This is a genomic window from Photorhabdus machadonis (assembly GCF_052657765.1).
In genome coordinates, this window is sequence record NZ_CP199761.1 from 4093412 (window position 1) to 4208754 (window position 115343).

Annotated in this window: 128 protein-coding genes, 6 tRNA genes, 3 rRNA genes, 1 pseudogene and 1 other annotated feature (2 of these 139 running past the window's edge); of the genes and pseudogenes, 74 read left to right on the top strand and 64 right to left on the bottom strand. The window is 42.6% G+C overall.

Annotated features, from left to right (window positions below):
- The 7 genes from gpW to ACUN2T_RS19550 form a co-directional block, all read right to left on the bottom strand.
- Positions 1–57, bottom strand: partial view of a gpW family head-tail joining protein gene (gene gpW / locus ACUN2T_RS19520; RefSeq protein WP_445494041.1) — the beginning only. Its footprint begins 207 nt before the window's first position; 57 of the gene's 264 nt are visible here — the first part of the coding sequence; its start codon is at positions 55–57; its stop codon lies beyond the left edge, outside the window.
- An 18-nt stretch (positions 58–75) separates the two neighbouring features.
- The gene (locus tag ACUN2T_RS19525; protein WP_445494040.1) at positions 76–2055 is read right to left on the bottom strand and encodes a phage terminase large subunit family protein; all 1980 of its coding nucleotides are present in this window, start codon (positions 2053–2055) and stop codon (positions 76–78) included.
- A complete protein-coding gene (locus ACUN2T_RS19530) occupies positions 2027–2614 on the bottom strand; it encodes an RNA polymerase subunit sigma-70 (protein WP_445494039.1) in 588 nt (195 codons plus the stop codon). Before ACUN2T_RS19530 ends, ACUN2T_RS19525 begins: the two co-directional genes overlap by 29 nt.
- A gap of 132 nt (positions 2615–2746) precedes the next feature.
- On the bottom strand, positions 2747–2884 hold the full coding sequence (locus ACUN2T_RS19535; protein WP_445494038.1) for a hypothetical protein: 138 nt from the start codon (positions 2882–2884) through the stop codon (positions 2747–2749).
- A gap of 26 nt (positions 2885–2910) precedes the next feature.
- A complete protein-coding gene (locus ACUN2T_RS19540) occupies positions 2911–3255 on the bottom strand; it encodes a hypothetical protein (protein ID WP_445494037.1) in 345 nt (114 codons plus the stop codon).
- 65 nt (positions 3256–3320) lie between these two features.
- Entirely contained in the window at positions 3321–3980 is a 660-nt protein-coding gene (locus tag ACUN2T_RS19545; protein ID WP_445494036.1) for a hypothetical protein, read from the bottom strand.
- Between the two features lie 18 nt (positions 3981–3998).
- Positions 3999–4178 (bottom strand): hypothetical protein, encoded by a 180-nt coding sequence (locus ACUN2T_RS19550; RefSeq protein WP_445494035.1) that lies wholly within the window; start codon positions 4176–4178, stop codon positions 3999–4001.
- 161 nt (positions 4179–4339) lie between these two features.
- Here ACUN2T_RS19550 and ACUN2T_RS19555 point away from each other — a divergent pair, with 161 nt between their 5' ends.
- Entirely contained in the window at positions 4340–4624 is a 285-nt protein-coding gene (locus tag ACUN2T_RS19555) for a type V toxin-antitoxin system endoribonuclease antitoxin GhoS (RefSeq protein ID WP_445494034.1), read from the top strand.
- Here the strand turns inward: ACUN2T_RS19555 and ACUN2T_RS19560 are convergent.
- The 7 genes from ACUN2T_RS19560 to ACUN2T_RS19590 form a co-directional block, all read right to left on the bottom strand.
- A complete protein-coding gene (locus ACUN2T_RS19560; protein ID WP_445494033.1) occupies positions 4621–4827 on the bottom strand; it encodes a hypothetical protein in 207 nt (68 codons plus the stop codon). The genes ACUN2T_RS19555 and ACUN2T_RS19560 overlap by 4 nt on opposite strands.
- 142 nt (positions 4828–4969) lie before the next feature.
- Positions 4970–5155 carry a hypothetical protein gene (locus tag ACUN2T_RS19565; protein WP_445494032.1) on the bottom strand — a complete coding sequence of 62 codons (186 nt, stop codon included), beginning with the start codon at positions 5153–5155 and terminating at the stop codon, positions 4970–4972.
- Between the two features lie 261 nt (positions 5156–5416).
- Positions 5417–5995, bottom strand: coding sequence for a BRO-N domain-containing protein (locus ACUN2T_RS19570; protein WP_445494031.1), 579 nt, complete (start codon positions 5993–5995; stop codon positions 5417–5419).
- A 164-nt stretch (positions 5996–6159) separates the two neighbouring features.
- Entirely contained in the window at positions 6160–6609 is a 450-nt protein-coding gene (locus ACUN2T_RS19575; protein ID WP_445494030.1) for a lysis protein, read from the bottom strand.
- Complete coding sequence (locus ACUN2T_RS19580; RefSeq protein ID WP_445494029.1) at positions 6606–6830, bottom strand: hypothetical protein; 225 nt, start codon at positions 6828–6830, stop codon at positions 6606–6608. The genes ACUN2T_RS19575 and ACUN2T_RS19580 overlap by 4 nt, the downstream gene beginning before the upstream one ends.
- Positions 6831–6859: 29 nt before the next feature.
- Complete coding sequence (locus ACUN2T_RS19585) at positions 6860–7285, bottom strand: lysozyme (RefSeq protein WP_445494028.1); 426 nt, start codon at positions 7283–7285, stop codon at positions 6860–6862.
- On the bottom strand, positions 7272–7607 hold the full coding sequence (locus ACUN2T_RS19590; RefSeq protein WP_445494027.1) for a phage holin, lambda family: 336 nt from the start codon (positions 7605–7607) through the stop codon (positions 7272–7274). Before ACUN2T_RS19590 ends, ACUN2T_RS19585 begins: the two co-directional genes overlap by 14 nt.
- A gap of 337 nt (positions 7608–7944) precedes the next feature.
- Here ACUN2T_RS19590 and ACUN2T_RS19595 point away from each other — a divergent pair, with 337 nt between their 5' ends.
- The 3 genes from ACUN2T_RS19595 to ACUN2T_RS19605 are packed head-to-tail and all read left to right on the top strand — an operon-like array spanning position 7945 to position 9506.
- A complete protein-coding gene (locus ACUN2T_RS19595) occupies positions 7945–8847 on the top strand; it encodes a hypothetical protein (protein ID WP_445494026.1) in 903 nt (300 codons plus the stop codon).
- A 24-nt stretch (positions 8848–8871) separates the two neighbouring features.
- Positions 8872–9114 (top strand): hypothetical protein, encoded by a 243-nt coding sequence (locus tag ACUN2T_RS19600; RefSeq protein ID WP_445494025.1) that lies wholly within the window; start codon positions 8872–8874, stop codon positions 9112–9114.
- Positions 9111–9506: a hypothetical protein gene (locus ACUN2T_RS19605; RefSeq protein ID WP_445494024.1), complete on the top strand. Its 396-nt coding sequence runs from the start codon at positions 9111–9113 to the stop codon at positions 9504–9506. Before ACUN2T_RS19600 ends, ACUN2T_RS19605 begins: the two co-directional genes overlap by 4 nt.
- A gap of 153 nt (positions 9507–9659) precedes the next feature.
- Here the strand turns inward: ACUN2T_RS19605 and ACUN2T_RS19610 are convergent, their stop codons facing one another.
- The 13 genes from ACUN2T_RS19610 to ACUN2T_RS19670 all read right to left on the bottom strand — a co-directional run bounded on the left by ACUN2T_RS19610 (position 9660) and on the right by ACUN2T_RS19670 (position 14688).
- Entirely contained in the window at positions 9660–10058 is a 399-nt protein-coding gene (locus ACUN2T_RS19610) for an antiterminator Q family protein (protein WP_445494610.1), read from the bottom strand.
- A gap of 12 nt (positions 10059–10070) precedes the next feature.
- Entirely contained in the window at positions 10071–10271 is a 201-nt protein-coding gene (locus ACUN2T_RS19615) for a hypothetical protein (RefSeq protein ID WP_445494611.1), read from the bottom strand.
- Positions 10255–10854 (bottom strand): recombination protein NinG, encoded by a 600-nt coding sequence (locus tag ACUN2T_RS19620; RefSeq protein WP_445494612.1) that lies wholly within the window; start codon positions 10852–10854, stop codon positions 10255–10257. Before ACUN2T_RS19620 ends, ACUN2T_RS19615 begins: the two co-directional genes overlap by 17 nt.
- Before the next feature lie 2 nt (positions 10855–10856).
- On the bottom strand, positions 10857–11222 hold the full coding sequence (locus ACUN2T_RS19625) for a DUF2591 domain-containing protein (protein WP_445494613.1): 366 nt from the start codon (positions 11220–11222) through the stop codon (positions 10857–10859).
- Positions 11212–11286 carry a hypothetical protein gene (locus ACUN2T_RS19630; RefSeq protein ID WP_445497931.1) on the bottom strand — a complete coding sequence of 25 codons (75 nt, stop codon included), beginning with the start codon at positions 11284–11286 and terminating at the stop codon, positions 11212–11214. Before ACUN2T_RS19630 ends, ACUN2T_RS19625 begins: the two co-directional genes overlap by 11 nt.
- A gap of 58 nt (positions 11287–11344) precedes the next feature.
- Positions 11345–11539, bottom strand: coding sequence for a ClpX C4-type zinc finger protein (locus ACUN2T_RS19635; RefSeq protein WP_445494614.1), 195 nt, complete (start codon positions 11537–11539; stop codon positions 11345–11347).
- Positions 11536–11979 (bottom strand): YbcN family protein, encoded by a 444-nt coding sequence (locus ACUN2T_RS19640; RefSeq protein WP_445494615.1) that lies wholly within the window; start codon positions 11977–11979, stop codon positions 11536–11538. Before ACUN2T_RS19640 ends, ACUN2T_RS19635 begins: the two co-directional genes overlap by 4 nt.
- Positions 11980–12177 (bottom strand): DUF7279 family protein, encoded by a 198-nt coding sequence (locus ACUN2T_RS19645; RefSeq protein WP_445494616.1) that lies wholly within the window; start codon positions 12175–12177, stop codon positions 11980–11982.
- Positions 12170–12343 (bottom strand): Lar family restriction alleviation protein, encoded by a 174-nt coding sequence (locus tag ACUN2T_RS19650; protein ID WP_445494617.1) that lies wholly within the window; start codon positions 12341–12343, stop codon positions 12170–12172. The genes ACUN2T_RS19645 and ACUN2T_RS19650 overlap by 8 nt, the downstream gene beginning before the upstream one ends.
- A 1-nt stretch (position 12344) precedes the next feature.
- Positions 12345–13049: a replication protein P gene (locus tag ACUN2T_RS19655; RefSeq protein WP_445494618.1), complete on the bottom strand. Its 705-nt coding sequence runs from the start codon at positions 13047–13049 to the stop codon at positions 12345–12347.
- Positions 13046–13792 (bottom strand): replication protein, encoded by a 747-nt coding sequence (locus ACUN2T_RS19660; protein WP_445494619.1) that lies wholly within the window; start codon positions 13790–13792, stop codon positions 13046–13048. Before ACUN2T_RS19660 ends, ACUN2T_RS19655 begins: the two co-directional genes overlap by 4 nt.
- Before the next feature lie 162 nt (positions 13793–13954).
- Positions 13955–14296 carry a CII family transcriptional regulator gene (locus tag ACUN2T_RS19665; RefSeq protein WP_445494620.1) on the bottom strand — a complete coding sequence of 114 codons (342 nt, stop codon included), beginning with the start codon at positions 14294–14296 and terminating at the stop codon, positions 13955–13957.
- A gap of 155 nt (positions 14297–14451) precedes the next feature.
- Positions 14452–14688, bottom strand: a complete 237-nt coding sequence (locus ACUN2T_RS19670) for a helix-turn-helix domain-containing protein (RefSeq protein ID WP_445494621.1) — start codon at positions 14686–14688, stop codon at positions 14452–14454.
- 99 nt (positions 14689–14787) lie between these two features.
- Between ACUN2T_RS19670 and ACUN2T_RS19675 the strand changes: the two genes are divergently transcribed.
- The 25 genes from ACUN2T_RS19675 (at position 14788) to ACUN2T_RS19795 (ending at position 28048) form a co-directional block, all read left to right on the top strand.
- Positions 14788–15477, top strand: a complete 690-nt coding sequence (locus ACUN2T_RS19675) for an XRE family transcriptional regulator (RefSeq protein WP_445494622.1) — start codon at positions 14788–14790, stop codon at positions 15475–15477.
- Positions 15478–15565: 88 nt separating this feature from the next.
- Positions 15566–15778, top strand: coding sequence for a hypothetical protein (locus tag ACUN2T_RS19680; protein WP_445494623.1), 213 nt, complete (start codon positions 15566–15568; stop codon positions 15776–15778).
- A complete protein-coding gene (locus tag ACUN2T_RS19685; protein ID WP_445494624.1) occupies positions 15729–16277 on the top strand; it encodes a DUF2335 domain-containing protein in 549 nt (182 codons plus the stop codon). The genes ACUN2T_RS19680 and ACUN2T_RS19685 overlap by 50 nt, the downstream gene beginning before the upstream one ends.
- A 355-nt stretch (positions 16278–16632) precedes the next feature.
- Positions 16633–16899, top strand: a complete 267-nt coding sequence (locus tag ACUN2T_RS19690) for a hypothetical protein (RefSeq protein WP_445494625.1) — start codon at positions 16633–16635, stop codon at positions 16897–16899.
- A gap of 16 nt (positions 16900–16915) precedes the next feature.
- Positions 16916–17089 (top strand): hypothetical protein, encoded by a 174-nt coding sequence (locus ACUN2T_RS19695; protein ID WP_445494626.1) that lies wholly within the window; start codon positions 16916–16918, stop codon positions 17087–17089.
- Positions 17090–17145: 56 nt separating this feature from the next.
- Complete coding sequence (locus tag ACUN2T_RS19700) at positions 17146–17403, top strand: hypothetical protein (protein WP_445494627.1); 258 nt, start codon at positions 17146–17148, stop codon at positions 17401–17403.
- A 74-nt stretch (positions 17404–17477) separates the two neighbouring features.
- Positions 17478–18101, top strand: coding sequence for an Nmad5 family putative nucleotide modification protein (locus ACUN2T_RS19705; protein WP_445494007.1), 624 nt, complete (start codon positions 17478–17480; stop codon positions 18099–18101).
- 3 nt (positions 18102–18104) lie between these two features.
- Complete coding sequence (locus ACUN2T_RS19710; RefSeq protein ID WP_445494006.1) at positions 18105–18500, top strand: hypothetical protein; 396 nt, start codon at positions 18105–18107, stop codon at positions 18498–18500.
- A 69-nt stretch (positions 18501–18569) separates the two neighbouring features.
- Positions 18570–19472: a hypothetical protein gene (locus ACUN2T_RS19715; RefSeq protein WP_445494628.1), complete on the top strand. Its 903-nt coding sequence runs from the start codon at positions 18570–18572 to the stop codon at positions 19470–19472.
- A 209-nt stretch (positions 19473–19681) separates the two neighbouring features.
- Positions 19682–20029, top strand: a complete 348-nt coding sequence (locus ACUN2T_RS19720) for a hypothetical protein (protein ID WP_445494629.1) — start codon at positions 19682–19684, stop codon at positions 20027–20029.
- Positions 20030–20045: 16 nt separating this feature from the next.
- Positions 20046–20810 (top strand): ERF family protein, encoded by a 765-nt coding sequence (locus tag ACUN2T_RS19725; protein ID WP_445494630.1) that lies wholly within the window; start codon positions 20046–20048, stop codon positions 20808–20810.
- Positions 20797–21480, top strand: coding sequence for a YqaJ viral recombinase family protein (locus ACUN2T_RS19730; RefSeq protein WP_445494631.1), 684 nt, complete (start codon positions 20797–20799; stop codon positions 21478–21480). Before ACUN2T_RS19725 ends, ACUN2T_RS19730 begins: the two co-directional genes overlap by 14 nt.
- Positions 21471–21857, top strand: coding sequence for a DUF1317 family protein (locus ACUN2T_RS19735; RefSeq protein ID WP_445494632.1), 387 nt, complete (start codon positions 21471–21473; stop codon positions 21855–21857). Before ACUN2T_RS19730 ends, ACUN2T_RS19735 begins: the two co-directional genes overlap by 10 nt.
- A 212-nt stretch (positions 21858–22069) precedes the next feature.
- Positions 22070–22927 carry a phosphoadenosine phosphosulfate reductase domain-containing protein gene (locus ACUN2T_RS19740; RefSeq protein WP_445494633.1) on the top strand — a complete coding sequence of 286 codons (858 nt, stop codon included), beginning with the start codon at positions 22070–22072 and terminating at the stop codon, positions 22925–22927.
- A gap of 49 nt (positions 22928–22976) precedes the next feature.
- The gene (locus ACUN2T_RS19745; protein WP_445494634.1) at positions 22977–23426 is read left to right on the top strand and encodes a zinc-finger-containing protein; all 450 of its coding nucleotides are present in this window, start codon (positions 22977–22979) and stop codon (positions 23424–23426) included.
- Positions 23419–23697: a glutamyl-tRNA amidotransferase gene (locus tag ACUN2T_RS19750; RefSeq protein WP_445494635.1), complete on the top strand. Its 279-nt coding sequence runs from the start codon at positions 23419–23421 to the stop codon at positions 23695–23697. Before ACUN2T_RS19745 ends, ACUN2T_RS19750 begins: the two co-directional genes overlap by 8 nt.
- Before the next feature lie 97 nt (positions 23698–23794).
- Positions 23795–24358, top strand: a complete 564-nt coding sequence (locus tag ACUN2T_RS19755; RefSeq protein WP_445494636.1) for a hypothetical protein — start codon at positions 23795–23797, stop codon at positions 24356–24358.
- Positions 24359–24549: 191 nt separating this feature from the next.
- Positions 24550–24714 carry a hypothetical protein gene (locus ACUN2T_RS19760; RefSeq protein ID WP_445494638.1) on the top strand — a complete coding sequence of 55 codons (165 nt, stop codon included), beginning with the start codon at positions 24550–24552 and terminating at the stop codon, positions 24712–24714.
- A 1-nt stretch (position 24715) separates the two neighbouring features.
- Entirely contained in the window at positions 24716–25342 is a 627-nt protein-coding gene (locus tag ACUN2T_RS19765; RefSeq protein ID WP_445494640.1) for a hypothetical protein, read from the top strand.
- Between the two features lie 202 nt (positions 25343–25544).
- The gene (locus tag ACUN2T_RS19770; protein ID WP_445494641.1) at positions 25545–25799 is read left to right on the top strand and encodes a DUF5405 family protein; all 255 of its coding nucleotides are present in this window, start codon (positions 25545–25547) and stop codon (positions 25797–25799) included.
- A gap of 8 nt (positions 25800–25807) precedes the next feature.
- Entirely contained in the window at positions 25808–26359 is a 552-nt protein-coding gene (locus tag ACUN2T_RS19775; protein ID WP_445494642.1) for a phage N-6-adenine-methyltransferase, read from the top strand.
- Positions 26346–26585 carry a hypothetical protein gene (locus ACUN2T_RS19780; RefSeq protein WP_445494644.1) on the top strand — a complete coding sequence of 80 codons (240 nt, stop codon included), beginning with the start codon at positions 26346–26348 and terminating at the stop codon, positions 26583–26585. Before ACUN2T_RS19775 ends, ACUN2T_RS19780 begins: the two co-directional genes overlap by 14 nt.
- Entirely contained in the window at positions 26582–26809 is a 228-nt protein-coding gene (locus ACUN2T_RS19785) for a hypothetical protein (protein ID WP_445494645.1), read from the top strand. The genes ACUN2T_RS19780 and ACUN2T_RS19785 overlap by 4 nt, the downstream gene beginning before the upstream one ends.
- On the top strand, positions 26806–27045 hold the full coding sequence (locus ACUN2T_RS19790; RefSeq protein ID WP_445494646.1) for a DUF4224 domain-containing protein: 240 nt from the start codon (positions 26806–26808) through the stop codon (positions 27043–27045). The genes ACUN2T_RS19785 and ACUN2T_RS19790 overlap by 4 nt, the downstream gene beginning before the upstream one ends.
- On the top strand, positions 27020–28048 hold the full coding sequence (locus tag ACUN2T_RS19795; RefSeq protein WP_445494647.1) for a tyrosine-type recombinase/integrase: 1029 nt from the start codon (positions 27020–27022) through the stop codon (positions 28046–28048). Before ACUN2T_RS19790 ends, ACUN2T_RS19795 begins: the two co-directional genes overlap by 26 nt.
- 310 nt (positions 28049–28358) lie before the next feature.
- Here ACUN2T_RS19795 and ubiF read toward each other — a convergent pair whose 3' ends face one another.
- Positions 28359–29540 (bottom strand): 3-demethoxyubiquinol 3-hydroxylase, encoded by a 1182-nt coding sequence (gene ubiF, locus ACUN2T_RS19800; protein ID WP_445497932.1) that lies wholly within the window; start codon positions 29538–29540, stop codon positions 28359–28361.
- A gap of 198 nt (positions 29541–29738) precedes the next feature.
- Here ubiF and miaB point away from each other — a divergent pair, with 198 nt between their 5' ends.
- The 24 genes from miaB to crcB all read left to right on the top strand — a co-directional run bounded on the left by miaB (position 29739) and on the right by crcB (position 53406).
- Entirely contained in the window at positions 29739–31169 is a 1431-nt protein-coding gene (miaB, locus tag ACUN2T_RS19805) for a tRNA (N6-isopentenyl adenosine(37)-C2)-methylthiotransferase MiaB (RefSeq protein WP_445494648.1), read from the top strand.
- A 91-nt stretch (positions 31170–31260) separates the two neighbouring features.
- Entirely contained in the window at positions 31261–32238 is a 978-nt protein-coding gene (locus ACUN2T_RS19810) for a PhoH family protein (RefSeq protein ID WP_445497933.1), read from the top strand.
- Positions 32235–32702: an rRNA maturation RNase YbeY gene (gene ybeY / locus ACUN2T_RS19815; RefSeq protein WP_445494649.1), complete on the top strand. Its 468-nt coding sequence runs from the start codon at positions 32235–32237 to the stop codon at positions 32700–32702. Before ACUN2T_RS19810 ends, ybeY begins: the two co-directional genes overlap by 4 nt.
- 72 nt (positions 32703–32774) lie before the next feature.
- Positions 32775–33656 carry a CNNM family magnesium/cobalt transport protein CorC gene (corC, locus tag ACUN2T_RS19820; protein WP_445374189.1) on the top strand — a complete coding sequence of 294 codons (882 nt, stop codon included), beginning with the start codon at positions 32775–32777 and terminating at the stop codon, positions 33654–33656.
- Positions 33657–33663: 7 nt separating this feature from the next.
- A complete protein-coding gene (lnt, locus tag ACUN2T_RS19825; RefSeq protein ID WP_445494650.1) occupies positions 33664–35193 on the top strand; it encodes an apolipoprotein N-acyltransferase in 1530 nt (509 codons plus the stop codon).
- Positions 35194–35311: 118 nt separating this feature from the next.
- Positions 35312–35773 carry a carboxymuconolactone decarboxylase family protein gene (locus tag ACUN2T_RS19830; RefSeq protein ID WP_445494651.1) on the top strand — a complete coding sequence of 154 codons (462 nt, stop codon included), beginning with the start codon at positions 35312–35314 and terminating at the stop codon, positions 35771–35773.
- 452 nt (positions 35774–36225) lie between these two features.
- Positions 36226–37119 carry a glutamate/aspartate ABC transporter substrate-binding protein gene (locus ACUN2T_RS19835; protein ID WP_445494652.1) on the top strand — a complete coding sequence of 298 codons (894 nt, stop codon included), beginning with the start codon at positions 36226–36228 and terminating at the stop codon, positions 37117–37119.
- Positions 37120–37252: 133 nt separating this feature from the next.
- Positions 37253–37993, top strand: a complete 741-nt coding sequence (locus ACUN2T_RS19840; protein WP_046973647.1) for an amino acid ABC transporter permease — start codon at positions 37253–37255, stop codon at positions 37991–37993.
- The gene (gene gltK, locus ACUN2T_RS19845; protein ID WP_445494654.1) at positions 37994–38668 is read left to right on the top strand and encodes a glutamate/aspartate ABC transporter permease GltK; all 675 of its coding nucleotides are present in this window, start codon (positions 37994–37996) and stop codon (positions 38666–38668) included.
- Positions 38668–39393: an amino acid ABC transporter ATP-binding protein gene (locus ACUN2T_RS19850; RefSeq protein WP_445494655.1), complete on the top strand. Its 726-nt coding sequence runs from the start codon at positions 38668–38670 to the stop codon at positions 39391–39393. Before gltK ends, ACUN2T_RS19850 begins: the two co-directional genes overlap by 1 nt.
- 162 nt (positions 39394–39555) lie before the next feature.
- Positions 39556–42138 (top strand): leucine--tRNA ligase, encoded by a 2583-nt coding sequence (gene leuS, locus ACUN2T_RS19855; protein WP_445494656.1) that lies wholly within the window; start codon positions 39556–39558, stop codon positions 42136–42138.
- Positions 42139–42151: 13 nt separating this feature from the next.
- Positions 42152–42700: an LPS assembly lipoprotein LptE gene (lptE, locus tag ACUN2T_RS19860; protein WP_445494657.1), complete on the top strand. Its 549-nt coding sequence runs from the start codon at positions 42152–42154 to the stop codon at positions 42698–42700.
- Complete coding sequence (gene holA, locus ACUN2T_RS19865) at positions 42697–43737, top strand: DNA polymerase III subunit delta (protein WP_445494659.1); 1041 nt, start codon at positions 42697–42699, stop codon at positions 43735–43737. Before lptE ends, holA begins: the two co-directional genes overlap by 4 nt.
- Positions 43721–44398, top strand: a complete 678-nt coding sequence (gene nadD / locus ACUN2T_RS19870; protein WP_445494661.1) for a nicotinate-nucleotide adenylyltransferase — start codon at positions 43721–43723, stop codon at positions 44396–44398. Before holA ends, nadD begins: the two co-directional genes overlap by 17 nt.
- Positions 44399–44496: 98 nt before the next feature.
- Positions 44497–44823: a ribosome silencing factor gene (gene rsfS / locus ACUN2T_RS19875; protein WP_081704199.1), complete on the top strand. Its 327-nt coding sequence runs from the start codon at positions 44497–44499 to the stop codon at positions 44821–44823.
- A 2-nt stretch (positions 44824–44825) separates the two neighbouring features.
- Positions 44826–45296, top strand: coding sequence for a 23S rRNA (pseudouridine(1915)-N(3))-methyltransferase RlmH (rlmH, locus tag ACUN2T_RS19880; protein WP_015835282.1), 471 nt, complete (start codon positions 44826–44828; stop codon positions 45294–45296).
- A 39-nt stretch (positions 45297–45335) separates the two neighbouring features.
- Positions 45336–47231 (top strand): peptidoglycan DD-transpeptidase MrdA, encoded by a 1896-nt coding sequence (gene mrdA / locus ACUN2T_RS19885; RefSeq protein ID WP_445494662.1) that lies wholly within the window; start codon positions 45336–45338, stop codon positions 47229–47231.
- A gap of 8 nt (positions 47232–47239) precedes the next feature.
- Positions 47240–48352: a peptidoglycan glycosyltransferase MrdB gene (gene mrdB / locus ACUN2T_RS19890; RefSeq protein ID WP_445494664.1), complete on the top strand. Its 1113-nt coding sequence runs from the start codon at positions 47240–47242 to the stop codon at positions 48350–48352.
- A 13-nt stretch (positions 48353–48365) separates the two neighbouring features.
- Positions 48366–49373 (top strand): endolytic peptidoglycan transglycosylase RlpA, encoded by a 1008-nt coding sequence (gene rlpA / locus ACUN2T_RS19895; protein WP_445494665.1) that lies wholly within the window; start codon positions 48366–48368, stop codon positions 49371–49373.
- 162 nt (positions 49374–49535) lie between these two features.
- Positions 49536–50747, top strand: coding sequence for a D-alanyl-D-alanine carboxypeptidase DacA (dacA, locus tag ACUN2T_RS19900; protein ID WP_445494666.1), 1212 nt, complete (start codon positions 49536–49538; stop codon positions 50745–50747).
- 156 nt (positions 50748–50903) lie between these two features.
- On the top strand, positions 50904–51167 hold the full coding sequence (gene ybeD / locus ACUN2T_RS19905) for a DUF493 family protein YbeD (RefSeq protein WP_011145617.1): 264 nt from the start codon (positions 50904–50906) through the stop codon (positions 51165–51167).
- A gap of 131 nt (positions 51168–51298) precedes the next feature.
- Positions 51299–51940, top strand: coding sequence for a lipoyl(octanoyl) transferase LipB (gene lipB, locus ACUN2T_RS19910; protein WP_445494667.1), 642 nt, complete (start codon positions 51299–51301; stop codon positions 51938–51940).
- 111 nt (positions 51941–52051) lie between these two features.
- Positions 52052–53017: a lipoyl synthase gene (gene lipA, locus ACUN2T_RS19915; protein WP_445494668.1), complete on the top strand. Its 966-nt coding sequence runs from the start codon at positions 52052–52054 to the stop codon at positions 53015–53017.
- Between the two features lie 14 nt (positions 53018–53031).
- Positions 53032–53406: a fluoride efflux transporter CrcB gene (gene crcB, locus ACUN2T_RS19920; protein ID WP_445494669.1), complete on the top strand. Its 375-nt coding sequence runs from the start codon at positions 53032–53034 to the stop codon at positions 53404–53406.
- A gap of 77 nt (positions 53407–53483) precedes the next feature.
- Here the strand turns inward: crcB and cspE are convergent, their stop codons facing one another.
- Together cspE and ACUN2T_RS19930 are read right to left on the bottom strand one after the other, a co-directional pair.
- Positions 53484–53693 (bottom strand): transcription antiterminator/RNA stability regulator CspE, encoded by a 210-nt coding sequence (gene cspE, locus ACUN2T_RS19925; RefSeq protein ID WP_021323071.1) that lies wholly within the window; start codon positions 53691–53693, stop codon positions 53484–53486.
- 219 nt (positions 53694–53912) lie between these two features.
- The gene (locus tag ACUN2T_RS19930; protein WP_445494670.1) at positions 53913–54374 is read right to left on the bottom strand and encodes a methylated-DNA--[protein]-cysteine S-methyltransferase; all 462 of its coding nucleotides are present in this window, start codon (positions 54372–54374) and stop codon (positions 53913–53915) included.
- 334 nt (positions 54375–54708) lie between these two features.
- On the opposite strand from ACUN2T_RS19930, the gene nrdH reads away from it, so the two are divergent.
- From nrdH to emrB, 13 genes are all read left to right on the top strand, one after another.
- On the top strand, positions 54709–54939 hold the full coding sequence (gene nrdH / locus ACUN2T_RS19935) for a glutaredoxin-like protein NrdH (RefSeq protein ID WP_445494671.1): 231 nt from the start codon (positions 54709–54711) through the stop codon (positions 54937–54939).
- Between the two features lie 13 nt (positions 54940–54952).
- Complete coding sequence (nrdI, locus tag ACUN2T_RS19940; protein WP_445497934.1) at positions 54953–55369, top strand: class Ib ribonucleoside-diphosphate reductase assembly flavoprotein NrdI; 417 nt, start codon at positions 54953–54955, stop codon at positions 55367–55369.
- Between the two features lie 2 nt (positions 55370–55371).
- Entirely contained in the window at positions 55372–57501 is a 2130-nt protein-coding gene (gene nrdE / locus ACUN2T_RS19945) for a class 1b ribonucleoside-diphosphate reductase subunit alpha (protein WP_445494672.1), read from the top strand.
- A gap of 21 nt (positions 57502–57522) precedes the next feature.
- Positions 57523–58482, top strand: a complete 960-nt coding sequence (nrdF, locus tag ACUN2T_RS19950; RefSeq protein WP_445494673.1) for a class 1b ribonucleoside-diphosphate reductase subunit beta — start codon at positions 57523–57525, stop codon at positions 58480–58482.
- 590 nt (positions 58483–59072) lie between these two features.
- Complete coding sequence (gene proV / locus ACUN2T_RS19955; RefSeq protein ID WP_445494674.1) at positions 59073–60272, top strand: glycine betaine/L-proline ABC transporter ATP-binding protein ProV; 1200 nt, start codon at positions 59073–59075, stop codon at positions 60270–60272.
- Complete coding sequence (gene proW, locus ACUN2T_RS19960; protein WP_445494675.1) at positions 60265–61338, top strand: glycine betaine/L-proline ABC transporter permease ProW; 1074 nt, start codon at positions 60265–60267, stop codon at positions 61336–61338. The genes proV and proW overlap by 8 nt, the downstream gene beginning before the upstream one ends.
- A gap of 71 nt (positions 61339–61409) precedes the next feature.
- Positions 61410–62408 (top strand): glycine betaine/L-proline ABC transporter substrate-binding protein ProX, encoded by a 999-nt coding sequence (proX, locus tag ACUN2T_RS19965; RefSeq protein ID WP_445494676.1) that lies wholly within the window; start codon positions 61410–61412, stop codon positions 62406–62408.
- 243 nt (positions 62409–62651) lie between these two features.
- Complete coding sequence (locus tag ACUN2T_RS19970) at positions 62652–63842, top strand: MFS transporter (RefSeq protein WP_445494677.1); 1191 nt, start codon at positions 62652–62654, stop codon at positions 63840–63842.
- 125 nt (positions 63843–63967) lie between these two features.
- Positions 63968–64726 (top strand): AzlC family ABC transporter permease, encoded by a 759-nt coding sequence (locus ACUN2T_RS19975; protein ID WP_445494678.1) that lies wholly within the window; start codon positions 63968–63970, stop codon positions 64724–64726.
- A complete protein-coding gene (ygaH, locus tag ACUN2T_RS19980) occupies positions 64726–65061 on the top strand; it encodes an L-valine transporter subunit YgaH (RefSeq protein ID WP_445497935.1) in 336 nt (111 codons plus the stop codon). The genes ACUN2T_RS19975 and ygaH overlap by 1 nt, the downstream gene beginning before the upstream one ends.
- 129 nt (positions 65062–65190) lie before the next feature.
- Positions 65191–65718: a transcriptional repressor MprA gene (mprA, locus tag ACUN2T_RS19985; RefSeq protein WP_445494679.1), complete on the top strand. Its 528-nt coding sequence runs from the start codon at positions 65191–65193 to the stop codon at positions 65716–65718.
- Positions 65719–65960: 242 nt separating this feature from the next.
- Entirely contained in the window at positions 65961–67139 is a 1179-nt protein-coding gene (gene emrA, locus ACUN2T_RS19990; protein ID WP_445494680.1) for a multidrug efflux MFS transporter periplasmic adaptor subunit EmrA, read from the top strand.
- A 20-nt stretch (positions 67140–67159) separates the two neighbouring features.
- A complete protein-coding gene (gene emrB / locus ACUN2T_RS19995; RefSeq protein WP_445494681.1) occupies positions 67160–68701 on the top strand; it encodes a multidrug efflux MFS transporter permease subunit EmrB in 1542 nt (513 codons plus the stop codon).
- Between the two features lie 45 nt (positions 68702–68746).
- Here emrB and ACUN2T_RS20000 read toward each other — a convergent pair whose 3' ends face one another.
- On the bottom strand, positions 68747–69763 hold the full coding sequence (locus ACUN2T_RS20000) for a tRNA/rRNA methyltransferase (protein ID WP_445494683.1): 1017 nt from the start codon (positions 69761–69763) through the stop codon (positions 68747–68749).
- A 137-nt stretch (positions 69764–69900) separates the two neighbouring features.
- Here ACUN2T_RS20000 and ACUN2T_RS20005 point away from each other — a divergent pair, with 137 nt between their 5' ends.
- The 3 genes from ACUN2T_RS20005 (at position 69901) to pssA (ending at position 74802) form a co-directional block, all read left to right on the top strand.
- Positions 69901–70575 (top strand): tRNA-uridine aminocarboxypropyltransferase, encoded by a 675-nt coding sequence (locus tag ACUN2T_RS20005; protein WP_445494684.1) that lies wholly within the window; start codon positions 69901–69903, stop codon positions 70573–70575.
- A 65-nt stretch (positions 70576–70640) separates the two neighbouring features.
- Positions 70641–73283: a bifunctional acetate--CoA ligase family protein/GNAT family N-acetyltransferase gene (locus ACUN2T_RS20010; protein ID WP_445494685.1), complete on the top strand. Its 2643-nt coding sequence runs from the start codon at positions 70641–70643 to the stop codon at positions 73281–73283.
- 163 nt (positions 73284–73446) lie between these two features.
- The gene (gene pssA / locus ACUN2T_RS20015) at positions 73447–74802 is read left to right on the top strand and encodes a CDP-diacylglycerol--serine O-phosphatidyltransferase (RefSeq protein ID WP_445494686.1); all 1356 of its coding nucleotides are present in this window, start codon (positions 73447–73449) and stop codon (positions 74800–74802) included.
- A gap of 1063 nt (positions 74803–75865) precedes the next feature.
- Here the strand turns inward: pssA and rrf are convergent.
- From rrf to rluD, 8 genes are all read right to left on the bottom strand, one after another.
- Positions 75866–75981 (bottom strand): 5S ribosomal RNA (gene rrf, locus ACUN2T_RS20020).
- 121 nt (positions 75982–76102) lie between these two features.
- Positions 76103–79013: ribosomal RNA gene (locus ACUN2T_RS20025) — 23S ribosomal RNA — on the bottom strand.
- A gap of 165 nt (positions 79014–79178) precedes the next feature.
- Positions 79179–79254 (bottom strand) — tRNA-Ala (locus tag ACUN2T_RS20030).
- A gap of 103 nt (positions 79255–79357) precedes the next feature.
- Positions 79358–79434, bottom strand: a tRNA-Ile gene (locus ACUN2T_RS20035).
- Positions 79435–79503: 69 nt separating this feature from the next.
- Positions 79504–81048 (bottom strand): 16S ribosomal RNA (locus ACUN2T_RS20040).
- Together the 16S, 23S and 5S rRNA genes with 2 tRNA genes alongside form the textbook arrangement of a ribosomal RNA operon.
- A gap of 439 nt (positions 81049–81487) precedes the next feature.
- Positions 81488–84061 carry an ATP-dependent chaperone ClpB gene (gene clpB, locus ACUN2T_RS20045; RefSeq protein ID WP_445494687.1) on the bottom strand — a complete coding sequence of 858 codons (2574 nt, stop codon included), beginning with the start codon at positions 84059–84061 and terminating at the stop codon, positions 81488–81490.
- Positions 84062–84196: 135 nt separating this feature from the next.
- Positions 84197–84928, bottom strand: coding sequence for a purine nucleoside phosphorylase YfiH (gene yfiH / locus ACUN2T_RS20050; RefSeq protein ID WP_445494688.1), 732 nt, complete (start codon positions 84926–84928; stop codon positions 84197–84199).
- Complete coding sequence (rluD, locus tag ACUN2T_RS20055; RefSeq protein WP_445494689.1) at positions 84929–85906, bottom strand: 23S rRNA pseudouridine(1911/1915/1917) synthase RluD; 978 nt, start codon at positions 85904–85906, stop codon at positions 84929–84931.
- A 138-nt stretch (positions 85907–86044) separates the two neighbouring features.
- Between rluD and bamD the strand changes: the two genes are divergently transcribed.
- The 3 genes from bamD (at position 86045) to pheA (ending at position 88845) form a co-directional block, all read left to right on the top strand.
- Entirely contained in the window at positions 86045–86776 is a 732-nt protein-coding gene (gene bamD, locus ACUN2T_RS20060; RefSeq protein WP_445497936.1) for an outer membrane protein assembly factor BamD, read from the top strand.
- Between the two features lie 289 nt (positions 86777–87065).
- On the top strand, positions 87066–87404 hold the full coding sequence (gene raiA, locus ACUN2T_RS20065) for a ribosome-associated translation inhibitor RaiA (protein WP_445497937.1): 339 nt from the start codon (positions 87066–87068) through the stop codon (positions 87402–87404).
- 108 nt (positions 87405–87512) lie between these two features.
- Positions 87513–87633, top strand: a sequence feature (Phe leader region).
- A gap of 54 nt (positions 87634–87687) precedes the next feature.
- Positions 87688–88845 (top strand): bifunctional chorismate mutase/prephenate dehydratase, encoded by a 1158-nt coding sequence (pheA, locus tag ACUN2T_RS20070; RefSeq protein ID WP_445494690.1) that lies wholly within the window; start codon positions 87688–87690, stop codon positions 88843–88845.
- Positions 88846–88885: 40 nt separating this feature from the next.
- On the opposite strand, the gene tyrA is transcribed toward pheA, so the two are convergent.
- The 8 genes from tyrA to ffh all read right to left on the bottom strand — a co-directional run bounded on the left by tyrA (position 88886) and on the right by ffh (position 96277).
- Positions 88886–90007: a bifunctional chorismate mutase/prephenate dehydrogenase gene (tyrA, locus tag ACUN2T_RS20075; protein ID WP_445494691.1), complete on the bottom strand. Its 1122-nt coding sequence runs from the start codon at positions 90005–90007 to the stop codon at positions 88886–88888.
- 5 nt (positions 90008–90012) lie between these two features.
- Positions 90013–91107 (bottom strand): 3-deoxy-7-phosphoheptulonate synthase, encoded by a 1095-nt coding sequence (locus ACUN2T_RS20080; RefSeq protein ID WP_445494692.1) that lies wholly within the window; start codon positions 91105–91107, stop codon positions 90013–90015.
- A 648-nt stretch (positions 91108–91755) separates the two neighbouring features.
- Positions 91756–92559, bottom strand: coding sequence for an alpha/beta fold hydrolase (locus tag ACUN2T_RS20085; protein ID WP_445494693.1), 804 nt, complete (start codon positions 92557–92559; stop codon positions 91756–91758).
- Between the two features lie 189 nt (positions 92560–92748).
- Entirely contained in the window at positions 92749–93102 is a 354-nt protein-coding gene (rplS, locus tag ACUN2T_RS20090) for a 50S ribosomal protein L19 (RefSeq protein WP_445494694.1), read from the bottom strand.
- A gap of 69 nt (positions 93103–93171) precedes the next feature.
- Positions 93172–93924, bottom strand: coding sequence for a tRNA (guanosine(37)-N1)-methyltransferase TrmD (gene trmD, locus ACUN2T_RS20095; RefSeq protein WP_445494695.1), 753 nt, complete (start codon positions 93922–93924; stop codon positions 93172–93174).
- 39 nt (positions 93925–93963) lie between these two features.
- Complete coding sequence (gene rimM, locus ACUN2T_RS20100; protein WP_445494696.1) at positions 93964–94512, bottom strand: ribosome maturation factor RimM; 549 nt, start codon at positions 94510–94512, stop codon at positions 93964–93966.
- 18 nt (positions 94513–94530) lie between these two features.
- A complete protein-coding gene (rpsP, locus tag ACUN2T_RS20105; protein ID WP_445494697.1) occupies positions 94531–94779 on the bottom strand; it encodes a 30S ribosomal protein S16 in 249 nt (82 codons plus the stop codon).
- Positions 94780–94915: 136 nt separating this feature from the next.
- Entirely contained in the window at positions 94916–96277 is a 1362-nt protein-coding gene (ffh, locus tag ACUN2T_RS20110) for a signal recognition particle protein (RefSeq protein ID WP_046973686.1), read from the bottom strand.
- A gap of 183 nt (positions 96278–96460) precedes the next feature.
- On the opposite strand from ffh, the gene ACUN2T_RS20115 reads away from it, so the two are divergent.
- Positions 96461–97252: a cytochrome C assembly family protein gene (locus ACUN2T_RS20115; RefSeq protein ID WP_445497938.1), complete on the top strand. Its 792-nt coding sequence runs from the start codon at positions 96461–96463 to the stop codon at positions 97250–97252.
- Between the two features lie 45 nt (positions 97253–97297).
- Positions 97298–98590 (top strand): HlyC/CorC family transporter, encoded by a 1293-nt coding sequence (locus ACUN2T_RS20120; protein ID WP_445494698.1) that lies wholly within the window; start codon positions 97298–97300, stop codon positions 98588–98590.
- Positions 98591–98697: 107 nt separating this feature from the next.
- On the opposite strand, the gene luxS is transcribed toward ACUN2T_RS20120, so the two are convergent.
- The 17 genes and pseudogenes from luxS to gpt all read right to left on the bottom strand — a co-directional run.
- On the bottom strand, positions 98698–99213 hold the full coding sequence (luxS, locus tag ACUN2T_RS20125; RefSeq protein WP_445494699.1) for an S-ribosylhomocysteine lyase: 516 nt from the start codon (positions 99211–99213) through the stop codon (positions 98698–98700).
- Between the two features lie 155 nt (positions 99214–99368).
- A complete protein-coding gene (gene gshA, locus ACUN2T_RS20130; protein WP_445494701.1) occupies positions 99369–100928 on the bottom strand; it encodes a glutamate--cysteine ligase in 1560 nt (519 codons plus the stop codon).
- 178 nt (positions 100929–101106) lie between these two features.
- Positions 101107–101183: transfer RNA gene (locus ACUN2T_RS20135), tRNA-Arg, on the bottom strand.
- Between the two features lie 86 nt (positions 101184–101269).
- Positions 101270–101346: transfer RNA gene (locus tag ACUN2T_RS20140), tRNA-Arg, on the bottom strand.
- Positions 101347–101433: 87 nt separating this feature from the next.
- Positions 101434–101510 (bottom strand) — tRNA-Arg (locus tag ACUN2T_RS20145).
- A 12-nt stretch (positions 101511–101522) separates the two neighbouring features.
- A tRNA-Ser gene (locus tag ACUN2T_RS20150) sits at positions 101523–101615 on the bottom strand.
- A 393-nt stretch (positions 101616–102008) separates the two neighbouring features.
- Complete coding sequence (csrA, locus tag ACUN2T_RS20155) at positions 102009–102194, bottom strand: carbon storage regulator CsrA (RefSeq protein ID WP_002209449.1); 186 nt, start codon at positions 102192–102194, stop codon at positions 102009–102011.
- Positions 102195–102437: 243 nt separating this feature from the next.
- On the bottom strand, positions 102438–105071 hold the full coding sequence (alaS, locus tag ACUN2T_RS20160; protein WP_445494702.1) for an alanine--tRNA ligase: 2634 nt from the start codon (positions 105069–105071) through the stop codon (positions 102438–102440).
- Between the two features lie 317 nt (positions 105072–105388).
- Complete coding sequence (gene recA / locus ACUN2T_RS20165; RefSeq protein WP_445494703.1) at positions 105389–106456, bottom strand: recombinase RecA; 1068 nt, start codon at positions 106454–106456, stop codon at positions 105389–105391.
- 105 nt (positions 106457–106561) lie between these two features.
- On the bottom strand, positions 106562–107065 hold the full coding sequence (gene pncC / locus ACUN2T_RS20170) for a nicotinamide-nucleotide amidase (protein WP_445494705.1): 504 nt from the start codon (positions 107063–107065) through the stop codon (positions 106562–106564).
- Positions 107066–107091: 26 nt separating this feature from the next.
- A complete protein-coding gene (gene lplT / locus ACUN2T_RS20175) occupies positions 107092–108246 on the bottom strand; it encodes a lysophospholipid transporter LplT (protein ID WP_445497939.1) in 1155 nt (384 codons plus the stop codon).
- Between the two features lie 53 nt (positions 108247–108299).
- A pseudogene (gene aas, locus ACUN2T_RS20180) lies at positions 108300–110326 on the bottom strand (bifunctional acyl-ACP--phospholipid O-acyltransferase/long-chain-fatty-acid--ACP ligase); the annotation flags it as partial.
- Positions 110327–110431: 105 nt separating this feature from the next.
- Positions 110432–110956 (bottom strand): shikimate kinase AroL, encoded by a 525-nt coding sequence (gene aroL, locus ACUN2T_RS20185; RefSeq protein ID WP_445494707.1) that lies wholly within the window; start codon positions 110954–110956, stop codon positions 110432–110434.
- A gap of 174 nt (positions 110957–111130) precedes the next feature.
- Entirely contained in the window at positions 111131–112384 is a 1254-nt protein-coding gene (proA, locus tag ACUN2T_RS20190; RefSeq protein ID WP_445494708.1) for a glutamate-5-semialdehyde dehydrogenase, read from the bottom strand.
- A 9-nt stretch (positions 112385–112393) separates the two neighbouring features.
- Complete coding sequence (gene proB, locus ACUN2T_RS20195) at positions 112394–113497, bottom strand: glutamate 5-kinase (protein ID WP_445497940.1); 1104 nt, start codon at positions 113495–113497, stop codon at positions 112394–112396.
- A gap of 133 nt (positions 113498–113630) precedes the next feature.
- Positions 113631–114878 (bottom strand): esterase FrsA, encoded by a 1248-nt coding sequence (gene frsA, locus ACUN2T_RS20200; RefSeq protein ID WP_445494710.1) that lies wholly within the window; start codon positions 114876–114878, stop codon positions 113631–113633.
- A 14-nt stretch (positions 114879–114892) separates the two neighbouring features.
- A protein-coding gene (gene gpt / locus ACUN2T_RS20205; protein WP_021325967.1) for a xanthine phosphoribosyltransferase crosses the window boundary here: on the bottom strand, positions 114893–115343 show its 3' portion. The gene runs 11 nt beyond the window's last position; only the last 451 of its 462 coding nucleotides appear in the window; its start codon lies beyond the right edge, outside the window — the gene reads right to left on this strand; the stop codon is at positions 114893–114895.

Genomic DNA, 115343 nt, shown 5'->3' on the forward strand with positions numbered 1-115343 from the left:
TTGAAGTTGCTCGCGCGTCATTGCGCCAGCCAGCAAGCTGGTTTTGGAGTTAAACATAGTGATCCTTTGGAAATTTTAGGACGGCAAAAGCTGAGACAAACTTTTTCGTTTCGGCTTTTCAGGTTCTTGAATAATAACGCCGGGATATTGCAAGCTGATTTTTTCCTCTGGCTCAACCGTAGGGGGTAACAATCGGCCCGGATTTTCTGTGATGCTTGTCACTAGTGCATTCAGTTTCAACCCCATATGCAGCAATCCACACAACGCGGCATACGCATAGACACGGCAGTCAAGCGCCTCGTTAGCCCTGCCCGGCAACTGCTCCCACACTCGGAACCTTTGCCCGCCAGATTCTTTTAATACAGAGCGCTCGGCTAAAAGTTGACTGAAATAATTCAAGTCTCTGTCTGCCGGAAAGTGCATATAACTTGCAGAAGGCTCACCCACTGCCGGGGGATCAAGATGCAAACGCCCGCGAACTGTATCTTTAGCAGCATTAACGCCAATGATTATCGGCTTGAAACTCGACTTAGTGCGCGACGTCGGTTTTTTAGTCGGCCACACTGGGGAGCGTTTACCGCCGCGTGCCGATTCTCCTTTTATCGCCCATACCCGGCGACCTATTCTGGCCTTAGAGAACTCGTAAACTTTCTGAGTATGGTGTCCGCCAGAGTCCATACATGCGGCCATAATCGTAAAGCCACGCCCATCCGCCCGCCGCCATATCTGTTTCAGGTAAGCATCTAAACGTTTCCACGGCTCATCAGTTTCCAAATCGCCTTCAATTACATCATAAGCAATAGACCAGCTTTCTTCATTGCGGCCCCAGCCAACAACTTCAATCTCAAAGCGATCATCTTGCGTATCGATACCCGCCGTCAAAACAGCTACGCCGTCAGGCACTTCGGCGGCAAAGACTTCACAGCGTTCGAGCAGTTTTCTTTCACTCAATGCCTTTTCTCCCCGATCTTCATACGGCTCACCCAGCACTAAGTTAATAAATGTCTGACGCATAAGAGGGTCATTTTTTACCCGTAACCATTCTGCAACTAAGTATTTCCACGCGGCGTTCTGAAACAAACTGTATCCCGCCCAGATATGAAATCCGGCATGACCTTTAAACGGCTTCGTTGCCCGCCACTCTCCGCGCTTCACAATGCCGCCTTTTTCGTTGTGATGGATCACGCAACCATTGTGACGACAAACGTAATATGCAGTATCAGGCAAGCCATTTCCGTTTTCGTCTTTGTCCCATTTGATCCCGTAGGGTGTATCCGGTCCGCCCCACTCTAATATCTGGTATTCATTACAATGTGGGCAAGGAACGTAATAGTAACGCTGGTCACTATCGCCGAACGACTTTTCAATCCTGCTTGTGCCTTTCACTGTAGGAGTTGAACCCAATACGATTTTGCGGTTCCAGAAAGTTTCACTTCGCTTGATGCCCAGTGCTATCTGGTCACCTTCCGCCCCAGCACCGCCGGAGGGATAGCCGTCCACTTCATCGAACAGGATGATGCGGCAGGTGATGCGCCGAAAGCCACCCGGTGAATTAGCACCGACCAGCGTCAGGTTCGCGCCGTTGGAGAAGGTTTTTTTCAGGATGGTCTGGTTAGAATCTTTGGCTTTCGCTTCACCGGCTATCTCCTTCAATGCCGGGGTATCCCGTAACATTGGGGCGATTTCGGTCTTACTGTAGTCTTCCGCATCTTCCACGCGGGGCTGCACCACCAAAATAGGGGACGGGTCATGTGACAAGTAATAGCCCACAACGTGATCCAGAATCTTAGTGTAGCCCACACGGGCGGATTTCATCACAGAGACCTGCGTCACGCGAGGATCGGTAATGGCATCCATCATGCCGTCCTGATATTTAAACGAACGAAATTTGCCCGTTTGAGCCGCATTCTCTTTTGACAGTACAGCGTATTTATTCGCCCATGCGCTTAATGAAAGCGGTTCGGGAGGCCGGATATCAGAACGGCGCTCATATAATTCTTGTGTGAAATTTTGCCAGGCGGAGGCGTTAGTTTTCTCCTCTGTTGTTATTCTCATCAAGGCTTAATTCCTCCATCGCCTCGTAAACCACCTCCTGTAACGCTTGTACAAATTCCGTATCATTAGTGGTAGAGGCCAATACACGTAAGCGCGGGCCGTGTTCGGGAGCAATAGCGATTAAGCGAGTACGCATTCTTGAGTACTCTTGTCCAACAGCTTCAATCATGTCTTTATACGGCAGCACCTGACCGGATTTAATTTCGTACTCTAATTGAGTGAGCAACGCGAGAAAGTTTTCTTTTAACGTCCGGGCCTCATCGAATGTCATCGTTGCGCCCTTTTCAGCGATCATCCGCTCGACGATTTTTGTCGGCGACTCAGTACGTCCGCTGTCAGGTTTGTTACCCTGAGATCTGTTACCTGACTTGTTACCCTGTTTGTTACCTGCTGCTTTTTTTTCCGGTCGGGTAACACTTTTCCGGTAACGCGCAATGTTGGTATTTGATGCCTCAACATTAATGTCGTCACCATCCGTAACCAGCCAGCCACGGGCTTTCCATTGGGTAACCGTCTTGCGGCTGACGCCGTGTAATTTGGCAAATTCTGACTGATTCATCTGTTACCTCGGTGTTACCTGTTACCTGAATTTCAAAATCTCATAGCTAGTGAAACATCGGGGCGCGCAATGCCCGTGATATATAAAGGCGCTGGGAAGGACCCATTCAAATAAAATGAGAATTATTATCACTTACCTAGATGACTCTTTGATGACAGAAGACACCATATCGCTGTGTCTATCGGCAATTCCAGCATCCACTAGCTCAGATATTAGCTCCTGCTTACTCATCGATTTCAGACGAGCGATAGCTTCTTGTGCTAGCTGCATTTGACTTTTCATATCACTCCCCCTCTTTAAGTGAACATGGATTGCATTAGCTGATGATTGTGACAGCCAGATTTAAGGTAATAATCGACACTCGACAAGAGGTTTTCCTTTTGCTCATTCGTAATATTTTCATAGATTAAAACAAGCTGTTTGGCAGGGCTTATATCGCAGTCGTAATGACTGACTCTATCTATTGGTTGAGCCAGCTTTAGATAATTTTCATCAGTACACCAAGGCACATAGAGACTTGATTCGATAACTAGATGATCATCCTTCTTATAAACCCTAACAATTATGTTATCTCTCAGCTTATCTTTAAATTCTTTAAAAGCATCGATGATGGCTTTTTCAGACTGTTCTCTTGATATCATTTGTCACCTCTTATTCTTGCGTGGGTAGTGTTACTGTTGGAATCAATTCATACTTCATTACAACCTCACTTAGCTGTTTTAATAGCTTCATCTAGAGCCTGGCTCATAGCTTGTGGCATTAATGCATCTGCCATTTTCATAGCACGTTCCTGATAACCCAAGACAGGTGCAACAGGTAATGCATCACCGAACCGGATTAATAGCTTCGGCGGTCTTTGCTTTGCTCTATCTCGACGAGTACCGTTCGGAGAACGCTTTAACCGCTTCTTACCTTTTTTAACTTTCTTGGCCTTTTTGCGCTGCCATACGCCATTAACGTTATTACCATATCGGGTTGTTACTTCACCGATAAATACATCGGGCTTGGCCTTTAACTGTTGGAGCTTATTGCGGGGTAAATTGCCGTATTTATTTAACTTAATATCCTTTGGGTTTAATAGAGCATTGCCGTTGAGCTTATGCACACCACCAACTTCAAACGGCTCTAAGTAACCAGCGGCGGTTTTCATAACAAAAACTTTAGCTTTCAGATTGTTTTTGCGCGCACCCACAGAACGAACTGAGTTAATAGTAAAAGGAGTGGGATTATCCAGCTTACGCTCTATCGCTTTCTTTTCAGCTTGTTCAATCTGCCGGGCAACTTTTGTTAATGCTTGCGCTGTGGCAAATGGAATTTGCTTCTTTATTTGAGTCAGTTTATTAGACAGCTCTTTTAATCCTGCCATCAGACCAACCTTAATATTCTAAGATATCTGTAACTCAACACCAATCAACCCAATTGCAAGAAGGGCCTCTCCATCCGGGTAATCAGCCAACATTTTATGCATTACCTTTTCACAAGCACGACAGTTTTCCTGTTGCTGCTCTGGCAATGAAGCAATTAACCCTCGAAACATCAGTATTGTTTGTTCATCTGTTGTCATCGTGCTATTTCCTCAAAATAAAAAAGGCCGCACTGGGCGACCGGTTATCTGATTATATGCCTGCTTTGTTAACCCACTCAGGCGGCGCGGGTTTCTCGCTTTCCACAGTCAAGAAAAATTGATATGTTGATCATTCCACAGTCAAATGAGGAGTAACCAAAATGGCAGATTTCACTGTCCGTATAGAACTTCATAATGCCGATTCTGATGACTATGATTTACTTCATAAAAAGATGGAAGCTAAAGGATTTAGCAAGACGATCGCCTCTAATAATGGAGTTGCTTATAAATTACCTGATGCTGAGTATGATTACAGTTCCAGCACAAAAAAACGTGGTGATGTTTTAGATTTAGCGTATGGGGTGGCTAAATCAATAAAAAAGAATCCATCAGTATTGGTAACTGAGTCTAAGGGTAGAACATGGGAAGGACTGAAAAAGACCTAATCAGCATCTGCGCAGTCTGAATCACTTTCTACCGGAGGCTCTTCGCTTTCCAAGGCCACAAATGAATCTCTCACACGGTGGCCTAAAAACCTCGCTGTACCATCCGGTAAATCAGATAATTGTTGATATTTCATTCTCAGCATATCCGCTAATACTTCACGTGCTGCGACTTGTGAATCGATTGTTAAGTCTTCAAATTTCATTTTAAACCCTCGCTAAACCGGAAACAGTTGTAATCAGAACTTTCTACTTTTCAGTCTGATAAATCCCCGGCATTTTAAATACCGTCTCGGATTGAATCACTACTATCGAGCACTCTGTCAGCAGAATGCTCTGAATGAATGACTACTCTTCATCTGCTGATGAAATCTCACTTTCATCGAACCATTTCTCAGATGCGCAACCATTTGAAGCCCTATAACTAATCAAATAGTCATTGAGGTTATTTATATATTCTGCCCGGCCTTTGACTTCACCCACTTCACCGCTGATGTTGATTTTGACAGCCTGCTTTAAATTATATCTGAACATTTGATTTTTCCTGTTTCTGATAGACATCTCATTGATTTCTCCGAGGTCCTCACTTTGGGGATGGCCTGACTGAACTGTATTTACTCGCCCACGCCCTGGCTATATGAAGACAGTCATCGTACATCTTGCCCTTACGACTCGCTGATGAAGCTCTTCGATAGTGATCGAGTGCTTTGTCACTTGCCATTCCTGAAATAGATGAAGAAAAGCCGAGCTTAACTAACTCGGCCTGTATGTTATTCGCTATGAATTGCTCATGATTCATGTTTGCGGCTCTCCGCCAGAGAAGTCATCAAAGCCGGGCAACGTAAGCTGCGATAATTCCAGAATGGTTTGCCTGGCCTTGCGTAGTTTCTTTAGATGACGCTTACGAAGATTCATCATTTCACTACCGGGTCTACCAAAGTTGCTATAAGACCACTTATCAGCGGCAACTACTCGATTCTGCATCTCACTAAGTGTCAGTGACTTTAAGCTTTCCATGTCCATCAAAGAGAGATCTGTCTGACTCTCCTTGTCTGCCAAATCAAGTAACCACCGACGAAGTTGCTTGGCGGCTTCTGTATCTGCCAACATGCCAAGTAAATGAGAGCCTCTGATAGAGAAAATTCTGACCTTCTTCTTACGTAAGCTATTGTTTATTCCAATGGTCATTGATTCAGTGACCATTGTCATATCGCTAGTGAACTCATCTTTATTTGAGTTAAAAAGGTTAGTTACAGACTTCTCATTTTTATATTCAAGCAACTCTGCAAGATGCTTACTCGTGAACCAGGTTTTCCCGTCATGATTATCGAACGGGACAATAGTGTGATTTTTGAAAGTTAATGATGTGCTCATGGTATTACCCTATAGAAAGACGAACCTGTTCACACAGAAATACCGCCCGCAGAAATACCATTTAACGTTTTTCTCAGGTTCGCTTTCTGTAAGGCTCTGCGTTTAGAAATAGATGCGCGTGTGAATGCGCTAGATAATAAAAAGCCCCGAATTAAACGAGGCTGTTACTGACACTGAGTTTTGATGTACTCCTGCAAGTATTTAGTTTGCTTTTCGTTCTCAACAATCATTCTTCGGAGAGCGAAATAATCTTGTTCAGCTGCCGGGTTAAATCGTGGGGTTCCTGCATCGCCCAGGCGGGAGGAGGAACCGGTTTCACTTTGATTACAGGTTGCCGCGATACGCAACCGGAGGCGGCCAGCGGCAACATCATCACGAAGAGCATCAATTTCAGATTTGGCATGAGCAAGCTCTTTTGTATGTTTCACATCAAGCTCGTTCAACATCGTGATGTGAGAGTTCTGATAGTTGATAGTGTCTGTGAGTTGCTGAATTTCTGATTGCTGCTGCTTTGTAATTCGTTGCTCTCTCTGTAACTCAGAGTGATAGTAATACGCTGTCAGAGAGATAACGATTAATGCGAGTATCGTGTAGTAATGAGCGTTGAATTTCATGACCGCCTGCCAACAAATTGATTGTATTTCTCGTTAAAAAAAACGAATCCAACAACAATTGGCATCAAAATAACCCATAGCGGCCATATGATTGACATAAACATAATTAACCCAAATTCCGCCGGGTAATTAGATTGTTTTTCTATCAATGTAAAAATAATCAATGCCGCAATCACAACGACAAAATAAATTACCGGAACCAGAATCTGAATAATGCTCATCACTCAATTCCTTATAACTTGGTTGAATTTCATGATAAAAACATCAATTTTTCAGATGCCCGTCGCGCATCAAGACCGGGTAAGACGTGCCCACCAGCCTGATTCCATCTCATAAACTCATTTGCTGCCCCTTTGTAGTCACCCGCGTTAAGCTTTTTCAGCAACGTAGAACGAACGAAAGCACTGACACCACAGTTGAAGATAAATGAACACAGAGCATCAAATTGGCCCTGAGTCAGTGGCACTTTGGCTGAGTTTTCCAAAGTGATGTAAACCGGGGCTAAGTCATCAAGCAAGAACTGAGTAGCTTGCTCATCTGTGATTACATCACCTGGCTCTACTTCCAATGTATGACCATAGCCAATTGTCCAGACACCCGCGGGACAGCGATACGCCATCAGACTGCACCCTTCGTAGATTTTGAGTGCTTTTAAACCCTTTTCACTGATTTGCATCTGATACCCCCGCTTTACGATTCAAAGTCCCACGCATCAACTGGCCGAAAAAATCAGTGCCCAGATAACCAATAATGACGCTGCCGATATATGCTAAGTCGGTACTCAGATTTAAGAAGACGAGTAAGTCACGAATGAACCATGCGATAAGTGCACACATCAGCGCATCAATCATTGTCTTCCAAAATTTACCGCCGTTATATCGGCCTCTGAGATATGCCATTGTTGCAGCCAGTGCCGCGCCTAAACCTTGCTCTTTGACTGATAACAGCCATAACCATAGCTGCATCCATATATCAGGCTGCTTGTCCATGAGTTTCATTTCCACCCCCATAAAATGGGCGTCCGTGGGGGTGAGCTATGTTCGCCCCGTGAATGAGTTAATAGGATGCCGCCCCGAACTGGCGACGGCGGATACGCAATGTGTAATGTTTAGCGGGTGTTATCCCACGTGGTTTTTGAATTTAAACTGTGGTCCTGCCTATGTGAGCGATGCGTTCGGCCGAGTCTGTCACGCTCCAATGCTCTTGTTGTTGCCAGTAAAAAGCCTCGATATGTACACTGTGATTTGTATATCAGTACGAATTCATTCACATGACATTCATTCATCTATAGTATATTTTTAGTGGCCTATTAATATTTTTTTATGAGACATAGTCATGGAGCAGGAAGAATTAAACGTTATAAATTTTGGAATAAAATATGACGGTGACACTGAAAATGGCCCATTAAATCACCAAATTGACGCTCGATTACTGGGGACATCAATGGTGTCTTTATGCGATTTAATCGAGCAATCCAACAAAATAATCAATGGCGAATCATCAGAGATTCACATAGATGTCAGAGCACATAAAGAAGGATCGTTTGAATTACTGCTTTCCATTGCCCAAGACATGTCAAATGTTGATGTGCTTGATGTCATTGGATTGACAAAAACAGCCGCCACAGGTGCAACCATCGGTAGTTTGTTTGGGGTAATCAAGTGGCTTAAAGGCCGTAAAGTTGCTGACAGCGAATATGATGCGGATACAGATACTTATTCTTTGATAACAAAAGATAACGAAAAGATTGAGTGCACAGAGACCGTTAAAAAACTCATATCATCAGACATCGTTATGAGAGGAGTGAATGATATCGTATACGCTCCTTTGACTGATGACGAAATATCCAGCGTGACATTCATAAAGGACGACTTGCCACTTGAGACTATAGAGAAAACGGAAAAAAATGTTTTTCAACTTAGCCGTTCTCCTATCAAATCTGAGAAAGACTCAGAAACTCATACCAGTGAAGTCCACATAACCAGTGTTAATTTCACCAAGAAAACCGGTTGGAAAATGATGTTCCACGATGGGGAAGAGGTTTCGATTTCAATGAATGATGCTGCTTTCATTGAAAGGATAAACCTGAATAAAGCATCGTTCAGCAAAGATGATTTATTCCAAGTGAAGTATACTAAAACTCAGACCAAAACCGATGGTGTTCTGGTGGGTAATCCAAGATACTCAATTGAACAGGTTATGCGCCATCGAGCCGCAAACGACAGAAAAATTGTGTAATCACATAGAGAAGAAGATGCCAACATGTTCATGAATATCATGATATTAATAACAGTACTGGTGATCTCATTCCAATTCGCAAGATTTGGGGTGTATTACCTGCTGGCATTTTTTTTCCCAAGTAAATATGTGAATGTAATTTACACTGACAGGAATGGAACTAAACATTCCAAAAAAATATCTCTCAGAGAAGAGGATGCAGAGCAGCTTGCCGCAACACTTAGTGAGATAAAGAAAAATACTCAAAACAAGGAACACTCCAATTGATTGGTGGTTCTAAGTACCTGTTGATGCAAGCTTGGTTGATTCCAATAATCAACCATATACTTAGTAAGTTAATTAAAGCATATCTAGTCACTTTAGATAGTCTTCTTCCTTTCTTGCCAGGAATATCCGTGGGTATCGCGCACGTAATAATTCTGTTATTGGTCTTAATTAACGTGCCAAGTCTTCCGGCGATGATGTTTAAAATATCAGTAAAAAAGCAAAGGACTGCTTTGAAAAAAATGATTAATAATTCACCATCAGAGGAACATAAAAAATTACTGAATAAAAAATTGGAAGATTTAGATATTAAAGAGCTAGACTTCCAAAATATGCAGATTGAATCATCTAGTAATCTTCAAAAAGCTGAATTAGAAGAAAAAGAGCTAAACTAATTCCTTACACCGCAACAAAAAAAAGCCACGCAATGCGTAGCCCTATATATGAAAAAACCCCGCGGAAACGAGGCTTGTTAATTCGATAAGTTGTGTGACATAGCTATCACTCTTATCACAATATAGTGACTTTTGTAATTACACAACCCTTATTTATGCAAAATGATAGATATTTTCTTTTTGAGTTACTTTATCTATTTCTAATTTAATATTGGCTATTGCCAAACAGCCCTCAATAAATCCCTCCGCCGCCTGTAATCGCTTAGCGACTTGATTATGTGAAATACCAAGCCTTGAACCCATTATTCTGAATGGCATTCTTCTCACGTAATACATAACAATAAGCTGAAAATAATAAGGGTTATAATCTTTTAACCTTCTCATTGCCGCATCCACCGCGAGACCATCATCATCACAGCACTGTGGCCGCGACCCAATTTTGTTTGGAATTAATCCTTTGAACCCAGCAGCAATATGCGACCAATCAACGTCACTGTTATCATTTGCCGCCCATGATCCCCAACGCTCCAACACCAATTGAATATCACGCATATATTTCTCCGGCTATTTCAATACTGTTGCTATACGACAATCGTAACGAGTGCTATATGCTTTACGCAGACGACTCTCTTTATTTATTCCGACTTCTTGTCTAACTACGAGAGTTCCATTTCGTTTTTGAGTAACAACATGATGATGCTTTGTTTCATGTCGTAAAAATCTGGCTTCTTCTATTGCTGCTTCAATATCAGTGAAGATTGTCATTGCTTAATCTCTTGAATTTATCTTTGTAATAATCCCGGATCTGCTCGTAATCATCACGTTTACATTTCTGCAAAGCATGATGAGACATCAATTTATCAAATCGCTCTTGCCCAATTTTCTCAATCAGACCCGGTTTATAATTAATGATATTTCCCGATAAGTGATTATTGCATGGGGCGCATTGCTTATGAGCATTATCCTCGTTAAATCTCAGCTCGGGATGAGCCTTAATTGTTAGATAGTGCCCTGCGTGATATTGCCCATCATGAAATCGCCCGCAGCTAATACACGGAAGGTCTCTATCTCTTTCCCTGATAAACGCATTAAACGCTTGCTGTGCCTGATTTTTGAAATATGACAATGGTTTTACTGCTAACTTACGGACTTTAAGTTTATCTTTCTTCTCTGCTAACTCTTGTTGCTGTTTCTTTTTAAGTTCCCGCTCTAATTTTTCCCGGTCCCTGTTTCTTTTTCTGATTGCTAATTCATCGCCATGCTCCGGGTTGCACCAATATATATTATTGAACTTTGGCATAAACCATTCGCAGCATATTTTACACTTTCTCCTCACCGGCTTTTTCATAATTATTCACTCATCATCAGAAATACAATCATTGCTGCTCTCAGTGGATTCTTATCGTTAACTTCAATGCACGCATTATGATACTGACGCGCTGACCAAAAATCATTTACATAAACCAGGCTGATTTTATTCTTAATAACAATTGGCATTGCATCAGCGCAATCATTGCAATATTCAAACGGTCCGATTTTCGAAAAATCAGATTCATATTGAAATTTAATATCAGCCATTACCTGACGATGAAATACACGAAACGCATGATTACGCTGTCGAATATTAATAATTTCCGCAAAGCTTTCTTTGTATTGCTTAATCAATACTAATTTATTAATTTCAAAATCTGACAATTCACTGTATTTATTTTTCATTTCTATTTCTCCGTCTGTCCCACTTTGCACGTAATAGTTCATGAACGTAATCAAACGTTTTAATTTCTGATTCGGTGGGAACTGGCTTTGATTTTTTATTTTATGGGACTTTATAGATTAGATTATTGATGACTCGCTGAGTCTGTGATGTTTGTTGACTCATTTACTTCATCCGACTTTCTATTGATTAATACATTAACGCATTGGATAATACACTCATTACAAATATCACTGTTATTCATTCTTGAGACTAAATGATTAACTTCATCTTGTGATTTACCACAGAAGTTACACCAATGTTTATTACCTGCTATCATTTATCTTGCTCCTGTTTTAATTTCATATATTGAGAATTATTTGGAATAGTCACTAAGCAACCAATGTCAAAAGCCCACTTTTCAACTTGCGCCATAAAATAGAACATTTCACCCGTGTCTAATTTTGACGTCTTTCTCAGCGTTCTGACGCGCTCTGTCAGCTGAGTAGTGAGATCAATAGCCTCTATGACTTCATAACCCAAAAATGTATGTTTAAGTGCGTCTTTAACATCCTCCGGCGTTAATTTAGCGTTATTCTTATTTAAATAACGGCTTATTTCACCGCACCACAAATGAAAAGTGTTATTTTGTGGAATTGAGCGAATATCTTTCCACGGCTTAATAATAATGCGGTGCGGTTGTTTTGTTTGGAGTGTTTCTTTTAATATTTCCCACGCTTGGGATTTATTCGATTCGTGAAAACAAAAATCAGCTTCCATCTAGCCCCCGTTATTCATTTCTATCAGTCCTTGTTTCAACCATTTAACAGTATTCTTCTTGAATTTACGGATCTGACGTTTTGTGGGTTTAGCTGGAAATAAGAAAATATCATCATCCCAGTCCACCGATATTTTTAGCACCCACCGATTACGGTAATAATACACGCTGACGTCTACCGGATAGCTATGATTATTCATTGTTATTGACTCTCTTATTCCATGCTTGAATAGCATCAGATTGAGAAAAAAATATGGCAGTTTGGTTTTTGCATGTAGTACAAAACACAATTACCAACTTCCATGAAGTGCATAATTTTGCGGCTTCACCGCCGCAAAATGGGCACGGCTTAAGTTTCTCTGTCATATCAAAAGTCCTTACTGTGTGAGTTTAAATTGAATTTCTGTCTAATTTCAGCGAGATGATTTAATGCCCGCTCCTTGCTGCTCGTAATGTGTAATTTAGGGATCTGCTTAACTGGCGCAGGTATTTGCTCCCCTGATTCCATTCTCCGCGACATAGCAATAAGCTCTTTGCTGCAACGCTTACGCAACTCTGACTCTGTGAGATTAAGACCGCGCATCTGCGAGTACAATTTAGTAACAATCCAGTAGCAGGCATTTGACTGCCACGGGTAATTCTCAGCAGAACTGTACAATCCACGCTTTGCGCTATAGTCCATGATCATGTCATATAGTTCTGACTCATCCGGCAAACCAGCGTTCTTGATACCGCCTTGCTTGCACCAAGATACAAACTGACCTGGCGACGGCATAAATGGTGTATCTTGCTGACGGGCGATCTTCATTCCTGCATTGACATGTTCAACGGTTCTGATGCCATTTTCAGCAAAAGCGAGAACCCACTGCCGCCGCAGTTCGTTAAAATCGTCCTGTGTTTTGATATTTGCCATCAGAGCCGGAAAAGCGCCCTTTAGCTGGCGAAATAACTCATTGAAAATTTCAGCAGCTTGTTTTGTGACTTGTGTTCCCTGTTGTGGTTTTTGAGATCCGGCCATAGCCTGCAAAGCTCTGCTATCCCGATTCTGTACCACTCTAGCAAGATTTCTCATATCGTTAGCCCGTCTACCCAGTCTGTATTATTAAAATCCAGGCTCTGCTTAGCACGCGGCGGATATTTTGGCTTGAATAGCCCTTGCCACCCGTTTGCTATGCTTGTGTTAATCACGTCAGCTGGATCATGCCCCTCATCAAAACATTCTTTCAGGAAATTAAGCGCTTTAGTAACCGTGATCTGGGTTTTAATCTGCTTGCCAGATTGCTGGCGATAACTCACCCATTCAGCCCATGACTCAGAATTTAGCCATTCAGGAATTTCAATCGTTGTCGGATCGAATTTAGACTTTGTTTTTTTTGGCAAAGGGACTATAGGGTTATCATTGTCTTTTTTGTCTTTTGTAATAGTGTCTTTTGTCTGTCCCTTTTTTGGTGACAGGGCTGTCACGGTTTTAGTGACACTTTTTGTCACTGCTTTGGTGACAATGACACTATTTTGGTGACACTCTGGAATTTCCCACTCAGAAAGATTCTTATTCGGTCCGATTAACTGCCCCTCTTTTATTAATACTTTCATAGCGATAAGTTCATTTTTAGCCTTGTTTACTTTCTGCCTTGGCAGTCGAGTTAACTCAGCTATTTGGCTGTCAGCAATCCGATCCATCTTCTTGTTGAAGCCGTAAGTTTTTCGGCAAACGGCATGAGCTACTTTTGCTTGATTCCGCGTAAGATTCGCCCCAATCAACTCTTCATAAAGTTCATTAGCAATACGTGTATAGCCATCTTCAACATCAGCCACTTTAACAACCTCCCTGCGCTGGGGTGCGGGAAAATTAATTACCTCCGCTGTGTTCATGTGACCTCCTTTTCAGCTTGATTTTTCTTGTAAAATCGCTGCTTCTTTGACATGATATTTACCTGTGTTAGTGGTTAATAAGGGGGGCGCCTATCCCCTGTTGATTTACATTTCAGATTCGATCTGATTAGACGCCTCGCCTGTTACAGCAGCCGGGGCTTTTTCTTTCGGTTCTCTGATATGCTCTAAAGCAGCTAATAGCGCCCTGGCATCCTCTCCTGTGATCACAACTGATTCATCTTTCGCGTCATACTCAATTGCAACTAAGAAACGAGCCATTTTCTCAATGAAACTAATGTCATCAATTCGCTGCGGTCGTTGCCAGCGTGCAATTTGAGATTCATGTATCCCAACAGTTTCAGCGACATTCCTTGCACCTTTTAGCACCAGTTTTTTAATCAATTTACTTTCCATTTCTCGAAACTTGCGTTCCATTGCGATATTCATCTGTTAAATTTCCTAAATAAAATAAAGTTAATAGCCCAAGGGCTACGCTCCCCGATTAACGAGGAATCCCTATTGCTTACACAGGGATCTACACTTTTTAGCGTAGGGGGCGGATTGTTAAAGAGCATGCGAGCTAAACTTGATTGTTTGTATTATTAATACTGTTGCACTATGTGAATCGCATCAGTCATATATCTTTTTGGGTAAAGAATTTGCATTTCATTGATCTCACCCTTGAAGTAACGAGATAACTTCTCGGCGGTATCAAGTGAAGGACTTTGTATCCCTCGCTCAATCCTGCTTAAGTTTCCAATATCAACGCTTGTTGCCTTGGAAACTTCGGAAATAGTTAATCCTTTTTCTATGCGTATCTTTCGAAGTGGTGTTTTCATATTTACCTCCTTTTAAATGCGTATTGCGCATATTACACCACGCAAAAAATATGCGCAATACGCTTTGCGCGAAACGCATTACTAGAATGTAATAGGCTTATGAAAATAGGTGAAAAAATAAGAAAACTTCGCCAAGCGAAGAAAATGACACTCCTTGATCTGGCGACAGCTATAGACAGCGATGTCGGAAACTTGTCTCGCCTTGAGAGGGGAAAACAAGGTTACAGTGATTCAATACTAAATAAGATCGCTGAAGCACTATCTGTTCCAGTTGCTGAACTCTTTTCATCAAATGACGTTTTGGGTACTGTAAATAAAGTCAGTCCCAATTCACAAACTGACTCTAAGGAGAGCGGTATGTATAAAGTTGATGTACTTGATGTTTCTGCTAGTGCTGGCTTCGGTAGTGCAATTAATGATGTTATTGAGGTAATTAGATCTATTGAATATACCGCTCGATATGCGAATACGATATTCGGTGGCAGGCCAGAAGGAGCCGTAGCGCTAATCAACGTTCGTGGGGATTCAATGGAGGGTACAATCGAATCAGGTGATCTGATATTCGTTGATACTAACGTCACATTTTTTGATGGTGATGGAATATACGTTTTTTATTTTAACGGAGATTTGTATGTAAAACGCCTTCAAAAAGTTAAATTTGAACTAAAAGTGATATCTGATAATGACAGATATGAAACGTGGTCAATCACAAAGGATGAATGTAAAATGCTGCATATCGAAGGTAAAGTACTTGTTAGTCAATCACAGCAAATAAGGCGGCATGGATAGAACGCAACTACACATCTATACCCCATGTTTTGAATGTGGTATATAATTACACTAATGGTAAATTTACTTTACTACCGAGGCAATCCATATGAAAAAAGCAACTAAACGTTTTCTTCGCTCTATGGGCTCTATTCTTGATATCAATCCCTCAAGCAACTATAGCGAATACAGAGATTTACCAACAGACACAGAATTAATCAGAAATGATTGGAGTTCTGTTGGAAGCTACATCAAGGACTCAATGAAAGACAATGCACAAAAGAAGATCGCCAAGCACGAAGAAACCAGACCAAATTATTAATCAGTCAACACCATCATCTAGTGACGCCAAAGACAGTAAAACTGAATTACTGGTTAATGAGGTAATAAAAAACCCAGAAGTTTTACAGAAACTTGCATTACGGCCCGAAGGAATTGGAATGATAATGCAAGTTACCACCCTTCGTTCCGGTCCACTACCTGATGCTGATGAATTGTCTAAATATGATCAGATATATCCAGGGTTAGCAAAAGAAATTGTCGACATGGCAAGAAGTGCTCAACATTTTCGACAAGAACAAGGACGAAAATCACTCTCTGGTGACATTTGGAAAGACAGGATCGGGCAAATATTTGCACTTCTCTGCGTCTTAATCATATCTGGCGTAGCTGTTTACATGATATATAGAGGCGAATCAGGGTATGCCAACACATTGATGACCACAGTGCTAGCTTCACTGGCTGGGGTGTTCATCTATGGAAGATATGAAAATTCCAAAGATACCAGCTCCAAAAACAAAAAAAAACCCTCAAAAAAATAACCATTACCCAGCTCATATGCTGGGTTTTCATTGCCAATCCTCCCAATTTCTGTTTTAAAACCTAAGTTGAATTACACCTTCAGACACTTCCCAACAAATTTTTTAAGTAAATTTGCTTTAAAAACAAAATGATGAACAACAACAATAAAACAACCGCAAATATGCGCTTGACGCATTTGCGTATTGCGCATATATTTAATTCATCAAAAGCACACAGACAAGGAAACAGTAATACCAAGCAGTACCGCTCTTTAACAATATGACGATTAATCGCTCTGAATCAATGTTAGAGCAACTCATTGAGTATGTTTTGGTGTGGAAGCCCACAGCTAAAACTTACTTAGGAGGAAAAAATATGGATGACAATAACAAAATCCTCACATTAAGAGGATTAGTTGAAAAACAACCGTCAATTAAAGTTATTCCTAAAAAAGATAACGCGAAGAATCGCAGATTAGCTAAACAAATCCAATTTTGGGATAGAAAACGCGCTGAATACGAAGTTAAACCAGTTACAAGGCGCGATCGTGTTAAGAAAGTTCTTTCAGTACAAGAGACGAAAGTATATGCAAGTGTTGATAACAGATGCCTGCCAAACACCTGGCTCTATTCAGTCAGATAAATATGAGGCATTAATTATGAAAAAATCATTTTATGTTGTCGCTGGGAAATATGTAGAGTACGAAGGCGAACAAACTGAGGATATCAAATTTGCTCATTCCTTTAACTCGATGGAAGAAGCAGAGCAATGCGTTATTGAAAATGAATTAACAGTATGCCAGATATGCCGAATTGAAGTTTATTTCAATTAACTAATTACAGCTCATTTCCGTGTGGGCTGTGGTGAGTTAACTACAGGAGAATAAAAGTGGAACTCGATAAGTTATTAAATGAAATACGTGATGCAAAGAGGTATATTGAACGAATAGAACGTGTGCTTCTTTACAGCAAAGCGAATGTATTGTGTATAGCTGTGGCTGGTGATTTAGGTGTCAATGCTCCCGCCGACGATAAATTTCTCATTGATGCTCTAAACAGTAAAAAAATAGAGCTAACTGATAGATTGAATAAGTTAAATGAAGCAAAACAAATTTCTGAAAAAATAATTTCAGGACTGATTGCGTGAATTTAGCCACACTTGGGAAAATATGGAAACTTAGGCAGGGAAGCTACTTATTAATTAAACATGAGGATTAAACAATGTCAAAGAAATTAACAAAAGATTTAAAGAAAGAAATAGTCAATAATGCGTTGTCATTAGCCGGGATTTCTGAATCATATGTACAATTGGGGCAAGAAAAGTACCAACTCGCAAAAGACGTCCGAATTGCGGCGTTGGGCGGAGAAGAAAAATCCAAACATTACAATCTCATATATGATAAGGCACTTGAAGCTATTAAAGAGTTTCAAGTTAATATTGACAGCGATATTCATATTTATAAGGCAACAGATTACGGGATATGTGCGGCGTTTGGTGGGTTACAGTCGGGAAGATTACCTTACGGCAAAGATGAATTGGGAAAAGACATTAAGTTAATAACACCTGAGCGGAAACATTGTCGTTTTCCAGCGGACAATGAACTCTCTGTTCGATTTACGAAGATAGAAAAAAAAGTCAGTGAGCTAAACAATAAGAAAGAGGAAATAAAAAATAACGTTTACGCTATTTTAAATTCAGTCACTACAACAAAGCGACTTATTGAAGTCTGGCAGGAAGCGAAAGATTTAATTCCATCTGAGGAAATCAGAAGTATAAACACTTCACTGTCAGTAAAAGTTGAAGACTTAAACAAAATGATTGGTATATCTAAAGGCGAGGATTAAACAATGTCAGACAATAAAAGACACGTGCACGCTGAGTTAATGATGGAATATGCGATAGATGCTTCGAAGACTGATAAACCTTGGGAGCTATATGAATGGAGGCAAAAAGGTGATGGATGGCTAAAATGCGGTTCTAATCCAAAATGGATCGATTTTTATGAATATCGCCGCAAGCCCGAGATGATAACAGTCGGAAAAGTCAGTTTTCCGAAGCCTGTTGATTATGAATTAAAAACAGGTGCGGGGTACTGGGTGGCTGATTGGGATTGTTATATATATCACTGGGATGCCGGTGACACTGATATGCGTTTATTAAAAAGAGGTCAGATTCATTTAACAAAAGAAGCTGCTCAGCAACATTGTGATGCATTAATTAAAATAAGTAGAGGTGAGTTTTAATACATACGGAGTTATGACGCCAGTGGATGGCGCGGAGATATATCATGAAAATAACAGAGGTAATAAAATATGTCAGATAAAAATGAATTGGTTGTTATTGATATAAAACCAGAACAGGCTCCAACTCTTTATGTTGAAAATGGGCTTGATAAGTTTTTAAATAAAATCCGAGAATCAGCAAATGAGGTTCCTGATTTAACAACAAAAAAAGGCCGTGACAGAATTGCGTCATTAGCTGCACAGGTTTCACGTAGCAAAACAGCAATAGAAAAACCGGGACGTGAATACCTTAAGCGACTCAAAAATGCAGTAAAGCCCGCTGAACAAGAAATTAAGCGCTTTGTTGATGCATGCAATGAGCTACGCGATGAAGTTCGTAAGCCGCTTACTGACTGGGAAGCCGAACAAGAGCGCATTGTTCGTGAAGAAAAAGCACGAATAGCAGCACAGGAACTGGCAAAGCAAATCGAAACTGATCATGAAATTGCTCTGTTAATGAATGAAAAATTTGATAGAGATTTGGCAGAAAAGAAAGCCGCTGAAGAACGTCTACGCATTGCTCGTGAAGAAGAAATTAAGCAGCAGGCAGCAGAAAAGGCCAGGCTTGATGCAGAGCAAAAAGCACGCTCTGAAATCGAAGCAGCATCACGACGCGAGGAAGAAGCAAAAGCAGCTACAGCACGTGCCGAGCGTGAAAAACTGGAAGCATTAGAACACGCTGAACGTGAGAAACAAGCCGCAATTGAAGCAGAGCGACGCAAAGCAGCAGCAGCTGAGCAAGCTCGTCTGGCTAAAATTCAGCGTCAGAAAGATGAAGAGATGCGGCGGCGGGCTGACATTGATCATCGTAAACGTATTAACAATGAATCTCTGCAAGAGTTAATTAAAGCCGGAATCACGAAAGAATGCGCAATGAACTGCATTAAAGCCATTGCAGCAGGCAAAACATCTCACTTAAAAATCATCTATTAATTATGAAAATAAACAAACAATTTTTCAATTTAGCTCAGTCTAAAGCAAAGGTGGCATTCAGAATAGAATGTCAAATAGAGTGGTTTATAGCCATGCAATACTTGAGATTGGCATATGAAGATGATTAAAGAGTGGCTCTTCGCTATGTTATATCCATCGTGTTTAATTCTCTTCGCGACGTTAATTTTAATTTTTTTGAGATAAATAATATGAAAACTCGTGGTCAAATAGCTGATGAAAGATTATCAGCTTATGAAAAGATATTATTCAACAATCCTTTAGAAAAGGAGATTATTGAATATAAAATCGAATGCAAAAGAAATGAATTAACTTTAACTTCGCTTAAAAGGGTTATCATAGACGCACGGATTTGTGGAATGATATTAAGCAATGATGATTTGAGTGGATTAGCTGACTCTGATTTTATTGACGAATATTTATATGACACTCAAACGGAAATATTGAAAAGGATTTCAATGATTGAGCGTTATCTCGAATTGAGTCAAGAACAAGACCCCGCGGAATGGGAATTAGATAATGCCAGCGGATGGCTTTAATTAACAAGGAGACTTAATGATGACACAAGAGTTAGTACGCAGCGAATATAACGAAGTGGCGAACGTATCTAATGCCCCGATGAAATTAATTGAAATGGCGGTATCTTCAAATGCTGATATTGATAAACTAGAAAAACTTTTGGAACTACAAACAAAATGGGAAGCTGGGCAATCAAGAAAAGAATTTTTAGATGCGATGGCATCATTCCAGAGCGCGGTCCCCACAATTAAGAAACTAAAAAGCGCTGACTTTGGCAACGGAAAAGCCAAATATAAATATGCATCACTCGATGATATTTCAGAGCAGATAAAGCCCTATTTACAACAACATGGACTTTCGTATCGCTTTGAACAAAAAATGGAAAATGGAGTGATAACAGTTAAATGTATTGTTAGCCAACGCTCTGGGCATCAAGAGTCGTGTGAAATGTCATCAACTCCTGATGCGTCAGGCGGCAAAAACAATATTCAGCAATCAGCATCAGCTATCACTTATTTGCGACGATATACGCTGACTGGAGCATTGGGAATAGCAACAGCAGACGAAGATATCGACGGTCGTTTGCCAGGGCAGAAATCCGACGAACTGACTCAAGCAACAAAGGAAAATATTGATATGTACTTAGAGTCGATGGGTAAAACATGGAGAGACGATTTATTGCCCTTGTGCTCAAAAATATTTAATCGTGAATGTATTGCCGTTGCTGATATATCAGAATCAGAAGCAATAAAGGCACTAGATTTTTTGAAAAAAAAGGCGGCTAAAAATGGTCAGTCATGAGTTAGTGATGAGCAAAACTGGGATTAATTTACTCACAGCCGAACAGGGAAGTTATGACTGGCAGAGGTTAAGATTGGGAGTAATAACGGCATCGGAAGCCGGAAAAGTGATATCAAAACCGCGCAGTGGCACAAAATGGACTGACACAAAGCTGACATATTTCTATACGTTACTCGGTGAAATATGTACAGGCGGTGCGCCGGAAGTAAATGCAAAAGCATTGGCGTGGGGAAAAAATTACGAAGAATCAGCAAGAGCAACTTTTGAATTTGTAGCTGATGTAAATGTGATCGAAACATCTATTTTATTCAAAGATGAATCACTCAGAACTGCATGCTCCCCGGATGGAATTTGCAGTGATGGGCAGGGGCTTGAACTTAAATGCCCCTTCACTACTGCCGTATTTATGAAATTTAGACTGGGTGGTTTTGATGCTATTAAATCTGAATATATGTCACAAATTCAATTCAGCATGTGGGTTACTGGCAAAAATGAATGGTACTTCGCTAATTATGATCCACGCATGACAAGAGAAGGAATTCATTATGTCGTCGTTGAGCGTGATAAGGATTTCATGCAGCAATTCGACGACCTTGTTCCCGATTTCATAGAAAAAATGGACGAATCATTATATGAAATCGGTTTCAAATTTGGCGATCAATGGAAATGAAACACAATCATGATGATATCCAAGTTGGGAGGGTTTATTGTCCATATTCTAATTTTCATAAAGGGTGGTTAATTCCAGGAGGGAAAATAACCAGAAATCCTTTTACAGCATGTAATGCTGCTGAGGATAAAAACAATTATCTTAAGTCTCTTGAAGATGAGTTAAATAAGGATAATTTAGTGTACGGTGAAAAATTTAATGGCGATCCGTGCCCGCGGGGGCACACGCTAAGATACGTGTCTAATGGTAGCTGTACTGAATGTCAGAGCAACAGAGAAAAGAAAGTCAAAAAGCGCAAGCGAGAGAGTAAAAATAAAGTCAATCCCGGCGATTTTACTCATAGCGTATTTATTCTTGGAAATCCTGAAAAAAAATAATATTTGAGGTAGTTATGAAAATTCACAGTATCGAAATATTTAATTTAAATACGACGGGTGTATTTTACGGCCAACCAGTTCCGAAAGGATGTATCGGTGTTGTTGTTGACAGCGTTGAATTTAATGAATATCGCGACATTGGATGCAATGTTTTCATTGCTGAGTGCAACGGGCTTGTGCACTGCTATTTAACCAACATATAGGATAATATCATGTTTAATGTCATCAGCATCTCCGGTGGCAGAACGTCAGCTTATCTTGTCTATTTAATAGAGCAATACAGGAAAGCCGGTAAGATTAAAAATGTCATCTATGTGTTTATGGACACTGGGTGCGAACACCCACTGACCTATCGTTTTATCAGAGATATCGTAAAATTCTGGGATATTCCGCTAATAATATTGCAAGCTGAAATGAACCCCGAACTTGGCGCATCGAACAGTTATACTGTGTGGGAACCGAAAGATATTCAAACGCGAATGCCGATATTAAAACCATTTCAAGACATGGTGAAAAAATATGGAACTCCATACATCGGTGGTGCGTTTTGTACTGACAGACTTAAATTGAGGCCGTTCAGAGATTATTGTAATGATAATTTCGGAAAAGAAAACTATCACACGTGGATCGGAATACGCGCTGATGAACCCCGACGATTAACTCGCAAGGATGGAGTTAGTTATTTGGCTGATATTAGTGATTTTGATAAACATGATGTTTTAGATTGGTGGAAGAAACAGCCATTTGACTTATTAATACCCGAACATTTGGGGAACTGTGTTTTTTGTATAAAAAAGAGCATTAAGAAAATTGGCTTGGCATGTCAAGATGAACCGGGTTTGAAAATAATATTCGAGGAATGTTGCATTAATGATAAGCAAGTTCGCGATGGTCACAGGAAGACTTCTAAAGAAATAATGTATCGCGGCAATATGTCGTTAGATGGAATAGCTAAGATGTACTCAAATGCAGATTATGAAAATCTATATCAAGAGATGATAGCGGCTAAACGATTTGATACCGGTTCTTGCTCTGAATCATGTGAAATATTCCAGCTAGACCTATTTTAACCCCATCCCATTAATTAATAACCAGCCGCTATGAGGCGGGAGGATTATTATGGAGAAAACACCGTGGAACCCATGCAATAAAGCAATTCAGCGGGTTAAAGACTCGCTTCCAATTCCCGTGAGATGTCATTATTGCTGCGGCCACGTAACAATAGCTCATCATGAAAAGATATTCGGCAAAATCCACAGCAAATGGCCTTGGCTATATATCTGCACATCGTGTAGCGCGTATGTCGGCATGCACCCGTTCACAGATATTCCACTTGGAACTTTGGCAGATAAAGCGACTCGGAATGCAAGATTAAGCAGTAAACGATATTTTGAAGAAATATGGCAATCGGGAAAACTAACACGCACTGATGCGTATAAATGGCTAGCAAAGCGACTTGGAATTAATAAATGTGAATGTCACTTCGGCTGGTTCGATATTGACACTTGTCATCGAGCAAAAGAAATTTGCGAAAATATGATTATTAAGAGAGGTAATTATCATGACTAAAAACACAGAAGTTTTAATATCTGCATGTCACGAATTAGCAAGAGTAGCAAGCTGTGACGATTATTTAACTTTGAATGAGATTGCTGATAAATTGAAATCTCTTCGTAAAGAACGTGACAGATATAAAGGAATGTTTGTTGAATCGTGTTTGGGATTGAGTGCTATAGCTTATGCAGTCGGCATTAAAGAAGAAGATGACACTGGTTCACCGTACCAATTAATTGCTGAAATCAGGAAAATTAAGGTTAATGCAATTCAAGAATATTATTAATTATATGTCTGATTTTCTCCAGCCCCGAAAAATGGCTGGAGAGCGTATACGTCACGCAAAGAAATGTGTAGAAAGATTACTCAACGGAGATAAATAAATGAATGAAAAAATAATTATGTACGACTCAGAAGAAGCTGCGAGTATTAAAACAGTCACCGGCTGGGTTGCAAAGAATGGTAGCTTTTGGGGCGATGATGAGCACACTGCACGTTATTCGGGTTCTACTCATCGCAAATGCAAAAATAATCCTGAACACCCAATATTTCGCAGAAACGATTATTGTAGCATCTGTCGTGAGGAAAAAAATAACGAGGAATTTAACGCAATGGAACGCAAAGAATGGGACTGGGAAACACCTATCGTAATTTTTAATACCGATCAATATCTCTGGAATGAATGTGATTTATTAGAATATTGCGATGAAAACAATGTAAGTCCGCAAGAATTAAAGCTTGTTATTTGTGAGCCGAATTTTCCAGATGAAATTGATGGAGAGTATTATTTTCGTAATGACTTACCGGACGACGGAGAATTGCCGGCTGAACTACAACGCGCATTTGATATATTAAATATAGCAATTAGAAATTGTGGGCCACTGTCGTGGTCGCAGGGAAATATTGCAGCAATTATAGGTGACGATGTAAATAATGAAAAACGATAAATACAAATGTGCAAAATACAGATGTAAGCATATTCATTATGACCACGAACGCATTTATATACAAGACCCAGATAATTCTTGGGTGAAAATTAGCATATGTCCAAAATGTGGACATGATGACTTCTATATTATTGAGAAAGAAAGAGATGAATGACTACTTATGCCATCACTTTTACTTTATCTGGAAACGAATGTTCAAGCGATACATGATAAGTACGCTCGTGTATCGCGGCGCTAGTTTACCAGAAGCAAAAGAAGCCGCTGCATGCGAGATTGAAGCATATAAAGATGGAGACTGGAAATATATTCATCCGCACGATGCAGCTAAAGAAAGTTTGTCTTATTGGAGTGATTAACATGGAAATAGAAGAAATATTAGAGCGATTCAAGAAGGATACAAAAGAACATAGCATTGAAATGTTACATAATGATGGCTTATATCGTCATTTTCGATTCAGCAGAAATAATAGTAGTGCATATTATTTTGATATAGTAACGTGGCCGGGGTTTCTATGCATATCGGGCGACATGGGTTGTTTTACATTCTCTCGTGTTACAGATATGTTTCGATTTTTCAGAGACACAAACTGTAAGTTTTCTATAAACCCGTATTACTGGGCAGAAAAATTACAAGCCGGTGCTGGATATTGCAAAGAAATATACAAAGAATGGTCACCGGATAGATTTAAAGATGCTGTTAATGAGGCATTTAATAATTTCATTGATGATAATGATGATATTTCTGATGACGAGCTCGAAGAGATAAAAGAATCAATCGAACAAATCATTTCATGCTCATATCATGAATATGATGCAGCATCAGCAATTAGAGATTATGATGATAAGCATGATATTTTTGTTGATTTTTGGGAAAATGATTTAATGGGATATGCATTTCATTACATTTGGTGTTTATATGCAATAGTGTGGGGAATCAGTAGGTTTGATGAATATATAACAGAGAGAATTGATGATGAACAATAACGAATGTAATTGCATTGCCGGGATGATCGGCACTCGGAAAATATCAATAGCAGAGTGGGAAGAGGAAACAAGGAAGTTCGATAAAGTAATTGATAAATTCAATATTGATACAAAGCGTAAAGAAGTTCCGCATCCCGGCCTTGTATATTATTTTCGTTATTGCCCCGAATGCGGTAGGAAATTATGAACAATTGGAGTGAATATGGAAATAAGATTAGATAAATATGTCATCACATCAGATGAGTATCAGTTCATTCTTAATAAGATTAAAATAAACAAGGAAGGTAAAAACATCGGTCAAGAAAGATTACAAACAATCGGTTATTATCCCAGACTGGAACAATTAATTAAGAAATTAATTTTATTAGAAATTCGTCGAGATGATATTAAATCACTGCAAGATATGAGTGATAGAATAAATCAAGTTGCAACAGAAATTTCATTGAAAATAAAGTAGGGTTAATTATGGCAGACTTCGGAGGAAGCAATACACCGAAAGAGTTGCGCGATAAATGGCAAACCCCGGTTGAGATATTTACAGCGCTGGATGCTGAATTTGGTTTTTATTTAGATGCCGCCGCTAATATTCAAAATACACTATGTGCTCATTATCTCACGGAACGAGATAATGCACTCGAATGTGATTGGATAAGCTACGGTGCAATTTGGATTAACCCTCCCTACTCTAACATTGGCCCGTGGGTAACAAGGTCCGCTGAACAATGCAGGGAGCAATTACAGACTGTTGTTATGTTAGTTCCAGCCGATACATCGGTGGGATGGTTTAAATTAGCAATGAACTCTGTAGATGAAATTAGACTCATAACAGGCGGCAGGATTTCATTTATTCCATCAAAACTGAATATAAAAGGTAAGAGTAACACAAAAGGGTCGATGCTTTTAATTTGGCGTCCATTCATCAAACCTCGCTGTATATTCACAACAGTTGATAAAGATGAACTAATGTCAACTGGCTCAAAAACATTAAAGGAAACAAAATCACATGAAATTAATTAGCTTAATAAAGCCAATCAAGGCTAACTATTTTGGCATTGAATTATCAGTTCCATTCTGGACTAAATTTATAGTCACAGAAAGCAAGGGAATTGTATTAGCATGGAACAAAAGGCCGTCTCAAATTAACGACAATTGGTTCTCTGAATTACCATCATCTCAATATGAAATTGTAGCCATTGTCGATTTAGAAGATATCGACTGGAAAGAAACTCTCGTCGAACTATGAACGAACAAGTTCTTGAAAACGGACGCCGCAAAATAGCAAAGGAATGCTTACACGAGCTAATAGCTCTTGACAAATACGACGATAAAGCAGTCACGGCAATACTCGATAAATATACACCGAAATTCAAATTAATTCTGAATGAGCATAAGATGAGAAAGTCAACGCCGAAAGCCTGGCTTTCTCAGTATGTGAGAAATCTGCAAAAAGAAAGGATGGACAAATGAGCGATCCTATTTATCTGACTGATATTGAACTTTTTTCAATAACAGGATTTAAGCAAAAAAGCCAACAAATAAAGTGGCTGATAAGCAATCACGTACATCATTATGTTAATCGCCTCGGTAAACCTATCGTTATCAGAACCACTATTACCGGTAAACATATCACACAAGCTAACACGGATCTGGAAACACCAGATTTTGGAGCATTAACTAATGGCAAGGAAGCGCAAAGATCATAATGATAACAAACTACCCACACGCGTATCAAAAACCAAATATTCTTATTACTTAAAAACTAAAGATAACAAAACTATCATGCTTGGACCATTAACAATGAGTATGACAGAATTATGGGCAAAATATGATGGAGAAATAGCAAACCAAAAAATAGTAATGACATTCTCTAAATTGTGGGGCATACACTTAAACAGCCCTGCATTTACTGAATTATCAGCACGCTCTCAGAAAGATAAATTACAGGGAGCAAAAAATATTCTAAAAGTTTTTGGTCATATTAATGCAGATAACATCAAACCAGAGCATATCAGGCAGTATATGGACATAAGGGGAACTCAGAGTAAGACACAGGCTAATCATGAATTATCTTATATGTCTGTGGCATTTGGCTGGGGATATGAGAGAGGTTATTGCAAGATGAATCCGTGTTCTGGGGTAAAGAAGTTCTCACTCAAAAACAGAGAAAAATATATCACAGACGAAGAATACCAGGTCGCTTATGATGTATCTTCTCCAGTTGTTAAAATAGCTATGGAGATATCATATCTATGTGCATCCCGGATCGGAGATATATTGAAGCTGAAGCATAATCAGATATCAGAACAAGGAATTTACATCAAGCAAGGAAAAACAGGAGCTAAGCAGATAAAGCAATGGACTGATAGATTACGCGAAACTATAAATTACGCAGTAGAACTATTCCCTCCCGCGTCAACACAATCTCATGTCATTTTGAATGCAGATGGTAATCAATTCACAAAATCAGGTTTTGATAATCACTGGCGTGAGACAAAAGAGAAAGCAGCGCAAAAATTAGGAAGAAAAATTGATTTCACATTTCACGATATCAAAGCTAAAGCAATCTCAGATTTTGAAGGAAGTTCAAAAGACAAACAATTATTCAGTGGCCACAAAACCGAATCTCAAGTAAAAGTTTATGATCGCAAGACAAAGATAACTCCTACCTTAGACCTTCCAAAAATCAACAAAAATGAAAGAATATAGAGGAATTGAAATAGTTAAATAGCTGAGATAAAAGGATTTATATTTTCGTTTTAATACTGTATATTCTTTCAAATATTTATAATTAATTGATTTATATAAAGCTTATACCGGATTCTGATTCCGGCATTCCCAGGTTCAAATCCTGGTACCCCAGCCAAATTCTGAAAACCTGCTTTCCAGCAGGTTTTTCGCTTCTCAAGCCTCTCCAACTTCCTCCCTTAGACTTACATAAGAATGTATAAAAAATGGACAGCCCATACCATAAATAGATTTACGACGTGTTTGTGAGCTGCCAATACCAATCTATACGTTACAATCCCAACGCATACTTAAGCGCCGCTTTTTTCATTACTCCAGCTCGTTGGGCTGCCATCAGTGCCAGATTACGTGCAACTTTCAGCCCCGGTAACTCATTACTGAACACGGTGTAAAACAGATCCATTCCAGCCTGCATCATCCGGTTATCTGGCATTCTGTAACGCTGATAACGCATAAGCACTTCCAGTGAATCCCATTTTTCTGTTAATTCTCTGGCCTTCACCAAAACATTAAGCAACGTATCCACATCCCGATAACCAAGATTTACCCCCTGCCCTGCCAGGGGATTAATGGTATGAGCCGCATCGCCCAGCAATACTAATCCTTCACGCACATAACGGTTAGCGTGATGACGAGCCAAAGGAAATGAGCCGGTGGCAACAGGTGTCACTTTACCTAACCGCACAGGAAAGGCCTGAAAAATCTCCTGCTCAAGTTGAGCCATTGGCATTGCCCGTAACTGCCGTATACGTGCCGGTTTGTCATACCACACCAACGAAGCCCATTGGTCAAATAGCGGAAGAAATGCTCTTGGGCCAGAAGGGAAAAATTGCTGCCAAGTAATATCTTGCTGTGGCTGTTCCGTTTTTACTGTAATCAACATACAAGCCTGTCTATATTGCCAGCCACGGCTACCAATCCCTGCCATTTGCCGAACCTGAGAGCCGGCGCCATCAGCCCCGGCAATCAAACGGGTATTAATTTCAATTCCATTATCCAGAGTGACTAACCAGCCCGCTTTCTGCCGCTGCATTGATTGCATTACCGCAGGGCACAGCAAAGTCAAATTGGGGTGTTTTTCAAACTGCCGCCACAACGCCAGCTGCAAAATACGGTTTTCAACCATATAGCCCAGTTCAGGCAGCCCCAGACTTTGTGCATCAAACACCAAATTGGAATCATTTTGCTCCCAAGTCTCCAATTTGCGATACGGGGCACTGCGCATCTGTAATACCGCATCCCATGCACCAAGTTGTTTGAGCAAATCTACAGAAGCACAACTGATTGCCGATACGCGCACATCAGGATAACTCTGTGCATCATAAGATTGTGGTGGCTGATGATCCAACAAAGCAACTGTCCAGCCTTCTTGCGCCAGTCCCAATGCTGTCGCAGCGCCGATCATGCCAGCACCGACTACTACTACATCAAAAATCTGTTGTGAATTATTCATATCAGTCATGCTATTAACTCATTGATTGGCACAGTGTACCGGATTTTTAATCCTTCGGTAGAGAATATCCTGTTTAACAGTCTGGTCACTGCTCCCTCAAATGACTACAATATCCGGCAACTTTCTGCCTAATACACAACTGCTTTTACAGTGCAATAATCTCCTTAAGCACTGTAGAAAGCTCGGATGCACAAGAAAATGTCGACGATAAAAAAACTGTATATTAAAACTTGGGGCTGTCAGATGAATGAATACGATTCATCTAAAATGGCCGACCTGCTCGAAAGTACTCACGGTTATCAGTTAACCGATGTCGCCGAAGAAGCAGACATTTTACTATTGAATACCTGTTCAATCCGTGAAAAAGCACAAGAAAAAGTTTTCCATCAGTTAGGCCGGTGGAAAAATTTGAAAGACACCAACCCAGATATCATTATTGGCGTTGGTGGCTGCGTCGCCTCTCAGGAAGGGGATTTCATCCGTCAGCGCGCCCAGTGTGTAGATATTATTTTTGGGCCACAAACACTGCACCGTTTACCTGAAATGATCAATCAGGTGAAAGGCACCCGCAGTCCGGTTGTTGATATCAGCTTCCCAGAAATTGAGAAATTTGACCGTCTGCCTGAACCTCGTGCTGAAGGTCCATCTGCATTCGTTTCTATTATGGAAGGTTGCAACAAATACTGTACTTTCTGTGTCGTACCTTATACCCGCGGTGAGGAAGTCAGCCGCCCAAGTGATGATGTTTTGTTTGAAATCGCCCAGCTTGCTGCACAGGGTGTACGTGAAGTTAATCTTCTAGGGCAGAACGTGAATGCTTATCGTGGTGCAACTTATGATGGCGATATCTGCTCTTTCGCTGAGTTAATCCGTTTGGTAGCAGCTATAGATGGTATTGATCGTATTCGTTTTACCACCAGCCACCCAATTGAATTTACAGACGATATTATTGCTGTTTATGAAGATATACCAGAATTGGTCAGCTTCCTGCATTTACCGGTACAAAGTGGTTCTGATCGTATTCTGACACTGATGAAACGTGCGCATACGGCCCTTGAATATAAAAGTATTATCCGCAAACTGCGTAAAGCACGACCAGGGATCCTAATAAGTTCTGACTTTATTATCGGCTTCCCAGGTGAAACCCAAGATGACTTTGAGAAAACCATGAAACTGATCGCTGATGTCAATTTCGATATGAGCTACAGCTTCATCTATTCTGCCCGTCCGGGAACGCCAGCAGCGGATCTGCCTGATGATGTCAGCGAAGTAGAGAAAAAACAGCGTCTTTATCTACTGCAACAGCGCATCAATCAACAAGCTATGAGCTATAGCCGTGCTATGTTAGGCAGTGTGCAACGTATTCTGGTAGAAGGAACTTCCCGTAAAAATGTGATGGAACTTTCCGGCCGTACTGAAAACAATCGGGTCGTCAATTTTGAAGGCCAGCCTGACATGATTGGCAAATTCGTTGATGTTGAAATTGTTGATGTCTACGCCAACTCACTGCGCGGTAAAGTTATCCGTACCGAAGATCAAATGGATCTCCGTATACACGAATCACCTGAATCCGTCATAGCCCGTACCCGTAAAGAAAATGAAATCGGGGTCGGTACTTATCAGCCTTAAATCAATATAGAGATAATCAGTGATTCAACAAACTCATTCACAAGTCGCGACCCAGGAAATTTTCCTCGAACCGGCCGACAATCAGCGCCTGATGAGCCTGTGTGGCCCGTTTGATGACAATTTGAAGCAGCTTGAGCGCCGGCTGGGCATTGAAATCAGCCGTCGTGACAACTGTTTTAAATTGATGGGCAAACCGTTAAGCGTTAGCATCGCCACCAATATCCTACGCCATTTATATGTACAAACGGCCCCTGTCCGTGGTGTTATCCTTGATACCAAACCAGAGCAAATTCACCTAGCGATTACCGAGAGCCGGGTTCTGGAGCAAGCTGCCGAAAACATACCTGAGTACGACAAAGCCGTTAATATTCGAACCAAACGTGGCATGGTGAAACCACGCACACCCAATCAGGCGCAGTATATTGCCAATATTCTCAGCCATGATATTACGTTCGGAGTTGGCCCTGCCGGCACAGGAAAAACTTATTTGGCTGTTGCCGCTGCGGTTGATGCACTGGAACGTCAGGAAATTCGTCGTATCCTGCTAACCCGCCCGGCAGTAGAAGCGGGCGAAAAACTGGGCTTCCTGCCTGGCGACCTGAGCCAGAAAGTTGATCCATACCTGCGCCCGCTCTACGACGCCTTGTTTGAAATGCTGGGTTTTGAAAAAGTTGAGAAGCTGATCGAACGAAACGTTATTGAAGTTGCACCATTAGCTTATATGCGTGGACGAACTCTGAACGACGCGTTTATTATTCTGGATGAGAGCCAGAACACAACCATCGAGCAGATGAAGATGTTCCTGACCCGTATCGGCTTCAACTCCAAAGCAGTTGTCACAGGTGACGTTACACAGATTGACCTGCCTCGTGGACAGAAATCCGGCCTACGCCATGCGATTGAGGTTCTGTCAGGGGTCAGTGAATTGAGTTTTAACTTTTTCCACAGTGATGATGTTGTCCGTCACCCGGTTGTTGCCAAAGTGGTCATCGCTTATGAAGAGTGGGAAGCAACAGAGCAAAAACGTAAACAGACACTCAGTGAACAACGCAAACAGGAAGCACAATGAGTTCAGTAATACTTGATTTACAAATTGCCTGTGAGAACTCACAAAGTCTTCCTGAAGAAACCCTGTTCCAGCGCTGGCTGGATGGGGTTTTACCTCAATTTCAATCTGAAAGTGAAGTAACCATCCGCATTGTTGATGAGGCAGAAAGCCACGACTTAAATCTGACTTATCGCGGTAAAGATAAGCCAACAAATGTGCTATCTTTTCCATTTGAAGCACCACCAGAGGTTGATTTACCCCTACTTGGCGATCTAATTATCTGTCGTCAGGTAGTTGAAAAAGAAGCGGAGGAGCAACAAAAAACAGTAGAAGAACATTGGGCACATATGGTTGTGCACGGCTGCCTGCATCTGCTGGGCTATGACCATATCGAAGATGATGAAGCAGAAGAAATGGAATCTCTGGAAACAGAAATTATGCAAAAGCTGGGTTATGCTGATCCCTATCTTGCAGAAAAAGAGTAACCACTCGCACCATTTTTATGCTAAAAAATACCAACAACAACTTATTTAATGGGAAATTTTCATTAAAACGCCATGAGTGACGACCATCCTTCAAGTAACGATAACCCTGGCCCTAAGAAAGGTTTTTTCACTCTTCTTCTTAACCAGCTCTTTCACGGTGAGCCAAAAAGCCGTGATGAACTGGTGGAACTGATCCGTGACTCTGAACAAAACGATCTGATTGATCCTGATACCCGCGATATGCTCGAAGGGGTCATGGATATTTCCGATCAACGTGTCCGCGATATCATGATCCCCCGTTCCCAAATCGTTACCTTAAAACGTAATCAAACCCTGGACGAATGTCTGGATGTGATTATCGATTCGGCTCATTCACGTTTCCCTGTGATCAGCGAAGACAAAGATCACATTGAAGGGATTTTAATGGCAAAAGACTTGTTGCCATTTATGCGCACCGATGCCCCACCTTTTAGCATAGATAAAGTTCTGCGTCAGGCTGTCGTTGTACCTGAAAGTAAGCGGGTTGACCGCATGCTGAAAGAGTTCCGTTCTCTGCGTTATCATATGGCAATCGTCATTGATGAATTTGGTGGTGTATCGGGTCTGGTCACTATCGAAGATATTCTTGAACTGATCGTCGGTGAAATTGAAGACGAATACGATGAAGAAGAAGATGTCGATATTCGAGCCCTGAGCCGTCATACCTATACGGTGCGAGCGCTAACTCAGATTGAAGACTTTAATGAAGCCTTTGGTACCCAATTCAGCGATGAGGAGGTGGATACTATTGGTGGTCTGGTTATGCAAGCATTCGGTCACTTGCCCGCCAGAGGAGAATCTGTTGATATCAACGGTTATCTCTTTAAAGTTGCTATGTCCGATAGCCGGAGAATCATTCAGGTTCATGTTACGATACCAAACGATGCGCCAATGCCTAACCTTGAAGAAGAATAGGATCGGGATGAACAAAGTCTCATTATTAAATTGCCAGCGGCTTCGTGCTTTGCTGGCACTATCTTTCGGAGCCAGTGGAACACTGGCTTTTTCACCTTTTGGCTTCTGGCCTGCCGCCATTATCTCCTTATTTGGACTACAATTTCTAACGTTAAACAGAACAGTCCGACAAGCCGCATTTATTGCTTTTTTCTGGGGGCTGGGCCTGTTCGGCACAGGTATAAACTGGGTGTATGTCAGCATTGCCAATTTTGGTGGTATGCCAACTGCAGTTAATATTCTGCTAGTCATATTCCTTTCAGCCTATCTCTCACTCTACCCTGCTTTATTTGCTGGCTTACTCAACCGTTTTTTCGCAAAAACAAACGGGTTGAGACTCGCGGTGGTAGCGCCTGCACTATGGCAAGTCACCGAATTCCTGCGTGGCTGGGTTCTGACCGGTTTTCCCTGGCTACAATTCGGCTACAGCCAATTAGACGGCCCAATGGAATCCATCGCACCTATCTTAGGTGTTGAAGCCATCACTTTCCTGTTAATGGCTGTCAGCGGGTTATTAGTTCTGGCTGTCACGCACCGAAAAATTGTCGCTGGTATTATCGCTATCGCCATTCTGCTATTACCTTGGCCAATGCGCCATTATCAGTGGTACAACCTGCTGCCTGAGAAAGCGGTTGATGTGGCACTGGTTCAGGGAAACATCCCACAATCCCTGAAATGGGACCCAAAAATGCTCAGTGAAACCCTGGACATCTATATGGGTAATAGCCTGCCATACATCGGTAAAATACCGATAATCATCTGGCCAGAATCTGCAATTCCTTCACTGGAAAATTACCAACGTAATTTTCTGGCAAAATTGGATATGCTATTACGCAATCAGCACACCAGCCTTATTACCGGTATTGTTGATGAAAGAGCGGTTGATAGTAGCTATAAGACCTATAACAGTTTGATTGTTCTGGGTGATAAAATACCTTATCAATATCCTGCGGCCATCCGCTATGATAAATATCATCTAGTACCATTCGGCGAGTTTGTCCCTCTGGAATCGCTGCTCCGGCCTCTGGCGCCATTCTTCAATTTACCAATGTCTTCATTCAGCCGTGGTAACTACACTCAACCACAACTTTCTGTTGCCGGATATAATCTAACCGCCGCCATTTGTTATGAAATTATACTTGGTGAGCAAGTTCGTGCTAATTTCAAACCAGATACTGAATTCCTGCTGACTGTCTCCAACGATGCCTGGTTTGGTCACTCAATCGGCCCCTGGCAGCATTTCCAAATGGCTCGTATGCGTTCCCTCGAATTAGGACGCCCATTGTTGCGTGGTACAAATAATGGCATTACAGCCGTTATCGGCCCGGATGGGAAAGTGCAGGCGGCACTCCCACAATTTACTCGTAATGTTTTAGAAGCTAAGGTGACACCCGCAATCGGGATGACACCGTATGCACGCTGGGGTAACTGGCCAGTATGGGGAATCACGATATTGTTTACCCTATTTGCACTGATCTATAATCGTCGGCAATCTTGATCCAAATATCCATACAAAAAAAGGGAGCAAAATGGCTCCCTTATATCATGCAGAAACAAATTAACTTTCAATCCATTTTTTCATTCAATTGATAGAAAAAACAAAGGAGTAACAAGTTATGCAAGCAAACCGTCCTCAGCCAGCGGAAATTTCACCAGAACTTTATAGCGCGGTAGCCAAGGTCGATGAATTAACTTACAAATCAACCCTCGGTAAAGAGCTTATCGAACTCGTCAAGGTAAGAGCTTCCCAAATCAATGGCTGTGCCTTTTGTCTTAATATGCATTCCAAAGCTGCCCGTAAAGCAGGAAGCAGCGAGCAAAAACTCTACCTCCTGAGCGCCTGGAAAGAAGCCACTATTTTCACATCACGGGAACGTGCCGCTTTAGGCTGGACAGATGTTTTATCCCGGATTGCCGAAACTGAGGCAAATGACGAACATTTCACCCCATTATTGGCTGAATTCGATGAAAAAGAGATTGTCGATTTGACGTTATTGATCGGCCTGATCAATCTCTGGAATCGTCTGGCAATTGGTATGAAATATACTTTGCCCAATCCCACCATTGACCCCTCCTGATACAATCCGGCATGGTTATTCTGTAATAACTCCAAACAACTGTCACTAGTAGTTAACCATGCCAATTCTCAATAATTAATGTTACAAAAATAACCTAATTAAATGATTTATTGGCATTAATTTTATCCCTCCTTAATTACCTTGGCACGTTAATTTCCCTTATCTCTATGAATAAAAAGGGAAATACTTGTTTCACTAATAAAAACGGGAAAATACACCAAAAGAGTGATAATCACACATCTTGATTGTGCAAAATAAGTAGGATTGTTCATTTATAGTGCGAGACAGCTCCCGAAATGGAAACAATTCATTTTCATTCACTAACCATTTTGTACTATTTTCTAACACTATATGTACATATAACAGCAAATGATCCTTGATTAAAAACAAATCACAGAGAGACTTTTGTAAACATAACATCGTAAACGATAATCACATCAAAGGAGTTGCATATGCGAACGCGTAACCTAGTATTAACCATGATGTTACTTGCCGCGGCAGGGGCTGCTCAAGCCGAAGAATTAACAGGGACACTGAAAAAGATAAAAGATGATGGCGTGATCATTGTGGGACACCGTGAATCCTCCGTACCTTTTTCTTACTACGATAACCAACAAAAAGTCGTCGGTTACTCACAGGATTATTCTAATCTGATTGTTGAATCCGTGAAGAAGAAACTGGACATGCCAAATTTGCAAATAAAATTGATACCCGTGACTTCTCAAAATCGTATCCCACTACTACAAAATGGGACTTATGATTTCGAATGTGGTTCCACCAGCAATAACCTCGAGCGTCAAAAACAAGCCACTTTTTCTAATTCCATCTTTATTGTTAGTACTCGTTTGTTGACTAAAAAAGATTCCGGCGTAAAAGATTTCCCGGATTTAGTTGGTAAAAACGTCGTTGTCACCTCCGGCACGACTTCTGAGATATTGCTGAATAAACTCAACGATGAGAAAAACATGAAAATGCGTATCATCAGCGCAAAAGATCATGGTGACGCATTCCGGACTTTGGAATCCGGTCGCGCAGTAGCCTTTATGATGGATGATGCTCTATTAGCGGGTGAACGCGCGAAAGCGAAAAAGCCCGCTCAGTGGGAAATCGTGGGTAAAGCTCAATCTAAAGAATCTTATGGTTGCATATTACGCAAAGACGATCTTGAGTTCAAAAAGTTGATCGACGAAACCATTATTCAGGCACAAACCTCTGGCATAGCAGAGAAATCATTTGATCGCTGGTTCAAACATCCGATTCCTCCCAAGAATCTGAACTTGAACTTCTCTTTGTCTGATGAAATGAAAGCACTATTTGAATCGCCGAATGATAAGGCACTTAACTAAAAATATAATTAAAAAAATGACAATTTGATTGGCATCACAGGGTGCGAGGTGGCCGTTCCCTACCTCGCTTTTTTTTCTCAGCCAATCAAGTGTTTTCAAGGGATCAAGCCATACCCTTGCAGGGAGTATTATCATGTCAATTAATTGGAACTGGGACATCTTTTTGCAAGCTGCCCCTTTCGGCAATACCACTTATCTCGGCTGGTTGATAGCCGGATTTCAAGTGACAATTGCCTTGTCTATCTGCGCCTGGATTATCGCCTTCGTTGTCGGTTCGCTCTTCGGCATCCTACGTACTGTTCCCAATAAAATATTATCTGGGATAGGGACCTGTTATGTTGAGCTTTTTCGTAACGTACCACTGATCGTTCAGTTTTTTACCTGGTATCTGGTTATGCCTGAGCTGTTGCCGGAAAAAATCAGTATATGGTTTAAGATTGAACTGGATCCTAACATCCAGTTTTTTATTTCGTCCACTATCTGTTTAGGTCTTTTCACCGCTGCACGTGTGTGTGAGCAGGTTCGGGCTGCCATACAGTCATTACCACGCGGTCAGAAAGCAGCAGGGTTGGCAATGGGGTTAACCCTGCCGCAAACCTATCGCTATGTCCTGCTGCCAAATGCTTACCGGGTCATCATTCCACCAATGACGTCAGAAATGATGAATCTGGTAAAAAATTCCGCTATCGCCTCCACTATTGGCCTCGTGGATATGGCGGCACAGGCAGGTAAATTACTCGACTACTCAGCACATGCTTATGAATCATTTACTGCGATTACACTGGCCTATGTCGGAATCAATCTGGTGATTATGCTTGCCATGCACTTGCTTGAGAAGAAAGTGCGTTTACCGGGTAATATTGGAGGTCAATAAATGTACGAATTTGACTGGAGTTCTATTGTTCCCAGTATCCCTTTTCTGCTGCAAGGCTTAGTCATTACAGCAAAAATCACCATTACGGCTATCGTTATCGGTATCCTTTGGGGAACCATACTGGCCGTTATGCGCCTCTCTTCTGTAAAAGCTCTGAGCTGGTTTGCAACTTTATATGTCAATCTGTTCCGTTCTGTACCATTGGTCATGGTACTGTTATGGTTCTATCTGATTGTGCCTAGCCTATTGCAAGATGTTTTGGGAATTTCACCCAAAACAGATATTCGTTTAATTTCAGCAATGGTCGCGTTTGCATTTTTCGAAGCAGCTTACTATTCAGAAATTATCCGTGCGGGAATTCAGAGTATTTCCTGCGGGCAATCTTCGGCGGCACAGGCATTGGGGATGACGTCAATGCAAAGCATGAGACTGGTGATCCTACCTCAGGCATTCCGTGCGATGACCCCGCTGTTGCTGACACAGGGTATTGTGCTGTTTCAAGACACCTCACTGGTGTATGTACTCAGTCTGACGGACTTTTTCCGTACTGCGGCAAATATCGGTGAGCGTGATGGTACTCAGGTTGAAATGATCCTGTTTGCTGGTTTTATTTATTTTATTATTAGTTTTGCCGCATCTATGCTGGTTAACTATTTGAAGAAAAGGACTGTTTGATGATCTCCCTGAAAAATGTATCCAAATGGTATGGCCAATTTCAGGTTCTTGCTGACTGCTCAACTGAAGTTAAAAAAGGTGAAGTCGTTGTGGTCTGTGGCCCATCTGGCTCCGGCAAATCCACCCTGATAAAGACGGTCAATGGTCTGGAATCCATCCAACAGGGTGAAATTCTGGTTAATGACATAAAAGTCAATGACAAAAACACCAATCTGGCGCAATTACGTTCAAAAGTCGGTATGGTGTTCCAGCACTTTGAGCTGTTCCCACACCTCTCCATCATTGAGAATCTTACTCTGGCTCAGGTTAAAGTGCTTAACCGTGATAAAAAAGTGGCAGAAGAAAAAGGGCTGAAACTGCTTGAACGTGTCGGGCTTGCCAGTCAGGCTAACAAATTCCCGTCACAACTTTCCGGTGGTCAGCAACAACGCGTGGCTATCGCCCGTGCACTTTGCATGGACCCTATTGCTATGTTGTTCGACGAACCCACTTCCGCACTTGACCCTGAAATGATCAATGAAGTGCTTGACGTCATGGTGAAGCTGGCGGACGAAGGGATGACCATGATGGTTGTTACCCACGAAATGGGTTTTGCCCGTAAAGTAGCCAATCGGGTTATCTTTATGGATGAAGGCAAAATTGTTGAAGACAGCAAAAAAGCAGATTTCTTTGCTAATCCAAAATCGGATCGTGCCAAAGAGTTTCTGGCTAAAATTCTTCATTAATATTATCTCATTTCCGGTGGTGGTGCCCGTCGCCACCGGATTTTCCCTTAGCCCCCCTGTTGCTTGCGTATCAAATCAGATATGCTATGCCAACCTCATATTTCACCAACTAAATGATTGCTACAAGCGTAGCTTTTTACTCACCATAGGATCATCGGTGTCATGCAAGAACAATACCGTCCAGAAGATATAGAGCCGCAAGTTCAGCTTCACTGGCAAAAGAAGCAAACGTTTAAAGTGACAGAAGACAACAGCAAAGAAAAATATTACTGCCTGTCCATGCTACCTTACCCTTCTGGCCGACTACACATGGGTCACGTCCGTAACTACACTATTGGTGATGTTATCTCTCGTTACCAGCGTATGCTTGGCAAAAATGTCCTGCAACCTATTGGCTGGGATGCATTTGGCCTGCCCGCAGAAGGCGCGGCGGTAAAAAACAACACCGCACCGGCTCCATGGACCTATGCCAACATCGAATATATGAAAGGCCAGTTGAAAACCTTGGGTTTTGGTTACGACTGGGATCGTGAAGTCACTACCTGTACGCCCGAATATTACCGTTGGGAACAGTGGTTTTTCACCAAACTGTATGAAAAGGGCCTGGTTTATAAAAAAACCTCTGCTGTTAACTGGTGCCCCCACGATCTGACCGTTCTGGCCAATGAGCAAGTGGTTGACGGCTGCTGCTGGCGTTGTGACACCAAAGTTGAACGTAAAGAGATTCCACAGTGGTTTATCAAAATCACTGATTATGCCGAAGAGTTGCTAAACGATTTGGATACGCTGGAAGAGTGGCCTGAGCAAGTCAAAACCATGCAACGCAACTGGATTGGTCGCTCTGAAGGTGTAGAAATTACTTTCGATGTGGCTAACAATCAAGAAAAATTGACTGTCTATACCACCCGTCCTGATACATTCCTGGGTGCCACTTATGTCGCGGTTGCCGCTGGTCACCCTCTGGTAAAACAAGCAACAGAAAACAACCCTGAACTGACCGCTTTCATTGATGAGTGCCGTAACACCAAAGTTGCTGAAGCAGATATGGCAACAATGGAGAAGAAAGGCATGGCAACCGGCATGTTTGCTATTCATCCATTAACCAAAGAGAAAGTGGCAATCTGGGTTGCAAACTTCGTTTTGATGGAATACGGCACCGGTGCTGTCATGGCAGTTCCTGGTCACGACCAACGCGATTGGGAATTTGCGACAAAATATAACCTGCCAATCAAAGCCGTTATTCTGGACAGTGAAAACAACGAACCGAATGTTCATGAAGCACCAGTGACAGACAAAAATGTCCTGTTCAACTCCGGAGAATTCAGCGGCCTGAATCACGAAGCTGGTTTCAACGCCATTGCTGATAAATTGGTCGAAATGGGCGTAGGTAGACGTAAAGTCAACTATCGTCTGCGTGATTGGGGGGTTTCCCGTCAGCGTTATTGGGGTGCTCCCATTCCAATGGCAACGTTGGAAGATGGTACCGTTGTGCCGGTTCCAGAAGCTCAACTGCCGGTTATTCTGCCGGAAGACGTCACCATGAATGGTATCACCAGCCCGATTAAAGCGGATCCTGAGTGGGCAAAAACCACTATCAACGGCCAGCCAGCGTTGCGTGAAACAGATACCTTCGATACCTTTATGGAATCTTCCTGGTACTACGCTCGTTACACCTGTCCAGAATATGACAAAGGGATGCTTGATCCGGCGGCGGCTAACTACTGGTTGCCCGTTGATCAATATATCGGTGGTATCGAACACGCTATCATGCACCTGATGTATTTCCGTTTCTTCCACAAACTGATGCGTGACGCTGGTATGGTCAATTCTAATGAGCCAGCAAAACGTCTGCTGTGTCAGGGAATGGTTCTGGCCGATGCTTTCTATCATATTGGCAAAAATGGCGAAAAAGTTTGGGTTTCCCCAGCTGATGCCCTTGTTGAACGTGATGATAAAGGTCGTATCATTAAGGCAACAGACAGAGAAGGCCACAAGCTGGTTTATACCGGCATGAGCAAAATGTCTAAATCCAAAAACAACGGTATTGATCCACAATTGATGGTGGAAAAATATGGTGCCGATACCGTCCGCCTGTTTATGATGTTCGCTGCTCCACCAGAATTGACTCTGGAATGGCAAGAGTCCAGTGTTGAAGGAGCAAACCGCTTCCTGAAACGTGTATGGCGCCTAGTTTATGAACATAGCAGTAAAGGAGCAACTCAGCCGCTGGAGATCACAAATCTGACCGTGGAACAGAAAGATCTGTTCCGTGATCTGCACAAAACCATCGCTAAAGTTACCGATGATGTCGGTCGCCGTCAGGCATTCAACACGGCTATCGCTGCCGTGATGGAATTGATGAATAAACTGACTCGCGCACCACAGGAAACGGAGCAGGATCGCGCTCTGATGCAGGAAGCGCTGTTGGCAGTTGTCCGTATGTTGTCACCAATCACACCTCACGCTTGTTTTACTATGTGGCAAGCTCTGAACGGTGAAGGTGATATCGATACGGCTGACTGGCCACAAGCTGATGAGCAGGCAATGGTTGATGACACCAAACTGGTAGTCATTCAAGTTAACGGTAAAGTACGTGGTCGGGTTACCGTACCCGCAGATTCTACTAAAGAATATGTTCATGATATGGCAGCAAAAGAATATGGGGTGGCGAAATACCTTGAAGACGTCACTATTCGTAAGGTCATCTATGTACCAGGCAAACTGCTGAATCTGGTCGTCGGCTAATAAAGGAGGCAATGTGCGGCATCGTATTTTAACGTTGTTGCTGGGGTTAGCGGTGCTGGTCACCGCTGGCTGCGGTTTTCATCTGCGCGGTACCACTCAGGTACCACCAGAGCTCAAAAAGCTGCAATTAACGAGCAGTGATCCATATGGGCCTCTAACCCGTTCTGTTCGCCAACAACTTCGTCTGAATAACGTCACTATCCTTGAAAGTGGTAGCGCCGAAATCCCTATTCTGAGGCTAATCGGTTCTTCTGAAAATAAAGACACCGTTTCCGTTTTCCAGGATGGTAAGGCTGCTGAACGCCAATTGACACTGTATGTCGATGCACAGGTTATTATGCCAAACGGTAGCATCTACCCGCTTCGATCCAGAGTTGACCGTTCTTTCTTCGACAACCCGTTAGAAGCATTGGCAAAAGATGCTGAAAACGAGATGATCAATCAAGAAATGCGCGAACAGGCTGCACGTCAGTTAGTTCGCCAGTTACTGACTGTTCACAGTGCAGAAAAACAGAAAGCCAGAGAAAAACAAGCGGAACAGCAAGCTGCGCAAGCACAATGATCAAACTCTATCCCGAACAACTGATTTCGCAGCTCAATGAAGGGCTGCGAAACTGTTATCTGATATGGGGCAATGAACCCCTGCTATTACAGGAAAGCCAGGATCATATTCGCAAGGTGGCTGAACAGCACTCTTTCACTGAACACTTCACTTATACTCTGGATAATTATACCGAATGGGATGAAGTATTCAGTGTTTGCCAGTCATTAAGCCTGTTTGCCAGTCGTCAAACACTCACTTTACTGTTGCCGGAAAATGGCCCTAACGCAGTAATGGCTGAACAACTGGTAAAACTGGCGGAATTACTTCATCCGGATATGCTGCTGATATTGCGCGGTTTAAAATTGACCAAGGCTCAGGAGAATAGTAGCTGGTTTAAAACATTAGGGAAAAACGGTGTCTACATCAGTTGTCAAACGCCTGAATTGAACCGTCTGCCTCAATGGGTCGCGCAACGGGCTAAAGTCATGAAACTGACTCTGGAAGAGCAAGCCAATCAACTGCTGTGTTACTGCTATGAAGGAAACTTATTGGCTCTGACTCAGGCTCTTGAGCGGCTCTCCCTGCTATATCCAGATGGTAAACTGACCTTACACCGTATTGAAAATGCGGTGAATGACGCGGCTCACTTTACTCCTTATCACTGGGTAGACTCTCTATTATCAGGTAAGGCAAAACGAGCCTGGCATATTCTGAAACAGTTACAACAGGAAGATTGTGAAGCCGTTATTCTGTTACGTACCCTACAGCGTGAATTGCTGCTGCTACTTACACTAAAGCGCCAGAGCACCACAACTCCTGTAAAAACTCTGTTAGATCAACATCGAATATGGCAAAACCGTCGCCCGTTACTAACAAATGCACTGCAACGCTTAACTCTGCATGATTTACAGCTAGCAATCCATTTACTTGTACAGATGGAACTCCGGATTAAACAGGATTACGGTCAGTCTGTCTGGCCAGATTTAGAAACAATTTCCATGTTGTTATGTGGGAAAACATTACCTGAGAGCTTTTTTAATGCCTCACGCCATTGATTCTACTTGTCCGACACATCCCATTATTCAGGCATTATTTGGTGGAACATTTGACCCCATTCATTATGGGCACTTGCATCCGGTTGAAGCTCTGGCACATCAAACTGGCCTAAAGCAAGTGATTCTACTGCCAAATCACGTCCCCCCTCACCGCCCACAGCCAGAAGCCACCACGCAACAACGGCTTGAAATGGTTCGGTTGGCAGTACAGGATAATCCACTATTCACCATCGACACCCGTGAACTGGAGCGTACCACTCCGTCATACACAATTGATACGTTAGAATCATTCCGTCAGGAGTTTGGTGAAAATAAACCACTGGCATTTATAATCGGCCAGGACTCTTTGTTATCACTACATACCTGGTATCGCTGGCAAGCACTACTGAATATCTGCCATTTGCTGGTTTGTGCTCGTCCCAGTTATCAAACCCAGCTTTCTACAATCGAGATGCGGCAATGGCTTACGCAACATCAAATCGACGATCCCGCTCTGCTCAGTAGCAAACCTAGCGGTTATATCTATCTGGCAGATACGCCACTGTTACATATTTCAGCAACAGATATCCGGCAACGTCACCAGCAAGGGCTAAGTTGTGATGATTTGTTATCCCCTTCAGTACAAAAGTATATAGATTCACAGGGGTTATATCGCCAATAGCGAAATCTGCCCCGATTAGTCACTTAGTTGGCTTACCCTTGGGTGACCTGACATGCTATTATTCCGCACTATTTGATCAATTTTGATAAAAAATAAGGATGAACCTTTTGCAAGGTAAAGAACTCCAACAGTTTGTTATTGATAAACTTGAAGACTCCAAAGCACAGGATATTATTTCTCTGGATGTTCACGGGAAATCCAGCATTACCGATTGCATGATTATCTGCACCGGAACCTCCAACCGCCATCTGATGTCTGTCGCAGATAATCTGGTTGATGACTGTCGTGCGAGTGGTTTGACTCCACTTGGTGTTGAGGGACAGGGCATATCTGACTGGATTGTCGTAGACCTCGGTGAAGTTATTGTCCATGTGATGCAAGAAGAGAGTCGCCGCATGTATGAACTTGAAAAGCTTTGGAGCTGAGTTTGAAGCTGCAATTAGTCGCTGTAGGTACAAAAATGCCGGACTGGATACAGGCCGGCTTTATGGATTATTTGCGCCGTTTTCCAAAAGACATGCCATTTGATCTGGTAGAAATTCCGGCTGGGAAACGAGGCAAAAACGCAGATATTAAACGCATTCTGGAAAAAGAAGGCGAACAAATGCTGGCCGCTGTCGGCAAAAGCAACCGTATTGTCACTCTGGATATTCCGGGTTCCCGTTGGGAAACACCTCAACTGGCGCAACAGCTTGAACATTGGAAACAGGATGGCAGAGATGTCAGTTTGCTGATCGGCGGACCGGAAGGTCTTGCGCCAGCATGTAAAGCCGCCGCAGAACAAAGCTGGTCACTGTCGCCATTGACCTTGCCCCATCCTTTGGTTCGGGTTTTAGTTGCAGAAAGCCTGTACCGAGCATGGAGTATTACCACCAATCATCCCTATCATCGGGAATAATTTGGTTACCAAAGGATTAAAGCGAATTCTGGCAATGGGATGAAAAATAAACGTACCCCTTTTCGTGATTACACGGCTGAATCAGCCCTGTTTGCCCGCCGCGCATTGGTGGCGTTTATTGTCATTCTGGTACTGACGGGTGTCTTGGCTGCCAATCTTTATCATTTACAAATCACCCGCCATGAAGACTACCAAACCCGCTCAAACGAAAACCGCATTAAACTGGTTCCAATCGCGCCAAGCCGGGGTATTATTTATGACCGTAAAGGCACACCATTAGCGCTTAACCGAACAATTTACCAGTTGGAAATTGTACCTGAAAAGGTAGAACATCTTGAGCAAACGCTAAATGATTTACGGAATGTTATCGATCTGACTGACGAAGACATTGCCAACTTTGAAAAAGAACGTAAGCGCTCACGCCGTTTTACCTCTATCCCATTGAAAACGTCGCTTGATCATATTCAAGTAGCGCGTTTTGCTGTTAACCAGTACCGTTTCCCCGGCCTTGAAATAAAAGGCTATCAACGCCGTTTCTACCCTTATGGTTCAGCATTGACTCATATCATTGGCTATGTCGCTAAAATTAACGATAAAGATGTGGAACGATTGGATAAGGAAGGTATTTTACCCAATTATGCAGCCACCCATGATATCGGCAAGCTGGGTATTGAACGCTATTATGAGTCTGTTTTACACGGTAGAACCGGTTATGAAGAAGTCGAAGTCAATAATCGTGGACGTGTGATACGTCAATTACATGAACAACCACCACAGGCCGGACAGGATATTTATCTGACTCTCGATCTTGAATTGCAGATCTATATTGAGAAACTTCTCACAACCAGCCGGGCCGCAGTCGTTGTCAGTGATCCACGTAATGGGGAAATTCTGGCCTTGGTATCTAACCCAAGTTATGACCCAAACCTGTTCGTAAACGGTATCTCCAATAAGAACTATCAGGAATTATTAAACAACCCTGACCGACCGCTTATTAATCGTGCGACTCAAGGGATCTATCCTCCTGCTTCAACAGTTAAACCTTTCATTACCGTTGCAGCACTTAGCACAAGCGTTATCAATAAAAATACAACCATTTTTGATCCGGGCTGGTGGCAATTGCCAGGTTCAGAAAAACGCTATCGTGACTGGAAACGCTGGGGGCATGGTAGTCTCAATGTATATAGAGCCATTGTGGAATCTGCGGATACTTTCTTCTATCAAGTTGCCTACGACATGGGCATTGATCGTCTGTCTGAGTGGATGACCAAATTTGGTTATGGCGAATACACAGGAATCGACTTGGCTGAAGAACGCACAGGGATCATGCCGACCCGCGAATGGAAGCAAAAAAAATATAAAAAACCTTGGTATCAAGGAGATACTATTCCTGTGGGTATCGGCCAAGGATATTGGACAGCAACCCCCATTCAAATGGTCAAGGCGCTGACAACCTTAATTAATGACGGTAATGTGAAAACGCCACATCTGTTGCTAGGTAAAAAGTTGAAAGGTGAAATGATACCTTATCAACAAACAGAAAATATTCAGATCGGTGATATTCATTCAGGGTACTGGGAACTGGCGAAAAGTGGCATGTATGGTGTTGCTAACCTACCAAATGGTACCGGCCACAAGAGTTTTACCGGCACACCGTATAAAGCGGCCGCCAAATCAGGAACAGCACAGGTCTATAGTTATGAAACTTACAATGCCAGTAAAATTGCTGAACATTTACGGGATCACAAACTGATGATTGCTTTCGCCCCTTATGAAAATCCGACAGTAGCCCTTTCCATTATTTTAGAGAATGGTGGGGCAGGTCCGGCAGTGGGAAGCCTTGTCCGCCAAATCCTCGACCATGTATTATTAGGGGATAACAATACAATATTACCGGATGCTGCCCCTGCACCACCCGGAACAGAAAATGACTGAATAACACCATGACAGAAAACCAGAAAAAGGTTCCTCTCTGGACCAGATTACATATCGACCCGCCATTGCTGCTGTGCATTCTGGCACTACTGGTATACAGCGCTTTTGTTATGTGGAGCGCCAGCGGTCAAGATATGGGGATGATGGAGCGCAGAATCGGCCAAATTGGTGCCGGATTTATTGTTATGATCATTATGGCGCAGATCCCACCAAGAGTTTATGAGAGCTGGGCACCTTATCTATATATTGTTTGTGTCATTTTACTGATTTTTGTCGATGCTTTCGGGCAGATCAGCAAAGGGGCACAACGCTGGCTTGATCTGGGGATCATCCGTTTCCAGCCTTCTGAAATCGCCAAGATCGCAGTACCACTGATGATTGCCCGTTTTATGAACCGCGATTTATGCCCTCCATCGCTGAAAAATACCACTATCGCATTAATGCTGATTTTTCTACCCACTTTATTGGTTGCCGCCCAACCAGACTTGGGTACTTCAATTCTGGTCGCGGCTTCCGGTCTGTTTGTCCTGTTCCTTGCAGGAATGAGCTGGCGGCTGATTGGCATTGCGGCTCTGTTATTATCCTGCTTTGTCCCTATTTTGTGGTTCTTTCTGATGCATGGATACCAGCGTGATCGCGTAATGATGTTACTTGATCCAGAAACTGACCCATTGGGTAAGGGTTACCACATCATTCAATCGAAAATCGCTATTGGCTCCGGAGGCTTATCAGGTAAAGGCTGGTTGCTCGGGACACAATCTCAGCTGGAATTTCTTCCAGAACGCCATACTGACTTCATATTTGCCGTGCTATCGGAAGAGCTTGGTTTGATTGGCGTGCTACTGTTATTAACATTATATTTGTTATTAATTATGCGCGGACTGGTCATCGCAACCAGAGCACAGAATACTTTTGGCCGGGTCATGGTTGGCGGCCTGATGCTAATCTTGTTTGTTTATATTTTCGTAAATATCGGCATGGTGAGCGGTATCCTGCCTGTGGTAGGGGTTCCTCTGCCATTTGTCAGTTATGGCGGTTCAGCATTGATCGTCTTAATGGCTGGTTTCGGAATTATAATGTCGATTCACACACACCGAAAATTATTATCTAAAAGTTTATAGAGAAGAGGTTTCAATGCGTCAACACTGGCTTATACTCGGCATGATTGTGGCTTCATTATCCGGCTGTACCACTCCTGACGAGCAAAAATCTTCCCCGTTACCGACAGTACCAACGCAAGATGTTTTGGGTGCAGAGCCTCATTATGAGCCTTATCACCCCAGCGCTAATAATGATTATCAGATGAACGGACATACTTATCATATTGTTCAAGACCCATCTCAGTTCAGTGAAACGGGTTATGCCAGTTGGTATGGTGCAGAATCCAGTGGCAAAATGACAGCGATTGGTGAGCATTTCAATCCTTATGCTCTGACGGCAGCCCACCCCACCCTACCAATTCCGAGCTATGTTCGCGTGACCAACTTAAGTAATGGCCGTATGATGGTTGTCAGAATCAATGATCGTGGTCCTTATAAACAAGGGCGGATTATCGACCTGTCAAAAGCTTCTGCTGAACGCTTGAACTTGACTCAAAGTACCAAAGTTAAGATTGATTTTATTCAGGTTGCCCAAGATGGTTCTTTATCTGGTCCCGGTACTGTCGGCAGTCAAATAGTTAAACAAAGTTATGCGCTACCCGGCAGGCCAATTCTAACAACAGGGCCACTGGGAACACCCACAATGGAGCATGTTCCGAATCAAATGAGCAGCCAGCCTTTGGCAAATCAGCCGGTGGAGCAAACACAACCGTTAACAGTACAATCGGAAGTCACTGGGCAACTACCGGCAATGAAGTTACAACCGCCTAAACCTGTGACGAACAGTGCACCAACCACGACAGCACCAACCTCTTCAACAAATGGTTTTATGGTCCAGGTTGGTGCTGTTAGCAGTGAACAACGAGCAAAAGAGTGGCAACAAACCCTGGAACAACGCTTTAATGTTCAAGGACGAATAACCCAATATAGCAACGTTTATCGTGTACAATTGGGGCCATTCAACAATCGCCAGCAAGCTACCGATTTACAACAGAAGCTGGCTGATCAAATACAACAATCCTCCTTTATCGTCAGTCCTTAATTGTTCGCTTACTGATATCTGACTTTAGTTCAGATATCAGTAAGCGAGGTAAAAAAATGTAAACCTGTTGCTTGTTAAAATTTGCCAATGTCAGTATTTTTTTTCATTTGCTATGATGTGGCCCGATATCAACCTTTTCTCACGGATGTTGTCCAACCGACCATGAAATATACAACCACTTCTCGTTTTATAAAAAGTGCCGCCCTGGGTATTGCACTGGCAATAAGTGCTTCTGCCTTTGCCAATGGGAACGATGTAAACCTGAAAACGATGATCCCAGGCGTGCCTCAGATTGATGCTGAAGCTTATATTCTTATCGACTATAACTCAGGCAAAGTTCTGGCTGAGATGAACGCAGACACACACCGTGACCCTGCCAGTTTGACAAAAATGATGACCAGTTACGTTATTGGTCAGGCAATCAAATCAGGCAAAATCGGCCCAAATGATATGGTCACTGTTGGCACTGATGCATGGGCAACAGGTAATCCGGTATTTAAAGGCTCCTCCCTGATGTTCCTTAAACCAAGAGATCAGGTCTCAGTTTCTATGTTATCTCGCGGTATAAACCTGCAATCCGGCAACGATGCCTGTGTTGCAATGGCGGATTATGTTGCTGGCAGCCAAGAGTCTTTCGTTAATCTAATGAACGGTTATGTAAAATCTCTTGGCTTACAGAATACATATTTTAAAACTGTTCATGGTCTGGATGCGGAAGGCCAATACAGCTCTGCCCGTGATATGGCGCTGATTGGTCAGGCACTGATCCGCGATGTTCCTGAAGAGTATGCTATCTATAAAGAGAAAGAATTTACCTACAATAATATCCGTCAAACAAACCGGAACGGCTTATTGTGGGATAAAAGCCTGAATGTAGATGGTATAAAAACCGGCCACACAAATGCCGCAGGCTATAATCTGGTTGCTTCTGCAACGGAAGGTGATATGCGTTTGATTTCTGCGGTATTAGGCGGCCATACTTATAAGGGCCGTGAAACAGAGAGCAAGAAACTGCTGACCTGGGGGTTTCGTTTCTTTGAAACTGTCGCGCCACTGAAAGCCGGCAAAGAATTCGCTTCTGAACCGGTTTGGTTCGGAGACAACGATAGGGTTCAGCTAAGCGTTAATAAAGATGTTTATCTGACTATTCCCCGCGGTCGTCTGAAAGATTTGAAAGCCAGCTACGTCATGAATAATACTGAACTACATGCACCGCTAGCAAAAAATCAGGTCGTCGGTACCATCAATTTTCAACTAGATGGCAAGACTGTCGAACAGCGCTCATTAGTCGTTATGAACGAAGTGAAAGAAGGCAGCATCTTCAGTCGTTTTATCGATTACATCAAACTGCTATTTCATCATTGGTTTGGCTAATCCTTGAAATAGTTAAACGACAAAAAAACATAACCCAAGAAACGAGCCAGACTACAATCTGACCGCAATAAAAATCCCCGCGATTCAGGCGGGGAAGATATCGGATTTTACAGAAGACTGACCGTACGTATTGCGGAAAGCAAAACAGGAGCGCCCATGAAAACGAAATTAAATGAACTGCTTGAGTTCCCTTGTTCATTCACTTACAAAGTGATGGGTCTAGCTGAACCAGAGCTAGTCAATCAGGTCGTTGAAGTAGTTCAGCGCCATGCGCCGGGCGATTACTCTCCACAAGTGAAGCCAAGCAGCAAAGGCAACTATCACTCCGTATCCATTACTATTAATGCAACTCACATTGAACAAGTAGAAACTCTGTATGAAGAGTTAGGTAACCTTGAACTGGTACGGGTAGTGTTGTAATACAAACCAGAAAAATCCCCTGTAATTTCACGGGGGACTCTTTATCTATCAGAAACACCACAGTTTCAAGTGGACTAAACTGGTGAGAATCTCTTCTGAGGGTTATACTGACCAAATCTTATAGCTATCAAATGATGTTTCAATTGCAACATAAAACGATCTTCTTACGCCAATTAGGAATACAACCCTACGAGCCGATTTCTGATGCAATGCACTTGTTTACTGAGCAGCGAGATACTGATACACCCGATGAAATCTGGCTGGTACAGCATCCAAAAGTGTTTACTCAGGGGCAAGCAGGTAAGTCTGAACATCTGCTATCTCTCGGTGATATCCCGGTTATTCAATCCGATCGCGGTGGGCAAGTCACTTATCATGGTCCTGGTCAGCAGGTTATGTATATCATGATTGACATCAAACGCGCCAAAATTGGTATACGGCAACTGGTTACAGCAATAGAGGATACCGTGGTTAAAACACTTGCTCACTTTGGTGTACAAGCTTATGCCCGTCCGGATGCTCCAGGTGTTTATGTCGAGGAAGCTAAAATCTGCTCTCTAGGATTACGAATACGTAAAGGCTGCTCTTTCCACGGTCTGGCACTTAATATCGCAATGGATTTAGAACCATTTCTGCGTATTAATCCCTGTGGCTATGCCGGCATGAGAATGATCCAACTCAGTGATTTAGTCCCCGGAATTACTGTTGAGCAAATACAACCTATTTTGGTAGAAGAATTTTGCCAACAGTTGGGATTTAAACTGAATAGTTAAAGATGCTATAATTTTTTAACATTTTTCAAAAAATTTTTAATGGATTTATCATGCAGTAAGCTGAATGATAAATCTCAACCTGATGAATTTAACACTGGAACCAGCACGATTATGAGTAAACCAATTCAGATGGAACGCGGAGTTAAGTACCGTGACGCAGACAAAATGGCGCTGATCCCTGTCAAAACAGTGATGACCGAACGTACAGAAATCTTGCGTAAACCTGAGTGGATGAAAATCAAACTTCCTGCGGATTCCAGCCGCATTCAGGGTATCAAATCGGCAATGCGCAAAAATGGTCTGCATTCCGTCTGTGAAGAAGCTTCCTGCCCTAACCTGGCTGAATGTTTCAATCACGGTACAGCAACTTTTATGATCCTTGGCGCAATCTGTACCCGCCGTTGCCCTTTCTGTGATGTAGCCCACGGCCGTCCAATAGCACCCGATACCAACGAACCCGTAAAACTGGCACAAACCATCAAAGATATGGCACTACGCTATGTCGTCATCACCTCCGTTGACCGTGATGACCTGCGTGACGGTGGTGCTCAACACTTTGCTGACTGCATCTCTGCTATTCGTGAAAAAAATCCATCCATTAAAATTGAAACCTTGGTTCCTGATTTCCGTGGACGTATGGATCGTGCACTTGAAATATTGACAGCGACACCCCCTGACGTATTTAACCATAACCTGGAAAACGTACCACGGGTTTACCGTCAGGTACGCCCTGGCGCAAATTATGAGTGGTCACTGAAATTGCTCGAAAAGTTCAAAGAAGCCCATCCCGATATTCCGACCAAATCTGGCCTGATGGTAGGTCTTGGTGAAACCAACGAAGAAATTCTTGATGTTATGCGTGATCTGCGTCGCCATGGTGTCACTATGCTAACTCTGGGCCAATATCTACAACCCAGCCGTCATCATTTACCGGTACAGCGCTACGTCAGCCCACAGGAATTTGATGAAATGAAAGAAGAAGCTCTGGCTATGGGATTCAGCCATGCTGCCTGCGGACCATTCGTCCGTTCTTCTTACCACGCTGATTTACAAGCCAGAGGCGAAGAAGTCAAATAGTCATAAGATTTACTATGATTAATATTATGTTGGCTGTCTTTATTGGTGGTGGCTTAGGCAGTGTATTACGCTGGTTTATCAGCCTCCGCCTTAATAGTATTTCTACTAACATCGCGGTTGGCACCCTTACCGTTAACTGTATTGGTGCGTTGATCATCGGGCTGGGATTAGCCTATTTTAATAAATCCGCCCATCTTGATCCGGTCTGGAAACTCATGCTAACCACCGGTTTTTGCGGCGGTTTAACAACTTTTTCCACGTTTTCTGTTGAAGTCGCTTATTTGTTACTGGATGGAAAACTGGGATGGGCATTGGGAACAGTTTTACTTAATCTTTTCGGCTCATTACTGATGACCATTTTAGCTTTCGCATTGATGAACGAGCTTTGAATTTAAAATTATGCACGCTCACAAAAATCAAAAAAAACCCGTTGATACAACGGGTTTTTCAAAATACGGAGTTAAAATCAGATAGCGACAACGTTTACAGCAGATGGACCTTTAGCGCCGTCAGTGATTTCAAACTCTACCTTTTGACCTTCTGCCAGAGTTTTAAATCCGTTGCTCTGAATAGCAGAGAAATGCACAAATACGTCTTTGCTACCATCTTCTGGAGTGATAAACCCGAATCCTTTAGATTCATTAAACCACTTAACGTTACCTTTAATTTTTGACATCAAACTTACCTTTAACGTGAAAATAAGACACAAAACCTGTGTCATATACAGTACAGCAAATAAATTGGTTCATTGTCTACAACCAAGATCACGAAAAGCATAATAAAATACAATAGATCTTATCTTTTATTTAGTTTTGCTGCCAAATAATGCACATATGTAAATATTCTATCACCTTCCTTGGTCTTTTATCAGGCAATTTATTAAGCAAGCAAACTGTTATGCTTTTTCATGTTCCAATAACCAGCTTTTAATATTCAGACCACCGGTATACCCCACCAATTTACCATCATGTCCAATAACACGGTGGCAAGGTACGATTAATGAGATAGGATTACGAGAATTAGCCATTCCTACAGCACGACAATAATTAACTGAACCTAATGCCAATGATAGTTGCTTATAACTCCACACTTCGCCAAACGGGATCTGACATAACTGCGACCATACACGCTGCTGGAATTCAGTTCCTGTCGGATTGAGTGGAACAGAAAACGCAGTACGTTTACCCGTGAAATACCCCCGTAGCTCCTTCACGCACTGTTTAGTAGTATCATTTTTCACTTCAGGCGCTGTTTTTTCATCAACAAAATACAGACTAGTCACTCCCTTATCATCCGCAGTGATATGAATATACAGTTTCGGAAATCCTTTAGGTGTATCAAAATACTGATGATACATAGCCTCCTCCTCCATTGAAAAAATATCAATCATTATAGGGATTAGAGTAAATCGTCTTTTCAATAAATTGCAATGATGAATTCAGTTGCTCCCTTACCACCGACTAGAAAACTTAAATTTTCCCGATAGGGGAAATGTCTCCCAGCCAATAGAGAATAAACAACACCGCAATTTTGATGACAGTCACTCAATGTAAAATTAACACTATATATAGTATGGTTGAAATAAAATTTCACCACATATAGTATAAATCAAGTTATAGCCTTTTAGGAAATGGTTACCTGTGAATCAAATTTCGTCATTACACACTCACGAACTGAAAAAGGAGTCATTAATGAGCATTACTATTTATAGCAAACCTGACTGCGTACAATGCAACGCAACCTACCAAGCTCTAAACCAAAGAAATATTCCCTATCAGATTATTGACTTAACCGAAAATCAACAGGCTTTAGCGACTGTCCGCACTATGGGTTACCTGCAAGTTCCCGTAGTCGTTGCAGGTACACAACATTGGTCAGGGTTCCGCCCTGATAAAATCAATGCGTTATCTGAGAATTTGTAGGTTTATTATGACTATGAATCCGCTGGTCTACTTCTCCAGTTCATCCGGAAATAGCTACAGATTTGTCCAAAAACTAAAGATGCCAGCGCTTCGTATTCCGATAAATCAATCAGGCAGTCTGCTCAATGTCACTTCACCTTACATTTTACTGATACCAAGTTATGGTGGTGGCCGTGCTAAAGGCGCGGTTCCACCACAAGTGATCCAGTTTCTAAATGTTGCCGAAAACCGGGCGCTAATTCGGGGAGTCATCGCCGCCGGGAATACAAACTTTGGCGAAGCTTACGGTATCGCCGGACGGATAATTTCAGAAAAATGTCAGATACCACTCCTATACCGTTTTGAACTATTGGGTACTGAAGAAGATGTACACCAAGTACGCCAGGGTATCCAAAGATTCTGGCAACATTACTCACCAGAGAATATATAATCATGACTTTCCAAATTAACGAGCGGCAGGATTATCATGCTCTCAATGCTATGCTCAATCTGTACGATAATGACGGAAATATTCAGTTTGATAAAGACAAACTGGCCATACATCACTATTTCCACCAACATGTAAATCAAAACACGGTCTTTTTTCATGATCTGAAAGAAAAACTCGATTTTCTTCAGCAAAAGGGATATTACGAAACTGAAGTACTAAAAAAATATGATTTTACTTTTATTAAAAAGCTTTTTCAGCAAGCCTATAGTAGAAAATTCCGCTTTCAAACTTTTTTGGGCGCATTCAAATATTACATCAGCTATACACTGAAAACTTTCGATAATAAACGCTATCTGGAACGCTATGAGGATCGGGTATGCATGGTCGCACTGACCTTAGCTCAAGGCGATCAGGTACTGGCTAACCGTCTAGTCGATGAAATTATCAGTGGCCGCTTTCAACCAGCAACGCCAACTTTTCTTAATTGTGGTAAGAAGCAGCGAGGAGAGCTGGTTTCCTGTTTCCTGCTGCGAATTGAGGACAATATGGAATCCATCGGGCGTTCAATCAATTCAGCATTACAGCTTTCAAAACGTGGTGGTGGTGTCGCCTGCTTACTAAGTAATCTACGAGAAACCGGCGCACCAATAAAAATGATTGAAAATCAATCATCAGGTGTCGTTCCAGTGATGAAAATGCTGGAAGATGCATTTTCATATGCCAATCAACTTGGTGCACGCCAGGGTGCAGGTGCCGTTTATCTCAATGCTCATCACCCTGATATTCTTCGTTTTCTGGATACAAAACGGGAAAATGCCGACGAAAAGATCCGTATAAAAACACTCTCCATTGGGGTCGTCATTCCTGATATCACTTTTAAATTGGCTAAACACAATGAAGAAATGTATCTATTCTCACCTTATGATATTCAGCGGGTTTATGGCGTGCCAATGTCTGAAATTAGCATTACAGAAAAATATGCTGAAATGGTAAATAACAAACAAATTCGCAAATCAAAAATCAATGCCCGTGAATTTTTCCTGACATTAGCTGAGATCCAATTCGAATCCGGTTATCCCTATATTATGTATGAAGACACCGTGAATCATGCTAACCCAATTAAAGGCCGGATCAATATGAGTAATTTATGTTCCGAAATTTTACAGGTTAACAGTGCCAGTGAATATAACGATGATTTAAATTACTGCCATATTGGGAAAGATATTAGTTGTAATCTGGGATCGATGAATATCGCTCATACCATGGACTCACCTGATTTTGCCCTTTCTATTGAAACAGCTGTTCGCGCCTTAACTGCCGTATCAGATATGAGTCATATCGGTTCAGTTCCTTCTATCGAAAAAGGAAATCAGGATTCTCATGCGATTGGTTTGGGTCAAATGAATCTTCACGGCTATTTGGCAAGGGAAAGCATTCATTATGGTTCTGAAGAAGGGATTGATTTCACAAACATCTATTTCTATATTGTCACTTATCATGCTTTACGTACTTCAAATCAGATTGCAATTGAGCGAAATAGCTACTTTAAAAGTTTTAAAGATTCCCGTTATGCCAGTGGTGAATTTTTCAATAAATATACGGAAAGATCATGGCAACCTCAGACAAAAAAAGTCCGTCAACTATTTGAACAAGCGGGAATAACTATTCCCAGTCAACAAGACTGGCTTGAATTAAAAACCTCAGTGATGGCTCATGGTATTTACAATCAGAATCTTCAAGCTGTACCTCCCACAGGTTCTATTTCATATATCAACAATTCAACCTCAAGTATTCACCCGATTGTATCCCGTATTGAGATTCGTAAAGATGGCAAAACAGGACGAGTATATTACCCAGCTCCGTTTATGACCAATAATAATCTTGAATATTACAAAGATGCTTATGAAATAGGACCAGAAAAGATTATTGATACTTATGCCGCAGCGACTCAACATGTCGATCAAGGATTATCACTAACACTCTTCTTTAAAGATGGTTCCACTACTCGCGACATTAACAAAGCCCAAATTTATGCCTGGCGTAAAGGGATCAAAACACTTTATTACATTCGTCTGAGGCAAACCGCTCTGGAAGGCACAGAAATACAAGGCTGTGTTTCATGCTCACTATAAAATTAATACTGGAAATTTATTATGATTAGTAACCCTATATATGCAATTAACTGGAACCGAATTGAAGACGACAAAGATCTGGAAGTCTGGAACCGGCTGACAACTAACTTTTGGCTACCCGAAAAAATTCCGTTATCCAATGATATTCCCTCATGGAATACACTAACGGCAGAAGAGAAAAAACTGACTATCCGGGTATTTACCGGGTTAACTCTATTGGACACCATCCAGAACACAGTCGGCGCTCCGGCATTGATGGAAGATGCACTGACACCTCACGAAGAAGCAGTTATGTCCAATATTAGTTTTATGGAAGCCGTTCATGCACGTTCTTACAGTTCCATCTTTTCAACATTATGCCTGACTGTTGATGTGGATGACGCCTATCGCTGGAGTGAAAAGAATTTTTCATTACAGAATAAAGCTAAAATTATCTTAAATTATTACTGTGATAAACATCCATTAAAGAAAAAGGTCGCCAGTGTTTTTCTGGAATCATTTTTATTTTATTCAGGCTTCTATTTGCCTATGTATTGGTCAAGTCGGGGGAAATTAACAAATACAGCCGATTTAATCCGACTTATTATCCGAGATGAGGCTATTCACGGTTATTATATTGGATATAAATTCCAAAAATCATTGGATAAATATCCTAAATCAGAGAAAAAAGAAATTAAAGACTTTGCCTTTTCATTATTATTAGATTTATACGAAAATGAAGCGAAATACACAGAAGAGCTTTATGGTATTGTAGGCTGGGCTGAAGATATTAAAAAATTCCTACATTATAATGCCAATAAAGCATTAATGAATCTTGGATATGAAGCCTTATTTCCCTCAGAAACCACGGATGTCAGCCCGGCAATACTCTCCTCATTATCACCTGGTGCAAATGAAAACCATGATTTCTTTTCCGGTTCAGGTTCATCGTATGTTATTGGTAAAGCAATTAATACAGAGGATGAAGATTGGGATTTCTGAATAAAATGACTTCATTTTACATAGAATATTTCTAACGTCAGATAACCATAATATTCAAAAACAATATCATCGAGTCTGTTTTTTAAACGATAAAATACCATGAAATCCTTATATTTTTTATGGTGTTTTTTACAGTTGTAGCGATTCCTGCGAACATTTTTTGCCATAAAGAGCCATTCTTATCATTTAAAATAACAAAAATCATTAATAAATCTAATTGATTTTAAATTAAATTTTATTCTAAAAAGGTATAATCAACATTATAAATTAATAACCAATTTCATCTAAAACACAATTGACCAATCATTACTCATGCTTCAAAAAAACACATTAATAACAATAGCATAGAAATGAAACATCCTTTCAGCAATAGAATCAATTCATAGAAAATAATTTGCTAATAATAATGAAATAACGCCAAATACATTTACTCCAATTAATTTAATATCACTATTTTTTACATTAATTAACATTAACATAGGGTTGTCAGGCTCTCTCAGTATGTTAGGGTATATATCTTCAAAGAATCATGCAGAGATGAATAATGCATAAAACCATTAAATAACCATTGAAAGGAAAGTAACTATTTCATGGCAATTAAACTTGAAGTTAAAAACCTCTATAAAATATTTGGTAACAATCCAGAATATGCATTCAAGTTACTGAATTCTGGCTTGAATAAGGATCAGATATTTGAAAAGACAGGTCTGACCATTGGTATACAAAATGCCAATCTGGCCATTGAAGAAGGCGAAATATTTGTCATCATGGGATTATCAGGCTCCGGAAAATCCACAATGGTACGCCTTCTCAATCGTCTGATAAAACCGACTCGCGGTCAGGTATTAATTGATGGTGAAGATATTTCTGGGATTTCAGAAACAGCGTTAAGAGAAGTTCGCCGTAAAAAAATCAGTATGGTTTTCCAATCATTCGCACTGATGCCACATTTAAACGTAATGGAAAATACGGCTTTTGGTATGGAACTTGCCGGCATCCCAAAACAAGAACGCCACAAAAAAGCGTTGGATGCACTGAAACAGGTCAATCTGGAAAATTATGCGCAATCCTATCCAGATGAACTTTCAGGCGGAATGCGCCAACGTATCGGGCTTGCCAGAGCACTAGCTAATAATCCGGATATTTTGCTGATGGATGAAGCATTTTCTGCCCTTGACCCATTAATTCGGACAGAAATGCAGGACGAGTTACTCAGTCTGCAAGGCAATCAGCCACGGACCATCATCTTTATCTCTCATGATTTGGATGAAGCAATGCGTATCGGGGATCGAATTGCCATTATGCAAGGCGGTGTTGTTGTACAAATCGGGACACCTGATGAAATCCTGAATAATCCGGCAAACGACTATGTGAAGACCTTTTTCCGTGGCGTAGATATCAGCCATGTATTCAGTGCCAAAGATGTCGCTCGCCGCCGCCCAGACTCTCTTCTCCATGTTGCGCCAGGTTTTGGCCCTCTTTCCGCATTGAAAGTCCTGGATGACGAGAACAGGAATTACGGTTATCTGATCGAACGTGGGCAAAAGTTTGCTGGTGTGGTTTCCGTAAATTCATTGGAAAAAACATTACGGGAAAAAAAACCAATCGAACACGCCATACTGACAGAGCCAACCGCCGTTGCCGCAGATATGCCTCTCAATGAACTAATTTCTGTTGTAGCACAATCACCTTGTGCGATTCCGGTTGTTGGGGATAACGACAAATACATCGGGGTTATTTCCAAAGGGATGTTGTTGCAGGCTTTAGATAAGGAGACACCAAATGGGTAATCAAAATGAACATCAAACTCAACCGGCACAGGATACGAAGGATCCAGCTGATAGCATAGACCCCTGGAGTAGCGAAGCCAGTGTTGACAATTCAGCCAGTTCTAACTGGCTGGATGCACCAGCAACAACCGTACAGCCTGAACATTTCAATATCATGGATCCATTCCAACACACGCTTATTCCTTTCGACTCATGGGTCACCCATGTTATTGACTGGGTTGTACTGAATTTTCGCCCAACATTTCAGGTGATGCGTGTCCCAATTGATTTTGTTCTCAGCAATTTTGAACAATTTCTAACCTCAATGCCCGCCCCCGTTGCAATCCTGTTTTTTGCTCTGATTGCCTGGCAGCTATCAGGCATTGGTATGGGTATCGCGTCACTTGTTTCGCTGATAATTATTGGTGCAATCGGAGCATGGTCTGAAGCTATGGTCACTCTGGCATTGGCTCTGACATCTCTGTTGTTCTGTATCATCATTGGCTTACCACTTGGTATCTGGCTAGCCCGCAGTAGAAGAGCCGCCAAAATCATCCGACCTCTGCTTGATGCCATGCAAACCACGCCAGCGTTTGTCTATCTGGTGCCAATTGTCATGCTATTTGGTATCGGTAACGTACCTGGAGTTATTGTCACCATTATCTTCGCCTTACCTCCAATTGTCCGTCTGACAATTTTGGGTATCAAGCAGGTTCCGTCAGATCTGATAGAAGCAGCCGAATCTTTTGGTGCCAGTCCTCGTCAAATGCTGTTTAAAGTTCAATTACCACTGGCTATGCCGACAATTATGGCCGGTATAAACCAAACTCTGATGCTGGCACTGTCAATGGTTGTTATCGCCTCAATGATCGCCGTCGGTGGTTTAGGCCAAATGGTTCTGCGAGGTATTGGTCGTCTTGATATGGGGCTCGCCGCGGTAGGTGGTGTTGGGATCGTTATTCTCGCGATTCTCCTTGACCGTTTGACACAATCTCTTGGTCGTGATAGCCGCACCAAAGGCATAAATCGCTGGTATACCTCCGGGCCAATTGGGTTAGTTACCCATTTATTCAGAAAAAAAGCATAGTTTTCACAATGATATATATCAAACCACAAGTTTTTAATAAAAATATGATGACGACTACAGGAGGAAAAACTGTGCGCAAAATAGTTATCTGGGCGATGGCCTTATCATCATTGATAAGCTCTCAGTCATTTGCTGTTGAGTTACCTGGTAAAGATATCAGTATACAGCCAATACAAAGCACCATTACCGAAGAAACATTTCAGACTCTTATCGTCAATAAAGCACTGGAAAAACTTGGCTATGATGTCAAACCAATCAAAGAAGTCGACTACAATGTCGCCTACTCCTCTATCGCTTCCGGTGACGCGACCTTTATGGCCGTAAGCTGGGAACCACTGCACAATACCCAATATCAGGCAGCAGGTGGTGATGCCAAATTTTACCGTGTTGGTAATTACGTAGAAAATGCGGCTCAAGGTTATTTGATCGACAAAAAAACAGCGGAAAAATACCACATCACGAATATTGTCCAATTGAAAGATCCGAAAATAGCCAAATTATTTGATACCAACGGTAATGGCAAAGCCGATCTTACCGGCTGTAACCCTGGATGGGGCTGTGAAGCCGCGATTAACCATCACCTTAAAGCTTATGGCTTGAACAATAGTGTTGAACATAATCAAGGAAATTATGCCGCCATGATGGCAGATACCATTACCCGCTATAAAGAAGGTAAACCTGTTTTATATTATACATGGACACCTTACTGGATCAGTGATGTGCTGAAACCGGGTAAAGATGTCGTCTGGCTACAAGTTCCCTTCTCGGCTATGCCTAACGGTGAAAAGATAAACACCACGCTGCCAAATGGCGCTAATTACGGTTTCCCGCCAAGTATTATGCATATTGCCGCCAATAGAAAATGGGCAGAAGATAACCCAGCAGCAGCCAAGTTGTTTTCTATTATGAAAATACCGCTTGCTGATATTAACGCCCAAAACTTGCGGATGCATAATGGTGAAGCATCACAAAAAGATATTGAACGCCATACCAACAGTTGGATCAAAGCCCACCAAAAATTATTTGATAGCTGGATTGAAACGGCCATTAAGATCGAAAAAACAAATTAACACACTGAATAATAGAGTGAATTGGCATATGCCAATTCACTGTTTTCCACTTACACTTTCCTTACGCCAAATCGGTCAATTCATACAATGTTTGTCGGTTTCTTTCTACCACCATCCCGGTTTTATCATTGAAACTGATAATAAAAACTCATTACAATGCAAAAAATTTAACTCATGACTACAAGCTCTTAGCGAGCTATCTACTCCCTCTAACTTGCCGTTTAAGCATAAGAAAATACATCTATGGAAGAGAATATTTCCCATACACCATTAAGCCCCGCTTTGATTGCTCTGATGGCCATTGCCACAGGTTTGGTTGTTGCCAGTAACTACTATGCGCAACCGTTGCTTAATACTATCGCACTACAATTTAATCTAACTGCCAGCGAAACGAGTTTTATTGTGACCACAGCTCAGTTGAGCTATGCCGTAGGCCTGATATTCCTTGTACCATTAGGTGATATGTTTGAACGACGCAGCCTGATTGTCTCAATGACAATGTTAGCCGCTGTTGGATTGCTGATTACCGCTATGTCGCAAAATATCTGGCAAATGTTGCTGGGAACTGCACTGACAGGCCTATTTTCCGTAGTTGCCCAAATACTGGTCCCTCTGGCGGCAACACTTGCTCTTCCCCATCAGCGAGGAAGAGCCGTTGGTATAATTATGAGTGGATTGCTACTTGGAATATTACTGGCAAGAACCCTCTCTGGAGCAATGACCACTCTTGGTGGCTGGCGAACTATTTTTTGGGTTGCCAGCGTCTTACTCGTGATTCTCGCCCTGACATTATGGCGTTGCCTACCTCATTACAAACAAGTGACCACTCTCAATTACTTCCAATTACTTGGCTCTATTGTAAAACTCGTCGCCACAACTCCCCTTCTAAGAGTACGAGCCATATTGGGAGCACTAACATTTGCCAACTTCAGCCTTCTATGGACATCAATGGCATTCCTGCTCTCAGCACCTCCTTTTAACTACTCCGAAGGAATAATCGGTTTATTTGGGTTAGTCGGTGCCGCAGGAGCACTGATGGCAACTAAAACCGGGCAACTGGTTGATAAAGGAAAAGGTTCTCTGACCACCAGCATTGCTCTGGTGCTACTACTTCTTTCATGGATACCGATTGGCTTCGCCAAAGAATCATTGATCGGCTTTCTGATCGGTATTCTGCTCCTTGATACTGCGATTCAAGGTGTTCACGTTACGAATCAAAGTACGATCTACCGCATCATGCCAGAAGCCAGAAACCGACTCACCTCCGCTTACATGACCAGCTATTTTATTGGTGGCGCTCTTGGCTCTCTGGTTTCAGGTTATGCTTATAAACATTCGGGTTGGTATGGCGTTACTGCCACCGGAATGACCATCTGTATAATCAGTCTGATCGTGTGGTTTTTAGGCAAAAGGCATGAGCTAAAAACGTTGTAAGAAACAAGTTATGGCAAAAGAACGTCTTAATAAAAACATTTATGAAACATTTAGTAAGGATAATATTTTCTATTTTATTTCATTTTGTTAATGTTACACAACATTTATGTAGCCGGATGTATTGTATGCCTGTTCCTGACACATTAACGCCTTTACCCAGTAAAAAATCCTCCTTTACTGAGGGAATAATAGATAGTTTACCCATCGTTATCGGGTACATTCCCGTCGCTTTTGCTTTCGGTCTTAGTGCAGTCAAACTTGGCTTCAACCCAATAGAAGCCATTTTCTTTTCATGCATCATCTACGCCGGTGCAAGCCAATTCGTTATCACGGCTTTACTGAGCGCGGGCATGTCATTATGGGTTTCTGCCCTGACAATACTGGCAATGGATGTTCGCCATATCCTTTATGGTCCCTCCTTAAGACATCGTATTAAAGATAAACTAACAGAGAAAAAAACCCTCATCTGGGCTTTTGGTCTGACAGATGAAGTTTTTGCCGCAGCCACCGCAAAACTGATTAAGAACCAACGTAGTTGGAGTGAAAACTGGATGGTTGCTATTGCAAGCTGTTCCTGGCTTGCCTGGGTTGTTGGTACAGCCGCCGGCGCATTTCTGGGCAACAGTTATCTGAGATCCTACCCTGCGATAGAAGCTGCCATGACTTTCATGTTACCGGCACTATTTCTAAGTTTTCTGCTTGCATCTTGCAGAAAACAAAACAGTTATTGTGTTGCAGCAGCACTGATTGGGGCACTGTTGGGAATGACTCTTTTCTCAATCCCTGTTGCCATTCTGGCGGGTATTGTCGGTGGTTGTATCGCAGCATTGTTACAACCACGAAGCAGTTGTAATGACACTTATGAACAAAAGGAAACACAATGATTGACAGTAGAATTTTACTCATTGGGCTATTTGTTGGGTTAGCTAACTTTTTGTTCCGCTATCTTCCACTGCGCTTTGGGAAAGCGCGTCAATCTGGCGACAGACAAGGTGGAAAAACAGGCATTATTCTTGATAGCATTGGTATTGCATCTATCTGCGCTTTACTCATCGTATCAGGTATACCTGATGTAATGAGAGACAGTAAAAAGCTATTTCCTACCTTGGTGGGCTTTTTAACTATTTGCTTAATTTTTTACAAAACAAAGAAAATTATACTCGCAACGTTATTCGGAGCGCTACTTTTTGGACTAACATTCAAAATATTTATGAATTAGGTATCAATATCAAAAGAAATATGATGATAATAAATAACTACAATTGCTAAATTTATCTTTTAATATACCATTTGGATGTTTGATAACAAAAGTTATCTTACCAGTTGAAACTAATAAGGTATCTAAATAATGGAAAGTTCGTTTACGCCTACCGAAGAATTACTGAATATTCGTGCAGCACAGCAAGCCAAATTAAATAAAGATATCCCTTATCAAGAGATCCTGTTGACTAGGTTATCAATGCACGTCCAAAGCAAATTGCTTGAAAACCGTAATAATATGCTGAAAGCTCAAGGAATCAATGAGACTTTGTTCATGGCCCTGATGATCCTTGATACTAAAGAAAGCCACAGCATCCAACCATCAGAATTAAGTGCTGCATTAGGTTCTTCCCGTACTAACGCCACACGTATTGCTGATGAATTAGAAAAGCAGGAGTGGATTGAAAGAAAGGAAAGTCATAACGATCGTCGCTGTCTTCACCTTCACCTGACAGATCAAGGTACAAAATTTTTAAATAGTTTACTTCCACCGCAACATGATTGCTTAAGAAGACTTTGGTCATGCCTTGACCTGGAGGAACAAAAACAGTTAGAGAAGTTAATGAGAAAATTACTGGTCAGACTCGATACAATGGGCGATTGTATCAAAAAATAACTTATTATTTGATTGAGCAATTTTTATCCAAACAACACTTTCCTGGTTAAATTGTTCGAAAAAAATTTCCTTGTTAGCCAAGATGATCTTTTCTGCCAAAAGCTAACTATTATTCTTCGATAACATTGGATTCTGTGTAATTCACCTTTCCAGTAGTGATGTGACATACCACTACTGGAAAGTGACCTGAACCTGAAAGATGCTAGTAGTCAGAAAATAGATAACAAGCATGGAGATTTACTATGAGCACGAACGAGGAAATTGAAGTACCAGCGCCACAAAATCCAACCGATAACAAGAAAAGACAACGCAGTCGTGCCTTAATATTACTGACTCTTGTATTTACTCTGCTTGGCGTTGCCTACTTTTTTTATTGGTTTCTCATTTTACGCCACCACCAAGAAACAGATAATGCCTACGTTACAGGTAATCAAGTTCAGATTATGTCGCAAGTTACTGGCAGCGTAATCACCGTTAACTTCGATAATACTGACTTTGTGAAAAGCGGCAGTGTATTAGTACAACTCGATCCTCGTGATGCAGAGTTAGCATTGGAAAAAGCAAAAACAGCACTGGCCAACAGTGTTCGCCATACTCATCAGCAAATAGTTAACAGTAAACAATATCAGGCTAATATCGCTCTACGCCGCTCTGAATTGACCAAAGTTCAAAATGATCTCAGCCGTCGTGAAATACTCAGCGCTCAGAAAGTCATTGGCAAAGAAGAGTTGCAACATGCACAGGAAGCCGTTGCCAGTGCCCGAGCCGCACTGGATATCGCTATCGAGCAATATAACGCTAATCAGGCAGTTATCCGTGATACTCCACTAGAGAAGCAACCTGCCGTTGAACAAGCAGCAACAGAAGTCCGTAATGCCTGGCTGGCGCTCCAACGCACTAAAATAGTCAGCCCAATTGATGGCTATGTCTCACGCCGCAGTGTACAGGTTGGTACACAAGTCAATAAAAACACACCACTAATGGCGATAATTTCAGCAAACGATATGTGGATAGAAGCCAACTTCAAAGAGACTCAAATTGCCGGTATGCGTATCGGTCAACCCGTAGAAATCACCAGCGATTTCTACGGTGGAAGCAAAGTATTTAGCGGCAAAATCACTGGCCTTGATATGGGTACAGGCAGCGCCTTCTCTTTATTACCTGCTCAAAATGCCAGTGGCAATTGGATTAAAGTTATTCAACGCTTACCCGTCCGCATTACACTGGATCCTGGACAGTTAGAAAAATACCCATTACGCATCGGCCTCTCAACTAAAGTCAGGGTAGATACCACCCGTTCTGATGGGCCTGTTCTGTCTGACAGAACACGCACTAAATCGGCTTACCACACCTCTGCACTAGCAATAGATATGTCTCCGGCAAATAAAATAGTTAGCGACATAATTAACAATAACGCTTAAAAATAATACCGGAGGCAACAGTGATAAAACAGCCGCTTACAGGCGCCAAACTTGCCTGGATGACCATCGCGTTATCTTTGGCAACTTTCATGCAAGTTTTGGATTCCACAATTGCTAACGTAGCGATACCCACTATCGCAGGTAATTTAGGGTCATCAAATACTCAAGGGCTCTGGGTAATTACCTCTTTCGGTGTCGCTAATGCGATTTCAATCCCGGTTACCGGATGGCTGGCAAAACGCATTGGTGAAGTTAAGTTATTCATCTGGTCAACAGCCCTATTTACTATAGCTTCCTGGTTGTGCGGAATTTCCAATAGTCTTGAAATGCTAATCTTTTTCCGGGTGATTCAGGGGTTAGTTGCTGGTCCTCTTATTCCTCTTTCGCAAAGCTTGCTGCTAAACAATTATCCACCAGCCAAAGGAAATATGGCGCTGGCGTTATGGTCACTCACTATTATTGTCGCACCGATTTTTGGCCCTATTCTGGGTGGCTACATCAGTGATAACTATCATTGGGGATGGATTTTCTTTATCAACGTTCCTGTTGGTATAGCGATTATTTTGATTGCTATGCAAACACTGAAAGGCCGTGAAACCCAAACAGAGATCAAGCCTATCGACACAATAGGACTCATGTTACTGGTCATCGGGGTGGGTTGTTTGCAAATTATGCTGGATCAGGGTAAAGAACTGGACTGGTTTAATTCTACAGAAATTATCGTATTGGCTGTTATTGCCGTAATGGCATTGATATGTCTGACAATATGGGAATTGACCGATGACAACCCAATTATTGATTTGTCGCTGTTCAAAGAACGCAATTTTACTATTGGTTGCCTCTGCCTGAGTTTGGCTTATCTACTCTACTTCGGCACAATTGTTTTATTACCTCAATTATTACAGGAAGTGTTTAGCTATACAGCAACCTGGGCAGGACTTGCATTAGCGCCGGTAGGATTATTACCATTGATAATATCACCACTGATTGGTAAGTGCGGTAATAGCGTAGATATGCGTTACATAGTGACATTCAGCTTTGTTATATACGCTGTCTGTTATTACTGGCGTGCATATACATTCGAACCAGGAATGGACTTTGGCGCTTCGGCGTGGCCTCAGTTTATTCAAGGGCTTGCTGTCGCCTGTTTCTTTATGCCGCTGACAACCATTACCCTTTCTGGCTTACGGCCAGAACGTATGGCATCTGCATCCAGTCTGTCTAACTTTATCCGAACATTGGCAGGTTCAATAGGAACATCACTAACAGCGACCATGTGGACACAACGCGAAGCAATGCATCACGCTCATTTTACGGAACACATCAATCCTTATAACCCCGAGACTCAACAGATTTATCAGCAATTATCGGCATTGGGAATGGATAACCAGCAAATTTCTGCTTATCTGGCAAAAAACATTACCCATCAGGGACTCATAATTTCAGCAAATGAAATTTTCTGGTTCTCCGCCGGCGTATTCCTAATTTTGATTATACTCGTCTGGTTAGCGAAACCTCCATTCACACAAGGAAGTAAAGAGGGCGTTAGCGGAGCCCACTGAATATTAAATAGCAGAACGGGAGCACTACAGCTCCCGCTTTTACTATCAAGCTCTATTCTGCCGCCACCACTCAGCCAGCAGAACGCCAGTTGCAACAGAAACATTCAGGCTTTCAACCAAACCCGTGCCCCCGACGCACAGACTCATATCGCCATGTTCCCAAACACTGTCACTCAAGCCATCATGTTCCTGACCAAGTACCAGAACCATTTTTTCGGGTAATTCAGCTTTAGCTAAATTGGTGCTGCTTTTATGGCTGGATGTTGTCACAATGGTGTAACCAGCCTCACGAAATTTATTCAGTGTAGTGGTAAAACCATCAGCATCAATACCTTTAATATGTTCAGCGCCACCTTCTGCTGTACGAATAGCCGCACCAGATTCCAGCAAAGCCACATCCTGCAAAATCACACCCTGCACACCAAAATGCGCACAGCTTCGCATAATAGCACCAAGGTTATGTGGATTACCCACATCTTCAAGAGCCAGAACACAGTCTTTTGCCGGAGCACTTTTCAGGTAGGTCTCCGCATCCAAACCACTGCGTTTTTTAATCAGAAAACAAACACCGCCATGATGTTCAGTACCTGATACTTTCGCCAGTTCAGCTTCATCCACAACATGATAAGCTTTGCGATTGGCAGCCATCCATTTTAGAGCATTACGGAAGCGTGGTGTCACTGATTCAACAAACCAGGCACGAACTATCGCTTCAGAACGGCTTTTAAACATCGCCTGACAAGCATTTTCACCATAAATCCGGGTTTCTTCCATTCGCTGACGACGAAGCTGCTCTGGATCAATCTGACTTTTCCCACTGATGCCGCCATGCTCTGGCGTTAAAGAATCACTCTCAGGACGAGAAACGGTTTTCCAAGGCGATCTTTCACGCTCAGTAACTCGCGGAGAACGGGATGATCGCTCATTGTCCCGCCGACGCTGACCTTGATCCCGTCCTTTGCCCGATGGATGCTTATTATTGCTGCGGCTGTCACTATTGTCCTCACTGCGGACATACATCACTTTGACTTTGCCATTTTTACCACTGTATGAATCGCTCATTCGTTTCTCCAACTACTTTATGGCGCGAAGATTACCTGATGTGTGCATGGTAAGCTACCTCTGACAAACACAATCCATTAAAATATGCCTTTAATTTTTTTCCTGCTTTTTACCTGAAGGACCCAGATTCCTGATTTATGAATAATAATGCCGTCTTCCAACTGCGCCAGCAGCGCCTCGCTCGTTCTACTCGTCCCTTTCGTGCCCGTGGTTGCCGTATAGAACGTTGCCCTTACTGTCTACTGCCACAGAAAAATTGTCTATGCGATACAATCGAACCGGCGAATGCCACCAGCCGCTTTTGTCTTATCATGTTTGATACCGAACCAATGAAACCCAGTAATACAGGTAAATTGATTGCTGACATTCTTCCTGATACACAAGCTTTTCTTTGGTCAAGAACCGCTCCTGACCCACAAATGCTGGCGGCAATCCAAAATCCATCACGTCAGCCCTATCTGATATTTCCAGAAAGTTATACTCAACCACCACGTAAGGTTTATCGGCATATTCCTTCCGACAGCAAGCCACCGTTATTTATTATGCTGGATGGCACATGGCCGGAAGCCAGGAAAATTTTCCGTAAAAGCCCTTACCTGGATGATATTCCATTATTATCAATCAACAGTGCAGCAAAAGCAGATTATTTACTGCGGGTATCCGCTAGAGAAGAACAACATTGCACTGCGGAAGTGGCTGCTACCATCCTGGAACAGGCTGGCGACTTAGTTGCTTCTCAGCGGCTGCTTACTCATTTTAGCTATTTTCATCAACAATATCTGGCAGGTAAACCCCATCACCCGATAACGTAAATCACAGCAATTGCCAACGAAATCCATTACAGTGACCACATTAATCGCTAATAAGGAGCCTCCTGATGAGCCAGCGCGGACTTGAAGCTTTATTACGCCCTAAATCCATTGCGGTAATTGGTGCCTCAGAGAAACCAGAACGAGCGGGTTCAGTTATGATGCGCAACCTGCTTGCAGGAGGATTTGCTGGGCCAATACTGCCAATAACACCCAATAGCAGTTCCATTCAAGGGGTTTTAGCCTATCCTTCAATAGATAAATTACCGATTACACCAGATTTGGCTGTTATCTGTACTCATCATAACCGCAATTTACAATGTCTGGAACAACTGGGACAACTTGGTTGCAAAACAGTTATTATTCTTTCCTCACCAGAGTCCCAATTTACTGAGCTAAAACAGTATTCCCAGCGCTATAGTATCCGGCTACTTGGGCCAAACAGTTTGGGATTATTAGCCCCCTGGCAAGGATTAAACGCCAGCTTTTCTCCCGTTCCAATACTCAAAGGAAAACTAGCCTTCATTTCTCAATCTGCGGCGGTATCAAATACAATTCTTGACTGGGCTCAACACCGAGGCGTCGGATTTTCCTACTTTATCGCGTTAGGTGACAGTGTAGATATTGATATTGATCATCTGCTTGATTTTCTGGCTCGTGACAGTAAAACCAGCGCAATCCTGCTCTATCTGGAGCATATTCACGACGCCCGTCGCTTTCTTTCAGCGTCCAGAAGTGCTTCCCGCAATAAACCTATTTTGGTGGTTAAAAGCGGGCGCACCAAGCAGGCCCAGAAATTGCTTGGTGAACAGCAAAATCTGGATGCTGCCTATGACGCAGCAATCCAACGCGCTGGATTATTGCGGGTGCAAGATACACATGAAATGTTTTCTGCTGTAGAAACATTAAGCCATATGTCACCTTTACGGGGAGAGCGGCTATTTATCGTCAGTAATGGTGCTGCTCCGGCAGCAATGGCGCTGGATGAGTTATTCCGTCGTAACGGTAAGTTAGCAACGCTAGGTGAAGAAACAGCGAAGGCACTGAAAACACACTTGCCAGAAACTATCACCTTACACAATCCACTGGATTTAAGAGATGACTCTACGGTGGAACGTTACGTTTCTGCACTAAAACCTTTACTAGACAGCCATGACCATGATGCTCTGTTACTTATTCATTCTCCTAGCGCCATTGCTCCCGGCATTCAGACCGCTACAAAAGTCATTGAAACAATCCGTAAACATCCACGGGGAAAATGGCTGACTATCTTCACCAACTGGTGCGGAGAATATTCTTCACAAGAAGCCCGCCGTCTGTTCAGTGAAGCAGGTATTCCAACTTACCGAACCCCGGAAGGTGCCGTTACTGCTTTTATGCATATGGTGGAATATCGCCGCAATCAGAAACAATTAACAGAAACACCCGCACTATCAGCAAACATCACAGCCAATACGGCCCGCGCCCACCAGTGCATACAACAAGCGCTGGAACAGGGGAATTCGCGTCTGGATACCCATGAAGTTCAACCTATTTTGGAAGCCTATAGCCTCAATACGCTTCCAACCTGGATTGCGCATAACAGTGATGAAGCAGTCAGTATTGCCCAACAGATCGGTTATCCTGTCGCCCTGAAATTACGTTCACCAGATATCCCACATAAATCAGAGGTTCAGGGGGTTATGCTCTATTTGCGAAACGCAAATGAAGTCAGAACTTCTGCTCAAGCGATTATCGAACGAGTCAATCAAAATTTCCCTCAGGCAAGAGTTCAGGGACTGTTAGTTCAGAGCATGGCAAATCGTGCCGGAGCACAAGAATTGCGTATTGCAATAGAACAAGACGAAGTATTTGGTCCACTGATTATGCTGGGAGAAGGTGGTGTTGAATGGTCACATGAAACGCAAGCAGCCGTAGCATTACCGCCGCTTAATATGGCATTAGCACGATACCTGGTTATTCAAGCCATAAAAAGTAGAAAAATTAAACTTAGGGGCTCCCCTCAATCATTAGATGTGCTGGCACTTAGCCGACTTTTGGTTCAAGTATCTAACCTGTTACTTGATTGCCCACAAATTGTACGACTAGATATTCATCCATTACTGGCTTCTGGCGATGAGTTCACACTACTGGATGTTTCAATGGAATTATCTTCAATAGAAGGTGATCCACGGACCAGATTGGCTATCCGCCCATATCCAAGCGAACTGGAAGAAACCATAAAACTGAAAAGTGGTGCCGAATGCCTTCTACGTCCCATTCTGCCAGAAGATGAGCCACTGCTGAAAGATTTTATTGGTCAGGTTACCAAAGAAGATCTTTATTACCGCTACTTCAGTGAAATCAGCGAATTCACCCACGATGATTTAGCAAATATGACTCAAATTGATTACGATCGTGAAATGGCATTTGTTGCCGTGCGTCATCCTAAGACTGCCCCGGAAATTATCGGCGTCACCCGTGCCATAGCTGATCCTGATAATGTCGAAGCAGAATTCGCTGTGCTGGTACGCTCTGATTTAAAAGGGATTACCCTTGGACATCAGCTTATGATTAAGCTGATTAATTATACGCGGGAACATGGTATAAGCCGCCTCAACGCCATCACCATGCCAGAAAACCGTACCATGATAAAACTGGCTAAAAAACTTGGATTTACCATAGATGTTCAATTTGAGGATGGTATTGTAAACTTAGCCCTTGAACTTTAAATCAACTACGTGATGAATCGCACAGACTTGAATCATTAGGTAGCAGAACGTTAAATCATGCTCACAATTAGCCAAACTAATGGTATTATCGCCAGATCATTTGATTCATTGCTTTATATAGTCGTATTTCAGCCATCCAACATAAGAGAAAAAGCGCACTGTGATGTTGTCTAAATTCAAACAAGCTAAACACCAACAACACCTTGCACAACTGCCTAAGCTACCTCAGACAGTTGCTGATATTAAAACGCTTTATCAACCTGAAGTGTTCCGCAGCACCCTGCTGGAAAAAATTGCTAACGCTGAAAAACATATTTATATCATCTCCCTCTATCTGGAAAACGATGACGCAGGGAGAGATATCCTTAATGCACTTTATGCGGCTAAACAACAACGCCCGAACTTAGACATTAAAGTTCTTGTTGACTGGCATCGGGCACAACGTGGACGAATTGGTGATGTTGCAATGGCAACTAATGCCGATTGGTATTGCTCCATGACAGAAACATATTCTGATGTAAAAATTCCAGTATTAGGTGTGCCAGTAAATACCCGTGAAGCACTGGGCGTTTTACATTTAAAAGGTTTTATCTTTGACGATACGGTTATTTATAGCGGAGCAAGTATTAATGATGTTTATCTCCACCAACATGACAAATATCGTTATGATCGCTACCACTTGTTTCGTAATGCAAAACTTGCAGAAGCAATGAAACACTTTGTTGATAATTACATTATCGCCACAGGCGCTGTACAAAAACTGAATTGTAAGAATCGTCCCCGTAGCCCTGAAATTAAAACGCTGATCCGTCAATTTCGTTCTTCTCTGCGACACACGACTTATCAGATAAATAATCAGGCAACGAACGATGAATTGTCTGTCACTCCGCTTGCCGGTCTGGGAAAGAAAAATCTTCTAAATAAAACCATCAGTCATCTTATCGCCAGCACAGAACAAAAGCTGATTATTTGTACTCCATATTTTAACCTTCCAGCTATCATTGTCCGGCTAATTGTTCACCTGCTTCGTCAGGGTAAACAAGTGGAAATTATTGTTGGCGATAAAACTGCCAACGATTTTTATATTCCACCAGAAGAACCATTTAGAATTATCGGTGCATTACCCTATCTATATGAAATCAACCTGCGCCGTTTTATCACCAGACTACAACGCTACGTAGACAGCGACCAACTCACTGTACGACTATGGAAAGATGGTGATAATAGCTACCATCTGAAAGGTGTGTGGATAGATAATCAATGGCAATTGATTACAGGAAATAATCTTAATCCTCGTGCCTGGGGACTGGATTTAGAAAATGCAATTCTTATCCACGATCCTAATAAAGAAATGCAGGAACAACGTACAAAAGAACTAAATTGCATCCGTACTCATACTACGATTGTTAATAATTATCAAGAATTGGACAGTATCCAGCTTTACCCAGTCAAAGTACGTAAACTTATCCGTCGCTTACGCCGTATCCGGGTAGACAGACTGATTAATCGTATTCTGTAATTGAATCGATAAAGCTGATTATCTTCTCTAAATCTCCTGTAGCGAATAACTTCAGGGGATTTTTTAATTTGATAAATTCTAATTCTGCTTAAAAATAAATATTTCAAAGGTATGAAATTCAGGAACATTTTTTGGAGGTTAAAAAGTAAAGTTTAAATATTCTATTTAAGAAATACGCTTTAACTGACAAAATATCATCTTAATTATGATTAAACTTAACAAAACGCATACGTTAAAAGTGGCAAAAAACTTTATATCAATTAAAACCATAAACTAAAAAAATGACTTTTAATAACAGTTTGAAGCCTGCTCATCATAAAACTCAGGACGGGATTCCACTTTGTTTACCCTATCATGTTTAATTCATTTATCAGCGATTCTATACTCCACTTATTTTACATTTACCTAATCTACCATAATCATTTAAACGCGCGAATACAGCGGCATTAAAGCTTTTATATCCAGAGCCGATTTAACGCAATAAATACAGATTTTCAGAAGGAAAATTAATGCTATTTAATCGAAAATCATTAACCATTAATAGAAAGTTGAAAAGAAATCTGCGCGCAAAAGAATATTTTCCGAACAGAGGGGGGTTTAAGTATTTTCTCATCGGCTATTTTACGAAAAAACCCAAAAATAACACAATAAAAAAGGGATAAAACGGTTAATTTGGCCGGATTTAAGCCATGAAAAAAGGGGGAGGGGGATTATCCGAAAAAAAAGGAAGGCGTATTTTTAAATCATCAAGCTATTTAATTGCTGATTAATTGCTGATTTATTAAGACAAAATAAAGGATGATGACCGATAAAACCTGCTCAGGATTTCTCGTAAACCTTATGGACGGGGAATAGTCTTTAATAACCATTCAGTCTGTTTTTTTAATTACATGTGATTTATTTTTAAATAAAATATTCATTCTAAAAATGTAAAATCGCGCCCTGGTTTCTTCAAGAAAATGCACATCGAATGAAGCCGGTCAATAGGCCAGTCTGTCAATAACAGCATCCCCCAAAACGCAAAAACCCCCAGCTTACGCTGAGGGGGTTCGCTTAATGCAAAGCCTGGCAGTTCCCTACTCTCACATGGGGAGACCCCACACTACCATCGGCGCTACGGCGTTTCACTGCTGAGTTCGGCATGGGGTCAGGTGGGACCACCGCGCTATCGCCGCCAGGCAAATTCATTCCATTCCAACCGTGATACCCGCCTTTAACAGCTCGCACCACCATCAGAACCAATCCGGTCAACAAGCTAAAATTCTTTTCGTCTCTCTCACCAAAACACCTTCGGTGTTGTAAGGTTAAGCCGCTCGGTTCATTAGTACTGGTCAGCTCAATGCATCGCTGCACTTACACACCCAGCCTATCCACGTCTTCGTCTCAAACGTTCCTTCCGTGACCTTAAAGTCAAGGGAAGACTCATCTCAAGGCAAGTTTCCCGCTTAGATGCTTTCAGCGGTTATCTCTGCCGCACTTAGCTACCGGGCTATGCCATTGGCATGACAACCCGTACACCAGCGGTGCGTCCACTCCGGTCCTCTCGTACTAGGAGCAGCCCCTTTCAATCTTCCAACGCCCACGGCAGATAGGGACCGAACTGTCTCACGACGTTCTAAACCCAGCTCGCGTACCACTTTAAATGGCGAACAGCCATACCCTTGGGACCGACTTCAGCCCCAGGATGTGATGAGCCGACATCGAGGTGCCAAACACCGCCGTCGATATGAACTCTTGGGCGGTATCAGCCTGTTATCCCCGGAGTACCTTTTATCCGTTGAGCGATGGCCCTTCCATTCAGAACCACCGGATCACTAAGACCTACTTTCGTACCTGCTCGAGCTGTCACTCTCGCAGTCAAGCTGGCTTATGCCTTTGCACTAACCTCACGATGTCCGACCGTGATTAGCCAACCTTCGTGCTCCTCCGTTACGCTTTGGGAGGAGACCGCCCCAGTCAAACTACCCACCAGACACTGTCCCCGTTCCGGATCACGGAACTGGGTGAGAACATCGAACATTCAAGGGTGGTATTTCAAGGATGGCTCCATGCAGACTGGCGTCCACACTTCCTGGCCTCCCACCTATCCTACACATCAAGGCTCCATGTTCAGTGTCAAGCTATAGTAAAGGTTCACGGGGTCTTTCCGTCTTGCCGCGGGTACACTGCATCTTCACAGCGAGTTCAATTTCACTGAGTCTCGGGTGGAGACAGCCTGGCCATCATTACGCCATTCGTGCAGGTCGGAACTTACCCGACAAGGAATTTCGCTACCTTAGGACCGTTATAGTTACGGCCGCCGTTTACTGGGGCTTCTATCAAGAGCGTCGCGCTTACGCGCTAACCCCATCAATTAACCTTCCAGCACCGGGCAGGCGTCACACCGTATACGTCCACTTTCGTGTTTGCACAGTGCTGTGTTTTTAATAAACAGTTGCAGCCAGCTGGTCTCTGCGACTGGCTTCGGCTCCGGATGTTTCTTCCTTCACCTGCTGCCAGCGTGCCTTCTCCCGAAGTTACGGCACCATTTTGCCTAGTTCCTTCACCCGAGTTCTCTCAAGCGCCTGAGTATTCTCTACCTGACCACCTGTGTCGGTTTGGGGTACGATTCAATGTCACCTGATGCTTAGAGGCTTTTCCTGGAAGCCGGGCATCAACCACTTCACCGCCGTAGCGGTTCGTCATCACGCCTCAGTGTTACAGCAGAACGGATTTGCCTGTCCTGCCCACCTGCACGCTTAAACCGGGACAACCGTCGCCCGGATGGCCTAGCCTTCTCCGTCCCCCCTTCGCAGTCACATTCAGTACAGGAATATTAACCTGTTTCCCATCGACTACGCTTTTCAGCCTCGCCTTAGGGGTCGACTCACCCTGCCCCGATTAACGTTGGACAGGAACCCTTGGTCTTCCGGCGAGCGGGTTTTTCACCCGCTTTATCGTTACTTATGTCAGCATTCGCACTTCTGATACCTCCAGCGCGCTTCACAGCACACCTTCGACGGCTTACAGAACGCTCCCCTACCCAACGACACCTTAGTGTCGCTGCCGCAGCTTCGGTGCATGGTTTAGCCCCGTTACATCTTCCGCGCAGGCCGACTCGACCAGTGAGCTATTACGCTTTCTTTAAATGATGGCTGCTTCTAAGCCAACATCCTGGCTGTCTGAGCCTTCCCACCTCGTTTCCCACTTAACCATGACTTTGGGACCTTAGCTGGCGGTCTGGGTTGTTTCCCTCTTCACGACGGACGTTAGCACCCGCCGTGTGTCTCCCGTGATACCATTCTTCGGTATTCGCAGTTTGCATCGGGTTGGTAAGCCGGGATGGCCCCCTAGCCGAAACAGTGCTCTACCCCCGAAGATGAATTCACGAGGCGCTACCTAAATAGCTTTCGGGGAGAACCAGCTATCTCCCGGTTTGATTGGCCTTTCACCCCCAGCCACAAGTCATCCGCTAATTTTTCAACATTAGTCGGTTCGGTCCTCCAGTTAGTGTTACCCAACCTTCAACCTGCCCATGGCTAGATCACCGGGTTTCGGGTCTATACCCTGCAACTCATGCGCCCAGTTAAGACTCGGTTTCCCTGCGGCTCCCCTAAACGGTTAACCTTGCTACAGAATATAAGTCGCTGACCCATTATACAAAAGGTACGCAGTCACCCCCATAAATGAAGGCTCCCACTGCTTGTACGTACACGGTTTCAGGTTCTGTTTCACTCCCCTCGCCGGGGTTCTTTTCGCCTTTCCCTCACGGTACTGGTTCACTATCGGTCAGTCAGGAGTATTTAGCCTTGGAGGATGGTCCCCCCATATTCAGACAGGATACCACGTGTCCCGCCCTACTCGTTGAGCTCACAGTGAAGAGGGTTTAGTGTACGGGACTTTCACCCTTTACTGTGCGACTTTCCAGACGCTTCCACTCACCCCTTCACTGATGCAGACTCTGGGCTGCTCCCCGTTCGCTCGCCGCTACTGGGGGAATCTCGGTTGATTTCTTTTCCTCGGGGTACTGAGATGTTTCAGTTCCCCCGGTTCGCCTCGCTTGACTATGAATTCATCAAGCGATAGTGCAACGGATTGCACTGGGTTTCCCCATTCGGACATCGCCGGTTATTACGCTTCATATCAGCTTACCGACGCTTTTCGCAGATTAGCACGTCCTTCATCGCCTCTGACTGCCTAGGCATCCACCGTGTACGCTTAGTCGCTTAACCTCACAACCCGAAACTGTCTCGGCTTGCAGATTGTTGAGAGACTCATCAATAACCCCTCGGGGAGATTATTGACTGTATTCAATTTTCAGCTTGTTCCAGATTGTTAAAGAGCAAAATAATTCACAGCATACTGTCGCCAATATACTCTGAACTATTATTTTAGTATGGTGGAGCTAAGCGGGATCGAACCGCTGACCTCCTGCGTGCAAGGCAGGCGCTCTCCCAGCTGAGCTATAGCCCCATACAAATTCGTTATCGCCGGTTTACCCTCACCAACTCACTTAACCGCCGGACAGTTCAACGCCAGCCACGCCGCGTTCGAAAAATACCAGGACAAGTCAATTTGGTAGGCCTGAGTGGACTTGAACCACCGACCTCACCCTTATCAGGGGTGCGCTCTAACCACCTGAGCTACAAGCCTGTTACGATAATTTACTCTGTTCTTTCATCAGACAATCTGTGTGAGCACTGCACTCAACTGCATCTCAGGTAAGGAGGTGATCCAACCGCAGGTTCCCCTACGGTTACCTTGTTACGACTTCACCCCAGTCATGAATCACAAAGTGGTCAGCGCCCTCCCTTAGGTTAAGCTACCGACTTCTTTTGCAACCCACTCCCATGGTGTGACGGGCGGTGTGTACAAGGCCCGGGAACGTATTCACCGTAGCATTCTGATCTACGATTACTAGCGATTCCGACTTCATGGAGTCGAGTTGCAGACTCCAATCCGGACTACGACAGACTTTATGTGTTCCGCTCACTCTCGCAAGCTCGCTTCACTTTGTATCCGCCATTGTAGCACGTGTGTAGCCCTACTCGTAAGGGCCATGATGACTTGACGTCATCCCCACCTTCCTCCGGTTTATCACCGGCAGTCTCCTTTGAGTTCCCGCCATCACGCGCTGGCAACAAAGGATAAGGGTTGCGCTCGTTGCGGGACTTAACCCAACATTTCACAACACGAGCTGACGACAGCCATGCAGCACCTGTCTCTCAGTTCCCTAAGGCACTTCGCTGTCTCCAGCAAATTCTGAGGATGTCAAGAGTAGGTAAGGTTCTTCGCGTTGCATCGAATTAAACCACATGCTCCACCGCTTGTGCGGGCCCCCGTCAATTCATTTGAGTTTTAACCTTGCGGCCGTACTCCCCAGGCGGTCGATTTAACGCGTTAGCTCCGGAAGCCACTCCTCTAGGGAACAACCTCCAAATCGACATCGTTTACAGCGTGGACTACCAGGGTATCTAATCCTGTTTGCTCCCCACGCTTTCGCACCTGAGCGTCAGTCTTCGTCCAGGGGGCCGCCTTCGCCACCGGTATTCCTCCACATCTCTACGCATTTCACCGCTACACATGGAATTCTACCCCCCTCTACGAGACTCCAGTCAACCAGTCTTAGATGCCGTTCCCAGGTTAAGCCCGGGGATTTCACATCTAACTTAATTGACCGCCTGCGTGCGCTTTACGCCCAGTCATTCCGATTAACGCTTGCACCCTCCGTATTACCGCGGCTGCTGGCACGGAGTTAGCCGGTGCTTCTTCTGCGGGTAACGTCAAAATACAACCCTGTTCAGGTTATACCCTTCCTCCCCGCTGAAAGTACTTTACAACCCGAAGGCCTTCTTCATACACGCGGCATGGCTGCATCAGGCTTGCGCCCATTGTGCAATATTCCCCACTGCTGCCTCCCGTAGGAGTCTGGGCCGTGTCTCAGTCCCAGTGTGGCTGGTCATCCTCTCAGACCAGCTAGGGATCGTCGCCTCGGTAGGCCATTACCCTACCGACTAGCTAATCCCATCTGGGTTCATCCGTGGGCGTGAGGCCTTTTCAGGTCCCCCACTTTGGTCTCGCGACATTATGCGGTATTAGCCACCGTTTCCAGTGGTTATCCCCCGCCCTCGGGCAGATCCCCAGACATTACTCACCCGTCCGCCGCTCGTCAGCGAAAGTGCACGCACTTTCCTGTTACCGCTCGACTTGCATGTGTTAGGCCTGCCGCCAGCGTTCAATCTGAGCCATGATCAAACTCTTCTATTAAAAGCTTGATGCTCAAAGAAACTGACTGTTCATTCGTAATGAATTCACTGTTGTTCACTCTTCAAGACTTTAAAACGTATTTTTTTGTGATACGGTCTTGTGAGTGCCCACACAGATTGTCTGATTAATTGTTAAAGAGCAGGCTGAAATAAAAATTGATATTCTCGTTCAGCCGGGCTGCGTATATTACGCTTTTCGCCCGCAGAGTCAAGCGCTTATTCACTTTACTCTGCCTGGCCTCACACGTTTTGTCAGCGTTGTGTCGGTCAGTGGTGGCGCATTATAGGGAGTTCTTCGGCGCTGGCAAGCGTTTATTTAAAAAAAGAATCTAACCGCTCGCCAATTAAGCAAAAACAGAGTTAAACTGCGATTCATTACGCAAAATGGCAAAAAAAGAGGCAGTTTCCTACCTCTTTAATATCTTTAGTTAAGTATAAAGTTATTGTTTTGCCACTATATGGCTATTTTCCACATCCAGAGTAACTGGTTTTCCTGGTAATAGCTGACCGGAAAGTATCTTTTGAGCTAATGGGTTTTCGATTTCCTGCTGAATAGCTCGTTTCAATGGTCGGGCACCATACACAGGATCGAACCCGGCTTCTCCTAGCATTTCCAACGCTTGCCGAGTAATAGTAACCTGATAGCCACGCTCTTCCAGACGTTTGTACAAACGTTGCAATTGAATATCTGCAATCGCTGACAAATGCCGACGTCCTAATGGATGGAACACAACAACCTCATCAATACGGTTAATAAACTCCGGTCTGAAATGATGGCTAACAGTTTCCATCACTATATCTTTCATTTCGCCATAATTTAGGCTACCAAAACGCTCTTGAATCATGTCCGAACCCAGATTAGAAGTCATGATCACAACCGTATTACGGAAATCGACAGTACGACCTTGCCCATCAGTCAATCGACCATCATCCAATACCTGCAACAAAATGTTAAATACATCTGGATGCGCTTTTTCCACCTCATCAAGCAAAATGACAGAGTAAGGCCGACGACGAACAGCCTCTGTCAGATAACCGCCTTCTTCGTAACCAACATATCCTGGGGGCGCTCCTACCAGCCGTGATACTGCATGCTTTTCCATAAATTCAGACATATCGATACGCACCATTGCATCATCGCTGTCAAACAGGAAATTAGCCAAAGCTTTGCATAACTCAGTTTTACCCACTCCGGTTGGGCCAAGGAACAAGAATGAACCAATCGGACGGTTTGGATCAGATAGTCCAGCCCGATTACGGCGAATCGCATTGGATACCGCATCTACCGCTTCATCCTGACCAATAACACGTTTGTGCAATTCTTGTTCCATACGCAGCAGCTTGTCTTTTTCACTCTCAAGCATTCTGGAAACAGGAATACCCGTCCAACGAGCAAGAATTTCAGCAATTTCCGCATCGGTCACTTTGTTACGGAGCAGTTTCATATGCCTATCTTCAGCTTGTGTGGCTGCGGCAAGCTGCTTTTCCAGTCCAGGGATTTTCCCATACTGAATTTCAGACATCTTCGCTAAATCACCACTACGACGAGCTTGTTCCAGACTGATACGGGTATTTTCCAGTTCTGCTTTTATATTCTGCGTACCAGTAAGTTCAGCTTTCTCAGCTTTCCATTCTTCTTCTAGTTCAGCATATTCACGTTCTTTCTCAATCAGCTCTTCATCAAGCATTTCAAGCCGTTTTTTGCTGGCATCATCAGATTCTTTTCTCAGTGCCTGCTGTTCCAGTTTTAATTGAATAACCCGACGTTCCAGACGGTCCAGTGTTTCAGGTTTTGAGTCCATTTGCATACGTAGACTAGCACCAGCTTCATCAATCAAGTCGATAGCTTTATCCGGCAACATACGATCTGAGATATAACGATGAGATAAGGTTGCTGCTGCAACAATCGCAGGGTCTGTAATCTGTACATGGTGATGTAACTCATAACGTTCTTTCAGACCACGTAAAATGGCGATGGTATCTTCTACTGAAGGTTCTGCAACATAGACTTTTTGGAAACGACGCTCCAGTGCCGCATCTTTTTCAATATATTGGCGATATTCATCCAATGTAGTTGCACCTACACAGTGAAGTTCACCACGGGCCAGAGCAGGTTTCAGCATGTTACCAGCATCCATTGCCCCCTCAGCTTTACCTGCACCAACCATAGTGTGCAATTCGTCAATAAACAGAATGATACTGCCTTCCTGTTTAAAAAGATCATTCAGCACACCTTTCAATCGCTCTTCGAATTCACCACGATATTTAGCACCTGCTAACAGTGCCCCCATATCCAGAGAAAGAACCCGCTTATTTTTCAGTCCTTCAGGAACTTCTCCATTAATAATTCGTTGAGCAAGTCCTTCGACAATGGCCGTTTTACCGACCCCAGGTTCACCAATCAAGACGGGGTTATTTTTGGTACGGCGTTGCAATACCTGAATAGTGCGGCGAATTTCTTCATCACGGCCAATCACCGGATCAAGTTTGCCTTGTTCAGCACGTTCAGTCAGATCAATGGTATATTTCTTAAGAGCTTGGCGTTGATCTTCCGCGCCCTGGTCATTAATTTTTTCACCACCACGCATTTGTTCTATTGCCTTAGTGATTTTTTCTTTTGTTGCTCCGACAGTTTTCAATATGTCGCTCAATGTACCACGCTCTTCCAGCGCGGCCTGAACAAATAATTCTGAGGAAATAAAATTATCCCCCGCTTTTTGTGCTAGTTTGTCGCACAGATTTAAATGACGAATTAAGTCATTAGATGGTTGTATATCACCACCAACACCCTGTACCTGCGGCAAACGCTCTAAAGCCTGTTCAAGCTGATTGCGGAAACGGCCTGCATCGATTCCAACTAACGTTAATAACGGACGAACAGAGCCACCTTCTTGTTTTAACAGTGAGCTCATCAAATGAATTGGTTCAATGAATTGATTATCATGCCCCAGCGCAAGGGACTGAGCGTCAGCGAGAGCAAGCTGGAATTTATTAGTAAGACGATCCAGACGCATAACACCTCCAATACTGATTTCAGAATTTTGCTACTGGAGATTAAATGAGGCCATTCCTCAAATATTCAAGGTGATTCTGAAAAGCAAATTGTGAGGCTTTCTCTTATGCGCCAGTGGATCGCCCTATGGGATAGGTTATATCAGCCAGATTAAAGTTGCCATACGTCCAGTGATCCCATCACGACGATAAGAGAAGAATTTCTCTTTATTACTGACAGTACACTCAATCCCGCCAAAAATCGCTTTTACACCAACAGATTGCAATTTTAATTTTGCCAGCAAATATATATCCGCTAAATATTTCTCACCAAAAGGCACAAAAGCTTTACTTAGATCAGAATTCTGTGCAATGAACGCGTCCATAACTTCACTGCCAACTTCAAATTCTTTCGCGCCAATTGCTGGCCCCAACCAGGCTTGAATCTGATCAGGCTTAGTTTTAAATTGAGCAACCGTATTTTCTAACACTCCAGCGCATAGACCACGCCAACCAGCATGAGCGGCTGCAACCTCATTACCAGCAGAACTGCAAAACAGTACAGGCAGGCAATCTGCTGTCATCACAGCGCAAACCTGCCCGGGAATGTTGGTGTAAACAGCATCGGCTTCATTATCTTTCACTGGCTGACCATCAAGCCTTACAACACGAGTGCCATGAACCTGTTCTAACCAAGCCGGCTGCTGAGGCAATTCAGCCACTTTAGCCAGAATATGTCTGTTTTGTTCAACAACACCAGGCTCATCGCCAACATGCTTACCAAGATTCAGACTATCATAAGGTGACAAACTGATTCCTCCCAAGCGGGTGGAGCTACAGGCTTTTACTGTCGTCGGTTGTGGCCAGTTTGGAAAAATAAACGACGTCATTTACCAATCCATTTCGTCTTTAAACGCTTCTGTATCTGCTTTTAATGCATTAATCAGAATAACCATATCTTCAGGTAAGTTAGCATGCCATTCCATTTCAATTCCGGTAATCGGATGATAAAGACGTAGCATTGTGGCGTGCAATGCCTGACGATCAAAGTTGCGCATCACATCGCGGAATTCATCGGAAGCGCCTTTCAAAGGACGAGGACGACCACCATACAGAGGATCTCCCACTAACGAGTGACTAATATGGGCCATGTGGACACGTATCTGATGCGTTCTACCTGTTTCTAAGCGCAAACGTAAACGGGTATGCGCCCTGAAATGCTCCATCACCCGATAGCGGGTAATAGCCGGTTTTCCCATCGGATGCACTGCCATATGTGTGCGTTTTGTCGGATGACGAGAAATGGGCTCTTCAACTATTCCACCAGCAGTCATACGACCTGTCGCTACAGCTTCATACTCACGGGTAATTTCGCGCAGTTGGAGTGATTCCACTAAACGAGTTTGAGCAGGAACAGTTTTGGCAATAACCATAAGCCCTGTCGTATCTTTATCAAGGCGATGAACAATGCCCGCCCGAGGAACATCGGCTATTTCAGGGTAACGATATAGCAGAGCATTTAATACCGTACCGTCTGGATTTCCCGCACCTGGATGAACGACTAAATTACGAGGCTTATTTATTACCAGAATATCATCATCTTCATAGACAATATCTAACGGAATATTCTGAGGTTCCCAACGTGCATCTTCCTCAATGATGGCATCAATTGAGATTTCTTCCCCTCCCAGTACTTTTTCTTTTGGCTTATTGATTAATTTGCCATTAACCTGAACTCTATCAGCCAAGATCCAATCTTTTATGCGTGATCTTGAATAATCAGGGAACAATTCGGCCAAAGCCTGATCTAAGCGTTGACCGAGCTGAGAATCGGCGACTGTTGTATTAAGTCGTATTTGTTGTGCCATATATTGTTTCTACACTTACGTTGAGTTTTGACGGCAGAGCCGTTTAATTTAATATAGTGTGCTATTGTAACTCGATCTTTTGCCGGGAGCTTCATGGATAGTCTCCCAGAAAAACACTCAGAGGATAATCAACACGTGATGATACGCATAAAACATCTGGTGGCAGCAGCCACATTGAGCCTGGTACTTGCCGGGTGCTCTGGTAGTAAGAATGCTGTTCCAGACAGCCCACCTTCGGAAATTTACTCCGAGGGTCAGGAAAAGCTGCAAAGCGGTAGCTATAAAGCTGCGATCTCGCAGTTGGAAACCCTCGATAACCGCTATCCATTTGGCCCTTATTCGCAGCAAGTACAACTTGATCTGATTTATGCTTATTATAAATCCTCTGACTTGGCAATGGCATTGGCTTCCATTGACCGCTTCATGCGCTTAAACCCAACTCACCCCAACATTGATTATGTTCTGTATATGCGCGGATTAACCTCACAAACATTGGATAACAGCGCACTGCAAAGTTTCTTCGGCATTGACCGCTCAGATCGTGACCCTGAGCATGCCAGAGCATCATTCAGGGATTTTAGCCAATTAGTACGTTATTATCCTAACAGTCTATATGCTGCCGATGCCAGTAAACGTTTAGTTTCCATCAAAGAGCGCCTAGCGAAATATGAACTTTCTGTTGTGGAATATTATAACAAACGTGGCGCTTATGTCGCGGTGGTAAATCGAACGGAACAAATGCTACAAGATTATCCTGATACGCAGTCAGCCCTGAAGGCACTACCTTATATGGAAAAGGCTTATGCGCATTTGGGTTTAACAGCACAGGCAGATAAAGTAGCAAAACTCATTGCTGCTAATCCAGCATAAAGAAGCAGACAAAATAAAACAGCAGTTCCGGCTGTTGTTTTATTTTTTACTTAATAAAAAACAAAAAAGGACCGTTTATCAAAAGGGTTAATAAAGACTCAACTTATCAATAATGTCTCATAAGTTTTCATCGCGCAATAGATATTCTTCGTATTTTTATCGCTAATCACAATTACTTCAACTACTTGCCACACATATGATTAAAAGTGATTTAGATCACTCTTTTCATGAAAAAGAAATGTATGCTGAAATTATTGAAGGTGGATAATCAATAATGAGAGGTAACTATATGATAGTGAATATTACCAGCAAACAAATGGAGATTACCCCGGCAATTCGCAACCACGTAGAAAACCGTCTGAGTAAACTGAATAAATGGCAAGTAAACCTGATAAATCCTCATATTATTCTATCAAAAGGCCCTCAGGTTTTTATGGCTGATGCAACCATAAGTATACCGAATGGTACGCTAGTTGCAGGTGCAAAGCATGAAGATATGTATGTTGCCATCAACGAATTGTTAGCAAAACTGGAACGTCAGTTAAATAAAGTACAACACAAAGGAGAAGCACGCCGTACTTATAACAGTGTTAAAGGATCAAATCTTGATCTAGAAACACAACAATAAAATAACTATGGCTTGTCTCTAACGCGTCCGATTTGGGCGCGTTTTTTATTGACAGAAACAACAACATAAGGTTAATTAGGGTACATTGTTTATACGGACTGTAAATATGATGAATACAAACCTGTTTTTCTTCTCCTTCTTTTTTACCTTCCCCTAAGGGGAGGCTTTCGTCCTTGAAGAAAGAACCAGAAGACGAACAGCAAGCCTCCCAATTGGGAGGCTTTTTTCTGTCCACTGCAAACATATTATTATCAGAATATGAATAACCAATTAGGAACTCATTATGGATCAAAGTAATTTGCTGAAAATACGGAAAAAAGTCAGCGAACTCGATTTAAAGTTACTGATTTTACTGGCAGAACGACGCCAATTAGCCTCTGATATCGCACAAACTAAATTACAGGATAATCGTCCCATCAGAGACAAAGATCGTGAACGGGAGCTATTGAATGTTCTAATCAAAAAAGGAAAAAGCCACGGGCTTGATGGCTTCTATATCACCCGCCTGTTTCAAATGATCATCGAAGATTCTGTACTCACTCAGCAAGCATTATTACAGCAACACCTCAATCAAACCCCCTACGATTCAGCTCGTATTGCGTTCCTTGGTCCTCGTGGTTCCTATTCTCATATCGCAGCCCGCCAATATGCAGCACGTCATTTTGATCAATTAGTTGAATGCAGTTGCCATAAGTTCCAAGATATCTTCCCCCTAGTTGAAACCGGACAGGCTGATTACGGCATATTACCCATTGAAAACACTAGTTCTGGCTCTATTAATGATGTTTATGACTTATTGCAACATACCAGTTTGTCAATTGTCGGAGAAATAACGATTCCTATTAATCATTGCCTGCTAGTTGCAAGAAATACAGAACTATCACAGATAAAAACGGTTTACAGTCACCCTCAACCATTCCAACAATGCAGTCAATATATTAATCAATTCCCGCATTGGAAAATTAAATATTGCGAAAGCACCGCCGCAGCTATGCAAAAAGTCGCTGAACAGAATTCACCAGAAATTGCAGCTTTAGGCAGTGAAGCCGGTGGTGCGCTTTATCAGTTACAAGTCCTGGAGCAAAATCTGGCAAATCAATCACATAATATTACCCGTTTTATTATTGTTGCCCGTCAACCCATTGAGGTTTCAGAACAGGTACCATCCAAAACAACATTTATTATGGCTACAGGGCAACAAGCAGGAGCGCTAGTAGATGCACTTATGGTGCTAAAAGAACATAATATCATTATGAGTAAACTGGAATCTCGCCCGATTAGCGGAAATCCGTGGGAAGAGATGTTTTATATTGATGTCCAGGCTAATATTCGTTCAATCAATATGCAACATGTCCTGAAAGCATTAGCGGAAATTACTCACTCATTAAAAGTATTGGGATGTTACCCAACAGAAAGTGTAGTTCCTGTCAGTCCATCCTGATTAAAAAGAACCGGATATTTCGATATCCGGTTCTTTTTAATTATTGACGACTATCATTCGCTTGTTGAAGCAATACTCTGCTCTCTTTCATAAAGTGAAACGCATAATCACCAAACCATTCACTAACATCTTTAAAACTGCTGATAAAAGCCTGTTTGTCTTGGCTTTCCAGTAACTCAAGCGCTTGCCCAAAACTTTGGTGATAACGGCGTATAAGATCAATATTCTCTGGTGATGACATAATAATATCAGCGTAAAGCTGAGGATCTTGCGCAAACAATCGCCCTACCATAATCAGTTCCAAGCGATAAATTGGTGACGATATTGATAGCAATTGTTGCAAATCAGTACTTTCCTGTGCGAGATGTTGCCCATAAGCGAACGTCGTGAAGTGACGTAATGCCTGGATAAAACTCATATTTTTATCATGCTGTCCAGCATCCATCTGATGCAGGCAAGCCCCCCAAATCAGCAACTGTTCCAAAAACCACTGATAAGCTTCCTCTTGGCGTCCATCACAGTAAACAACAACCTGTTTTGCCAAGCTGCCGACATCCGGCCCAAACATAGGATGTATCCCCAGTACTGGACCTTTATGCACATCAAGCATAGCCTGTAATGGTTTCTGTTTGATAGATGCCAAATCCACCAAAATACAATGATCGGGTAGTGGTGGTAAACGGCGAATAACCTCTTCTGTCAGATGAATAGGTACACTGATAATGACCATACCTGCACCAGTCAGAATCTGCTCTGCGTCAGGCCAATCTTGTGATTCCAGATTTTTGACTTCATAACCAGACAAAGTTAACAGCCGACCAAACAGTTTCCCCATTTTACCCAAACCACCAACAATGACTATCGACCCCAATTGAGGGCAAAGAGTTTTAAACCCTTTGTCATTCTCGCTGGTATAGGACTCCCGCATAATGCGACGCAGAATATCTTCAATTAAATCCGGTGGAACACCAAAATCTTCAGCCTCCTGCCGGCGTGAAGCAAGCATCGCAGTTTCTCTATCAGGCGCATAAATTGGCAACCCATTCTGGCTTTTTACCTCACCGACCTCTGCAACTAATTCCAGTCGCTTTGCCAGTAAACCCAGCAAAGCTTTATCCACTTCATCAATCTTGTCCCGTAATTGAGATAATTCAGCCACCATACTTATTACCCTGCTTTTTTCAGTATCGTAATTCTTTGCGACAATTGCGAACTGATTTGCTGATGCAAGTTTCTCAGAACCACTTCTGTAGTCTGCCAGCTAATACAAGCGTCAGTCACTGATACACCATATTTCATTTCACTACGAGGTTGCTCAGAAGATTGGTTACCTTCATTAATATGGCTCTCCAACATAATCCCTGTGATAGATTGGTTACCCGAAATAATCTGCTCTGCTACAGAATCTACAACCACGCTTTGGCAACGAAAATCTTTATTAGAGTTACCATGACTGCAATCAATCATCAAGGATGGCAATAATCCGGACTTCATCATCTGCTGTTCACATTCCATTACATGTTCGGCGCTGTAATTAGGTGTCTTACCCCCACGTAAAATAATGTGTCCATTCGGATTCCCTTGTGTTTGTAACAAACACACCTGCCCTGACTGATTTATTCCCATAAAACGATGTGGCATAGCGGCTGCACGCATCGCATTAATTGCTGTACTTAAGCCACCATCAGTCCCATTTTTGAAACCAACCGGCATAGACAAACCTGAAGCCATTTCCCGGTGTGTCTGAGATTCTGTCGTTCTTGCGCCAATTGCCGACCAACTAAACAAATCGCCTAAGTACTGTGGGCTATTCGGATCTAAAGCTTCTGTTGCAAGAGGTAATCCCATTTTAGCCAAGCTAATTAGTAAACGACGGGCAGTATGCAAACCAGCTTCCACATCAAATGAACCATCCATGAACGGATCATTAATAAGACCTTTCCAACCCACTGTTGTACGAGGTTTTTCAAAATAGACACGCATTACGATGTACAGGCTGTCACTTAATTCAGAAGAAAGTACGGCCAAACGATGAGCATAATCCAGAGCTGCATCCACATCATGAATAGAGCAAGGGCCACACACTACCAGCAAACGGGGATCACGACGCTGAATAATGTCAGCAATTATTTTACGTGCATTTGCAATAGCATGCAGATCATTACCACTGAGTGGATATTGTTGTTTTAATTCTTCCGGAGTTATAAGAATTTGTTCACTACTGATGTGAACATTATTAAGTGCATCTTTTTGTATGAACATTTCAGTTATCTCCTCAAATTGTCATTCTGTGTTAATTTATTTTTATGTATTTGACCAATAACATATCACGCATCGTAAAGAATACAATCCAAATGTGTAAATAAAATATAAATAGTGTAAATATTTATTTACAAAAATTAAATTTTAACCCGGATTATAAATATGTTCAGGTAATTATTAATAATGCAAAATTATCACAAACAAAAAACATTAGAAAAAATTATTACTTTCAAATAAAAATTAATATTAAACGCAAGAATTAATATTTTTTTATTATTGATTTTGTATATTTACATTTAAAATCATCAAGTAAAAACAAAATATTCATCTCGTTTTTATTATTGAAAATAAATAACATTAACAATCGAATTTTATATTTCATATAAATTATCTCAATTTATTTATATGAAATTAATGAATCATACCAATAAAATATTAAGTTATGTCAAACTTACTTTTCTCATTAATTAAGAAAATTTATGATAATACTACAGCCAGCGATATAATAGTTATATGCTTATTACCAGCAAACGTTATGTGTCACCAGTTCTTATATATGGGTTATATCCTGACGAAAATATTTATGTAGATCTTTACTAAACTCAATATTAAGGACCGGAAAATCCGGCCTTTTCATTAAAAGAATCGCTACAGAGCTTGTTGCAAAAAAGCGACCAATTCCTGATTAACTTTATGTGGTTGTTCCAAAGTGGAAATATGCCCCGCATCCTGAACGATAACATAATCACAGCGAAGTATTTCAGCCATCAAGTAACCTTCCAGAGGCGGACGAGGCATATCTTGCTCACCAGTGATAACAAGAGCTGGAATATCTAATTTTTCCAACAAATGAGTTCTATCTTCACGCCCAAAAATCATTCGCCCTAACGGCACAATACTATTACACAATACTTCCGCAGGAATTGTTGCCAAACGTTGAATTAACTCATCAACCAAATTCTGCGCTGGTTGCTGACTGAAAAAGATTGGCACTATCTGCTGTAAGAGAGATTGCGGAATAGCACCAGCCTGCTCTATCACATCCAACATAGCAAAGTATTTTTTATGAGTAACTTCAGGCTCTAACCCCACAAAGGTATCCATCAGAACCAATGCCTTAACTCTGTCCGGTACCATCGCGGCTAATTCAGTCCCCCACATACCACCAGCCGATAAACCAATTACAGCAAATTCTTTAATTCCAAGTTGGTCCATTAACGCCAAGTAATCTCTCGCCAAATCGGCCAACGTTCTATGTTGTTCTGGTAATTCCGCCGAACTTCCGTGTCCCCACAGATCGGGTACGATTACTCTGTATTTTTTACTTAAAACTTCGATTTGTGGTGCCCACATATCAGAGTTAAACAAATAACTGTGCCCCAGTAATAACGGAAAACCTTCTCCTTCATCTCGGTAAGCCATTATTTTATTATGTAGTTTAATAGTTTTCAAAAGAAATCCTTATTTTAGTTAGTTACGTATGAAATCATTTTAAAATACCCAAGATAATTTTCTTTAAGATTATTACTGTCAGATAATAAGATATTACCGAGCAATTCATTGATGAATTAAAAATATAAAAAAAGAGGCCAGCAATTGCTGGCCTCTTCAACGATAACTTTCGGATGTAACGAAAGCGTATTATTTGCTGTTCAGACGCTCTTTAATACGAGCAGCTTTACCAGAACGCTCACGCAGATAGTACAATTTAGCTCTACGAACAGCACCACGACGTTTAACGCTAATGCTGTCTACGACTGGGGAGTGAGTTTGGAATACACGCTCAACACCTTCGCCGTTAGAAATCTTGCGAACAGTGAATGCAGAGTGCAGACCGCGGTTACGGATAGCGATAACCACGCCCTCGAATGCCTGCAGACGTTTCTTAGAACCTTCTACGACCCATACCTTAACTTCCACGGTGTCACCCGGACGGAATGAAGGTATGTCTTGCTTCATCTGCTCTTGTTCAAGTTGTTTAATAATGTTGCTCATAATAATTCTCTTACCCTAGGTAAACTGATATATCAAAGACATTCATTCCCTTCAGGGAATATGTCTGGATTAATTCGTTGCTTCAGTTAGATGTTCCCGTTGGAACTCTGCTAGCAATATCCTTTGCTCGTCAGTCAGAGCTAGGTTTTCCAGAAGTTCAGGTCTTCTAAGCCAGGTCCGGCCAAGCGATTGTTTCATACGCCAGCGATTAATTTCAGCATGATTCCCCGATAACAGAACGGGTGGAACGTCCATGCCATCTAATACCTCCGGGCGGGTATAGTGTGGACAATCCAACAATCCATCAGCAAAAGAGTCTTCCTCAGCCGATGCCTGATGCCCCAGAACTCCCGGAATGAACCGGGAAACAGAGTCAATCATGGTCATTGCAGGAATTTCACCACCACTGAGCACGTAATCACCGATAGACCATTCTTCGTCAATCTCAGTTTGAATAACCCGCTCATCTATCCCTTCATAGCGGCCACAAATCAGAATCAGTTTCTCATTTGTTGCCAGCTCACAAACGCCTTGTTGATTGAGTTTGCGCCCCTGAGGTGAAAGATAAATCACCTTTGCACCTTCGCCTGCCGCAGTTTTTGCTGCATGAATAGCTTCCCGTAAAGGCTGAACCATCATCAACATGCCTGGACCACCGCCGTAAGGTCGATCGTCAACAGTACGATGCCGGTCGTAGGTAAAATCCCGTGGATTCCAGCATTCAATACTTAACAGGCCATTCTTTACTGCCCGGCCAGTTACCCCATAATCGGTTATTGCGCGGAACATTTCAGGAAACAGGCTAATAACCCCAATCCACATTACAGCGTCCCACTCATTTAAACCGTTTATAACCGGAGTTTAAAAACCAGGATCCCAATCTACTTCAATAGTTTGAGTAGCGAGATCGACTTTCTTGATAACCTGCCCATCAAGAAACGGAATCAACCGTTCCTTGACACCGAATGCATCTTTCAGGTTTGCTTTAACTACCATTACATCATTAGAACCGGTTTCCATCATGTCATTGACAGTACCCAGGCTATAACCTGTTGTGCTTACTACCTGGCAACCCATCAGGTCTTTCCAGTAGTAATCACCCACATCCAGTTCCGGTAGTTGCGCTGAATCTACGGTAATTTCGCAATTAATCAGTAAATTCGCTGCATCTCGATCATCAATACCTTTAATTTTGACGATCATATCCTGATTGTGGTGTTTCCAGGCTTCCAGTTCGATGTGTTGCCACCGACCTGCCCGTTGGATAAACCACGGTTGATACTCAAAAATGTCTTCGGCATGTTCGGTGGAAGAAAAAACTCTGAGCCAACCACGAATACCATAAGTTGAACCCAGTTTTCCCAATACGATTGGACTCACAGGAAGTTCAAGGCTGGTTTGCTTGCTCATAGTTACCACCGCGACAGATTAAGCTGCTTTTTTAGCGTCTTTGATCAGTGAAGAAACACGATCAGACACAGTTGCACCCAGACCCATCCAATGTTCAATGCGGTCCAGATCTAAACGCAGTACTTCTGCTTTCCCTGTTGCGATAGGGTTGAAGAAGCCAACGCGCTCAATAAAGCGACCATCACGCGGGTTGCGACTATCGGTCACGACTACTTGATAAAACGGACGCTTTTTTGCGCCGCCACGAGCTAAACGAATTGTTACCATAACATCCTCATTAGTTAACAAAACAACCAAACTCCATCGAGGAATGAAGTCCAACTGTCAGATAAAAAGCCCGAAAAGTTTACTCACTTTGGCGCAAAAAGCAATCCAAAGTGGATATTCTTCGAGACTTTATCAATTAACGGCCCATAAATCCGGGTGGCATCATGCCTTTCATGCCACGCATCATTTTCGCCAGACCGCCTTTCTTCATTTTCTTCATCATGCGCTGCATTTCGTCGAATTGTTTAAGCAGGCGGTTAACATCCTGAACCTGGGTACCGGAACCACTGGCAATACGGCGTTTACGGGAACCTTTGATAATTTCTGGTTTTTCCCGCTCTTTACGCGTCATGGAATTTATAATAGCTTCCATTTTCACCAGCACTTTATCATCCATCTGGGATTTTACTGCATCAGGCACCTGAGACATTCCCGGCATTTTGCTTAACATGCTCGCCATACCGCCCATATTGCGCATCTGCTTAAGCTGGTCCAGAAAGTCATTTAAATCGAAGCCGTCACCTTTTTTTAACTTAGAAGCCAGCTTTTCCGCTTGGGTACGATCAACTTTACTTTCAATCTCTTCAATCAGGGAAAGAACATCTCCCATCCCAAGAATTCGAGAGGCAATACGATCCGGGTGGAAAGGTTCCAGTGCATCAGTTTTTTCACCAACACCCAGAAATTTGATTGGCTTTCCCGTAATATGGCGAATAGACAGAGCAGCACCGCCACGAGCGTCACCATCGACTTTAGTCAACACCACACCCGTCAGTGGCAATGCTTCATTGAACGCTTTTGCTGTATTCGCGGCATCCTGCCCCGTCATAGCATCAACAACAAACAAGGTTTCCACTGGATTAATGGCTTCATGAACCTGTTTGATTTCATCCATCATGGCTTCGTCAACATGCAGACGACCAGCAGTATCCACCAACAGCACATCATAAAATTTCAGCTTAGCGTGCTGTACAGCTTTAGTCACGATATCGACCGGTTTTTCCTGAGCATCAGAAGGGTAGAAATCAATACCGACTGCCTGCGCCAACGTTTCAAGCTGTTTGATCGCGGCCGGACGATAGACGTCAGCAGATACCACTAAAACTTTTTTCTTTTGTTTTCCTTTCAGAAAATTACCCAGTTTAGCCACGCTGGTCGTTTTACCTGCACCTTGCAAACCTGCCATCAATACGACAGCCGGAGGCTGAGTGGAAAGATTCAGTTCACTGTTAACTTCCCCCATCGCCTTAACCAGTTCATTCTGAACAATTTTGACAAATTCCTGTCCGGGGGTAAGGCTTTTGTTAACTTCGTGACCTACCGCGCTCTCTTTCACGCACGAAATAAAGTCACGCACTACAGGCAATGCGACGTCAGCCTCAAGTAAAGCCATGCGAACTTCGCGCAGTGTCTCTTTAATATTGTCTTCAGTCAGTCGCCCACGGCCACTGATATTGCGCAATGTGCGCGATAGTCTGTCGGTTAAATTATCAAACATTGTCTCTGCTCAATTTTTAAAAATGGGCTACCTGTAAGCGTATTATGAAAATTATAACACGATGATAAAGGGATCTCTGCACAGAGATTCGCACGGATGATTAACAACGGTTGGAGGCTACCCTTGCTGGCGCTATACTTAAGCTTTAATTCACCTGAAATTATCGCTAAAACGACTAACGCTATGCCAGTATTCTCTATAATTGCTTTATTCGCTTATTTACTCAGCTTGGTACTGATTATTCCTAGCTTACTGCGAAAACCGAATGGATACCGCAGGCTGGCATTGCTTTCAGCGATTGTCGCTTTAATTTGTCATGCCATTGCGCTTAAATACAAGATCTTTCACGTCAGCAGTGGGCAAAACCTCACACTCTTGAACCTGGGTTCTCTTGTCAGCTTACTTATTTGTATCATAATGACAATTGTCGCTTCCCATGGCCGGGCCTGGTTTCTACTGCCGATTGTCTATAGTTTTGCCATGATAAATCTGGCATTAGCCAGCCTTATGCCCGGTGAATTCATTACTCACCTGGAAGCCAACCTTGAATTATCTATTCATATTGGCTTGGCTCTGCTCGGCTATGCGACTTTGCTTATCGCGGCACTGTATGCTTTACAGCTTGGGTGGCTGGATCATCAGCTTAAAAATAAAAAACTGACTTTTACTTCGAATATGCCCCCACTGATGTTCATCGAACGTAAAATGTTTCATATCACTCAGGTTGGCGTAATATTACTGACTCTGACACTCTGTACCGGCATCCTCTATATGGATAATATTTTCAGTAAGGAAAATATCCATAAAGCAGTTCTGTCTATCATCGCGTGGTTTGTCTACATTGTTTTATTATGGGGCCACTACCATGATGGATGGCGTGGTAAACGAGTTATCTGGTTTAATCTGATTGGTGCATTTACCCTGACGCTTGCCTATTTTGGCAATCGATTATTGCAAGAAATCATGATTTATTAAAAACACGATGTCCAATCAGCATCAATATTTGGAAGGAATTCTGCCTTGGAGCATGTCTCAACAAGCACATTAATTATTATTTTAGTCATTATGCTTCTCGTTTCAGCGTACTTCTCCGCTTCTGAAACCGGTATGATGACACTGAATCGCTACCGCTTACGTCATCTGGCGAAGCAAGGAAACCGCTCTGCACGCAGAGTTGAAGCATTGCTTCGTCATCCTGACCGGCTCATAAGCCTGATTCTTATCGGCAACAATTTGGTTAATATTCTAGCCTCAGCACTCGCTACCATTATTGGTATGCGCCTTTATGGTGATACTGGGGTCGCTATCGCAACAGGTGTTCTGACCTTTACCGTGCTGATATTTTCTGAAGTTATGCCAAAGACTATAGCCGCCCTCTATCCTGAAAAAATCGCTTTTCCGAGCAGTTTCCTGCTGCGCCCATTACAAAAAATCATGATGCCGTTAGTTTGGCTGCTAAATAGAATTACCTTATTGTTAATGCGCTGCCTTGGCATCAAACACACTACTGGTCACAGTGATGCAATTAGTAAAGATGAATTACGCACTATTGTGAATGAATCAAATGCCAAGCTATCACGGCAAAATCAGGATATGCTGATTTCAATTTTAGACTTGGAAAAAGTCACCATCGGCGACATTATGGTTCCCCGTAATGAAATTGTTGGTATTGATATTAATGATGACTGGAAATCCATCATACGTCAGTTAACTCATTCACCTCATGGCCGGATCGTGCTTTATCGTGATTCACTTGATGATGCTATTGGTATGCTCCGTGTACGTGAAGCTTATCGACTGATGACGGAAAAAAAAGAGTTCACCAAAAGAAACCTAATTAAAGCAGCGGATAAAATTTACTATATTCCGATCAGCGCTCCACTTAATGTTCAATTGGTAAACTTCCAACGCAATAAAGAGAAAGCCGGGCTTATCGTTGATGAATACGGTGATATTCAGGGATTGGTGGCTGTTGAAGATATCCTCGAAGAGATTGTCGGTGATTTTACAACATCAATGTCTCCATCTCTGGCTGAAGAAGTTTCCCCCCAAAGCGACGGTACTATTTTAGTTGATGGGACAGCCAACATCCGCGAATTAAATAAAGCTTTTGACTGGGCGTTACCTGTTGATGGACCACGAACTGTTAATGGTATGGTGCTTGAAGAGTTAGGAGAAATGCCTGCACTGAATGTACAAGTGCAAATTGGCAAATATAATTTTGAAGTGCTTTCTGTGAACGATAATGTCATTAAACAAGTTCGAGTCACGCCCGTTAACCAACTTGCTGGACAAAAAGCACAAACAGCTTAAATGATCACTTAAAATCCATACCGTTGGAGGTATGTGCTACACCCCCCAACGGTATATTCCTGCTAACATCTCATCGAAAAAATCCGAAATATCATCGCTGTTATAAACTATACATGCAATTCTGTTAGCTTTTCTTCTGGCAATGCCAGTTCATCATTCTTATTAACACGAACATCTGAATCAAGAATATGGCGGGCAATATCCTGAGCCTCTGTCAGTGAATGCATGTGATAAGTACCGCACTGATAAATATTTAGCTCTGGGATCTGACTCTGATCTTTCACTTTCAATACATCGGCCATTGCAGCTTTCCACGCTTCAGCTACACGTATTTCTGCTGGCGCACCAATCAGGCTCATATAAAAACCAGTTCGGCATCCCATTGGCGATATATCAACAATTTCAACACCATCACCATTGAGGTGGTTACGCATAAAACCAGCAAACAAATGCTCAAGTGTATGAATACCCTTCTCAAGCATAACCTCTTTATTTGGCACACAGAAGCGTAAATCAAAAACTGTGATGGTGTCACCATGAGGCGTTTTCATGGTCTTAGCAACTCTTACAGCTGGTGCAGCCATACGGGTATGGTCAACAGTAAAACTATCTAGTAAAGGCATTTCTTCATCTCCACAAAAAATTCAGATTTTTTTACAAGCAAATGAAACCTTTTCATCTACCACCGGTCGTAAAGAATGAAAGACGCGCAATTATTACCATTCCTATTTTTCCAGAAGTTTTATTTGGCCACTCTTGTTCGTGGCCATTTTCTCCTCTAGCATCCTGCCTGTTGTTTCAGATATTCATCAAAACTGATGGTATCTTCATATTCCAACGCGTCTTGTCGCTCCACGGAAGCCCTGCGTTCTATAGCGAACTGTTCGTCGCTAATAACCTCATATTTTTCATTGATTAATTGCTGATGATATCTATCTGCCAATTCCAGCCCAAAGCCACCAATACCCTGAGTCTTCATTTCTTCCAGCACACGAGCCGATAAAGTCAGTGATGAATCATCAAACATAGTAATCAATTCTTCGCAAACCTTCCGATATTTCGTACCAGAACAACTATCCAGTATTTCAGCAACCCGTTTCAAGTCATTGAATAATTCTTTGCCAACTTTAGCTAATGGTTCCTCCACGCTGCCACAACCAAAGCCAATCATTTGCGCTGGTTTACGCCCTTCAAGGATCACTCTATTCCAGTTTTTACGGCAACACTCCAACTCATCACTACTCATTTCCGGCGCTTCAGCAAGCACACACCATATTAAGAATAGGTCAAGAAAGCGAATTTGTGTTTCATTGACCCCAATCGCGGCAAATGGATTAATATCTAATGAGCGAACTTCGATATATTCCACCCCTCCACGTAGTAAAGCATCAGAAGGCGATTCATTCCCTTTTGCAACACGTTTAGGCCGGATTGGCGCATACAACTCATTTTCAATCTGTAAGATGTTTGTATTGAGCTGAATATATTTGTCACCTTGCTTAATACCCAACTTAGCAAACTCGTCAGACGGCTTGTGAATCGCTTTTTTCAGCCCTTCAACATAGGTACGAAGGTTATTAAACGTAATATTCAGATCACGTTGTGATTTATTGGTGTATCCCAGATCACTCATTCTTAATGAAGTAGCATAAGGCAGATAGCAAGCTCCATTTTCTATGCGCTCAAAAGGCAAGGAAGTCTCTCTGCCACGCAAGAATGAAGAACAAATTGCTGGAGAAGCGCCAAACAAGTATGGGATCACCCATCCAAAACGATAGTAGTTGCGGATCAAACGGAAATAACCATCAGAGATCCGCTCTTTACCGCTCTCTGCATCTTCAACGCCAGCCCATGCCTGCCAAAACTCAATCGGCAATGAAAAATTGTAATGAACCCCAGATATGGTCTGCATCAAAGCGCCATAACGGTTTTTCAGCCCTTCACGATATAACGTCTTATAGCGACCAATATTCGATGTACCATACTGAGCCAAAGTAATGTTCTCTTCCGCATCAATAAAGCATGGCATACTCAAAGGCCACATTTTTTCTTTATCCAGAACACGCGCCGTATGACGATGAATATCGCTAAGAAATGAAATAGTATATTTTATGTCATCATCAACTGGTGTTATGAATTCTAACAATGACTCTGCAAAATCAGTCGTAATCCATTTGTGCGTAAGCGCTGCGCCAAGTGCTTTAGGATGCTCCGTTGCTGCCAAATCACCATCTGAAGTAACACGCAATGTTTCACGCTCAACACCGCGACGAATTCCCTTTAAAATTGTCGGATGCGCCTCTAGCCATGATAGAGCCTTTGATACGTCCGGGATCAATTCGACCTCCCGTAGTGTTTTAGAAGAATTTTTATAAGGGTTTACTTTATCTTAAACAAGCCAAATTGTCGCTGATTAGATATATAAGCAAAAGTATTTCAGTGCGATACAAGGGGCAGGTTGATGACAGCAATACAGATAAGGAAAAAGCCCCGCTTTTTAGACGGGGCTCTTAATATGGTGCATCCAGGAGGATTCGAACCTCCGACCGCTCGGTTCGTAGCCGAGTACTCTATCCAGCTGAGCTATGGATGCATGGTCAGTTTGTTACTCTGGTAAAAGACAGCGGTTGCTTTGATTACCTGAATCGTACCTTAGATGATTGCATCTCAAGGTTAATATGGTGCATCCAGGAGGATTCGAACCTCCGACCGCTCGGTTCGTAGCCGAGTACTCTATCCAGCTGAGCTATGGATGCATGGTCAGTTTGTTACTCTGGTAAAAGGCAGTAGTTGCTTTGATTACCTGAATGGTACCTTAGATGATTGCATCTCAAGGTTAAATATGGTGCATCCAGGAGGATTCGAACCTCCGACCGCTCGGTTCGTAGCCGAGTACTCTATCCAGCTGAGCTATGGATGCATGGTCTTAAAATGGCGGTGAGAGAGGGATTCGAACCCTCGATGCAGCTTTTGACCGCATACTCCCTTAGCAGGGGAGCGCCTTCAGCCTCTCGGCCATCTCACCGTACGCTTTCTTTCGAGCTATTTTTCGAACTGTGGCTCAGAACTTTTATTTAAGCTCCTCGTCACTGCGTGGCGCACATATTACTTTCCCAGACTTATAAGTCAAACAATTTTTCTAAACCTGTGTTTGTTTGGATACTTCACGCACAAGATGGATGGTTTGACGACAAAAAGTGTATTTTGCCAGCAATAAATTATCCTGCTTTCAATTCAAATGTATGCAAGCCATTATTTCCCACAATAGCCTCATGGACGTTGCCTTTTCTTACGATAGAAAAACAAAAAAGATGGGAAGATAGGAAAGAACTTAAGAATAAAGGGAATAAACTACTAATTTAGAGATGGAATACCTCAAAAATGGCGCCCGGTTCTGACATAGGACGCCAACTTAGAATCAATAAGTTGTTGGCTGAGATTTTTCGGCCTGAATCCGCTGATAAATTTCTTCACGGTGAACAGAAACCTCTTTAGGGGCATTTACACCAATACGAACTTGGTTACCTTTAACCCCCAGTACTGTAACTGTTACCTCATCGCCTATCATGAGCGTTTCACCAACTCGACGAGTCAGAATAAGCATTCTTTGCTCCTTGAAAATTTAAAAGAGTCGGGTCTTTAGGTTTCCCCGCTATTATCCATCCAAACACCGTGAAAACGTAAAACAATGTTATATGCTTAAAGTATAAGCAATTTTGAGCGCATTTCCTACATATATAGTTTAGCCAAAATAAATAAATGTGCGCTCAACCTTTTAACAATTTCACAACAAGATTTCAAGGCACCATAAAAACAACTATCATGGTGCCCTCTAAACTCAGGTAATTCAGGTAAGCCGCGATGCTACCCACTCTTCCACGCTATCCAAAGCAGACGGCAACGCTTTAACATCAGAACCACCTGCTTGGGCCATATCAGGGCGACCACCACCTTTACCACCGATTTGTTGAGCTACAGAAGAAATTAACTCACCTGCTTTTATTCTAGCAGTCAGATCCTTTGTGACACCAACAATTAGGCTGACTTTATCATCACTTATAGTAGAAAGCACAATAATTGCTGAACCCAGTTGATTTTTTAGATCATCAACCATAGTTCTCAGCATTTTAGGCTCTGTATTACTTAACTGACTAACCAGCAACTTCACACCGTTAAAGTCTTTCGCTTTACTTGTCAAAGAAGAGCTTTCCTGTGTAGCTTGTTGATCTTTAAGCTGTTGGAGCTCTTTTTCCAGTGCTTTGGTTTTATCCAGTGTTACCCGTACTTTTTCACTCAGGTTATTGATATCACTTTTCACCAATTGAGCAATATCCTGGAGCAAATTAGCTTGTTGGTGCACAGATTCCAACGCTTTTTTACCTGTAATTGCTTCAATCCTACGGATACCCGCAGCAGTTCCGGATTCAGCAGTAATACGGAATAAACCAATATCACCAGTACGGCTTGCATGAGTCCCGCCACATAATTCAGTGGAAAAATTCCCCATTGACAGTACACGAACTTGCTCTTCGTATTTTTCACCAAACAGTGCCATAGCACCTTTGGCTTTTGCTGCTTCCAGATCCATCAATTCAGTCACGATCGGTGAATTCTGACGAACTTCGGCATTAACCAAATCCTCAACCTGACGGATCTGCTCCGGCTTCATTGCTTCAAAATGAGAAAAATCAAAGCGGAGATATTTATCATTAACCAAGGAGCCTTTCTGAGATACATGTTCACCCAAAATCTGACGTAATGCAGCATGTAACAGATGGGTTGCTGAATGATTCAAACGGATTGCATCACGACGTTCTATATCAATAACAGCATTGACCTTATGGTTTACGCTTAAGGTACCCTTTGCAAGCTTACCGATGTGACCGATAGCCTGACTGTATTTTTGTGTATCAGTAACATCAAAAGCACAATCATCATTGCTCAGAATACCCCAGTCACCAACTTGCCCACCGGACTCAGCGTAAAAAGTGGTCTTATCCAGTATAATAATCGCTTCTTCACCCGCTTGAATTTGATTGACTAATTCGCCATTACGGAAGATCGCTGTAACTGCTGCCTGCTGTTCGTTATGATCGTAGCCAGAGAAATCACTGCGTTCATCAACTTTGATCAATTCATTATAATCAGTCCCGAAACCACTTGATTCACGGGCCCGACGACGCTGGTTTTCCATTGCAGCGGCAAAACCGTCTTCATCCACCTTAATATTACGCTCACGGCAAACATCAGCGGTTAAATCCACAGGAAAACCATAGGTATCGTACAGACGGAAAGCGGTTTCACCATCCAGAATATCACCGGACAGTCTTGATAACTCATCGTCCAGTAATTGAAGACCGCGCTCCAGAGTACGGGCAAATTGCTCTTCCTCTGTTCTCAAAACCTGCTCAACAATAGTTTGCTGACGCTTAAGTTCTTCTCCCGCCGCGCCCATCACTTCTATCAATGGAGCAACCAATTTATAGAAGAAGGTATCTTTAGCACCCAACATGTTACCGTGACGAATAGCCCGGCGGATTATACGGCGCAGAACATAACCACGGTTTTCATTGGAAGGAATAACGCCATCACAAATCAGGAACGCACATGAACGGATGTGGTCAGCAATAACCCGCAGAGATTTATTACTCAGATCATCTGTAGCACCAGTAACACCCGCCACAGCAGCAATCAACTCACGGAACAGATCAATCTCATAGTTGGCATTAACATGCTGCAATACCGCAGCGATACGCTCCAGCCCCATACCGGTATCTACGGATGGTTTTGGCAACGGTTCCATCGTGCCATCAGCATGACGATTGAACTGCATAAAGACGATGTTCCAGATTTCAATATACCTGTCACCGTCTTCCTCTGGACTTCCTGGCGGCCCACCCCAGATATGATCACCATGATCATAAAAAATTTCAGTACAAGGGCCACAAGGACCGGTATCACCCATTTGCCAGAAGTTATCTGATGCATAAGGTGCACCTTTGTTATCACCAATACGGATAATTCTTTCTGCTGGTATTCCAACTTCATTTTGCCAGATATCATAGGCTTCATTATCAGTCTGATAGACAGTCACCCATAATTTTTCTTTAGGCAAATTGAACCAATCCTTGCCTGTCAGAAGTTCCCAAGCATAGCCAATCGCATTATGTTTGAAGTAATCACCAAAACTAAAATTACCCAGCATTTCAAAGAAAGTATGATGACGTGCGGTGTAACCTACGTTTTCTAAATCATTATGTTTACCACCGGCACGAACACAACGCTGAGCAGTTGTTGCTCGGGAATAAGATCTTTTGTCCTGCCCAAGAAATACATCCTTAAACTGGTTCATCCCTGCGTTGGTAAACAACAGTGTTGGGTCATTATTTGGCACCAAAGAACTGCTTGGTACTACCTGATGCCCTTTAGTATGAAAAAAGTCGAGAAACGCTTGACGGATCTCAGCGGTGCTTTTGCTCATAATTGTCCCGAAATCAAGCTGGAAAAAACAGATTTATGAATTGGTTAGGTGGAATATTTCATCACCTATTTTCAACTCACGAATAAACAAAGTGGGGATAAGATAAAATTTCTTCCATTAGAAGTAAAATCCCAGATACATCCATTCGCTGGCAGTATTGTAAATCGTCTGGGTATTTTCTGAAAGCATGATCGCATAATATGGATAATACTGGCTTTCTGAGAGAAGAAACCGCGTCATTATTAACGCGGTTATAAGTTTGGTGACAAAACTTTTATAGCTTTAATACCAGAATACAGGCTATCAATATAATCAGATTAGAATTCTTCGTTATTCAACTCTTTGTTTTCGTTGTCTTCATAATCAGAAGCAGCGCTGCTGAATTCTCCAGTATTATGTAGCAGCATTTCACGTAATTTCTTATCTAGCTCAGTAGCAATTTCAGGGTGTTCTTTCAGGTAGATAGTTGCATTCGCTTTGCCCTGACCAATTTTATCGCTATTGTAGCTGTACCACGCACCGGCTTTTTCCACCAGTTTATGTTTCACACCCAAGTCGATCAATTCACCATAAGTGTTGATGCCTTCACCGTACATAATCTGGAATTCTGCTTGCTTAAATGGCGCTGCCACTTTGTTTTTCACAACCTTAACACGGGTTTCGCTACCAACGACTTCTTCACCATTTTTCACAGAACCAATACGGCGAATATCCAAACGTACAGAAGCATAGAATTTCAGCGCATTACCACCGGTTGTGGTTTCAGGGTTACCGAACATAACACCAATTTTCATCCGGATCTGATTGATAAAGATCAAAAGTGTATTGGAGCTTTTCAGGTTACCCGCCAGTTTGCGCATTGCCTGACTCATCATACGAGCAGCTAACCCCATATGAGAATCACCGATTTCTCCTTCGATTTCAGCTTTTGGTGTTAAAGCCGCAACGGAGTCGACAATAATGACATCAACCGCACCGGAACGTGTCAACGCATCACAAATCTCAAGAGCCTGTTCTCCTGTGTCTGGCTGAGAACACAACAGGTTGTCAATATCAACACCCAGTTTCTTCGCATAGACAGGATCAAGGGCGTGTTCAGCATCAATAAACGCACAAGTTTTACCTTCACGCTGTGCTGCCGCAATAACCTGTAATGTCAGCGTTGTCTTACCAGAAGATTCCGGGCCATAGATTTCGACAATGCGTCCCATCGGCAAGCCACCAGCACCTAATGCAATATCCAGTGACAGTGAGCCAGTGGAGATAGTTTCAACGTCCATTGAACGGTCTTCGCCCAGACGCATAATGGAACCTTTACCAAACTGTTTTTCAATTTGGCCCAGTGCCGCTGCCAGTGCTTTTTGTTTATTTTCATCAATAGCCATTTTTACTCCCTCGTAAGCAATGAAAGGGTTACCTCACTGCCGATGAATAATTTTTAATACCAAAATGTCGCCTGCAATTATACTGTATAGTCATACAGCATCAAGCTAATTTTTTATAATCTCTGATAACAATGTCTTCAAAGAATAAATTGCAGATTGAAGGCGTACTTCATTTCGGTCACCGTTAAAACAACAATGACGGGATACAACGTCTATCCCATTTACTGTGCGGTATGCAAACCCAAACCACACTGTGCCAACAGGCTTTTCGTCGCTTCCACCATCGGGCCCGGCAATACCACTGACAGAAACCGCAAGATCTGCCTGCGCTGCTTTCAATGCCCCTGCTGCCATCGCTTTCACAACCTGTTCACTGACAGCGCCATATTGCTGTAAGGTGGTTTCTGATACACCCAGCATCTGATGTTTGGCTTTATTACTGTATGTCACAAAGCTCCGGTCAAAATAAGCAGAGCTACCGGCAATATCTGAAATTGCTTTTGCCAGCCAGCCACCTGTGCAAGATTCAGCACAGGTCACCCACAATTTCTGCTGTCTCAGTTTCATTCCCAGTTCAATACTAAGCTGAGTCAGAATTTTTTCATCCATAAACACACCTTTTATCCAGTAAAAGATCAATTTTTCTGAAACTGATTCCAAATCCACAATCCGGTGATTGTCAAAGTCAATATCACACCAAAACCTACCCCTGCTATAACAACCGGGACACCTATTTTAATGACCAGTGAATATAGGCCAAGCATCAGTAACATGGCGGTATTCTCACCCAAATTCTGTACTGCGATTGCATTACCGGCCCCAACCGTTTGCCTGCCGCTTTCCTGCAATAATGCATTCAGCGGAACAATAAACAGGCCGCCAAAAATGCCAAGAATAATGAGTATAACGTGAGAAGCCCAAAGACTCTGCTGAACAGCAAAAATCACTACCATCACACCAATTAAAATACCGGCAGGCATACAACGGCGGACGGTTTTCAGTGTGATAAAACGGGCGGCAACCCCTGCGCCGATAATAATCCCGATAGCAACCATCACATTAAGTACTGTTGGCGTGCTGTTATCAACAATTCCCAAAACAACAGGCACCCATAAAACCAACAGAAATCTCAGTGTGATCCCCGCCCCCCAGAACAAACTGGTTCCAACCAAAGAAAATCGTGCTTCTTTGTTATGCCAAAGAATACAACAGGCTGAAGTAAAATCTGTCAGCATCTTTTTCAGACTCCAGCCTTTACCCTGACAGGCTGGCGATAATTGCGGGATAAAGAAATTAACAATGACAGCAATGCCATACATCAGCGCACAAGTCAATAATGCGGCGGTCAAGCTCCAATCAGACAAAAAACCACCCGCCACAGAACCGGTAAGAATAGCCGCTATAGTTGAAGCCTCCAGCAAACCATTCGCTTTTACCAAGCGATCACCATCTGTCAATTCAACCAAAATTCCGTATTTGGCCGGTGAATATGCTGCTGCACCCATCCCAACCAAAGCATAGCCAAAAAATGGATCATAACCCAGGCAAATACTCAGCGCGCCTAATAGCTTGAAGCTATTGGCAAACAGCATCACACGACCTTTGGGAAAACGATCTGCTATTCGCCCGACAAAAGGTGCCAACAGGATATACGCAAGGACAAACACTATCTGTAATATCGGCTGGCTCCAGTCAGGGTAAAACTGGGCTTTCAACTGTGCCAGAATCGCAAACAACAGAGCATTATCTGCAAAAGCCGAAAAAAACTGTGATGCCAATACGGCTTTCATACCACGGGTTAATAGCGGTTGAGCAACAACAGAGGATACATTCACGATTATTATTCCTGAGCAGTTTGAAGTAGTAATGAGTATTCAAGTTCCAAATCAGTAGTGAACAGCATTAATATTTCTCCTCTGCTATAGATCACGCTTAACTGTAGCAACATGTATGGCATTAGGAGAGGCTTGCAATGCAAGTTTCTCCACTGTCCTGTGACACTATTTCGTCTGACAGTTCAGCAAAACGCTTCACCCGACCAAGAACAGTGCAGAATCCTTGTTCATCAAGTGAAACAATATCTCCAGTATCGAACCAGCCACACTGAATATACCCATGCTCATCTTCTGCCGATGGACGTTCCAAATGATTTGGATCGTCCCCCCTCAGATACCCTTTCATAACATTCGGGCCACGCAGTTGCAAACGTCCCCCTTCCCTAATACCTGCCACAGGAATCAAACGGAACTCCATTGCCGGTAAAATTCGCCCAACAGTACCGACTTTAGCCATCATTGGCACATTCAATGCAACGACAGACGCACATTCTGTCATTCCATACCCTTCCAGAATACGGATCCCGAATTTATCTTGCCAAACATGTTTAGTGTTCTCAGCAAGCTTTTCAACACCCGCCATTACACAGCGAAGACGTGCGAAATCATAGGGATGGGCAAAACAGGCATAATTCTCCAGGAAAGTAGATGTACCCAATAATATGGTACAGTTACGTTCATATACCAATTCTGGCACCACTCGATAGTGCAGTGGGTTTGGGTAAAGGAATACCCGGCTACCCGTCAACAACGGGGTAAATAGGCCAACAGTCAGTCCAAATGCATGAAACAGGGGCACAGAAGACATAAAACGGTCAAGTGGATTGAAATCAGTAATGGTTTTTATCTGTTCCACATTTGCCAACAAACTAGCGTGACTATGAACCACACCTTTTAGTACACCTTCTGAACCGGACGTAAACAACACTAATGCATCATCATCGGGTTTTTGTGCCACCATCGCTTGTTTCGGGAAAAAGAGGTGCCACAAGATCCATAATTTATCCAGAAAAGTCACTGTACCTTTCAAATCCTCAAGATAAACCCAGTTAACCTCAGTAACCTGTTCAGATAAATGCGTTAACTGCTCCTTTTCCAGAAACTGCCGGGACGTCACAATCGTTTTGATACTGGCGGTTGTTATGGCATTTTTCAGCCCATAACTGCCGGCGGTATAGTCTAACAAAGCGGGAACTCTTCCTCTCAAAGAGGTGCCAAATATAGCCGCTGCCATAATAGTGGAACTTGGTAAAAGAAAACCAATCCGTTCATTCCGACAGGAAAAACGTTGCAGAATACGGCTAATACCCAGCGTTTTCTTAAGCAAACTGTTATAGCTATCTTCTTTAAAAGAAGCATCTTCAATGCAGGGCTTAAAGCGGCCAAATCGCTTTTGTGCAACCAGTAAAGATTCAAACATTGTTTCTTGCGGGCGAGTCCCCATTCGGGCACTCATCATGATTTCATGCAAACGTTCTCCCGCCAAACGGCGTCTCTGTTCTGCGTTAGGCGCATCCGGCATTGGCAATTGCGTGGCAGGCAGAATTTTTATTGTCACCTTCGGAAAAAGATGAAGTTTGAAGATACCTTTTAATCGGCTGAATATCGTTTGTTCCAACCCCTCAATGCGAACAGGCACCACCATTGCTCCCGATACAGCAGCAATAAAAGCCGCCCCATCGTAGATTTTCATTAAAGAACCCGTAACTGTAATTCGTCCTTCAGGGAAGATAACTACCGGTCTTCCTTTACCTATTTCTTTGACCAGCCCCCTGACGGCCATTGGATTTATCGGATCCAAAGGAACTATTTCAATATAGCGCCTTACCCATTTCATAAAACCCCGGTTTGCAATGCTGGAGTAAACAGCAAATACCGGCTTAACAGGTAAGAAAAGTGTTAGCAAAACACCATCAAGAAAAGAGACATGATTAGGTGTGATAAGGCATTTTGGGTAGGTAAATTGTTTAATATCTCCTTCTATCGTCAAACGGAACATTAAACGAAAAACAAACTTTAGAAATTTAAACAACATATTCGCATCTCAACCCATTTGAAAAATTGCACTTATTAGTCGAATCTGCCAGATATTATTTATCATCTGATACTGTAATATTTTTATTTTCTTAAATAAAAAGTGTCAGGATATTCTTCTGGGAAGAATAATTTCTTTCACACAAGCTATAATTCTTTCCGGTGAAAGTTGCGCATCAATAATATGATCTGCACACTCACAATAGAGATTTTCTCTGGCGGTAAGGACTTCTTCCATTTCTTCAACAATAGATTTCCCAGTTAAACTAGGGCGTTGAGTGCTTTCCGGCTGCTGCATTAATCGTTCAGCCAATATGTCAGCAGAAGTCTGAAGATAAATCACCGTACCATTTTGTCGCATATATTGGCGATTTTCGGTTGAAAGAATAATCCCACCGCCAGTGGAAATAACCCGGTTACTTTGACTAACTTGTTGTAAAGCCTTAGTTTCCAATTGTCGAAATTGTTGCCACCCTTGCTGGTTAACAATATCCGCAATGGTCATATTACTGATTTGTTGGATATGATGATCGGTGTCAATAAATGTGTACGATAATTCATTGGCTAATCGCTTTCCAATCGTCGTTTTTCCTGCCCCACGCGCACCTACAATAAACAATATTGGGTTCATTGCCTGATATCCTTGGTAAATTTCATCATTAAAAATAGATTAACAGCTATAGTAACCAAAACTTTACATCAACGTAAAATCAAAAAGTAATCTATATGGAAAAAGCTACCCCAAAGCACGATCCTACCGATATATCAATTAATCAGACACACTTTTGGGGTAACAATAAACCGATTACTTACGGATTAAACTATCTCCATAACCAACCCACTTATACGTAGTCAGCGCATCTAATCCCATTGGACCACGGGAATGCAGTTTCTGAGTACTGACGGCAACCTCCGCCCCCAAACCAAACTGGCCACCATCAGTAAAACGCGTGCTGGCATTCACATAAACCGCCGCAGAATCTACCTGACGAACAAAATAGTCAGCATTGTGCAAAGATTGAGTCAGAATCGCATCAGAATGGGATGTGCCGTATGTACGGATATGGTTAATTGCCCGGTCAATATCACTGACAATTTCCACATTCATATCCAAAGATAACCACTCATCACGGTAATCTGCTTCTGTCACATCCACGACTTTTGCAGGGCCTTCCCGCAAAAATTCCATTGCTGATTTACTCGCATGAAGGGTAACACCTTGTCCTGCCATATTCCTACTCAGTACAGGCAGAAAATCTGCCGCGATCTTCTGATGTACCAGCAACGTTTCCAAAGCATTACAGGCGCTTGGGCGTTGAACCTTAGCGTTAGTAATGACAGTCAATGCCTTATCGCAATCAGCACTTTCATCGACAAAAGTATGGCAGACACCGATACCACCGGTAATAACCGGAATGGTTGACTGCTCGCGGCACAGCTTATGCAACCCAGCGCCACCGCGTGGAATCAGCATATCCACATAACGGTCCATTTTCAGTAGCTGAGTAACTAATTCACGATCCGGTTTATCTATCGCCTGCACTGCTGCGGCAGGTAACCCATTCTGCTCAAGTGCCTGCTGAATGACTTTCACTGTTGCCTGATTGGTGTTATGAGTTTCTTTACCACCACGCAAAATAACGGCATTGCCTGTTTTCAAACACAAAGATGCAACATCAATAGTGACATTAGGACGGGCTTCATAAATCACCCCAATCACACCAAGCGGTACACGGCAACGTTCTAACTTCAAACCACTGTCAAGCAAGCTACCATCAATGACTTGCCCTACCGGGTCAGATAAACGGCACACCTGGCGAACATCGTTCGCTATCGCTGCCAAACGTTCTTGTGTCAGCAGCAGACGATCCAGCAACGCTTCATTCATTCCCTGTTCACGAGCCTGAGCCATATCAAGCTGATTAGCTTCGAGAATGATTGTACTTTTCTGCTCCAGCAAATCGGCAATGTGGATTAATACCTGATTTTTCTGTTTTGTACTTAGCTGTGCCAGTTGCCATGAGGCTTCTCTGGCGGCCTTTCCCATTTGTTCTAACATTATGAATCCTTAACTCACAATCATGTCATCACGATGAACTGCAACAGCGCCATATTCATAACCGAGAATTTGGTTTATCTGCTGTGAATGGTGGCCTGCAATCAAACGCAAAGCATCACTGTTATAACGGCAAACACCGTGCGCTAAATCCTTACCAGACAGGCTACGAATACAGATAACCTCTCCACGGGAGAAATCACCTTTAATATTTTTAATCCCTTTCGGCAACAAAGAACTGCCTTTTTCACAGATTGCGGTTTCAGCACCGTGATCAACAATAATTTCACCGGCAGGAGGGGCACCAAAAATCCAACGCTTGCGATTTTCCATCGGGCTTTCCAGCCCATGAAAGCGAGTCCCAACCGGATTACCTTCAACAACATCCGCGATAACATCAGGTTTGTTACCGGCAGCAATAATGACATCAATACCGGCCCGGCCTGCAATACCCGCAGCCTGAAGCTTAGTCGCCATTCCACCCGTCCCTAAACCAGAAACGCTATCACCGGCAACCATACGTAATTCGTCACTGATGTCATAAACTTCGGGAATAAGTTCTGCATTGGTATTACTGCGCGGATCAGCAGTATATAGCCCTTCAATATCAGTCAATAATAACAGTTTATCTGCTCCACCTAGAATTGCTGCCAGTGCAGATAAATTATCATTATCACCTACTTTAATTTCTGCGGTCGCAACCGCATCATTCTCATTGATTATAGGAACAATGCGATTATCAAGCAGGGCATTTAAGGTATCTCTGGCATTTAAAAAACGCTCCCGATCTTCTAAATCCGCACGGGTCAGTAACATTTGACCAACATGAATACCGTAAATAGAAAAAAACTGTTCCCACAGCTGAATCAACCGGCTCTGACCTACTGCCGCCAGCAATTGCTTAGAAGCAATAGTTGCAGGTAAATCCGGATATCCCAGATGTTCACGGCCAGCCGCAATAGCACCGGAAGTTACAATAATAATACGGTGGCCTTTTTCATGTTGTTGAGCACATTGGCGTACCAGCTCTACAATACGAGCCCGGTTCAGACGACGAGAGCCGCCGGTCAATACACTTGTCCCCAGCTTCACAACCAATGTTTGGCGACCATTCATCATATTTTTGCCGTTATATTTAATTTGAAAAAACAGCATTCAGTTTTAGCAGGAGAGAAGCGTTATGCCAACAGGCATAACGATAAATTGAAAAAATGTGAGTTCAAAATAAACTTATTGCCATCAATTTCAACTAACCCATTTTATTTTTCAACCATTGGCTGGCTTCCTGTAATGCCTTATTGAAGCTGCTGTAAACAGGCGTTGCCGGAATAGTCAATAATTTACTGTCCATTGATGACATTGCTATCAGTTTCGATTCTTCCTTCGGGCTGAAAATATCATTCTGCCAGTAACCCGCTAGCATAGGAACCGAACAACGTCGGCCTAACAGGCCTTGTTTTTTAAGGGAATAACAACCAAGTTCGAGGCGAAACGCATTTTCATCCACATTATAAATACCCATCCGGCTGGCAAACATATCGAGATACATCACAGGAGCATTTTGCTGGCGTTCAGCGCTATTGAGCCACTCATGGACAATAGCGCCAAAAGTCGCAATACCTTTGATACGTTTAGATTCCAAATATGCCAGGCGGACAGCAATATTAGCACCAAAACGGAAGCCAAAAACGCCAACCCGAGTATGGTCAATCCAAGGGATGTCACTCAGTTGATGGATTATTTGTTGATGAAGAGTACAAGTATCCTGTGTCAACCGCAAACGTGAGCAGTAACCCACTGAAGGCATATCCACCGTCAGCATGGCAAATCCCAAAGGCGCCAGATAATCACGGAATAACGGATAATAATCACTTTGCAAATTATCTAAGCTACCACACACCAGAATAGTTGGAGAGGGTCCTTGTGGTCGTTGAGGCAAATGCAGAAAGCCAGTGACACAACCACCCTCTTTCAGTTTGAACTCTATCTTCCTCAACTGATAATCAGAGCAACGGGCCACATTTTCATAGGCTTTATTCGCCAAAACACCGGCCTGCTGAGACAGATCATCCCCTTTGAGATGAGGATAACCGGCGATGCTATACAGATTGGCCGCTTTCAACCAGAAATTGCCCGCCTCTGCGGTCTGTTCTGTCTGTAACGCTCTCTGTTGCCACAGCATCGCCTGATGTGACCACTCAAAAATCCAATTACCTTTACGATACCCAACCACCGTATCCAGTAAATTATCATCACTGCGTTGAGCGTTTGCCATGGCAATCCGGCACAAGACTTCTTCTATCTCGAAAGGATCAACTCCCCGCCAAATCCACATCAGCCGGTTAATCATGCGATACCAGCGCCCGTGGCTATTACCATCCAACGTATTGTAATTACCTGCAATCAGCCGGGGATGGCGGTGCTTTACCAGCGTGGAAGTTTCCTGATGCTTTTGTCTTGGCTTAAAAAGTGATTCTGAAAGATTTTGATTTGCCATAACAAATGCTGATTTTATTTACTTTCACAAATTGGCGGAACAAATACTACGCTCATATCCCAAGGTTGCTCGATCCAAGTATCTTGGGGAATATCAACAACATAATCATCAACAAGAGGACGACCTGCCGGTTTGGCGAAAATAGTCACAAAATGCGCTTTTGGATACATATCACGAATAACCTGAGCGGTGCCCCCAGTATCAACCAGATCATCTACAACGATGAAACCTTCACCATCACCTTCTGCTTTTTTCAGCACTTGCAAATCGCGTTGATTATTATGATCATAGCTGGAAATACAGACAGTATCTACATGACGGATACCCAATTCACGCGCCAAGAGAGCGCCGGGGACAAGACCACCCCGACTCACAGCAATGATACCTTTCCATTGTTCGACAGGGAGTAAACGTTGTGCCAATTTACGGGCATGTATTTGCAACATATCCCAGGTTACGACATAT

Coding starts and splice junctions, on each gene's coding strand:
- ACUN2T_RS19625 (WP_445494613.1), bottom strand. CDS start 11,222: ATGAAAAATAAATACAGTGAATTGTCAGATTTTGAAATTAATAAATTA.
- clpB (WP_445494687.1), bottom strand. CDS start 84,061: ATGCGTCTGGATCGTCTTACTAATAAATTCCAGCTTGCTCTCGCTGAC.
- ACUN2T_RS19670 (WP_445494621.1), bottom strand. CDS start 14,688: ATGAAAACACCACTTCGAAAGATACGCATAGAAAAAGGATTAACTATT.
- aroL (WP_445494707.1), bottom strand. CDS start 110,956: ATGAACCCAATATTGTTTATTGTAGGTGCGCGTGGGGCAGGAAAAACG.
- ACUN2T_RS20010 (WP_445494685.1), top strand. CDS start 70,641: ATGAGCCAGCGCGGACTTGAAGCTTTATTACGCCCTAAATCCATTGCG.
- ACUN2T_RS20080 (WP_445494692.1), bottom strand. CDS start 91,107: ATGTTCATACAAAAAGATGCACTTAATAATGTTCACATCAGTAGTGAA.
- ACUN2T_RS20115 (WP_445497938.1), top strand. CDS start 96,461: ATGCCAGTATTCTCTATAATTGCTTTATTCGCTTATTTACTCAGCTTG.
- ACUN2T_RS19675 (WP_445494622.1), top strand. CDS start 14,788: ATGAAAATAGGTGAAAAAATAAGAAAACTTCGCCAAGCGAAGAAAATG.
- luxS (WP_445494699.1), bottom strand. CDS start 99,213: ATGCCTTTACTAGATAGTTTTACTGTTGACCATACCCGTATGGCTGCA.
- ACUN2T_RS19795 (WP_445494647.1), top strand. CDS start 27,020: ATGGCAAGGAAGCGCAAAGATCATAATGATAACAAACTACCCACACGC.
- ACUN2T_RS19720 (WP_445494629.1), top strand. CDS start 19,682: ATGAAAACTCGTGGTCAAATAGCTGATGAAAGATTATCAGCTTATGAA.
- csrA (WP_002209449.1), bottom strand. CDS start 102,194: ATGCTTATTCTGACTCGTCGAGTTGGTGAAACGCTCATGATAGGCGAT.
- rsfS (WP_081704199.1), top strand. CDS start 44,497: ATGAACCTTTTGCAAGGTAAAGAACTCCAACAGTTTGTTATTGATAAA.
- rpsP (WP_445494697.1), bottom strand. CDS start 94,779: ATGGTAACAATTCGTTTAGCTCGTGGCGGCGCAAAAAAGCGTCCGTTT.
- ACUN2T_RS19665 (WP_445494620.1), bottom strand. CDS start 14,296: ATGAATATCGCAATGGAACGCAAGTTTCGAGAAATGGAAAGTAAATTG.
- mrdB (WP_445494664.1), top strand. CDS start 47,240: ATGACAGAAAACCAGAAAAAGGTTCCTCTCTGGACCAGATTACATATC.
- proB (WP_445497940.1), bottom strand. CDS start 113,497: ATGAATGGTCGCCAAACATTGGTTGTGAAGCTGGGGACAAGTGTATTG.
- ubiF (WP_445497932.1), bottom strand. CDS start 29,540: ATGAATAATTCACAACAGATTTTTGATGTAGTAGTAGTCGGTGCTGGC.
- ACUN2T_RS19695 (WP_445494626.1), top strand. CDS start 16,916: ATGAAAAAATCATTTTATGTTGTCGCTGGGAAATATGTAGAGTACGAA.
- ACUN2T_RS19615 (WP_445494611.1), bottom strand. CDS start 10,271: ATGACAATCTTCACTGATATTGAAGCAGCAATAGAAGAAGCCAGATTT.
- proW (WP_445494675.1), top strand. CDS start 60,265: ATGGGTAATCAAAATGAACATCAAACTCAACCGGCACAGGATACGAAG.
- ACUN2T_RS19585 (WP_445494028.1), bottom strand. CDS start 7,285: ATGCAAATCAGTGAAAAGGGTTTAAAAGCACTCAAAATCTACGAAGGG.
- ACUN2T_RS19590 (WP_445494027.1), bottom strand. CDS start 7,607: ATGAAACTCATGGACAAGCAGCCTGATATATGGATGCAGCTATGGTTA.
- proV (WP_445494674.1), top strand. CDS start 59,073: ATGGCAATTAAACTTGAAGTTAAAAACCTCTATAAAATATTTGGTAAC.
- ACUN2T_RS19545 (WP_445494036.1), bottom strand. CDS start 3,980: ATGGCAGGATTAAAAGAGCTGTCTAATAAACTGACTCAAATAAAGAAG.
- corC (WP_445374189.1), top strand. CDS start 32,775: ATGAGTGACGACCATCCTTCAAGTAACGATAACCCTGGCCCTAAGAAA.
- ACUN2T_RS20005 (WP_445494684.1), top strand. CDS start 69,901: ATGAATAATAATGCCGTCTTCCAACTGCGCCAGCAGCGCCTCGCTCGT.
- yfiH (WP_445494688.1), bottom strand. CDS start 84,928: ATGACGTCGTTTATTTTTCCAAACTGGCCACAACCGACGACAGTAAAA.
- proA (WP_445494708.1), bottom strand. CDS start 112,384: ATGTTAGAACAAATGGGAAAGGCCGCCAGAGAAGCCTCATGGCAACTG.
- alaS (WP_445494702.1), bottom strand. CDS start 105,071: ATGAGCAAAAGCACCGCTGAGATCCGTCAAGCGTTTCTCGACTTTTTT.
- recA (WP_445494703.1), bottom strand. CDS start 106,456: ATGGCTATTGATGAAAATAAACAAAAAGCACTGGCAGCGGCACTGGGC.
- ACUN2T_RS19555 (WP_445494034.1), top strand. CDS start 4,340: ATGGCAGATTTCACTGTCCGTATAGAACTTCATAATGCCGATTCTGAT.
- nrdF (WP_445494673.1), top strand. CDS start 57,523: ATGATTAGTAACCCTATATATGCAATTAACTGGAACCGAATTGAAGAC.
- miaB (WP_445494648.1), top strand. CDS start 29,739: ATGTCGACGATAAAAAAACTGTATATTAAAACTTGGGGCTGTCAGATG.
- ACUN2T_RS19725 (WP_445494630.1), top strand. CDS start 20,046: ATGATGACACAAGAGTTAGTACGCAGCGAATATAACGAAGTGGCGAAC.
- ACUN2T_RS19755 (WP_445494636.1), top strand. CDS start 23,795: ATGAATGAAAAAATAATTATGTACGACTCAGAAGAAGCTGCGAGTATT.
- ACUN2T_RS19550 (WP_445494035.1), bottom strand. CDS start 4,178: ATGACAACAGATGAACAAACAATACTGATGTTTCGAGGGTTAATTGCT.
- mprA (WP_445494679.1), top strand. CDS start 65,191: ATGGAAAGTTCGTTTACGCCTACCGAAGAATTACTGAATATTCGTGCA.
- ACUN2T_RS19790 (WP_445494646.1), top strand. CDS start 26,806: ATGAGCGATCCTATTTATCTGACTGATATTGAACTTTTTTCAATAACA.
- mrdA (WP_445494662.1), top strand. CDS start 45,336: ATGAAAAATAAACGTACCCCTTTTCGTGATTACACGGCTGAATCAGCC.
- ACUN2T_RS19570 (WP_445494031.1), bottom strand. CDS start 5,995: ATGAGCACATCATTAACTTTCAAAAATCACACTATTGTCCCGTTCGAT.
- ACUN2T_RS19595 (WP_445494026.1), top strand. CDS start 7,945: ATGGAGCAGGAAGAATTAAACGTTATAAATTTTGGAATAAAATATGAC.
- ACUN2T_RS19730 (WP_445494631.1), top strand. CDS start 20,797: ATGGTCAGTCATGAGTTAGTGATGAGCAAAACTGGGATTAATTTACTC.
- pncC (WP_445494705.1), bottom strand. CDS start 107,065: ATGGATGAAAAAATTCTGACTCAGCTTAGTATTGAACTGGGAATGAAA.
- raiA (WP_445497937.1), top strand. CDS start 87,066: ATGATAGTGAATATTACCAGCAAACAAATGGAGATTACCCCGGCAATT.
- ACUN2T_RS19735 (WP_445494632.1), top strand. CDS start 21,471: ATGGAAATGAAACACAATCATGATGATATCCAAGTTGGGAGGGTTTAT.
- emrA (WP_445494680.1), top strand. CDS start 65,961: ATGAGCACGAACGAGGAAATTGAAGTACCAGCGCCACAAAATCCAACC.
- ACUN2T_RS19740 (WP_445494633.1), top strand. CDS start 22,070: ATGTTTAATGTCATCAGCATCTCCGGTGGCAGAACGTCAGCTTATCTT.
- pssA (WP_445494686.1), top strand. CDS start 73,447: ATGTTGTCTAAATTCAAACAAGCTAAACACCAACAACACCTTGCACAA.
- ACUN2T_RS19540 (WP_445494037.1), bottom strand. CDS start 3,255: ATGATATCAAGAGAACAGTCTGAAAAAGCCATCATCGATGCTTTTAAA.
- ACUN2T_RS19930 (WP_445494670.1), bottom strand. CDS start 54,374: ATGTATCATCAGTATTTTGATACACCTAAAGGATTTCCGAAACTGTAT.
- ACUN2T_RS19535 (WP_445494038.1), bottom strand. CDS start 2,884: ATGCAGCTAGCACAAGAAGCTATCGCTCGTCTGAAATCGATGAGTAAG.
- ffh (WP_046973686.1), bottom strand. CDS start 96,277: ATGTTTGATAATTTAACCGACAGACTATCGCGCACATTGCGCAATATC.
- nrdH (WP_445494671.1), top strand. CDS start 54,709: ATGAGCATTACTATTTATAGCAAACCTGACTGCGTACAATGCAACGCA.
- ACUN2T_RS19640 (WP_445494615.1), bottom strand. CDS start 11,979: ATGGAAGCTGATTTTTGTTTTCACGAATCGAATAAATCCCAAGCGTGG.
- ACUN2T_RS19750 (WP_445494635.1), top strand. CDS start 23,419: ATGACTAAAAACACAGAAGTTTTAATATCTGCATGTCACGAATTAGCA.
- crcB (WP_445494669.1), top strand. CDS start 53,032: ATGATTAATATTATGTTGGCTGTCTTTATTGGTGGTGGCTTAGGCAGT.
- leuS (WP_445494656.1), top strand. CDS start 39,556: ATGCAAGAACAATACCGTCCAGAAGATATAGAGCCGCAAGTTCAGCTT.
- rimM (WP_445494696.1), bottom strand. CDS start 94,512: ATGAGCAAGCAAACCAGCCTTGAACTTCCTGTGAGTCCAATCGTATTG.
- lplT (WP_445497939.1), bottom strand. CDS start 108,246: ATGAAAGCCGTATTGGCATCACAGTTTTTTTCGGCTTTTGCAGATAAT.
- ACUN2T_RS19785 (WP_445494645.1), top strand. CDS start 26,582: ATGAACGAACAAGTTCTTGAAAACGGACGCCGCAAAATAGCAAAGGAA.
- ACUN2T_RS20000 (WP_445494683.1), bottom strand. CDS start 69,763: ATGAGCGATTCATACAGTGGTAAAAATGGCAAAGTCAAAGTGATGTAT.
- ACUN2T_RS19655 (WP_445494618.1), bottom strand. CDS start 13,049: ATGAGAAATCTTGCTAGAGTGGTACAGAATCGGGATAGCAGAGCTTTG.
- trmD (WP_445494695.1), bottom strand. CDS start 93,924: ATGTGGATTGGGGTTATTAGCCTGTTTCCTGAAATGTTCCGCGCAATA.
- ACUN2T_RS19780 (WP_445494644.1), top strand. CDS start 26,346: ATGAAATTAATTAGCTTAATAAAGCCAATCAAGGCTAACTATTTTGGC.
- ACUN2T_RS19525 (WP_445494040.1), bottom strand. CDS start 2,055: ATGAGAATAACAACAGAGGAGAAAACTAACGCCTCCGCCTGGCAAAAT.
- ACUN2T_RS19680 (WP_445494623.1), top strand. CDS start 15,566: ATGAAAAAAGCAACTAAACGTTTTCTTCGCTCTATGGGCTCTATTCTT.
- ACUN2T_RS19690 (WP_445494625.1), top strand. CDS start 16,633: ATGGATGACAATAACAAAATCCTCACATTAAGAGGATTAGTTGAAAAA.
- dacA (WP_445494666.1), top strand. CDS start 49,536: ATGAAATATACAACCACTTCTCGTTTTATAAAAAGTGCCGCCCTGGGT.
- frsA (WP_445494710.1), bottom strand. CDS start 114,878: ATGGCAAATCAAAATCTTTCAGAATCACTTTTTAAGCCAAGACAAAAG.
- lnt (WP_445494650.1), top strand. CDS start 33,664: ATGAACAAAGTCTCATTATTAAATTGCCAGCGGCTTCGTGCTTTGCTG.
- pheA (WP_445494690.1), top strand. CDS start 87,688: ATGGATCAAAGTAATTTGCTGAAAATACGGAAAAAAGTCAGCGAACTC.
- ACUN2T_RS19840 (WP_046973647.1), top strand. CDS start 37,253: ATGTCAATTAATTGGAACTGGGACATCTTTTTGCAAGCTGCCCCTTTC.
- ybeY (WP_445494649.1), top strand. CDS start 32,235: ATGAGTTCAGTAATACTTGATTTACAAATTGCCTGTGAGAACTCACAA.
- ACUN2T_RS19830 (WP_445494651.1), top strand. CDS start 35,312: ATGCAAGCAAACCGTCCTCAGCCAGCGGAAATTTCACCAGAACTTTAT.
- ACUN2T_RS19810 (WP_445497933.1), top strand. CDS start 31,261: ATGAGCCTGTGTGGCCCGTTTGATGACAATTTGAAGCAGCTTGAGCGC.
- ACUN2T_RS19970 (WP_445494677.1), top strand. CDS start 62,652: ATGGAAGAGAATATTTCCCATACACCATTAAGCCCCGCTTTGATTGCT.
- rlpA (WP_445494665.1), top strand. CDS start 48,366: ATGCGTCAACACTGGCTTATACTCGGCATGATTGTGGCTTCATTATCC.
- ACUN2T_RS19850 (WP_445494655.1), top strand. CDS start 38,668: ATGATCTCCCTGAAAAATGTATCCAAATGGTATGGCCAATTTCAGGTT.
- ACUN2T_RS19835 (WP_445494652.1), top strand. CDS start 36,226: ATGCGAACGCGTAACCTAGTATTAACCATGATGTTACTTGCCGCGGCA.
- ACUN2T_RS19560 (WP_445494033.1), bottom strand. CDS start 4,827: ATGAAATTTGAAGACTTAACAATCGATTCACAAGTCGCAGCACGTGAA.
- ACUN2T_RS19530 (WP_445494039.1), bottom strand. CDS start 2,614: ATGAATCAGTCAGAATTTGCCAAATTACACGGCGTCAGCCGCAAGACG.
- bamD (WP_445497936.1), top strand. CDS start 86,045: ATGATACGCATAAAACATCTGGTGGCAGCAGCCACATTGAGCCTGGTA.
- ACUN2T_RS19580 (WP_445494029.1), bottom strand. CDS start 6,830: ATGAGCATTATTCAGATTCTGGTTCCGGTAATTTATTTTGTCGTTGTG.
- ACUN2T_RS19645 (WP_445494616.1), bottom strand. CDS start 12,177: ATGAATAATCATAGCTATCCGGTAGACGTCAGCGTGTATTATTACCGT.
- ACUN2T_RS19710 (WP_445494006.1), top strand. CDS start 18,105: ATGTCAGACAATAAAAGACACGTGCACGCTGAGTTAATGATGGAATAT.
- ACUN2T_RS19770 (WP_445494641.1), top strand. CDS start 25,545: ATGGAAATAAGATTAGATAAATATGTCATCACATCAGATGAGTATCAG.
- ACUN2T_RS19600 (WP_445494025.1), top strand. CDS start 8,872: ATGTTCATGAATATCATGATATTAATAACAGTACTGGTGATCTCATTC.
- rluD (WP_445494689.1), bottom strand. CDS start 85,906: ATGGCACAACAAATACGACTTAATACAACAGTCGCCGATTCTCAGCTC.
- holA (WP_445494659.1), top strand. CDS start 42,697: ATGATCAAACTCTATCCCGAACAACTGATTTCGCAGCTCAATGAAGGG.
- ACUN2T_RS19635 (WP_445494614.1), bottom strand. CDS start 11,539: ATGATAGCAGGTAATAAACATTGGTGTAACTTCTGTGGTAAATCACAA.
- nadD (WP_445494661.1), top strand. CDS start 43,721: ATGCCTCACGCCATTGATTCTACTTGTCCGACACATCCCATTATTCAG.
- ybeD (WP_011145617.1), top strand. CDS start 50,904: ATGAAAACGAAATTAAATGAACTGCTTGAGTTCCCTTGTTCATTCACT.
- ACUN2T_RS19705 (WP_445494007.1), top strand. CDS start 17,478: ATGTCAAAGAAATTAACAAAAGATTTAAAGAAAGAAATAGTCAATAAT.
- ACUN2T_RS19745 (WP_445494634.1), top strand. CDS start 22,977: ATGGAGAAAACACCGTGGAACCCATGCAATAAAGCAATTCAGCGGGTT.
- ACUN2T_RS19765 (WP_445494640.1), top strand. CDS start 24,716: ATGGAAATAGAAGAAATATTAGAGCGATTCAAGAAGGATACAAAAGAA.
- ACUN2T_RS19650 (WP_445494617.1), bottom strand. CDS start 12,343: ATGACAGAGAAACTTAAGCCGTGCCCATTTTGCGGCGGTGAAGCCGCA.
- ACUN2T_RS19620 (WP_445494612.1), bottom strand. CDS start 10,854: ATGAAAAAGCCGGTGAGGAGAAAGTGTAAAATATGCTGCGAATGGTTT.
- lipA (WP_445494668.1), top strand. CDS start 52,052: ATGAGTAAACCAATTCAGATGGAACGCGGAGTTAAGTACCGTGACGCA.
- ACUN2T_RS19565 (WP_445494032.1), bottom strand. CDS start 5,155: ATGTTCAGATATAATTTAAAGCAGGCTGTCAAAATCAACATCAGCGGT.
- ACUN2T_RS19975 (WP_445494678.1), top strand. CDS start 63,968: ATGCCTGTTCCTGACACATTAACGCCTTTACCCAGTAAAAAATCCTCC.
- lipB (WP_445494667.1), top strand. CDS start 51,299: ATGATGTTTCAATTGCAACATAAAACGATCTTCTTACGCCAATTAGGA.
- ACUN2T_RS19775 (WP_445494642.1), top strand. CDS start 25,808: ATGGCAGACTTCGGAGGAAGCAATACACCGAAAGAGTTGCGCGATAAA.
- ACUN2T_RS19610 (WP_445494610.1), bottom strand. CDS start 10,058: ATGCGTGATATTCAATTGGTGTTGGAGCGTTGGGGATCATGGGCGGCA.
- ACUN2T_RS19575 (WP_445494030.1), bottom strand. CDS start 6,609: ATGAAATTCAACGCTCATTACTACACGATACTCGCATTAATCGTTATC.
- nrdE (WP_445494672.1), top strand. CDS start 55,372: ATGACTTTCCAAATTAACGAGCGGCAGGATTATCATGCTCTCAATGCT.
- ACUN2T_RS19760 (WP_445494638.1), top strand. CDS start 24,550: ATGTTCAAGCGATACATGATAAGTACGCTCGTGTATCGCGGCGCTAGT.
- cspE (WP_021323071.1), bottom strand. CDS start 53,693: ATGTCAAAAATTAAAGGTAACGTTAAGTGGTTTAATGAATCTAAAGGA.
- nrdI (WP_445497934.1), top strand. CDS start 54,953: ATGAATCCGCTGGTCTACTTCTCCAGTTCATCCGGAAATAGCTACAGA.
- ACUN2T_RS19715 (WP_445494628.1), top strand. CDS start 18,570: ATGTCAGATAAAAATGAATTGGTTGTTATTGATATAAAACCAGAACAG.
- gltK (WP_445494654.1), top strand. CDS start 37,994: ATGTACGAATTTGACTGGAGTTCTATTGTTCCCAGTATCCCTTTTCTG.
- tyrA (WP_445494691.1), bottom strand. CDS start 90,007: ATGGTGGCTGAATTATCTCAATTACGGGACAAGATTGATGAAGTGGAT.
- rplS (WP_445494694.1), bottom strand. CDS start 93,102: ATGAGCAACATTATTAAACAACTTGAACAAGAGCAGATGAAGCAAGAC.
- ACUN2T_RS19685 (WP_445494624.1), top strand. CDS start 15,729: ATGCACAAAAGAAGATCGCCAAGCACGAAGAAACCAGACCAAATTATT.